Source organism: Brevundimonas sp. BAL450 (assembly GCF_015767455.1).
Lineage (GTDB): Bacteria > Pseudomonadota > Alphaproteobacteria > Caulobacterales > Caulobacteraceae > Brevundimonas > Brevundimonas abyssalis.
Window position 1 is genome coordinate 1 of record NZ_JADWOW010000059.1, and the last position, 102,552, is coordinate 102,552.

Here is a 102,552-nt window from a genome sequence, read left to right on the forward strand (position 1 = left end):
CCCCTCCACCATGCTGCGCATGGTCCCCCTCCCCCGATGGGGGAGGATTGACGCCCGCGCCCACCTTTCGAATAGTGCCGTTATGTATCCGCCGAAGATCACCATTCAGCGGGCGCGGGCCTTGCGGCGGAAGATGACCCTGCCGGAGGTGCTGTTGTGGCGCGCGCTGCGCAAGCGGCGGTTGGGCAAGACGCGGTTCCGGCGCCAGCATCCGGTCGGGCCGTTCATTCTGGACTTCTTTTGCGAGACCACGCAGCTGGCGGTGGAGGTGGACGGCGGGGGCCACGAAGACCCCGACCAGATGCGCCATGACGCCGAGCGCACCCGATGGCTGAACCTGCGCGGCATCGAGGTTCTGCGCATCCCCGCCACGGCGGTGCTGAACAACCTGGACGGCGTCCTTGCGGGCCTGAACGCGCGCGTGAGCGGCCGCTAAATCCTCCCCCATCGGGGGAGGGGGACCGCGAAGCGGTGGAGGGGGCTTGCGGCGGACTGGATGGCCGGCGGGCGGTCTCCCTCACCGATCCAGCGCACCCACAATCCTCCGCAGCCTCGGCCTCAGCCCCCTCCGTCTCGTCGCTTCGCGCCGATCCACCTCCCCCGATGGGGGAGGATTAATCCCCGCATTTCCCGCCCCCAATCCCTTGCCCCGCCCCGATTTCGCGCCAGAACACCCCGAAACACGCCGCCGCCTTCCCACGGCCCGTAAACTCCCGCCTCCACGCGAGGAGACGGATCATGGACGACCACGGGCGCGACCCGGCGCACTGGCCTTCGGCGCAGGACCGGGCCGAGATCGACGCGGCCTTCTTCAATGACGCCCCATCCCGGGACGCCGCGCGCGGCGGCTATCGCCGGGCGTCGGACGAGGTCTGGGATCTGGCCCGGCAGGACTATCAGGCCGGCGATACGGCGGCGGACGTCTGCGCCCGTTACGGCCTCAAGGTCAGCACCCTGCGGGACCGCGCGGCCTCCGGGGGATGGCGCCGCCTGGACACGCCCCACGCCGCCCCCGACCCGGTGGACCTGGACTCCGACGAGGCCGCGACCCTGCCCGACTATCGGGAAATGGCCCACACGGCCCTGATCCGCATGAACCGCGCCCTGCAGGCCGGCCGCGCGGTGGAGGCCGGGTCGTGGATGCGTCTGCATGAAAAGCTGATGGCCCAGGCGGCGCGTCCCGATCCCGAACCGTCGCCGCCGCCGCCGCCCTCCTGGGTCGACCACACGAATCTCGAGGCCCGCCAGGCCGCCATCAACGCCCGCTTCGCCGAGATGCCCAACTACTATGCGCACATACGGCGGCCGTCCGCCGAGGCCGCGCCCGAACCGGCGGCGCCCGGCGCCCCCGGCGTCGGCGTTTCGGACAATTCAGACAATTCGCACCCTGTTTTTTCCGCCCCGCAGTCCGAAACCGCCACGCCCGTCACGGCTGGCGACGCGGCCGAAACCGCGCCGTCCGCGAAGCCGATTTCGGACCATTCGGACAATTCGCACCCTGTTTTTTCCGCCCGCGAGTTTGAAATCTCACCCGCCACAGACGGGGAGCCGAACGGGGAGGGGCCCGAAATCAGGAAAGAGGGCTCAGGCCTGCCGGAAGCCCAGCACGTCCTGCATGTCGTACAGGCCGGGGCTGCGGGCCTTGACCCAGACGGCGGCGGCCACGGCGCCCCGGGCGAACAGGGACCGGTCGATGGCCGAATGGCTCAGGGTCAGGACCTCGTCCTCCGAGGCGAACAGGACGGTGTGGTCGCCCACGATGCCCCCGGCGCGCAGGGCCGCAAAGCCAATGCCGCCAACGGGGCGTTCGCCGGTTATGCCCTCGCGCGCCGCAATGCGCAGCTCCGCCAGGTCGGCATGCCGGCCCATGGCCGCGGCCTCTCCCAGCATCAGGGCGGTCCCTGAGGGGGCGTCCACCTTCTTGCGGTGATGGCTCTCCAGCACCTCGATGTCCCAGTCCGCCGCGTCCAGCCGGGCCGCGGCGCGCTCCACCAGTCCCACCAGGATGTTGACGCCCAGCGAGAAATTGCCGCTGCGCACGATGGCCACCTTGTCGGCGGCTTTCGTGATCTCGGCTTCCTGATCGTCGCTCAGCCCCGTTGAGCCGATCACCAGCGCCGGGCCGCCGCGCGCCGCCACATGGCGGGCCAGTTCGACGGAGGCGTCAGGCGTCGAGAAATCGATGACCACGTCGCAAAGGGAGAGGTCCGGGGTCTCGCCGCGGTCGAAGCGGGCGGCCACCACCAGATCCTCGCGCGCGTCCAGCACCTGGCCGACGGCGCGGCCCATGCGGCCCCGGGCGCCCGAGACGCCCACATGGATCACGCCGCTCAAGCCGCGCTTTCCTTCTTGGGCGTATCGTCGCTGCCGGTGATCTCGCTCCAGAACCGCTTGGCCTTGGAGGCGAAGCCGGAGTTGCGGGGGTTCTGGGCCTCGCCGCAACACTCGGCCAGCTCCTTCAGAAGCGCCTTCTGGCGGGCGTTGAGGTTCTGGGGCGTCTCCACGAACAGCTCCACCACCAGGTCGCCGCGCCCGCGGCCGTCCAGCCGGGGCATGCCCTTGCCCTTGATGCGCACGGTCTTGCCGGTCTCGGCGCCCTCGGGGACCTTGACGGAGGCCCGGCACTGGCCGTCGCAGGCCTCCGACACCAGGCACGGGGCCTCGATCTCGCCGCCCAGGGCCGCCACGGTCATGGGCACGGGGACGGTCACCAGCAGGTCCAGATTGTCCCGCTCGAACAGCTCGTGGGGCTTCACCGACAGGAACACATAGAGGTCGCCGCGCGGGCCGCCGCCCATGCCCACGTCGCCCTCGCCCGCCAGCCGGATGCGCGAGCCGTCGTCCACGCCCGCCGGGATCTTCAGCGACAGGGTGCGGTTCCTGCGCACCTGGCCGTGGCCGTGACACGAGCCGCAGCGGTCCTTGATGACCTTGCCCTGGCCGCCGCAGTGGGGGCAGGTGCGCTCCACCGCGAAGAAGCCGTTGGCCTGACGCACCCGCCCCTGACCGGCGCAGGTGGCGCAGGTGGTCGGCTGGCTGCCCGCCTTGGCGCCCGAGCCGTTGCAGGTCTCGCAGGTCGCCGTGGTGGGGACCGTGATCTCCGCATCCAGCCCCCGGTAGGCCTGCTCCAGGGTGATCTCCAGATCATGCCGCAGGTCCGAGCCCCGGCGCGGTCCGCCGCGCTGGGAGCGGGCCCCGCCGAACACGTCGCCGAACGCCTCGCCGAACACTTCGGAGAAGATGTCGTTGATGTCGTGGAAGCCCTGCCCGCCGCCGCGCCCGCCCGCGCCGCCGTTGACCCCGGCATGGCCGAACCGGTCATAGGCCGCGCGCTTCTGGTCGTCCGACAGGACGCCGTAGGCCTCGCTGATTTCCTTGAACTTGGCCGCGGAGTCCTCGCACCCGCCGTTCCGGTCCGGGTGGTGCGCCATGGCCAGCTTGCGATAGGCCGCCTTGAGGCCGGCCGCGTCGATGGTCCGCTCGACGCCCAGGATTTCGTAGAAGTCACGCGCCATAAGGCGTACCCGATTCCTTGTTTCGCCCCGTCGCGCCGAAGGGCTCCGGCGCCGTCGTCATGCCTCAGATGGTGTCCGCCCCGACGGATGCAATATCCGCATGAAGGTCAGGGGTATCGCCATCCGCGATCAGAAAAAAGCCCCGCTCGCCTCACTGGAGAAGCGAGCGGGGCTCTGCTCGGTCAGACCGCCTCAGGCGCTCTTCTTGTCGTCGGAGTCCGAGACTTCCTCGAACTCGGCGTCCACCACGCCGTCGTCGGCGGGTTGCTCGGCCTGGGCGCCGTCAGCGCCGTCGCCGGAGCCCTGCTGGGCGGCGTACATGGCCTCGCCCAGCTTCATGGAGGCCTGGACCAGGGTCTGGGTCTTGGCCTTGATGTCCTCGGCGTTCTCACCCTCGCGGGCGGACTTGAGGTCGGCCAGGGCCGTCTCGATGGCGGTCTTGTCGTCGCCGGAGACCTTGTCGCCGTGCTCGGCCATGGCCTTCTCGGTGGAGTGGATCAGGCTGTCGGCGCCGTTCTGGGCCTCGACCAGCTCCTTGCGGGCCTTGTCGGCGGCGGCGTTGGCTTCCGCCTCCTTGACCATGGTCTCGATGTCCTCATCCGACAGGCCGCCGTTGGCCTGGATGCGGATCGACTGCTCCTTGTTGGTGGCCTTGTCCTTGGCGCCGACGTTGACGATGCCGTTGGCGTCGATGTCGAAGGTCACCTCGATCTGGGGCATGCCGCGCGGTGCGGGGGGAATGCCCATCAGGTCGAACTGGCCGAGGATCTTGTTGTCCGCCGCCATGGGCCGCTCGCCCTGGAACACCCGGATGGTCACGGCCGACTGGTTGTCGTCGGCGGTGGAGAACACCTGGCTCTTCTTGGTGGGGATCGTCGTGTTGCGCTCGATCAGGGGGGTGAACACGCCGCCCAGGGTCTCGATGCCCAGGGTCAGGGGGGTCACGTCCAGCAGAAGCACGTCCTTGACGTCGCCCTGCAGCACGCCGGCCTGAACGGCGGCGCCCAGCGCCACCACTTCATCGGGGTTCACGCCCTTGTGCGGCTCCCGGCCGAAGAAGGCCTTCACGGCCTCCTGCACCTTGGGCATGCGGGTCATGCCGCCGACCAGAATGACCTCGTCGATGTCCGAGGCCTTGAGGCCCGCGTCCTTGAGGGCCTTCTGGCACGGCTCGATGCTGCGCTGGATCAGGTCGTCCACCAGGGCTTCGAGCTTGGCGCGCGAGAGCTTGATGTTCAGGTGCAGCGGGCCCGAGGCGTTCATGGTGATGAAGGGCAGGTTGACCTCGTACTGGGTGACCGAGGACAGCTCCTTCTTGGCCTTTTCGGCCTCTTCCTTGAGGCGTTGCAGGGCCAGCTTGTCGGAGCGCAGGTCGACGCCCTGCTCCTTCTTGAACTCATCGGCCAGATAATCGACCAGACGCAGGTCGAAGTCCTCGCCGCCGAGGAAGGTGTCGCCGTTGGTGGCCTTCACCTCGAACACGCCGTCGCCGATCTCCAGGATCGAGACGTCGAAGGTGCCGCCGCCCAGGTCGTAGACGGCGATCTTCTGGCCGTCGTTCTTGTCGAGGCCATAGGCCAGCGCGGCCGCGGTGGGCTCGTTGATGATGCGCAGGACCTCAAGGCCGGCGATCTTGCCGGCGTCCTTGGTGGCCTGACGCTGGGCGTCGTTGAAATAGGCCGGGACGGTGATGACCGCCTTCTCGACCTTCTCGCCCAGATAGGCCTCGGCGGCCTCCTTCATCTTCTGAAGGGTGAAGGCGGAGACCTGCTGGGGGGAATAGTCCTTGCCGTGGGCGCGCACCCAGGCGTCGCCATTGGGGCCCTTGACGATCTCGTAGGGGACCATCTTCTTGTCCTTCGCCACGACGGGGTCGTCATAGCTGCGGCCGATCAGGCGCTTGATGGCGAAGAAGGTGTTCTCGGGGTTGGTGACCGCCTGGCGCTTGGCCGGCTGGCCGACCAGGGACTGGCCGTCCTCCTGGATCGCGACCACCGACGGGGTGGTGCGGTTGCCCTCGGCGTTCTCGATGACCTTGGGATTCTTGCCGTCCATGACCGCAACACACGAGTTGGTGGTGCCGAGGTCGATGCCGATGATCTTGCTCATGGGCGTTGTCTTTCACTCCGTATCGGCGGGCGATGCGGCGGCCTTCGGATCAAGCGCCGCGCGTGACCGCCCCCTGTGGGTTGTTAGGCTTGCCGGGCGAACCGGCGGTGGGGCTCCTTAAGCGAACAATTCCCTCAAAGGAATAGGGTCTTGTCCACGTTCCGGTCGGATATGGGAAAGCCCGCAAGGGGTGCAAGGGCTTGGCGCGAGATCAGGCCCATCCGATATGGGGTCAATGACCTCGCCCGCCGACATGACGCTGGATGACTCGCTCGACGGTTTTCGCCTCTGGCCGGGGCGACTGACGGCTGCGGATCAGGCGCAGCTGCGGGATCAGGTGCTGGCGGCGCTGGAGGCCGCGCCGCTGTATCGGCCTGTCACGCCAGGCGGACGGCCGTTCTCTGTGCGTATGAGCAATCTGGGGCCGCTGGGGTGGGTCTCGGACCGGGCGGGCTATCGCTATCAGGCGGTTCATCCCGAAACAGGCGCGCCCTGGCCGCCGATTCCCCAGATGTTGCTGACCTTGTGGGACGATCTGACCGGCTGGCCCGCGCCGCCCGACGCCTGTCTGGTCAATCTGTATGACGCCGACGCCCGCATGGGCCTGCATCAGGACAAGGATGAGCGGGACCTGACCGCGCCGGTGCTGTCGGTCTCGCTGGGGGACACGGCGGTGTTCCGGATCGGGGCGGCGGGCGGCGGGCGGACGCGCTCGGTGCGGCTGGCCTCGGGGGATGCATGCATGCTGTCAGGGCCGGCGCGGCTGGCGCGGCACGGGATCGACCGGATTCTGGGCGGATCGTCCAGCCTTTTGCCGGGGGGCGGGCGCATGAACCTGACCCTGCGACGTGCCGCCTGAACGGCCGCTTGACCGGGTCGTGACTGGACCGGACCCACGGGGCGGCGCACAGTCGCGCTTTCCCGAGCCGACCCCCGGAGACCCGTCATGAGCGTGAACCTGATCCGCCCCGAAGGCCCCCGGCCCGAGGATTTCAAGATCAGTCGCCGGCTGCTGGGGGGCCTGCTGTTCGCCGGCTATGCGACCGCGGCGGTGTCGCAATCGGCCGAGCCGGTGGTGACGGATGCCGACGGACTGGTGACCGAGACGGTGAACCTGCCCGCGCCGGACGGCTTCGACCTGCCCGCCTATGTGGCGCGGCCCGAGGGCGAAGGGCCGTTCCCCATCGTGGTGGTGGCGTCGGAGATCTTCGGCGTGCACGCCTATATCCAGGACGTGTGCCGCCGCCTGGCCAGGGAGGGCTATGCGGCCATCGCCCCCGCCTTCTTCGTGCGGGTGGAGGATCCAGCGCCCCTGTCGGACATGGCGCGAGTGTTCGAGATCGTTGGGGCGGCCGGATACGAACAGGTCATGGGCGACGTCTCGGCGACCCTGCAGTGGCTGGGCGGCCAGATCTGGGCCGACAGTGAGCGGGTGGGGATCACCGGCTTCTGCTGGGGCGGCAAGGTGGTCTGGCAGGCGGTGGCCCGCTTCGCCGCCTTTGACGCGGGCGTCGCCTGGTACGGGCGGCTGGCCCCGGAAGACGGCGCGACCGCCGGCGCGCCCTGGCCGGTGGACCTGGCGGGCGACCTCAAGGCGCCGGTGCTGGGCCTGTACGGAGAGGACGACCGGGGCATTCCGGTCGCGTCGGTGGAAGCCATGCGCGAGGCCCTGACCCGGGAGGGCCAGACCGCCAGCGAGATCGTGCTCTATACGGGCGCCGGACACGCCTTTCACGCTGACTACCGCCCCAGCTATCAGGCCGAAGCGGCGGCGGACGGCTGGTCACGCCTGCTGGCGCACTTCCAGGCTCACCTCTAGGTATCAGACCTTGGCGTCGAGTCGCGCGCCGGGCTCCTGCGAGCCGCCGCCAGATCCCCGCGCGGCCACCACCACCATGGCGGGACGCACGACCCGGCCGAACAGGGCGTAGCCCGCCTGCATGGTCTGGATGACCTGGCCGGCCGCCACGGTGTCGGAGGGCTGCTCCATCATGGCCTGATGCAGGTTGGGGTCGAACGCCTCCCCCGCCTCGGGCGCCACGCGGGTCAGGCCGTTTGTCTCGAAGGCCGACAGCAGCGACTTCTCGGTCATCTCCAGCCCGGTGACGAGACCGCCCACGGCGGCGTCGGCGTTCTCCTTCGGAGCCGCCTGCAAGGCGCGCGACAGATTGTCGGCCACGCCCAGCAGATCGCGGGCGAAGCGGGTGATGGCGTAAGCGCGCGCGTCATTCATCTCGCGCTCGGCGCGGCGCTTGACGTTGTCGGCCTCGGCTACGGCGCGCAGGGCGCGGTCCTTCCACTCGTCGCGCTCGGTGATCAGGGCGTCGATGGGGCCCAGATCGTCCTCCTGCTCGAACGCGTGGGCGGGATCGGCGTCAAGCCCCGCCTCGGCGTTCAGGTCGGCTTCGTCGCGCGCTTCGGCGTCGTTTCGGTCGTTATAGGTGTCGCTCACGTTTCCTGTCCGTCCAGCATCCGGCCCAGCACCCGGGCGGTATAGTCCACCAACGGAATGACACGGGCGTAGTTCAGTCTTGCAGGTCCGATTACGCCGATGGCGCCCAGAACCCGCTGTCGGCCCGACATATAGGGCGCCGCGATCACGGCGGAACCCGAAAGTGAAAACAGTCGCGTTTCGGCGCCGATGAAGATGCGCACCCCCTGGGCGTTTGTGACCCCGTCCAGAAGGCCGATCAGCTGTTCTTTCTGCTCCAGGTCGTCGAACAGGACGCGCACCCGCTCCAGATCCTCCAGCGCCTCGCGGTCCTGCAGAAGATTGGCGCGGCCGCGCACGATCAGGGCCCGCTCGCGGTCCGGTCCGCCGGACCAGGCGGCCATGCCGTCCTCCACCAGCCGGGCGGCGGCCTCGTTCAGATCGCGCCGGGCGGCCTGAAGCTCGGCGCTCATCTCGCTGCGCGCCTCCTGCAGCGGTCGGCCCTTGAGCCGGGCGTTGAGGAAGTTGGAGGCTTCCTGAAGGGTCGAGGCCGTGACCCCGGCGGCCAGCGGCATCAGGCGGTTCTCAACCGTGCCGTCCTCGGCCACCAGAACCGCCAGCGCCTGATCCTCACCCAGGGCCACGAACTCCACATGGCGCACGCCGGTGTCACGCACCGGGCTGGCCACCACGCCGGCGCCGCCCGCCAGACCCGACAGCAGGGACGAGGCCGCATCCAGCGCCTCCTCGAAGCCGCCGCGGCCCGCCGCGCCCTTGTGGACGGCCAGACGGGCGTCGATCTCGCGCCGCTCCTCCTGGCTGACGTCGCCGATCTCCAGCAGCCCGTCCACGAACAGACGCAGGCCCGCGTGGGTGGGCGCCCTTCCGGCCGACGTGTGGGGCGCGTGCAGCAGCCCCGCCAGGGTCAGGTCCTGCATGGTGTTGCGGATGGAGGCCGGCGACAGGGACACCCCGCTCAGGGACAGGGTGCGCGAACCCACCGGCTCGCCGGTCTCCAGATAGGTCTCGACGATGCGGCGGAAGATGTCGCGCGCCCGGTCGTCCAGCATGGTCAGGGGGGCGGAGGGGGCGAACAGGCTCATGACCGGGCCTCCGCTGCGGGGGGGTGCGGATAAACGGCTTTCACGGCTTCTGGACGGGACAGGCTCACCCTTTCAGGATAAGCGTCCGGGCCACCACTTCCAATACGATAAGCGAGACCCATGCGCCCGTCTGACCGCACGCCCGAACAGCTTCGCCCCGTCACCCTCGAGATCGGGGTCAATCGCTACGCCGAGGGCTCGTGCCTGGTCAGCTTTGGCCATACGAAGGTTCTGGTCACCGCGTCGGTGGAGGAAAGCCTGCCGCCGTGGCTGCGCGGCAAGGGGCAGGGCTGGGTCACGGCGGAATATGGCATGTTGCCCCGCGCCACCCACACCCGGGGCCGGCGGGAGGCGGCGGCGGGCAAGCAGTCGGGCCGGACGCAGGAAATCCAGCGCCTGATCGGCCGCTCGCTGCGGGCGGTGGTGGACATGAAGGCGCTGGGCGAGCGTCAGGTGCTGATCGACTGCGACGTGATCCAGGCCGACGGCGGCACCCGCACCGCCGCCATCACCGGCGCCTGGGTCGCCATGGCCTCGGCCCTGAACTACCTGAAGGACGAGGGCGTGCTGAAAACCGACCCCATTCTGGATCAGGTGGCGGCGGTGTCCTGCGGCGTGTTCATGGATACGCCCGTGCTGGACCTGGATTACGAAGAGGATTCCAATGCCGAGGCCGATTCCAACTTTGTCCTGACCGGGTCAGGCGACATCGTGGAGATCCAGGCCACCGGCGAGAAGCGCGGCTTCAGCCGGGCCGAGTTCGACCGCCTGTTCGGGCTGGCCGAAAGCGGCTGCGCCGAGCTGTTCGCCATGCAGCGGGCGGCGCTGGGGCGATGACGGAGGCCTTCGCTGCCGACCCGGCCTTTGACGCCGGTTCGATCGAGGCGGCGAACTGGCCGCTGTGTCAGGTCCGGCTGCAGGATGACGCGCGCTTTCCCTGGCTGATCCTGATTCCCCGCTTCGAGGGCCTGATCGAACTGGACCAGCTGACGGCGGAACAACGGGCGGTGCTGATGGAGGAGACCGTACGCGCGGGCGCCATGGTGCGGGCCATCGGCCAGCGGTCCATGCGCCCGGTGGAGAAGCTGAACATCGCCGCCATCGGCAATGTCACCGCCCAGCTGCACGTCCATGTGGTCGGCCGGCGCCGCGATGACGGCCTGTGGCCCGATCCGGTCTGGGGGCGCGGCCCGGCCATTCCCTATGAGCCCGAGGTGCGGGACGAATTGCTGGCTGTCATCCGCAAGGGCTGATCCGCCCTCAGTGCCCACCCTCGCCGTAGGGCGCCGAGGCGGCCAGGTTGATGAAGCCGTTGGTGGCCTCACCCAGGCCCACGATGATGAACTGAACCGCCAGGGCGCACAGGATCAGGCCCAGCACCCGCACCACGATGGCCATGCCCACTTCGCCCAGAAGCCGGCTGATCAGGCCCGAGACCGAGAAACAGGCGAAGGTCACCACCGACACCGCCACGATGGCCGCCAGCCCCGCGGCCCAGCCCGCCGCCCCGATCTCGCGGGCTTCGCCCGCTTGAATGATCACCGCTGAAATGGCCCCGGGCCCGATCAGCAGCGGAATGGCGATGGGCACCACCAGACGCTGGAACCGCCGCCGCGCATAGCCGCGCACGTCGCCCGGATCATTGGTGGGGTCCACGTCGGCGAAGGCCTTGAGGAAATCATCCCGGGTCATGTCCAGACCCAGAAACAGCAGCAGGATGCCCCCGGCGATGCGGAACGCCGCCAGCGAGATGCCGAAGAACTCCAGCAGGGCCAGGCCGGTGACGAAGAAGAAGACCAGAAACCCGATCATGGTCAGGGCGATCATGCCGCTGATGCCGCGCCGCTGCGCCGCCGTGGCGCCCAGGGTGGCGGCCGCAAAGATGGGCACATTGCCGATGGGATCGGCCAGGGCGAACAGGGCCACGAAGAGGTTGACCCCGAGATCGACGGCGTTCATGTCCATGTCTTGGCCTGAAAATCTGTTCTGCCCCGCGTTCCGCCTCTATCGGCCGGGTCGCGCCGCTTCGCAACCCGCGTTCCTTCACTCGAGCGCCCGGAGACCACGCCATGTCCGACCCGCGCCTGATCTGCGCACTCGATTTCCCCACCACCGATGAGGCCCGCGCCCTGACCGGGCGGCTGGGCGACGCCGTCGAATTCTACAAGGTGGGACTGCAGTTGTTCGCCACCGACGGCATGGTCCTGGCCCGCGAGCTGAAGGCGGACGGCAAGCAGGTGTTCCTGGACTGGAAGCTGCACGACATCGGCGCGACCGTGGAAAAGGCCGCCGCCGCCCTGGCCAGATCCGGCTGCGACCTGCTGACCGTCCACGCCCAGCCGCAGGTGATGGCGGCGGCCCGAAAGGGCGCCGAAGGCTCGGGCCTTAAGATCCTGGGCGTCACGGTCCTGACCAGCCTGACCGACGCGGACCTGACCGCCGACGACCACAGCCTGTCCGCCGCCGATCTGGTGGCGCTGCGGGTGCGTCAGGCGCTGGACGCGGGCATCGACGGGGTGGTCTCCAGCCCCCACGAGGCGGCGCAGGTGCGCGCCCTGGCCGAGGCCGCCGGCCGCCCCGACTTCCTGATCGTCACCCCGGGCGTCCGCCCGGCGGGCGCCGCCCTGGACGATCAGGCCCGCGCCGCCACCCCGGCCTCGGCCTTGCAGGCCGACGCCACCCACCTCGTGGTGGGCCGCCCCATCACCGCCGCGCCCGATCCGCGCGTCGCGGCCGAAGCCATCGTGCAGGAGATGGCCGCCGCCTGACGATCCTCAGCGGTCGTACAGATAAACGTCCTGGCAATAGCAGTCCCGGTCGTAGCGGTAGTCGTTGTCATACCGATACTCGGTGCGATGCCGGGCAGGCGGCCGGTCGTCGTTATATCCATGCCGGTCCCGGTAGCCGGGCCGCCGCTGGTCATGCCGGTAGTCCCGGCTGTACCCGTATCGCCCGCCCCGGTCGGCGTAGCCGTACTGGCTGTAGCCCCGCGACGGTTGAGCATAGCCGTAGCTGTAGCTTTGCGTCTGTGCGTAAGGGTAGCCCGCCCCGCCATAGCCGTAGCTGTATCCGGTCACATGGGCGCTGTTCACGCCGTAGGAATTATAGCTGGTGTAGGGTGCCGGCCGCTGGGGCGGATCGTACCGCTCGCGACGGCGATGATCGTCGCCACGCCCGCGGTCCTCATATCGTCTGTCGCCGTATCCCCGGTCGTCATAGCCCCTGTCGTATGAGCCGCGTCGGGCGTAGCCGTACGACCGATCCTGGCCCGCATAGGCGTTGCCATAGGCATAGGCGCCCCGGTCATAATCATAGCCGGCCCCGTAGCCGGAGCCGTAGCTCTGGCTCAACGCGGGGGCGGCGGACAGCAGCAGCGCGCCGAGCGTTCCGGCTCCGGCGATCGACAGCACAGATTTCATGGCGGTTCTCCAGCTCGGCCGCAAAGGTTAACGCAGCCGTCCGCACTTGGTTCGCTTATCGCCAATCCGGCGAATTCAGCCCGCTGTCTTCTTCGGCGGCAGGGGGAAGAAGCCGCTGGTGCGCGCCACATAATCCGCATAGCCGGGCCGGGATTTGTGCATCCCGCCCTCGGTGGTGGGCGCGCCCGACCATTTGGTCAGGGTGAAGGTGAGGAAGATCGGCCCGAGGATCGCAAACAGACCCGGAACGGTCTCCGCCGCCACCAGCCACAGACCCCACCAGACGCAGGCGTCGCCGAAATAGTTGGGGTGGCGGGTGTAGCGCCACAGGCCGGTGTCCAGCACCTTGCCCTTGCTGTCCGGGTCGCGCTTGAACGCCGAGAGCTGGGCGTCGGCCACGGTCTCGAACACGATGCCGAACAGGGCCAGGGCCGCGCCGATCCAGCCGATCCAGCCCACGGCGGGCGCCGCCGCCACCTGGCCCAGCTGCACCGGCAGGCAGGTCAGCCACAGCAGCACCGCCTGTGGCAGGAACACGAACATCAGCGAGGCCGGGGCGAAGCCCTGCCCCTTGTTCGCGCGGCTTTTCAGCAGGGCCTGATAGCGCCGGTCCGGGCCGTGGGCGCGCCAGCGTTTCAGCAGGTGCACGCCCAGCCGGATGCCCCACACGGCGCACAGCCCGGTCAGAAGCCCCTTGCGCAGGGGATCGCCGTCCGTCTGCAGGAACGTGGCCCCCGCCAGCAGCACCATGCCCAGACCCCAGACCCCGTCGATGAAGCTGACATCCTTCAGCTTCAGGGCGAGGAGCCAAAGCGCCAGCATAACCACGACGATCAGGGCCAGATTGCGCGCGAGGAGGAGAAGGATTTCCAGGAGGGTCATGGCTCAGAAACGACTCCCGCGCGAAAACGGATGCCCGCGCGGCCCGCGCCTCTCATATCAGAGCCGGCCGTCGCTGTCCTATCCCCCGCCGCCGGCCCTTTCTCAGGCACGACTCTTGATCTGTCCTGCGCTGATTGCGGAAGCAGTCCGAGCGTTCAGCGCAGCCATTTCCCTGGTTTAGAATTTGGGAAGCCTTGGATGGCGAGATGTGGTCTGAGCGAGAGGCGATGAACCGCTTGCACGGCACGAGCCGCAGAGCCCGCCGTCCGAGGGATGGCTGTCGGGGAAAAAGGAGGGCATGGCATGCGCTATCTGATCACCGGCACGGCCGGGTTCATTGGCTTTCACCTGGCCCGGCGGCTGCTTGAAGATGGCCATGAGGTGCTGGGGGTCGACAGCTTCTCGCCCTATTATGACCTGGCCTTGAAGGAGGACAGGAATACCATCCTGGAGGGGTACGGGGCGTTCCGTGTGGCGCGGCTGGCGCTGGAGGACGGCCCCGCGTTCAACGCGGCCTGGGCCGCGTTCTCACCCGAGGTGGTCATCCACCTGGCCGCCCAGGCGGGCGTCCGCTACAGCATCGACCATCCCGAGGCCTACATCTCCGCCAATCTGGTCGGCTCGTTCAATGTGCTGGAGGCGGCGCGGCGTCTGCCGGTCCGACACCTGCTGTGCGCCTCCACCAGCTCGGCCTACGGCGCCAACGTCGATATGCCGTTCCGGGAGACCGACAGGGCGGTTCATCCCATGACGCTTTACGCCGCCACCAAAGGCGCAACAGAGCTGATGGGGCATGCCTATGCGCACCTCTTCGGCGTTCCGACGACCTTCTTTCGCTTCTTCACCGTCTATGGGCCGTGGGGCCGGCCGGACATGGCCCTGTTCAAATTCGCCAAAGCCATCCTGGCGGGCGAACCGATCGATGTTTACGGGGGCGGCGACATGTCCCGCGACTTCACCTTCATCGACGATCTGGTGGAAGCCGTTGTGCGATTGATGGATGTGGCGCCGAACGAGGCCAATCGGGTCGAGAACGACAGCCTGTCGCCCGTTGCACCCTTTCGGATGGTCAACATCGGGGGAGGCCGCCCGATCCTCCTGATGGAGTACATCGGTGAACTTGAGCGCGCCTTGGGGCGCACAGCGACCAAGAACTTCCTGCCCATGCAGGACGGCGATGTACCGCACACCACGGCCTCGGCCGACCTGCTGGAGCGCCTGATCCGCTACAAGCCCGAAACCCCGATCAGCCGCGGCGTGCCCGCATTCGTGGACTGGTATCGGCAGAGATACGGCCACTGACCGCAAACATGAGCTTCCTTGAACACCCGGAAGTCCCGGCCGTGGTTGCCGCAACAACCTGGGTTCAACGGAACGCGGCCCCTGGACGCACGCCCAGCCTTTTCAGCAGAATGGCCGCAGGGCAGAAGCCCGTGATCGAGGCCTGAATCAGATTGAGGCCAACCAGCGCCGGCAGCCATATCCACGCCGGATGCACCCAGTAGGCCAGGGCCGCTCCGACGAGGACGAGGGATCCGGCCAGCATCATGACGGCATGATCAAGGGTCACGGGGTGGTCTCCTGTGATGACGGGGCGGCGGGCGATCGCAGCTTCGGGGCGCCGAGAAGGCTGAGCGCGAGCTTCTCGTAGAGAGGTTCGGCCTGCCCTCGGCGAACCTTGTGCAGGAAATAGCGCTCGAAAGCGGCCTTGGCGGCGTGGACCCAGCGACCGCGCGCCGCCCAGTTGATGTTTCGCGGCGGAATCTGGGGTTGGGCGATGAACGCCACGCCCTCGTCGCCGAAGTCGGCCAGACAGATGGCGTTCCAGCTGGCTTCCGCTGTCGGCGGCTTGCCGTCGATGATGTCCCTGAGATTGATCGAGATCGCCGTGACCATGCTTTCGATCATGAATCCGGTCTTGGGCACGCCTACCGGCACAGGGGTCGGGCCTGTGGGCGGAATGGCGATGCAGACGCCCAGGGCGAAGATGTCAGGCCAGGTCGGGTTGCGCTGGTGCTTGTCCACGAGGACGAACCCGCGCGGATTGGTCAGCCCCTCGACACCCCGGATCGCCTCGACGCCCCGGAAGGCGGGCAGCATCATGGAGTAGGAGAAGGGCAGGTCATGGCTCGCCTTGACCGACCCGTCCTGCGCGACCTCCTCCACGTGCATCATGCCGGCGTCGACGGATGTCACCCGGGCGTTGGTGATCCATTTGATGTGCCGCTGGCGCATCTCGCTTTCCAGCAGACCCTTGGTGTCGCCCACGCCGTCCAGGCCAAGATGGCCGATGTAGGGTTCGGAGGTGACGAAGGTCATGGGGGCGCGGTCGCGCAGTTTGCGGCGGCGCAGCTCGGTGTCGAGGATCATCACGAATTCATAGGCCGGGCCGAAGCACGAAGCGCCCTGCACCGCGCCGACGACGATCGGGCCGGGCGCTTCCATGAAGGCGTCGAAGGCCGCCGCCGCCTCGACCGCATGGTCCACATGGCAGATCGAGACCGTATGACCTTCGGGGCCGAGACCGGGAATCTCGTCAAAGGCCAGGTCAGGGCCTGTGGCGATGACCAGATAATCGTAGTGAAGGGCGCGTCCGTCCGAGAGGTCGATCTCGTTTTCGTCGGGGCGGATGCGCGTGGCCGGCACATTGATGAACTCGACGCCCTTGCGCCTCATCACATCGGGCAGCCTGACCTCGATCGCGTCCCTCGTGCGCCAGCGGACGGCCACCCAGGGGTTGGACGGCGTGAAGTGGAAAACGTCTCCTTTGGAGACCATCACAACCCGCGCCCGGTCTCCGACCACATGGCGAATGTCGAAGGCTGCAATGGCCCCGCCGAGGCCGGCGCCGATGATGACGATTGTTGGCCGGTTCATGAGCACGCTTCCCTTGCCATGGCATGGAGGCCGCACCCTTCACCATACGATTCATGGCGTCCTTGATCCGTATCAAGGAAATCACCCCGCCGCCGGGGCGATGATCTCTCCGTCAGAGGTCACCTGCAGGGTCAGATGAAATCCACGACAGTCTTGGCGGCGTTGATTGTTTTCCTGCTCGGCGCCTGTGGCGGCGATCCGGAACCTGTGGCGCCGACCGAGGTCCGGGGCGAGCGTCTCGTCATCCGACAGCAGGTCGTCCCGATCCTGAAACCGGCGTCTGCTGTCATCACCTCTCGTGATCTCGCCGAGGCGCGCGCGCGCATTTCCGGCACCCTGGTGCGGCTGAACGTGCGCGAGGGCATGATCGTGAGCGAGGGTCAGGTCTTGGGGGTCGTGTCTGACGACCGTCTTTCCCTCCAGACCACCGCCCTCGACGCTGCCGTTTCAGCTGCCGAGGCGGAGGCCGTGCTGGCCCGGGATAGCTTGGCGCGTGTTCAGACGCTCTTCGATCGCGGTTTCTACGCCCAGGCGGCGCTGGATCAGGCCCGCGCCGGCGCTGAAGCCGCCCAGGCGCACCTGCGCGCGGCCCGGGCCCAGCGCGCCGCCAGCGTCGAAACGGCGAGCCAGGGGCGGATTCTGGCGCCGGTCGCGGGGCGGGTGCTGACTGCCGACGTGCCGGAAGGGTCAGTCGTCGTCGCCGGTCAGTCCATCGCCACGATCACGGCCGGCCCGCTGGTCCTCAGGCTGGAGTTGCCCGAAGCGCAAGGCCGCCGACTGAGGCAGGGCCAACAGATCCGGGTGGAGGGCGAGAATCTTCCGGCCGCCGGAACCGTGGCCCAGATCTATCCCGCGGCCGTCGCTGGCCGAATCGTCGCCGACATAGCGGTCGAGGGTCTGGCGAGCGACCGGGTGGGCCAGCGGGTGCTGGTGCAGGCGCCGTTGGGCCAGCAAGAGGCTTTGCTGGCGCCGCGCCGCTTCATCGCGATGCGCCATGGGCTGGCCTATGTGCGGACCATCGACGCCTCGGGGCGGGTCAGCGAGGCGCCGGTGCAACTGGGCGACTCCGATGACGCCGACACGGTCCGCATCCTCTCGGGTGTGAGCGAGGGCGACACACTCGTGGCGCCGGAGCCGGGGCGATGAATCTGGGGCTTTCCGGCCGGCTGACCCGACTGACGCTCAATTCGCCGCTGACCCCGTTGATGCTGCTGGCGGCGATCGCTGTCGGTCTGATGGCGCTCGTTTCGATCCCGCGCGAGGAGGAGCCCCAGATCAGCGTGCCCATGGTGGACATTCTGGTGGCCACGCCGGGGCTGGACGCTTCGGACGCCGCCGAGCTGGCGGCCAAGCCTCTGGAAGCCATTGTCCGCAGCCTGGACGGCGTGGAGCACGTCTACACCCAGGTCGAGGACGATCGGGTGATGGTCACGGCGCGGTTCGAGGTGGGATCCGATCCCGATGACGCGGCAGTGCGCGTCCACGAGCGGGTCCGCGCCAACTATGACGCCATTCCCACAGGGGTTTCCGAACCACAGATCGTGACGCGGGGCATCAACGACGTGCCCGCCCTGGTGCTGACCCTGACGCCCCGCCCCGAGGCGGCGGCCCGGTGGAGCGACCAGGCGCTTCATGACGTCGCCTCAAGGCTCAGGACCGAGATCACCAAGGTCGAGGATGTGGGTCTGACCTTCATCGAAGGCGGTCGTCCGGCCGAAATCCGGGTGGAGCCGGACCCGGCCCGCATGTCCGCCCGGGGGGTGCCGCTGATCTCCATTCTCGACACCGTCCGCCAGGCCAATCGCACCGTCCCCGCAGGCGCTGTGCGCGATCAGGGGCAATCGCTGGTCGTTCGCGCTGGCGGCCGCCTGTCGACGCCGCAGGATGCAGCCTTTCTGACCGTGCGGTCGCTGACCGGCGACCCCGTCTACCTGAACGATGTCGCCGATATTGTTCAGGCGCCGCGGGAGGACCAGGCGCGCGTGGCGCACTATGCGCGCGCCGAGGACGGGTGGACCCGGGCGCCGGCGGTCAGTCTGGCCATCGCAAAGCGCAGGGGAGCCAACGCGGTGGTGGTCTCCCATGCCGTGCTGGCGCGCGTTGAGGCCCTTCAGGGCACGCTGATTCCCGAGGGCCTCGAGGTGGTCGTCACCCGCGACTATGGCGAGACCGCCAACGAAAAGGCGAACGAACTGCTGATGCACCTGGGTCTGGCGACGGTCTCCATCGTCGTGCTCATCGGGTTCGCCATCGGCTGGCGCGAGGCGGCCGTCACCGCCGTGGTCATTCCGACCACGATCCTGCTGACGCTCTTCGCGTCCAATCTGATGGGCTACACCATCAATCGTGTCAGCCTGTTCGCCCTGATCTTCTCGATCGGCATCCTGGTGGACGACGCCATCGTTATGATCGAGAACATCGCGCGGCACTGGGCCATGAATGACGGCCGCAGCCGCCAGCAGGCGACGGTGGAGGCTGTTGCGGAAGTCGGCAACCCTACGATCGTGGCCACGCTCACGGTCGTCGCCGCCCTGCTGCCCATGCTCTTCGTGTCCGGCCTGATGGGGCCGTACATGGCGCCGATCCCCATCAACGCCTCGGCGGCGATGGTCTTCTCCTTTTTCGTCGCCGTGGTCATCGCCCCGTGGCTGATGATCAGACTGGCGCGCCGGGCCCTGAACGGCGCTCACCATCAGGGCGAGGACAGGCTGGGTCGACTCTATCGCAGGATCGCCGCTCCGGTGATCCGCACACGGCGGGCGGCCTGGATCTTCCTGATCGTGGTGGGGATCGCCACCCTCGTCTCCATGTCCATGTTCGGCCTGCGGGCGGTGTCGGTGAAGCTGCTGCCGTTCGACAACAAATCCGAACTTCAGGTGCTGCTGGACATGCCGGAAGGGACCAGCCTGGAAGCGACTGACCGGGCGCTGGCCTCGGCCGCCGTCGTCGTCCAGACCCTGCCCGAGGTCCTGTCGATGGAGACCTATGCGGGGTCGGCGGCGCCGTTCAATTTCAATGGTCTGGTCCGGCACTATTTCCTGCGCGACCGCCCTGAACAGGGCGACGTGGCGGTCATGCTGGCGCCCAAGCACGATCGTCACCGCAGCAGCCACGACGTGGCCCTCGATCTTCGACAGCGCCTGGCCGAGCTGCCCTTGCCGCCCGGCGCCGTGATCAAGGTCGTGGAGGCCCCGCCGGGGCCGCCTGTCCTGGCGACGCTGCTGGCCGAGGTCTATGGGCCGGACGCGGCGACCCGGCGCGCGGTGGCGCAGGAATTGGAGACCCTGTTCCGGGCTCAGCCGTCCATCGTGGACGTGGATAACAGCCGGGGCGAGCGGCGACCCGTGTTGAGGCTGGTTCCCGACCGCGAGCGTATCGAACGTTTCGGCCTGTCCGAGCGGGAGGTGCTGGATTCCATCGCCGCGGTCATGGGCGGACAGGCCCTCGGCTACGCCGCCCGGGACGACGAGCGCCCCCCGGTGGAGATCGCCGTGCGCCTGCCACAGGAGGCCCGCGCCTGGACAGAGCAACTGGCGGTCATGCCGGTGGCGGTCACGACGCTGAACGGGGCGCCCCGTCTGGTCGAGTTGGGAGAGGTCGTCGAGGCCCGCCGGGAACTGGCCAGCTGGCCGATCTATCGACGGGACGGACGCGCCGCTGAAATGGTCACCGCAGAACTCGCCGGCCAGTTCGAAGCGCCCATCTACGGCATTCTCGCCATCGGGGACACCATCGACGCCCATGACTGGGGCGACCTGCCGCGTCCCCGGGTTCGCCTGAACGGCCAGCCTGACGACGAGACCACAGCGACGATCCTGTGGGACGGCGAATGGGAGATCACCTGGGTCACCTTCCGAGACATGGGCGCGGCGTTCGGCGTGGCGCTGCTGGGCATCTATGTGCTCGTGGTGGCCCAGTTCCGCGATTTCCGGCTGCCGCTGGTGATCCTGACGCCGATCCCGCTAACCCTGATCGGCATCGTCATCGGCCACATGCTGTTCGGGGCGCCGTTCACGGCCACCTCCATGATCGGGTTCATCGCCCTGGCCGGCATCATCGTGCGCAACTCGATCCTTCTGGTCGACTTCATCGGCCACGCCCGGACGCCTGAGCGGCCCCTGCGGGACGTGCTGCTTGAGGCCGGCGCCATCCGGTTCAAACCCATCCTGCTCACCGCCCTGGCGGCCATGATCGGCGCGGGGGTGATCCTGTTCGACCCGATTTTCCAGGGTCTGGCGATCTCGCTCCTGTTCGGGCTGATGTCTTCGACCCTGCTGACCGTGCTCGTGATCCCGGCCATCTATGTGGCGCTGAAGGATGACGGGCGAGCGATGAGCGATGACGGCGGGAGCGGAGGTCATGGCTGAGCCCGCCGCCGACGCCCGCCCGCTGGAGACGTCCGGTCTGGAGGCGGGCGCCGAGGCCGCGGCGCGGGTGCTGCGGCTGTTCGCCAACGAACATCGCCTCAGGCTGATGTGCAGGCTGGCCGACGGCGACCATTCCGTCGGGGATCTGGCGCGCTTCGTCGGCCTCTCGCAGTCGTCCTGTTCCCAGCATCTGGCCCGCCTGCGCGATGAAGGGCTGGTCGTCTCGCGCCGGGACAACCAGACGATCTACTACCGTCTCGCGGAACCAAAGGGGCGGCGGATCATCATGTCCGTGTGCGACCTGTCGCGGAACGCCACTGAAGGAGCCGAGAAATGACCTACTACCACGCCCGCATCATCGACGCCGATTTCGACGCGGTGCTCGCCCGCACCCGTGACGCCCTCAAGGCGGAAGGCTTCGGTGTCCTGACCGAGATCGATGTGGCCGCGACCCTCAAGGAGAAGATCGGCGAGGATTTCCGCCCGTATCGCATCCTCGGCGCCTGCAATCCCCGCATGGCCCACGAGGCCCTGGAGATGGAGTCTCATGTGGGCGTCATGCTGCCGTGCAATGTGGTGGTCCAGCAGATCGACGGCCAGGCCGAGGTGTTCGCGGTCGATCCGGCTGCTTCCATGAGCGCGATCGACAATCCGGAGCTGCTGCGGCACGCCCGGTCGGTCGGTGAGAAGCTGCGCGCGGCCATAGACGCCGTCTGAGAGTCGTCCGGCCGGGGCCGTGCGTCTCCCCAAGGCCATGTCTGGCCCTGGCGCCAAGACGGCTTCCCTTCCGGTGCTCTGCACTGTTTCTGCACGGCGCGGGGTTCAAAACCCCACGCCCCGCGCATCACCGCTCCACATGAACGGGTGACAACGGCGGCCTCATCGGGAGGCGCCGACCAGCCGTGTACACTTCATCCATCCGATCATCCTTCGCGCTGAAAATCGTTCTGGGGCTTCTTCTGGTCGTAGCTGCTGACTGGCTGCTCTTCCTGAGGCCGATCGGAATAGCCCTGGGTCTGTTCGCTGTCCTTTTGTTGGCGACGGCGGCGGTGATCCGCAGAGGCTGGGCGTCGGATCCTCGAGGCTTCGCGGCGGCGGCGGCCGCCGCCGGCATGGCCTTGATCCTGATTGATCGCCCGAGCGCGCTTGCGTGGCTGCTGTTCGGGCTCGCCCTGATGATCGCGATGCTGTCCGCGCGGGTGGGACGGAACGAGGACGCCTGGCGCTGGGCGCAACGCCTGGTGGTCCATGCCGCGACCGCCGTCGTGGGGCCATGGCTTGATCTGCTGCGGCTGAACCGGGTGAAGCGGCAGCGTCGGGCCTTCAATGTACCCGGGGTAGTGCGGCTCCTCATCCTGCCGGTTCTGGGCGGGGCGGTCTTCATCACGCTGTTCGCCAGCGCCAATCCCGTGATCGGAGACCTGACCGCCCGGCTGCGGCTGCCGCCCTTGTCCGGTGAGGCGGTGGCGCGGGTGATGTTCTGGATCCTCTGCGTCTTCATGGTCGGCGGAATTCTTCGCCCGCGCTGGCGGTCACGGCTTCTCCCCTTGCCCTCGCTGGACGGCCAGAAGCTCTCGGGCGTCACGGCGGCGTCGGTCACCCTGTCACTGATCGTGTTCAACCTGCTGTTCGCCGTTCAGAACGGGCTGGACCTGGCCATTCTCTGGAGCGGCGCGCCGCTGCCGGACGGGATCACCCTGGCGCAGTATGCGCACCGCGGCGCCTATCCGCTGATCGTCACGGCTCTGCTGGCGGCCCTCTTCGTCCTGGTCTTCCTCCGCCCGGCGTCGGAAACCGCCGGGCGACCGCTCGTCAGGTGGTTGGTGGTGATCTGGGTGGGTCAGAACCTGCTTCTGGTCGCCTCCAGTTTGCTGCGCACTGCAGACTATATCGAAGCCTATTCCCTGACCCGGTTCCGCATCGCCGCCATGATCTGGATGGTGCTCGTCGGCATCGGGCTGGGCCTGATCTGCTGGCGGCTGCTCAGGAACCGCAGCGCCGCCTGGCTGATCAACGCCAACGTCGGCGTGGCGCTGACCGTGCTTGCTGTGGTCAGTGCGGTGGATCTGGGAACGCTTGCAGCGCATTGGAACATTCGCCAGGCGCTGGACCCGGACCGACAAGGCGCCCAACTGGACCTCTGCTATCTTAACAGCCTCAACGGCGCCGCCCTCACGGCTCTGGTCGAACTCGAGCAGCGCACCCCGGACCCGCTGTTGAGGGATCGCACCGCCGCCGTGCGGGTTCGCCAGATGTCGGCCATACAGGCGCGTCAGTCTGACTGGCGGGGCTGGCGCTGGCGCGACCAGCGACGGCTGGATCGCGTGGCGCGCATGACCTCAGACCACCCCTTGGCGGCCCCGGCGCCCGGCGGCCGGGACTGCGACGGACGCCTGATCCCGCCGCCCCGCCTTGCAGCAGCGGCCGAAAGGCCGGCCATTCTCCCACTGTCCCGTTGACCTCCACGGCTGGAGACTGAACATGGCGATCATGCAGCGCTCGGTTCTGGTGGTCGATGATGACCCGCATATCCGCGACCTCCTGACCTTCGCCCTGGGCAAGGCCGGGCTGGCGACCCGTGAGGCGGGAGACGGGGAAGCCGCTTTGGCCGCCATCGCCGAACAGGCCCCCGACCTGGTCATTCTGGATATCAACATGCCGCGCATGGACGGCATCGAGGTGTGCCGCCGCATTCGGGCCCATGGCGCCCTGCCGGTGCTGTTCCTGTCGTCGCGGGACGACGAGATCGACCGTATCCTGGGCATCGAACTGGGCGCCGATGACTATGTGGTGAAGCCCTTCAGTCCGCGGGAGGTGGTGGCCCGGGTCGCCGCCATCCTGCGGCGGGTGAACCTGTCGCCGCCGCCCCCGCCGCCGGGCGCGGCGCAGGTCGGCCGGCTTTCGCTGGATACGGACGGCTGGCGCGCCCGTTGGGGTGAAGACGAGGTTTCCCTGACCCTGACCGAGTTCAGCATCATCAAGGCGCTGGCTGCTGCCCCGCAAAAGGTCTTCACGCGGGACGCGATCATCGACCGTATTCACGGGCCGGGCTTTGCACTGACCGACCGGACCATAGACAGTCACGTCCGCAATCTTCGGGCTAAATTCGCAACCGTCGGCGGCTCTGATGTGATCGAGACCCGCGCCGGGGTCGGCTACCAGATGGGGCCATGTCTCGGCGGCGAGGCGTGACGCGAGCCGCGCTCCAGCGCCTGCGAGCTGTCGTTCGGGCCCACTGGCCGGCTCTCCGGCTTCGCACCATCCTGCTGTCCGTGCTGCTGTTCGCGGCGATCCTGCCGGGCGCCAGCGCCATATTCCTGCGGGTCTATGAGAACACCCTGGTCCGCCAGACCGAGGCGGAACTGATCGCACAGACGGCGGCGCTGGCCGCGGCGGCGGAGGTGATGTGGCCCGGGACGCCGATCCCCGCCGTGGACCCGGCTGCGCGGCGGGCGCCGGGATATTTCCAGCCCGAACCGGCGATGATCGACCTTCGCTCTGACCCTGTGCTGCCGCCCCGCCCGCCAGCGCGCGCCACAACGCGGAACGCGGACCCTGACATGGTCGCCGTGGCCGAGACTCTCGGGCCGATGATGGACCGAACCAGTCAGACGACCCTGGCCTCCATCGTGCTTCTGGACCGCCAGGGGGTGGTGGTTCGCGGTCTGGGCGAGGATGGAAGCTGGCGCGACCTGCCCGAGGTCCAGTCCGCCTTCGGCGGGCGCGCCGAGACCGTCCTGCGCCGCAATGCCGGCTATACGCCGCGCTACTCGATGGAGTGGCTGAGCCGGGCTTCCGGCCTGCGCATTCATCATGCCCGGCCCGTGGTGGTGAACGGTCAGATCGAGGGCGTCATCCTCGCATCGCGTTCCCCGCGCGCCCTGTTCAAGGGCATCTATCAGGACCGCGGCAAGATCCTGTTTGGCGTGATCGGCGTCCTCGGGCTGCTCAGCGTGCTGGCGGTGCTGGTCTCTCGCGGGATCGCCCGTCCGATCGAAGTCCTGCGCCGGGCGGCGCGCGACGTCACCCATGGAGACGGCTTCGTCCCGCCCCCGCCCGCGACGGCGGCGGTGGAGATCCAGGAACTCTACGAGGACTTCGGCCGCATGGCCGAGGCGGTGGAGCGCCGCTCCCGCTATCTTCGCGATTTCGCCGCTGCGGTCAGCCACGAGTTCAAGACGCCGCTGGCCGGCATTCAGGGCGCGGTCGAACTTCTTCAGGATCACGCCGACGACATGCGGCCGGACCAGCGCCGCCGCTTCCTCGATAACATCGCCGCTGACAGTCGCCGACTGTCGGAGCTGGTCGCCCGCCTGCTGGACCTGGCGCGCGCTGACATGGCGCGGCCGGAGGCAGGGGCGGCCGTCGACCTGCGCAGCGTGGCGGTCAGGATCGCGGATGCATGGGGAGGCCCGGTGCAGATCGACGTCGACCTTCCCGAAGGCCTGCCTCTGGTCGCAGTGCCGGCCGCGAGCCTCGAGATGGCCTTGTCTGTTCTGATGGAGAACAGCCGCCAGCTGGGCGCCACAAGGGTCACGATCACGGGACGGGTTGACGGTCAGCGGGTGCGCCTCACCGTGTCCGACAACGGTCCCGGCGTCGCGCCGGGTGACATCCAGCGCATCTTCGAGCCCTTCTTCACCACGCGGCGGAGCGAAGGCGGCACGGGGCTGGGTCTGGCGATCGCCCACGCGCTTCTGCGGACCAATGGAGCAGACCTGACCCTGGTCGGATCTCAAGGCGGCGCGACATTCGCTCTGGATCTCCCCGCATCAAGCGCCCCACCTGACCGGCCGGCGCCCGCGCAACAGAACTGAATTTCAAGGCATCAGTTTACAAATGCACTACGCTGTATTACGTAACGAGCATGGCTTCCCTGTCGGCACCTTTGAGCGTCCGCTTGTCAGAAGAGGACAACGGGTTTCTCGCCGTCCTCGAGATCGACGGCGCCGTTACCGCGAGCGACAAGATCCGCGGGCTAATTCGGCAGGCGCGCCAGAACGCCGAGCCGATACAATCCTTTTCGACGGCTCTCTCCCTCAGCCATGATCATTTCTCATCGGCAATCCGCGCCCTTCGAGCCGTAGAGCAGGATCTCGACACCCACTCCGAAGTCGCGGTGAGTCTGATGACCACGGCTGAGGAGTTTCTCGCCCTCGCACTGATTGCTCCAAGACCAGGAGCCGAGACCACCGCCGCCGACCTCCAGCGTTTTGAGGCGCGACTGGTGGACTGTGCGGCGAGAATGACGGAACAGTTATTGCGGTGGGCGGTCACGCCGACCGCGCCAGGCTACGACGCACATGTCGTCTCCCGCCGCTTGGCGGTGCTTGATGATTTGATGCGGCTTGTTTCTGCGGCTGCGGCCGCGCGCTAACGGAAGGGTTCAGGATCATGGCGGACACATTGGGCGCGCGCGTTGGCCGCATCGTCTCGGGAAGCGCACACGCGCTCATCGACGCCATCGAGGGCGCGATGCCCGACGCTGTGGTGCAGCAGACACTGCGCGAGATCGACAAGGCGGTTGACGACGTGCGGGCGGAATTGGGCCGCACCATCGCGAGCAAGCATCTGGCCAACAAGCGGTTGACCGAACAGAGCAGCCGACACGAAGAACTGGCCGGCCAGATCGAACTGGCGCTGCGCGAAGGCCGCGAAGACCTGGCGCGCGCCGCAATCGAACATCAGCTGGACGTCGAAGCTCAGGTCCCCGTGCTGGAAGCGACCGTGGCCGAGGCCGGCAAGCGGGAAATCGAGCTGGAGGGCTACGTCGCCGCGCTGCTGGCCAAGCGCCGCGAGATGGAGGAAGCGTTTCAGTCGATGTTGCTGGCGCGTCAGCGCGGGGCCGATGAGGCGGGTGCGGCGAACAGCGGCGTGGGCTCCGGCGAGGGGCCCAGCGTCACCCGCCGCGTGGAGAGTGCAACCGGCGCCTTCGACCGGCTGATGGCGAAAGAGGGCGCTCCGGCTCTGGGCGGTGTCGAGCGCGAAAAGGGCGCCAAGCTGGCCGAGCTTGATGGCCTGGCTCGCCGCAATCGCGTCGACGAGCGCCTGGCCGCCATCAGGGCGCGGGCTGCTGACAAGGACTGATTGTCTATGTGGGAGTTCATCCTCGCCGCCGGCAACGTGCCGTTTGTAGCGGCCCTGGTTCTGATGCTCCTGATCGGAGTCGTCGAGGCTTTAGGGCTGGGTGCGGGGCTGGCGGTCGGCGAAGGGATCGACGGCCTGGATGGCGACGTCAATGTCGAAACTCCCTCCCTGCTGTCCTGGATCAACGTCGGTCGGTTGCCGCTGTTGATGCTGATCGTTGTTTTCCTGTTCGCCTTCGGCATGACCGGGTTGATCGGTCAGAGACTGTTCGCAGCCTTCCTCGGCCAGCCGGCGCCGTGGTTCATGGCCGCGCCCGCAGCGTTGATCATAGCCCTGCCCGTGACGCGTGTCTTCGGTCGGGTTGTGTCCCGGATCATGCCGCGCGATGAGACCCAGGCCGTGTCACGCGACAGCCTGATCGGCCGTGTGGCGACCATCGTCACGGGCGAGGCGCGTCACGAAAGCGCCGCCCAGGCCCGGGTTCGCGATGAACACGGCCAGGCCCACTACGTCATGGTCGAGCCAGACACCCCGACCGACGCCTTCGCTCAAGGCTCCAACGTGCTGCTCGTTCGGCACGTCGGGGCTCGATATTACGCCATACGCACCACAAGCGCGTCCTTGCTCGACTCTGCCAGTTGATCGACCGCAGTCCGGAGAATTCCCCGAAATGAACTCGCTCATCGAGATTTCCATCATCGCCGGTCTTGGCCTTGCGGCCCTGTTGATCCTGGGTCTGGTTTTTGCGCGGCTGTACAAGCGCGCCGCCAAGGAAACCGCCTTCGTCCGCACCGGCTTTGGAGGCGAAAAGGTCGTGATGAACGGCGGGGCGCTGGTTCTGCCCGTTCTCCACGAGACCATCGAAGTCAACATGAACACGCTGCGGCTGGCGGTTCAGCGGTCCAATGAACAGGCCCTGATCACCAAGGACCGCATGCGCGTGGATGTGCTGGCGGAGTTCTATGTCCGGGTGCAGCCGAGCGCCGAAGCCATCGCGTCCGCCGCCCAGACTCTGGGGCTGCGCACCATGAATCCGGGGGAGTTGAAGGAGCTGGTCGAAGGCAAGTTCGTCGATGCGCTCCGGTCGGTCGCGGCCGAGCTGACGATGACCGAGCTGCACGAGCAGCGCACGCACTTCGTCCAGAAGGTGCAGCAGGTGTCATCCGAGGACCTTCTCAAGAATGGTCTCGAGTTGGAGACCGTGTCCCTGACCGGTCTCGACCAGACGGCGATGGAGCATTTCAATCCGTCCAACGCCTTCGATGCTGAAGGCCTGACCCGGCTGACCGAGGAAATCGAACTGCGCAAGAAGCTGCGCAACGACATCGAACAGGACACCCAGGTCCAGATCCGCACCAAGAACCTGGAGGCGCAGCGCCGCACCCTCGAGATCAGCCGCGATGAGGAATACGCCCAACTCGAGCAGGAGCGCGAAGTCGCCAACCGTCGGGCCGAACAGGCCGCCGACGTCGCTCGCCAGGAAGCCGAACGGAACCGCGAGGCCGAAGGCGCGAAGATCACCGCCCAGCAACAGATCGACCAGGCGCGGATTGAAGCTGACCGGCTGATCGCCCAGCAGCGGATCGCCATGGAGCAGGAGGTCGCAGAGCGCGAGATCACCAAGGCGCGTTCGATCGAGACGCAGAACATCGAGAAAGCGAAATCGATCGAGTTGTCCGAACAGGATCGGGATATCGCCGTCGCCGAAAAATCCAGGGCCCAGTCCGAGGCCAAGGCGGAGGCTGACAAGGCACTGGCGCTCGCTGTTCAGGCCGAAGAGCAGGTGAAGACGGTTCGCGATCGTGAGGCCGCGGACCGGCAGAAGATCATTGAGCTGATCGAAGCGGCCAAGGAAGCCGAGCGCGAGGCGATCGGCATCCGCGTCGCCGCCGAGGCCGAAAAGTCAGCTGCGGCGGATCGGGCCGAGGCTGTGCGCGAGCAAGCGCGCGGGGCCGCGGACCAGACGCGAATCAAGGCAGAGGCAGAGGCAGAGGCAGTCCGCGCCGCCGCCGAAGCCGCCCGTCTTCGCTACGAGGTCGACGCCGCAGGTCAGAATGCTCTGAACGCCGCCGCCAACCTCCTCTCTCCCGAACAGATCGCGATGCAGATCCGCATCAAGCTCATCGAGAACCTGGACCGCATCATCGCCGAATCCGTCAAGCCGATGGAGAATATCGACTCGATCAAGATCGTTCAGGTCGAGGGCCTGAACGGCGGCGGCGGCGCCGGAGCGTCCGCCGGCGGCCAGGACGGCGGCAGCCTGTCCGACCAGGTGGTGAGCAGCGCGCTGCGCTACCGGGCCCAGGCGCCCCTCGTCGATCAACTGATGGCGGAAGTGGGACTGTCCGGCTCCGACCTGGACGGCTTGACCGGCGCCCTGCGCACAGCCCCCAAGACTGAGGCCCCGCAGCCTGAGCCGACGCCGTCGGCCAAAGCAAAGCCTGCGGCGAAATCATAGGACGGCCCTCACGCGGGCTCCGGCGCGGCGCATCTCCAGGCATGGCCCGGAGCGGCCCCCGGCGTGAAACTTTGCCGTCTCCTGTCACCACGGCAAAAGCATCTCGACTTTTTTCCGCTCGCGCCGGGAGACGACGCAGGCATCGGTCCTGGCGATGTCGCGGGCGAAGTCCCGGCCGCCTTCGTCGACAGAACGGGTGACCTTGCGCATCGGGATTTGAAGGGGCAGGCCTGCCGCGGGGCCGTGGACGGCCCGACGTCGACAAAGATCGCGCGGTCCAGGTCGATCAGGTAGTTGGTCGCGTAGGCGAATTCCCAGGGCGGGCCATTCTCAACGAAATTGGCACGAAGTGGACGTTGACGACATCAGCTTGTAGGAGTTCCCGCCTTAGGACGCTGGTCAGGGGAAGATGAGGCGCTCTGCTCAGTCCTCGGGTGCTGGACACCCAAGTCGGGGAGGACCCCGACGCCGTCGTCCAAGGGCTGTCGAGAAGTTCGATCTGCGATTGTTCCCGCATGCCGGCGATGTAGGCGGCCTGCTCGAAACCATGTCTGGAAGACAGTGCTTTGACGAGTGTCGGCAAGGATTCTGACGCACAGCTTGGTTTTGGCGGCGCCTTGCTGATCGCGATCTGCCATTTCACCGCTTACGTGGATCGCGCCATACCGGCTGTCTTTGCGCCAGCCTTGCGGGCGGAGTTCTCCTTATCGGACACCGAGATCGGTCTCCTGCAGGGGCCGGCGTTCGTGGTGGCCTACGCGGCGGTGCTTCTGATTGTCGGTACGAGCCGCAACCGGTTGCCGTTGGCGCCGTTGGCCGCCATCTGCATGCTGGGCTGGACCGTGGCCTGCCTTTTTTTGCGCTTGCCGCTGACATTGAAACGCTGATGGCCTCGCGTCTCATGCTGGGCTTCGCTCAGGCAGCCTTTGGTCCGACGGCCCTGATTATTCTTGCTGCGTCATCGCCGCAGGACCGGCTGGGACGATCCACCGCGCTGTTCACAGCCGGCTCGGCGACGGGCCGGAGCGGTGCCATGATCATAGGCGGCGGACTGCTTGCCGTGCTGTCCTGGAGCGGCTGGTTTGGCAGCGTCGATCCCTGGCGTGTAGCGATCATTCTCATGACATTGCCGAACCTGATCCTGGCGTGGTGGCTATGGCGTCGGATCAGGGCGACCGGCGCCCCCACGCCCTCACGGCGTGGCCTGCGGGCGGCGGTTCGTCATATCGCGAGCACGCGTGCCTTGGCCCTGCATATGGGGGCCGGGGTGGCCGTCATCCTGCTGATTCAGGCGGGGGCCGGCTGGGCCCCGTCGGTCTTGAACCGCAGCCTTCACTTTGCGCCCGCGACCAGCGCCTGGGTCGCTGGCCTGGTGATTCTCATCGCCGCACCCGCAGGGCACCTCACCGCCGGTCGGTGGCTGGATCGCAACGTCGCCGGGAGACGGAGAATCGCGCCGGTGATGACCTTGGGAGCGGCGCTCGCCGTTTGCGGGGCGGCGCTCATGGCATCGGGCGATCAGGCCGTCCTGGTCCTGCCCGGCCTTTTCCTGTTGACTGCGGGGGGCGGCGCCGCCGCCCTCACCGCACTCGGGGGCCTCGCGCCCATTACAAGGCCCGACATGCATGGATCCGTGGTCAGCGTGTACCTGGCCGTCTGCGCCGTGGCCGGGACGGGGCTGGGCCCCGTGTTGACCGGCCTGATCAGCGATACGTTCTTCCCGCATGCTGAAGGCCTGGCGCGCGCGCTGTTCCTGACCATCGCCATAGCGGGCGCATTGGCCATTGTGTTGAGTTTGGCCGGAGCGGAGGGATGGCGGCGGCTCGCGACGAAGAGTCAGAATTCTCACTGAATTTTGTGACGCGGATAGTTGCAAGGCGTCGACGAACGGTGCCAGTTAGCGCCCATATGTCTGAAAATTTCAGTTTCTCCAGCCTCGGCTTGCCAGAGGCCGAGGGTTTTCGTCGCTATGCCGAACTGTATGGGCACGGCGCGGACGTCAGCCGGGGCAGCGGCGAATTTCGCGCTCAGGTGCGAGCGTGGAGACTGCATGGCCTCATCATCTACGACCGCACGCTTTCGGGCGTCATCCATTCGCGCGCGGAGCGGGTTGCGAAGGATGGCTTCACACACTTCGTGATCAGCCTGGTGCTGGAAGGCCGCGTGACGGGTGGTGCGGCCAGCGGCTTTGCAGTGGCCGAGGCCGGGGATGCCTTCATCGCCGACACCCGTCGAGCCACACGCACCGAGGCGCATGAGGCGCGCATGATCACGGTCAGCGTCGCCCGTTCAGTCATGGAGGCCGCGCTGGGCTCGACCAATGGGCTGCACGGGCGATTGCTGACCTCACCGCAAAATCTGATGCTGGCTGACTATCTGGTTTCTTTGGTGCGTCGGGCGGACGCCCTGGAGCCAGGCGCAATGCCCGGTCTTGGCCGGGCCCTGATCGAGATTCTCGGTTCGATTCAAACGTCACCCCGGCGTTCGACTGCCCAGAGCCGCCGTCAGACCTTCTCCCGCCGCGAGTTGGTGGAGCAGCACATCGACGCCAGTCTCGCCGACCCGCATCTTTCCGTGGACAGCGTTGCAGCAGACACAGGCATTTCACGGTCCGCCCTGTATCGCCTGTTTGAGCAGCATGGCGGCGTGGCCAGACAGATCCGGAAGCGGCGACTGGCCGCCCTCCGCTCGGCCCTGGATCGTCGCGACGCGGCCCTGCCGGAGGTGCTGGCCCGCCACTACGGCTTCGACGACGAACGCCAGATGGAGCGGCTCTTCCTGGAGGAGTTCGGGCAGAGCGCGTCCGGGTATCGCCAGGCTGTCGCGGCGGTAGAGGCGGGAGAGCCGGAGGATAGCCGCCTCCGTTGGCGGACCTGGCTCAGCGAAGTCACCTAGAAACCGAGGCGTTCCAAATATGGGACGTCGCCTTCGGCCAAACTCTGATACCCGGCGCCATCAATGTTTGCCGTCGCCCGTATCCCGTGCGCCCAGACCTTGATTGTGTTTCATCAGTTCCGGTCCCGGCCTCGCCGAAGACCTTTGTGGCGTATTTCATGGTTGAGTTGGCTCAGCGAAGCATACCCGTCGCGCGGAACGGCATCGGGTTGATCCCGGGTGCTGCCGCTCTTCACAGCCACTCCGGCCATTGGCAGCCGCTTGACGCCACCTTTTATGGTTGTTCTCGAGCCCGGTTCGCGGAAGGCGTGAGAATCGCCGCACCATACCCAAAAGTGGGGATTTGTGAAGAGGCCCGTATAGATAGATTGAATTAACTATAAATCAAAGTTCAATCTCAGTGGCATATTGGTCGCCCCCCGGCGAAAGCAGTAGTTTGGCGCAAAACGGTTCTGCTGAGCCAATTTTGCGCAATTGGCAGGATGAATATGATCGGCCGCTTCTGAAATGGAGCGTGTCTCGTTCTCATGCTTTGTTCATGGTCACGCCTGATTTGAAGCTTCTCGACCTGAATCTGGCGGGCGAAGCGCTTTCCAAAGCCGACAGTGAAATCCAGATTGCAGGCGGGCATTTCGCTTTCTCGGACAAGGGGCGCACCGCGAGCCTGCGCACATTTCTCGCGACGGGCGGCCTTGGGACGGCGGGATGGTCCTACCGGCGTGCCTGCGGAAGCATAGGCATCATTCACGTTGAGTGGCTGCCGCCGGCTCTCGGCGACCCCGGAGGGCTTCCGATCGCGCTGACTTTCCAGCCCTCAGATCTGGCCGAGAGATATGTATGGGCCGACTTCGCCCCACACTTCGACATCACGCGATCCGAAGCTGCGATCGTGAAGAGGTTGATCGGAGGTCAGACGCCCTTTGCGGTGGCCGAGGCGCTGAACCTGTCTATCGAGACGGTGAGAACCCACATCCGGCGCGTCTACCACAAGCTGGGGATCAGCAGCCGGGAAGAGCTGTTCGCGATGATCGCGTCGTACCGGATCGGCTGACCGGCGCGCGCTCCCCAGCTCGACTTCGTCGCCCCTGACGGAGCGACTTCACCAATTGGCGGGGTGCGGAACGGCCATCTCGCCAACCGGAGCGTCGCTCCGCCGCTCGTCATTCCCGGCCCTCGTCTGGAGCGCTGATCCTTCAGCTGGTCGGGAGACGCTCGTTCAGACGTCCGTAGGGGTCTCTCCGACGTCCTGAGAGCCTGGCCTCATGACCTGATTCGGGGAGCGGCTGTCGGCGCTCAGGTAATTCCGGCCCGGCTCGATGGTTCGGAAAAGGTCCGAGCAAAATAAAAAATTTCCTTATGATTCAATGAAAAGATGGTTAAAAATCCCCAGATTCATGGTGTTTTAACCACACGGCGTCGCCCGGCAGTTGAATATAACGGCGCTACCCAAATGTGGGGACGCCCGCCTTCCGGGGCACGACTAAGTTGAAGTTAAGGAAGCGTTAAGTTTCCGGCTTCCGGGGAGGCGCGGTCCACAGACCGCTTCCAAAGGCAGATCGGGTCGTCAAGCCCGCCGGATTAAACCCCGGCGCGATCAGACCCGGCATGCCCGCTCCGGAGGGGGTCCGAGGCGCTTTGCGCCAAAGGCCCATCCTTCGGCTCCGTCAGCGCGGAACCGCTCTTTCCCGGGGTCTTTCGGCCCCAGAACACCCGGCGCCCGCCGGACTCGAACGGCCACCTGGCCAAACCTTTGGAGACTACCATGAAGCGCATTCTTCTCGCCGCCTCGGCCCTCGCCATGATCGCCGCCCCGGCCGCCGCCCAGAACCTGACCGTCAACCTGACCGGTAACGTCGCCTCGGTTTGCGGCGCCTACAACTCGGGCGCCACCGGCGGCGTTCTGAACCTCGACTTCGGCCAACTGGCCAACACCGATGCCACGGCGCAGGTCGCCCTGGGCGGCTTCAACGCCACCTACATCTGCAACTCGGCCGCCGGCATGACCCGCACCATCAGCTCGGCCAACGGCGGCTACCTGTTCCGCACCGGCACCTCGGGCGGCAGCGCCAACCAGGTCGAGTATTCGATCCAGCACGGCGGTGGCTCTGGCCTGAACTTCTCCGAGCAGGGCCTGTCGGCTCCGATCGTGACCGTGCGTCCGGGCTCCACGGCCCTGATGGCCGGCCAGGGCGGCACCGTGACCCTGCGCGCCGACGGCGTGCGGATCCCGTCGCCGGCCAACGCCGCCTTCACGACCACCAACGTCTTCGCCGGTGACTACACCGACGTTCTGACGATCGCGGTCGTCGCCAACTAAGACGAAACGAACAAGGCAGGTCCGGCGGGCGAGCACTCGCCCGCCGGACTTTCCATTCGGCGGCGCCCGATATCCCGTCGCCACAGAGGCCCAGTAATGTCCATCCTGCGTCAATCCTCCATTCAGCCTCTCGGCGCGGCGGCGGTCGTCGCCAGCCTGTGTCTGGCCACCACCGCCTCGGCCCACGAAGTCACGCCGATGCGCGTGTTCCTGGCCCCGCACGCCGGCCAGTCCTCCGCGGTTGTGACGGTCGCCAACAGCCGCACTGACCCCCTCCCGTTCGAGGTGCGCGTGCTTCGCCGCGAAGTCGCCGCCGACGGCTCCCAGACCTTCTCGCCGGCCGAGGAACAGTTCGCCGTGTTTCCGCCGCAGGCCCTCGTCGCGCCGCAGCAAAGCCAGGCCATTCGCTTCCAGTACATCGGGGACCCGGCGCTGGCGCAGAGCGCCGCCTACGTTCTTCAGGTCAAGGAAGTGCCCGTGATGCCCGAGGGCTTCAGCGGCGTGATTACGGTCTATGACTTCGGCGTCGCGGTTTATGTCCAGGCAGCCAATGCCCGGGCGGACATCGCCGTCAGCGCCGTAGAGCGCAACGGCGACGACATCCGTTTCTCCATCGTGAACACTGGTTCCGACTACGGCTTTCTCGCACAGAGATCAGTGACTCTCTCGGCGGGCGGCGAACAGCGCGTGCTCGATCCTGAAGTGCTTGCAGCCCAGATCGAGAACCCCATCCTGCCGCCCAATTCCACGCGCCATTTCTCCCTTCAGGTCCCCGGCTTGCCGGCGGGAACCGTCGCCGTCGACATCGGTCCGGCCCGGTAGAAGAGGCACAGTCCAATGCACAAGCGGGGGCCAGGAAGGCGGCGGGGACTCACCGGGTCCACCGCCATTGGAATCGTATTGCTGTTCGTGGCCACGCCCACGACTGCGGGCCCCACGCACCGCATCGCGCCGGGAGAGACGCTCAGCCAGATCGCCCGGGTCTACAGGGTCAGCGTCAAAACCCTGGTCGAGCTCAATGACATCCGGCGACCGGACCTGATCCTGGCGGGCCATACGCTGAACATTCCCGGCCTGTCAGGCGCCGCCGACGAACAGGTTCCGCAGTCCGCGCCGACCGCGCCGACGAGCGCCCAGGGGTCGCCGTCGGCCGATGCCGGGGCGCAGCCGTCCTCCGTCGGATCGGCCGGCGTCCAGGCGCCGTCGATCCCCGATAATCAGGCCGTTCTGGAAACACAGTTGCCGGTGGTCGTCGACGGCCGCCGCTACCCTAGCGTGGCGGTGCGGACAACGGTGTCGCAGCTGGTCGCGATCTCCCCCGCGGCGTTGTCGGAGGCGCTGGGGGCCACAATTGACGAGAGCACCCACGTCGCCCTTCGTTCGCTGGGTTCAGACCTCGTGCCCGTGGAGCAACTGGGCCAGGCCGGCGTGAGCGCCCGGCTCGATGCCCAGACCCTCAGCATCCAGGTCAACGTCCCCCCGACCGCCCGACCCGCACTCGGCGTCTCTCTTCTCCCGCCGGGCGGATATGACGGTGTGGAGCGGGTCTATCCGGGCCGGATTTCGGCAGGTGTGACGGGGGCCTTGCTTCTCAACGACAATCTGGAGGACGACCGCGGCGCCCTGGGCCAGTTCGCTTTCTCCGGGTTTGGCAATTTCGGCGGCATCACCGGGATCAACGTCGACTTCGGGGGCTCCTTCAACTTCGGCGCCGAAGACGACAGCTTCCGTCGTGACGCGATCATCCTGTTCAAGGACGACCCCCAGCGGGCGATACGCTATTCCGCTGGCGATCTGAGTCCGTTTCTGCCCCGTCTGGGAGGCGCGACCGGTGTGCTCGGCTTTTCGTACGAGCGCAGCTATGAAGAGCTGGATCCGACGCGCAATATCCGTCCGACCGGGCGCCGTTCGTTCTTCCTCGAGCGCCCGGCCATCGTCGAGGTCTATGCGAACGGCGTGCTGCTCAGCCGTTTCCAGTCGCAGGGCGGTCCCGTCGATCTCGGCGACATCCCCCTGGCCAACGTCAGCAACAATGTCACCATCGTGGTGGAGGACGCTCTCGGCCGCCGCGAGTTGGACGCCTTCTCCCTCTCGAGCGACCTGACGCTGCTGGCGGCGGGCCTCAGTGAATTTTCATTCTCCCTCGGCGCCCTGCGCGATGACCAGAGCTCCGGCTTCGACTACGGCGACGAATGGGCCGCCACCGCCTTCTACAGCCGGGGCATCAGCGACAACCTCACGGTAGGCGCCCATGCGGCCCTGTCTGAAGAGGTCGTGAATGTCGGCGCTTCCTCGGCCCTTGGCTTCGGGGCGGGCGTGGCTCTTTTCGAATTCGCGGTGAGTGAGTCAGCCGTCGCCGGCAGCGGCGTCGCGAGCAGCGTCAACTTCCGTGGCGGCCCCTTCCTTGGGGAGGACCGGAACGACACCCTGACCGTCAGCCTGGACTACACCTCTACCGACTTCGCCACCCTTGCCGACCGCTTCTCGACGATCGACCAGGAGTGGCTGGTCGCGGCCGACTACCGGTTCGACATCAGCCGTCGGACCTCCATATCCGTCGGGGGGGCCTACGCAACCCGTCACGGCCGTGACGGCGCGGACAGGTTCCTGAACATTGGCCTGAGCCAACAATTCGGTCGCGTGGTCGCCTCGGTCATCGGACGGCACGGAGAGTTCGCCGATGGCCGCCAGGAGACCGGCGCCTTCATTTCGTTGAGCCTCCCGTTCGGCGAAAGGGGCCGGGCCTCCACCTCCTACGACAGCATCAGCGAGACCGCCCGCGCTGAGTACGTCCGCAACCGCGGGTTCGAGGTTCCCGACTTCAACTATCGCCTGGGCGCCATCCAGCGCGCAGGCGAGACCCAGATCGACGGCGAACTCGGCTACACCACGACGCGGTTTGAAGCCGACGTCGGCGTCACCAGCCAGGTGAACGGCGGCGGTCAGGCTGTGCGGGCGCGGCTGCAGTCGGGCATCGCCTTTGTCGACGGGATGTTCGGCGTCTCCCGGGACCCGGGCCGCGGATTCTATCTCTTCCGTCCCCATCCCTCCCTGAGGGGGGCTCAGGTCACCATCGAGAGCAGCGCCGGATCCACCACCCTGGGCCGGTCGGGGCTGTTCGGCCCGGCGGTCGCTCCTGCTCGTAACCCGTATCGCCCCGAGGAACTGCGCGTCGGGATCTCTGGCGGTCCCGTCGGCTATGACATCGGCTCCGGGCGTTATCTTGTCGTGCCGGGTGCGCGGACGGGGATCGGTCTGACAGTGGGCAGCGACGCCTACCGCACCGTGATCGCCACCCTGATCTTCGAGGGGGAGCCGATTTCGCTCCTCTACGGCTACCTGCGTGACGACACGGGCGTGGACCGGCCTGTCTTCACCAACAGATCCGGACGTGTGGCGCTGCCGAACCTGAGCCCGGGTCGTTACAGCGTCGTATTCCCTGCGGTTAACGCCGGCTTCACGTTCGAGGTCGATGACAGCCATGATGCCTACCGTGACGCCGGTTCGATTGCCTTGGAGAGATTGCAATGATTGCGATGGCCGCGACGATTATTCTGGCATCGGCTGCGGTCGCTCCGGCCCCTGGCTGCTCGGGCTATGCGCTGACGGTCAGCCAGGAAACGGGTCACGAGTATAATCCCGGGGCCGCGGTGGACGAGCGCATGTCCCTTCGCCTGAGTTCCGCCGCCGGGGTCCTGGACGCGGCCTGCGTGGCCGTGCCGGTGGTCATCGCTCCGGCCCCTGCCGAGTCCTTGCCGATCCGTTTGACCAATGGCTCAAGCCAGCTCGGGACCGACGTCGCAGCATCCAGCGTGGCCGTTCGTTCCGGCCGTAGTCTGGTTCTCAGCGAAAGCGCCAGAAACGACCTGGTCGCGGGTCGTGCGGTCGTGGTTCCGCTCGGCGACGTCCGATCCGGCCAGTTCCGACGCTCCGGCGTCTATCAGGCCCAGATTGATGTCACAGCCGGCGACACGACCCAGCCGCTTACCCTGGCTTCCCGCGTGATGCCCGTGATGCGCTTCGAGGCCAGTTCGCGCAACGGTGTCGAGAACATCGACCTGGGCGATCTGTCCCGTGGGTCGCGAACCACGGCCACATTCTTCTACCGGACCAACGCCGATATGGCGGTCACGGCGACGTCCGACAACGGCGGGATGCTGGTTCATGAGGACGGGCCCGCGCTTGGGTCGATCCCGTACCGCGCCTTCCTGGCCGGCTCAGAACTGGACACGGCGACCGGCGCCGCGTCCGTGGACCTGCCCTTCTCGCGCCTGTCGGTGCAGGCGCAGACGCTGGAAGTGCGGGTGGCGCCGGCGACCAATGTCTATGCTGGGCGGTACCGGGACACGCTGACGCTGTCTTTCATCCCCTACTGAGGGGGTGGCGGCCGCCTCAGGCGGCCACAGCCTCGGCCACGACGTTATCGGCGGTCAGACCGCTCGTGTCGGTGTCGACCACGAAGCGCTGGGCGCCGGGCGCGCGGCTGGTGACGCCCAGGGCGCCACCGATCAGGTTGACAGAGGCGTCGGGCGAGTTCGCCGCCAGGATCGTCACCGGCCCGTCCACGGTCTGGATGTTGAGCTGGAAGTGCTCGGCGTTGCAGATGGTGAGCACCGTGATCCGGCCCTCCTCCACCGAGATGTCGGCGACCCCGCAGCTTGCCGCGACGGTCGCCTGAAGACGGATCCGGATGCTTGCCTCCGCGGTGTGCGGAACGGCGATGGCCAGTATGACGGCCGCAAGAACTGCGCGCATGAGAGTGCTCCATTCGTTATGGGCAATCTAGGGCGCCAGCTTTAAGAAAATGCGCGAGAGATTGGTGAACAATACCTCAAAAGACTTGGCGGGCTCGGGAAGCGGCCGTCCACATTCCCCTTGGTTGGGGCGTCTCGACCCCTCAAGCTGATGCCCAGGGTCATCCCTGCCGTTTTACTAACCACGGACGGGACCGCCCGCCGCCGGCATCCTGTTTGTGTGGCGTCAGCCGGCGCCGGTCAGGTGTGCAGCCTGTCATTGCAGCCGTCCCAGGACACCTGGACGATCCGTTGCGATCACTTTGCCCAGGATGCGATCCGGAACCAGTTCGACGTCGCGGTCGTCAATCAGGGCGATGCGCCCTGCTTCGGCACGATCAGAGCCGATCTGTCCGGAGAGGAATACGGCCTCCGCAAGGCCAGGATTGCCGGGTTCCACTGTCTGACGTCAAAGAATGGCGCGCCCGAAGAGATTCGAACTCCTGACCCCCAGATTCGTAGTCTGGTGCTCTATCCAGCTGAGCTACGGGCGCGCATGGCGGTGGAACCGCGAAGGGCCGGACACCTAGCCGCGTCGGGGCGACGATGCAAGCCGCATTTGCGCGGAATCGGCAGGAAACCGCGCGCGCGGTTTTCAGCCGGGACGTTCCGCCTTAGGGGATGGATATGACCCTGTCTGCTTCTCTTCGTCGCCGCGCGGCGCGCATCCTGACGCCGGTCCTGTCCACGGCCCTGATCCTGACGGCCTGCGCCGGGCCGATGCGTCTTTCGGCCGAGCCCGCGCCGGTCGCGGCGCAGGTCCCATCGCAAGGCGCGCGCGGACCCATCGTCAGCGCGGCCAATCCGCTGGCGGCGGAGGCGGGCATGGCGGTGCTGCGGCGAGGCGGCTCGGCGGTGGACGCGGCGGTGGCCATCCAGGCCGTTCTGGGCCTCGTGGAGCCCCAGAGCTCGGGTCTGGGGGGCGGGGCCTTCCTGATGCACTACGACGCCGCCAGCGGGGCGGTGACGGCCTTCGACGGGCGCGAGACGGCGCCCTCGGCCGCGACGCCCGAATTGTTCTTTGAGGACGGCGAGCCGCTGGGCTTCCGCGAGGCGGTGCTGAGCGGGCGCTCCACCGGGGCGCCGGGCGCGGTGGCCATGCTGGCCATGGCCCACGAGCGGCACGGGCGGCTGGCGTGGTCCGGGCTGTTCGGCGACGCGGCGCGGCTGGCCGAGGACGGCTTCATCGTCAGCCCCCGGCTGGCGGGCATGATCGCCTCCCGGGCGCCCCAGGCCTCCACCGACTGGGCGCGGGCCTATTTCAGCGGCGCCGACGGCGAGCGGCTGGAGGCGGGGGACACCCTGCGCAACCCCGCCTACGCCGCCACGGTGCGCGCCCTCGCCGAGGACGGGCCGGACGCCCTGTATCGCGGCGACATCGCCCGGGAGATCATCGCCGCCGTGCAGGCGGGCGAGCGGCCCGGCGCCCTGAGCCTCGAGGATCTGGCCGCCTACCGCCCGGTGGCGCGCGAGGCGGTCTGTCGGGAATGGCGCCTGTATGTGCTCTGCGTGCCGCCGCCGCCGTCCAGCGGGCTGGCGGTGCTGCAACTGCTGGCCATGGCCGAGCATGTCCCGGCCGTGGACGGCGGCCCGGCCGAGGCGGACGCCTGGACCGCCTTCGCCCAGCTGCAGCGCCTGATGTACGCCGACCGCGACCGCTATGTGGGCGACGCGGACTTCGTGGCGGTGCCCGTCGCGGGCCTGCTGGACCCGGCCTATGTGGCCGGGCGCGCAGCCCTGGCGCCGACGCTGGGCGGGGCGGCCGAGCCGGGCCTGCCGCCGGGCTTCCAGCCCCGGGCCGCCGACGCCACCGCCGAGCCCGCCGGCACCTCCCACTTCGTGGTGGTGGACGCCCAGGGCAATGCGGTCAGCATGACCACCACGGTGGAGAGCATCTTCGGCTCGGGCCGCATGGCGGCGGGCTTCTTCCTCAACAATCAACTGACCGACTTCTCCTTCTCGCCCGTCGACGCGGCGGGTGTTCCGGCGGCCAATGCGGTGGCCCCGGGCAAGCGTCCGCGCTCGTCCATGAGCCCGGTGATCATCCTGGACCGCGAGGGCCGCTTCGTAGGCGCGGTGGGGTCGCCCGGCGGCACCTCCATCCTGGCCTATGTGGCCAAGGCCCTGATCGGGACCCTGGCCTGGGACCTGTCCATGCAGGACGCCATCGACCTGCCCAATCTGGTGGCGCGGGGCGACGGCTTCGGCGCGGACACCGAGATGTTCACCCCCGAGCTGCAGGCCGAGCTGGCGGCGGCGGGCATCGACCTGCGCCCCAACGCCTCGGAGAACTCGGGCCTGCACGGGGTGCTGTGGCGCGACGGCCGCTGGGACGCCGGCGCCGACCCGCGCCGCGAGGGCGTGGTGCTGACCCGCTAGGCCGACTCTGATTTCGGACTCCGGACCCTGAAAAACAGGGTCTGAATTGTCCGAATTGTCTGAAATCGCGCGCCGGGTGAGACGGCGGACCCGAAAAAACAGTGCAACGGGAGTGCAACGCCGTCGCCCGGATTTCGGACTCCGGGGCCAAGAAAACAGGGTGCGAATTGTCTGAATTGTCTGAAATCCCCTCCCTGATCGTGACGGCGGAAAGCAGTCCGCGTCCGCGCGCGGGGTCTGCTGGGCCAGTCTAGGGGATGGGGAAAGGCGGGGGGCGAAATACCGGGTGCGGCAGGCGCAAACCCTTGCGGCGTGGGGAACTGGCGTCCGGAAATGCGGGATTTCGGAGGCGCAGAGCCAGCTCACGTCCTCATGATTATTGCCAGACCCCGACGACGACGTAGCAGTAGGCCTCGCTGCAATCCAACGGCTGCGCATAGATCCAGTAGGTCTGACCCGCCTGCGGATAGAAGAGCAGCGTGCTGGCCCCCGTGTGGGGCTGTTCATAGGCGACCTGGCGGTTCTGGAAATCGACCACGCGGAGCTGCAGGCGACTGCAATCGGTGTCGCAGGCCGCAGTCACCCGCACGGCGGAGCCCGTAGCGGGTACAGTGGACCGCCGGAAATGCTGACCCGCCGTAACGCGACTGAGGTCAAAGCTCAGGTTGGAGCTGTAAGACACGCCATCCGCCACGGCGTCCAGCCGGTCCAGCGCGCCGCGAACGTAGGCGCTCTGGGACTGGGCCTGCGCCATACCGGCCATGCCCGCGAGCACCAGGGCAATGAGCCCCATCAATCCCCGTTGTCGCATCCCACGCCCCGAACCTTAATCTGAAGGATGTCTAGCGACTCCCCCAAGTCTGGTGAAGTTGCGACGGGCTGACGGCATCTGACAAGTCCGCCGATCGTCGATTTTCGACTTTGGTTTTCGGTCGAAATGCATACCATCGGTGGAGCAGGCCGCCGAGCCGGGGCGATCCCCCTGATCACGGGGAATGTTTAGGGATACTGAACGCCATGGCGATCGCCATCCGATTACCAGCAGGGCTGAAGCCGTGGGCCGCACTCCTGTGTGCGCTCGGCGCGCTCGCTCTGGCCGATACGGCCGCCAAGGCGCAGACCCGAACAGGCGACGTGTTCCGTGATCCGTTCATTTCCGGGCCTGGCCAGGGTCCGGAGATGGTGGTTCTGCCCGCAGGGCGCTTCACAATGGGTTCGCCGGAGTCGGAGCACAGGGGATTTGGTGATGAAGGCCCCCAGCGCATGGTTGAGATCGGGCATCGCCTGGCCGTCGGCCGCTACGAAGTGAGCGTGGATGAGTTCAGCGCCTTCGCGGAAGAGACCGGCTGGAGTCCGGACGAGGTCTGCCTGAGGTGGTTCAGCGGTCAAGTGCGCGCGATGCCCGGAACGAACTGGCTATCCCCCGGGTTCGAGCAATCAGGCGGTCATCCGGTGACGTGCGTCTCATGGCTTGATGCGCAGGCCTATGTGGACTGGCTGAACCACAAGACGGGCCTCACGGACCGTGCGGACCGCTACCGCCTGCTGAGCGAGGCGGAATGGGAATACGCCGCAAGGGCCGGCTCGGACACCGATTACAGCTTTGGCGATGATGTCAGCCAGCTGGATGACCACGCCTGGTATAGCCGCGACCGCTTCCGCCCCTACGGCAACACGCATCCTGTCGGCCGCAAACTCCCCAACGCCTTCGGCCTTCATGACATGCACGGCAATGTGTGGGAGCTGGTCGAGGATTGTTATTCCGACAGCTATGAAGACGCGCCCACCGACGGCTCGGCCCGCACGAGCGATGATTGTCCCGACCGCGTCGTCCGGGGCGGCGCCTGGGACAGTGGCCCGGACTACCTGCGTTCCGCCCAGCGCTCCTATGACTGGCCGAGCAGCAGGACAAATTCGACGGGCCTTCGTGTTGCGCGGACGCTTCCCGACTAGGGAGGCGGGTGTCCTGACAGGCGCCGCCCGCTGACCGGGAGTCGAGAGCGGGAAGCGGTTCCCTGTCAGCCCCGACCGCAGTCTCCGCGCTGCCTGCAAGAGGACCCGTGGCGTCGGCGATTTATGAGTGCGCGCCCTGGCCCTTCGGGATCACCAGCCGGAAGGTCGTGCCCTCCGGACCGGTGGAGGCCAGGGTCAGTTCGCCGCCGTGGTTGGCGGCCAGTTCGCGGGCGATGGCGAGGCCCAGGCCCGTGCCCCCCGCCGAGCCCGCCACGAAGGGCTGGAACAGCCGCTCGGCCACGCGCGGGGCGATGCCCGGCCCGTCGTCGGCGATGGTGAGGATGACGCCGTCGGGTCCGATCACGGCCTCCACCGTCACCTTCCCCTTGGCCTCCTCGCCCCGCGCGCCCTGGATGGCGTGGCGGGCGTTGCGCATCAGATTGACGAGGATGCGGTGCAACTGGTCCGGGTCGGCCTGGATCAGGGCGCCGGGGGGGATCCTGCGCACCAGCCGCACCCCGCGCGGCTCCAGCCCCGCGTCCTCGGCGGCGGCGGCCACGGCGGTCTTGAGGGGCAGGGACTGGCGCTCGGGCTCCGGCTCGGCGGTCTTGCCATAGTCCAGAACGTGGGTGGCGAGGGTGGCGGCCCGGTCCAGCGCCCGCTCCAGCCGGGGCAGGGCCTTGGCCACCTGGGGGTCGGGGCTGCCGGCCAGGCGGTCCGAGGCCATCTGGGCCGAGGTCAGCATGTTCCTGAGGTCGTGGTTGATGCGCGCCACCGCCTCGCCCAGCGCAGCCAGACGGGCGCGGGAGCGCAGGGCCTGACGCACCTCCTCCTGCATGCGGGCCAGTTCGTCCTCAACCCGGCCGATCTCGTCGCGGCGGCCCTGCGGCGGCTCGGAGGCGGCCTCGGGGTCGGCGCGGAAGCGCTCGATGGAAATGGTCACCCGCCGCATGGGGCTGAGCACCAGGAAGGCCAGGGCGGCGTAGAGCAGGCCCCCGGCCGCCCCGGCCACCACCAGCGACAGCAGCAGGCTGTTGACCAGATAGGCGCGCAGCTCCTGTTTCAGGGGCTCGGCCGGGGCCACCACCTCGATGAAGTCGCCGGAGCGGTAGCGGGGCCGGGCCATCACCCGCAGCGAACGCTCGGGATGGCCCGCCAGGGTGCGCCAGGGGTCCGTCAGGCGGGCGCCGGGGTCGGACTGGCGCAGGTCGATCAGTTCGGGCGTGCGGGGCAGGGCGGGGGCCTGCAGCAGCAGACGACGCACGCCCTCCTCCTGCACCGCCACGGCCTGGACGCCGCTGATCTGCAGCAGCTGGCGGGCGGTGTCGTCCTCGACCAGCGAATAGGGCAGGGCCTCGACGCCCACCGAGGCCAGTTCGGCGGCGCGGATGCGGTCCAGCAGCCAGCGCTCGTGGAACGAGGCCGCGCTGGGCGCCAGGATCAGCCCCACCACCGCCAGGGTGAACACCCCGGTCAGCAGCAGCAGCCGCGCCGACAGGCCGTCGGGACCGCGCAGCCTGGGCAGGCGCGAGCGCATCATGCCGCGGTCCGGGGCGCGCATCATGCCGCCGCGTCCGGCGCGCGCGGGCTCAACCGCCGCATGATCAGCGGCAGCACCAGGGCCAGGAAGGCGACTCCCATCAGGGGCCATGCGAACTCGTTGAACAGGGCGCGAAGGTCAGGATCCTCATTGACCGACAGAATGTCGTTCAGCCCGTCTCCGATCCAGCAATAGATGAAATGGGCGGGCAGCAGGCCGACGAAGGTGGCCAGGGTGTAGGGCCGGAGCGGGGCCGAGACGACCCCGGCCGCTATGTTGATCAGGTGGAACGGCACCGTCACCACCAGCCGCGACACCAGCACATAGCGGAAGGTGTCGCGGTCCACCCCCTCGCAGATGCGCTGGATCAGGCCGGGCCGGGCCGCCGCCTTCTGACGAAGGGTCTCTCCCAGCGCCGACCGGCCCGCCGCATAGACGATCAGGGCGCCCACGGTGGCCCCCAGGGCGGTGGCCACGCCGCCCACCCAGGTGCCGTACAGATAGCCTGCGGCCACGGTGACGAAGACCACGCCGGGAATGACGCTGGCGGTCAGAAGGGCGAACAGCAGGGTCAGGCCCAGCAGAGTCAGCAGGTAGTGGTCCGCCACGAAGGCGTGCAGCGCCTCGCCGTGGTCCTTTAGGGTGTCCAGCGACAGATACCGGTTCCAGCCCATGCCCAGGATCAGGGCCGCGAGGGCGACCACGCCCAGGAGGGGCGCCAGCCGGACGATCCAGTGCCTGACCGTGCTTTCGCCCATGGGCTGTCTTATTCTCCTGTAAGCGCCCGGAAAGCCCGTTCGCCGTTGACTCCCGGGCCGGCCCGACTTATACGCCCGCCCTTCCTGCAGCGGACATCCTTGCTCGCCGCACAACCCTGATTGCCGGAGCCTTATCGTGAAGCGGACCTATCAGCCGTCCCGACTCGTGCGCAAGCGCCGTCACGGCTTCCGTTCGCGGATGGCCACCAAGAACGGTCAGAAGATCGTTGCGCGCCGCCGCGCCAAGGGCCGCAAGCGCCTGACGGCGTAAGCGCCCAATGCGCCTTCGGGCGCAGGACGGAACCATGTTCAAAATCGAACGCCTGACTTCGCGGCCCCAGTTCCTGGCGGCCGCGAAGGGCGTTTCAAAGGCCTCCGGCGCCGTGGTGATCCAGGCCCTGGACCGGGGCGACGGCGAGGCCACGGTGGGGGTCGGCTTCACCGCCACCCGGAAGGTGGGCGGGGCGGTGGTCCGCAACCGCGCCAAGCGCCGCCTGCGCGAGGCCGCCCGGGCGCTTTTGCCCCTCCACGCCCATCCCGGATACGACTATGTGCTGGTGGCCCGTCAGGGCACGCCCGACCGCGCTTGGGACCGATTGCTTGACGATGTGAAAAGCGCGCTGATAAGGCTCGCGCCCAGTTCCGGCCCGGCGTCCACGCCCGCGGCCGCTCCGTCGATCTCCGACGTCCCTTCAACGCCGACCCGTGACCCTTCCGGCCAGGACCGCTGACCCATGCAGAATGAGAGCACCCGCAACACGATCCTGTTCATCGTGTGCACCGTGGCGATCCTGCTTCTTTATCAGCTGTTCGTGCTGCAGCCCTCGACCGAGCGCCAGCGCGCCGAGCAGCAGGCCGCGGTCGAGACGACGGTCGACGGCCCCGCCACCGCCTTCCGGCCCGAGACGGCGGTGTTCACCGACCGGCGCACGGCCCTGGCCACCGGCCCGCGCGTGCCGATCAGCACCCCGACCATGGCGGGCTCGCTGTCGCTGCAGGGCGCGCGCATCGACGACCTGTTCCTGACCAACTACCGCGAGACCCTGGACGGGGAGGACCCGGTTGAGCTGTTTCGGCCGCAGGGCACCGAACACGCCTATTTCGCCCAGTTCGGCTGGCTGGGCCAGAACATCCCCGGCGTCCCCGGCCCCAACACCGAATGGACCCTGACCGAGGGCTCGACCCTGGCGCCCGGCGCGCCGGTCACCCTGACCTATGACAACGGCCAGGGCCTGCGCTTCACCCGCCGCATCGAGGTGGACGAGCAGTACGTCTTCACCCTGACCGACACGGTGGCCAATCTGGGTTCGCAGGCCATCACGCTTGCGCCCTACGGCTCGGTGCAGCGGCACGGGGTGCCCGACGACCTGGGCCGCCAGTTCATCCTGCACGAGGGCGCCATCGGCGTTCTGGGCGACCGGCTGCGGCTGGAGAAGTACCGCGACTGGGAGGACGAGCCGCGCATCGCCTATGAGTCCACCGGCGGCTGGCTGGGCATCACCGACAAATACTGGCTGGCGGCCCTGCTGCCCGACCAGACCGAGGCCATCGACGCCGAGCTGCGCGTGCGCCGGGTCGGCGAGGTCAACATCCACGAGGCCAATATCCTGGGCGCGGCGCGGGTCATCAATCCGGGCCGCCAGATCACCGAGACCCAGCGCCTGTTCGCCGGGGCCAAGCGGGCCGAGATCCTGCGCGGCTACGAGAACAGCCTGGGCATCCCGCGCTTCGACCAGGCCATCGACTGGGGCATGTTCTGGTTCCTGACCCGGCCGATCTTCCTGACGGTGGAGTTCTTCTACGGCCTGGTGGGCAATTTCGGCGTCGCCATCCTGCTGCTGACCGTGGTCATCAAGCTGCTGCTCTTCCCCCTGGCCAACAAGAGCTACGAGAGCCTCTCCAAGATGAAGATGCTCGCGCCCAAGATGGAGGAGATCAAGAAGAAGCACGGCTCGGACCCGCAGAAGCAGCAGCAGGAAATGATGGCGCTGTATCAGCGCGAGAAGATCAATCCGCTGGCCGGCTGCCTGCCGATCCTGTTGCAGATCCCGGTGTTCTACGCCCTGTACAAGGTGCTGTTCGTGACCATCGAGATGCGGCACGCGCCCTTCTTCGGCTGGATCCAGGATCTCTCCGCCCGCGACCCCACGAACGTCTGGAACCTGTTCGGCCTGATCCCGTGGGATCCCGCCTCGGTTCCGCTCATCGGCGGCCTGATCGGCGTGTCCAACACCGGCATGGGCGGGTTCACCCTGTCCCTCAGCGTGCTGGCGATCGTCTACGGCCTGACCATGTGGCTGCAGATGTCCATGAACCCGCCGCCGCCGGACCCGGTTCAGCGCAAGATCTTCGCCTTCATGCCGTTCGTGTTCACCTTCATCATGGCCCCGTTCGCGGCCGGCCTGCTGATCTACTGGGCGTGGAACAACATCCTGTCGATCCTGCAGCAGTACGTGATCATGCACCGCTTCAAGGCCGAGAACCCGATCGACAGCTTCATCGACCGGTACATCAGGAAGAAGGCCTCGTGAGCGAGTTCACCGATGAGGAGGTCGAGGCGGCGCGGGTGCTGTTCGCCCGCCCGGCCACCTTCATCATGGGCTGCGCCAAGATCGAGCAGCTGCCCGAGCCGGACCTGCCCGAGGTGGCCTTCGCCGGGCGCTCCAATGTGGGCAAGTCCAGCCTGATCAACGGGCTGGTGGGCATGCACAAGCTGGCCCGCGCCTCCAATGAGCCGGGGCGGACGCGGGAGGTGAACTTCTTCGATCTGGACGGCAAGATGCGTCTGGTGGACCTGCCCGGCTATGGCTGGGCGAAGGCGTCCAGGGGCGAGGTGAAGCGGTTCCAGAACCTGGGCCGGGACTATCTGCGCGGCCGGGTGACCCTGAAGCGGGTCTATCTGCTGATCGACAGCCGCCACGGGCTCAAGAAGGTGGACGACGAGGCCCTGGACGCCCTGGACGAAGCCGCGGTCAGCTACCAGATCGTCCTGACCAAGGCCGACAAGCTCAAGAAGGGCGAGGCCGAGGCCATGGGCGAAAAGACCCTCAAGGCCGTCTCCAAGCGCCCCGCCGCCTATCCCTTCGTGGCCGTGACCTCGGCGGAGAAGGGCCACGGCATCCCCGAACTGCGCGCCGAGATCATGCGCACGACGGGGGTGGTGCTCTAGCGGGGCTTGGGGCGCGGCTCGCGCACCCCATATGGGCGTCATGCCCAGACTTTCCGTACTCGACCTGTCGCCGGTGCCCCAAGGGTCCGACGTTTCCCAGTCCCTCGCCAACACCCTTGATCTGGCCCGACACGCCGAGCGGCGGGGCTATCATCGCTACTGGCTGGCCGAGCACCACAACATGCCGGGCATCGCCAGCGCGGCCACTGCGGTGGTGATCGGCCATGTGGCGGCGGGGACCAGCACCATCCGCGTCGGCGCCGGGGGCATCATGCTGCCCAACCACGCGCCCTATGTGATCGCCGAGCAGTTCGGCACCCTGGCGGCGCTGCATCCGGGCCGCATCGACCTGGGGCTGGGCCGCGCGCCGGGGACGGATCAGGCCACGTCGCGGGCCCTGCGCCGGACGCTGGACGGCGGGGTCGACGACTTCCCCCGCGACGTCATGGAGCTGATGAGCTGGTTCGAACCGGCCGAGGAGGGCCAGCGCATCCGCGCCACGCCGGGCGAGGGGCAGGAGGTTCAGGTCTGGATGCTGGGCTCGTCCACCTACGGGGCGCAGCTGGCGGCCCATCTGGGCCTGCCCTACGCCTTCGCCAGCCATTTCGCCCCGGCCGAGCTGGAGCGGGCGCTGGCCATCTATCGCTCGTCGTTCCAGCCGTCGAAGCGTCTGGGCGAGCCCTATGTGATGCTGGGCTACAATGCCTTCGCCGCCGACACCGACGAGGAGGCAAAGGACCTGTTCACCTCGGTGCAGCAGGCCTTCGTCAATCTGCGCACCGGCAAGGCGGGCAAGCTGCCGCCGCCGCGCCCGGGCTATGCGGAGGCGCTGGACGCGGACGCGCGCGCCATGATCGATCAGGCCCTGTCCTGTTCGGCGGTGGGCTCGCCCGAGACGGTGAAGACGCAGCTGGACGCCTTCATCGATCGTCACAAACCCGACGAGTTGATGGTCACAAGCCAGATCTTCGATCACGCCGCGCGGGTGAAGTCCTATGGGATCCTGGCGGAGGCGGCCGGACGCTGATTGGCTTCGGCCCGGCCTCCGGTCGCGGCGCCTCGAACACGTAGAAGCCCCGCTCCAGCAGCTGTCGCGCGACCTCGGCGTCCAGTGCCGTCGGCCGTGGTTCTGTGTGGTCCCCATCCATGACCCTGTAAACCGGCCGTGTTCGTGATCGGTTCCGGAATGTGGGGAACATTCCCCGCCTCGTCCGGTTGTCGGCGGTCACTCCAATGGAAGGGAAACGGCCATGACCGAGAAGACCCTGGATAACCTGTTCTACGACACCCTCAAGGACATCTATTACGCCGAGCGAAAGATCGCCAAAGCCCTGCCGAAAATGGCCCGCGGCGCGCAATCTCCTGCGCTGAAAGCCGCCTTCGAGAAGCATATCGAGGAGACCGAGGGCCAGATTGAGCGCCTGCAGCAGGTGTTCGACATCATCGGCAAGCGCGCCATGGGCAAGACCTGCGAAGCCATCGAGGGCCTCATCGCCGAGGGCGAGGAAATTCTCGAGGACTACAAGGACACGCCCGCTCTGGACGCCGGTCTGATCTCGGCCGCCCAGGCGGTGGAGCACTACGAGATCGCCCGCTACGGCACCCTGAAGCGCTGGGCCGAACTGCTGGAGCTGCCCGACGCGGTGCGCCTGCTGGACGAGACCCTGAAGGAGGAGTCGAAGACCGACTCGGACCTGAGCAAGCTGGCCGACGAGTCCCCGAACCCGCAGGCCCTGGCGGCGGAATGATAAAGCCCCTCTCCCGGCGGGAGAGGGCTGCGCGCACGGATGCGTGAGCATCCGTGGTTCGCGCGCAGGGTGAGGGTCGGGGGCGTCGTCTCGCCCAACCGGCCCTCATCCCCCGCGCGCAGAACCTTCGCTGTCGCTCCGGTGCGCGGGGTCCCCTTCTCCCAATGGGAGAAGGATGAGGTGACAGCGCCGCCCATGTCCGCTATCGCGCCGGGGCGATGAACCAGGTTCCCATCACCGAAGACGAGCGGCAGTCCGAAGACCGCAGCTGGGCCACCGCCAGGACCCTGGCCGAGGCGCTGCCCTATATCCAGGTCTATGACCGCCAGACCGTGGTCATCAAATACGGCGGCCACGCCATGGGCGACGAGGCCGTGGCCAAGCAGTTCGCCGCCGACGTGGTGCTGCTGAAGCTGATGGGCGTGAACCCCGTGGTGGTCCACGGCGGCGGCCCGCAGATCAGCGCCATGCTGGACCGGGCCGGCGTGAAATCCGAGTTCGTGGACGGCCTGCGCGTCACCGACGCGGCCACCATGCAGATCGCCGAGATGGTCCTGTCGGGCGCAGTCAACAAGGAGATCGCCAACTGGATCACCGAGGCCGGGAAACAGGCCGATGTGCGCGGCGTGGGCCTGTCGGGCAAGGACGCCGGCCTGCTGACGGTGGAGAAGACCCGCCGCACCCGCCGCGACCCCGACAGCATGATCGAGCATGAGGTGGATCTCGGCTTCGTGGGCGAACCCACCAGGGTGGACCCCAAGCTGATCCGGGGCCTGATCGCCTCGGAGTCCGAGGACTGGGTGCCGGTGATCGCCCCCATCGGCGTCGCCGAGGACGGCAAGACCTACAACGTCAACGCCGACACGGTGGCGGGCGCGGTGGCCGGGTCGCTGCAGGCCAAAAGAATGCTTCTGCTGACCGATGTGAAGGGCGTGCTGGACAAGGACGGACAGGTGATCCGCCAGATGACCGTGGCCGAGGCCGAACAGCTGATCGCCGACGGCGTCGCCACCGGCGGCATGATCCCCAAGCTGGAGACCGCCATGGCGGCGGTGAAGGCCGGGGTCGAGGCGGTGGTCATCCTGGACGGACGGCGCAGCCACGCCATGCTGGTGGAGCTGTTCACCGAGCACGGCGCCGGAACCCTGGTGAAGGCGTGAGCCCGTCCCTCGATCACGTCGAGCACTGGGTGTTCGACATGGACAACACCCTTTATCCGGCCGAATGCGGCCTGATGGGGCGGGTGCAGGACCGCATCAACGCCTTCTTCGTGCGCACCGTGGGCATGGGCCCGGCCGAGGCGCGCCAGCTGCAGCTGAAATATCTTCGCGACCACGGCACCTCGCTGAGCGGCCTGATGCTGAACCATCGGGTGGACCCCGGCGCCTTTCTGGACGAGGTGCACCGGGTCGAGCTGGACTGCCTGACGCCGGACCCGGTGCTGCGGGATGGTCTGTCGCGCCTGCCGGGGCGGCGGCTGATCTTCACCAACGGGGCGGCGGCCCATGCGGAGCGGGTGCTGGACGCCCTGAAGATCGCCGACCTGTTCCACGACGTGTTCCACATCGAGGCCTCGGACCTGATCCCCAAGCCGGACCCGCGCGCCTTCACCCGCATGATCGAGCGGCACGGGGTCGATCCGCGCCGCGCCGCCTTCTTCGAGGACACCGAGAAGAACCTGAAGCCCGCCGCCGACATGGGCATGGCCACGGTGCTGGTGGGCGCCCACGCCCCGGCCTCCACCGCCCCCTTCGTGGATCACCGCACCGAGACCCTGCCGCCGTTCCTGAACCGCCTGCCCTTGAGAGACGCCGCATGACCCATCCGCTGGAATCCGTGATCGAAACCGCCTGGGAAAATCGCGCCGATCTGTCGCCGTCCACGACCGGGCAGGCGCGCGACGCGGTGATGGAGGCCCTGGACCTGCTGGACTCCGGTCAGGCCCGGGTGGCCTCGCGCGGCGAGGACGGCGTCTGGACCACCCACCAGTGGCTGAAGAAGGCGGTGCTGCTGTCCTTCCGCCTCAACGACAACACGGTCATGTCCACGGCGGGCAAGGGCTTCGGCTCGCCCCACGCCGGTCACGGCCCCTGGTGGGACAAGGTCCCCAACAAGTTCGGGACCTGGCACGCCGAACAGTTCCGCGCCGCGGGCTTCCGCGCCGTGCCGGGCAGCTTCGTGCGCCACGGCGCCTTCATCGGCCGCAATGTGGTCCTGATGCCCTCCTTCGTGAACATCGGGGCCTATGTGGACGAGGGCGCCATGGTGGACGCCTGGGCCACGGTCGGGTCGTGCGCCCAGATCGGCAAGAATGTGCACCTGTCCGGCGGGGCGGGCATCGGCGGGGTGCTGGAGCCCCTGCAGGCCAACCCCACCATCATCGAGGACGGCTGTTTCATCGGCGCCCGCGCCGAGGTGGCCGAGGGCGTCATCGTGCGCGAGGGCGCGGTGCTGGCCATGGGCGTCTATCTGTCGGCCTCCACGAAGATCGTGGACCGGGCCACCGGCGAGGTGTTCCGGGGCGAGGTGCCGGCGTATTCCGTCGTGGTGCCCGGCGCCCTGCCCGATCCCAACGGCGGGCCGTCCCTGTACTGCGCCGTCATCGTCAAGCGCGTGGACGCCCAGACCCGGGCCAAGACCGGCGTCAACGAACTGCTGCGGGACTGATGAGCGAACCCGACGACAAGACCGAAGGCCCTGCGCCCAGCTGGGGCCCCATGCGCTCGTTCGGGCGCATCCGCTCGCGCACGCTGAAACCGCGCCAGGCGGCCCTGTTCGACACCCTGCTGCCGACCATCGCCCTGCCCGACCCCGAGGCGGGGCCGATCGATCCGAAGGCCCTGATGCCCGAGGCGACCGAGGTCTGGATCGAGATCGGCTTCGGGGGCGGCGAGCATCTGGCCGAACAGGCGCGACGTCATCCCCACGCCCTGATGATCGGCTGCGAGCCCTTCCTGAACGGGGTGGGTTCGGCCCTGCGTCATGTGGAGGAGATGGGGCTGAAGAACGTGCGCCTGCACGCCGGGGACGCGCGGGCGGTGATGGCGGCCCTGCCGGACGCCAGTCTGGACCGGGTCATGATCCTGTTCCCCGACCCCTGGCCCAAGGCGCGGCACAACAAGCGCCGCCTGATCCAGGACGAGACGGCGGTGGAGATCGCGCGGGTGCTGAAGCCCGGCGGCCGGCTGCGCTTCGTCACCGACTGGAAGGACTACGCCGCCTGGGCCCACGAACGGTTCCTGCGCACCGAGGGGCTTGAATGGCAGGCCGAGCGGGCCGACGACTGGCGCACCGCGCCCGCCGACCATGTCACCACCCGCTATGAGGAAAAGCAGCTGGGCGACACCCCGCCGCTGTTCCTTGAGTTCGTGCGGACCTGATCAGCTCTGGTCGGGGATGATCGGCGGGGGCGATCCCTGCGGATCGGGATGGCCGGTGGTGCGGTACTTGACCGTCTCGGGCGAGATGACACCGGCCGAGACGATGAACTGGATGGCCTCGTTCAGGGTCCAGTCCAGCCACACCAGCCGCTCCACCGGCACGATCTCCACATAGCCCGAGGTCGGGTTCGGCGTGGTCGGCACATAGACCGCCGCCAGCTCCTCGCCCGTGTCCGAGGCGCGGAAGCGCTGGGTGACCAGGCCCACGGTGCGCATCTCGGGCGAGGGGAACTCGATCAGCACCACCTTCTGGGCGCCCTCGGTGGGGGACTGGAAGCTGGCGATCAGCTGGCGCGCCGAGCCATAGACCACGCTGCCCACCGGGATGCGGGTGATGAAGTCCTCCACCATCCGGCCCACCAGCCGCCCGATGACGCCCTTGGCCATTAGCCCGATCACCACCAGGGCCCCCAAGGCCACCACGATGTTCAGCACGGTGGAGGTCACCGGATGCAGCAGGAAGCCTTCCAGCCCCGGGGCGATCATCAGGACCGTGGCGTTGAACGGTCCGGTCATCAGCCCGCCCACGAAGGCGGCCACCTGCAGCACCAGCCACAGCACCCAGAGCGTCAGGGCCAGCGGCGCCACCGCCACAGCGCCCACCACCAGGGCCTCGGAGGCGCGGGCGGCCCAGGACTTCACCCGGATCCGGGTCAGGCGAAGTTCCTCGTCGGTGAAGGCCCAGCGTTTCATCAGAAATCCACCGCCAGGCCTTTTTTCTCCCAGTCGCCATAGCGCGTCGGCTCGGCCCCGCGCGGCCCGCCCTGTTCGGGCGGCAGGTCCAGCGGCGGCGCGGCGGCGCGGCGGGCGGCGGCCTCCTCCAGCGCGCGGCGCGCGGCGGGGCTCAGGGGCTTGTCCTGGGCGGCGTCCGGCAGGTCCGGGTTCAGCAGGACAGGAATGTCATCGGCGGGCTGATCGGTCACGGGCGGAAGCTCTTGAGGCGGGGACGGTCCCGCTCCACATAGTATGCAACAGGGGCGGCGACAAAGCCCGCCCGATCATTCACACGGAAAACGATGAACCACATCAAGACCTTCATCCTGCTGGCCGCCATGACCGCCCTGTTCGTGGGCGTCGGTTATCTGATCGGCGGGGCCACAGGCATGCTGATCGCCCTGGTGTTCGCGGTGGCGCTGAACTTCGTCAGCTACTGGAACGCCGACAAGATCGTGCTGAAGATGTACCGGGCCCAGCCGGTGGACGAGAGCCACCCCGACCCGGTGGTGCGCAACTATGTGGCCGACACAAAAGCCATGGCGGCGAGCGCGGGCCTGCCCCTGCCCAACATCGTCATCATCCCCAATGACCAGCCCAACGCCTTCGCCACGGGCCGCAATCCCGACAACGCGGCGGTGGCGGCCACCACCGGTCTGCTGCGCATGCTGAACCGGGCCGAGATCCGCGGCGTCATGGCCCACGAACTGGCCCATGTGAAGAACCGCGACACCCTGGTCATGACGGTGACGGCGACCATCGCCGGCGCCATCGCGGCCCTGGCCAATTTCGCCCTGTTCTTCGGCGGGCGCGACCGGCCCGGCGGCATCATCGGGACCCTGGCCATCATGCTGCTGGCGCCCATGGCGGCCGCGCTGGTGCAGATGGCCATCAGCCGCACCCGCGAATACGGCGCGGACCGGGTGGGCGCGGAGATCGCGGGCGACCCCCAGGCCCTGGCGTCGGCGCTGGCGAAGATGGAGCGCTACGCCCGCGGCGAGCTGAACGTGGCGGCCGAGCGCAATCCCGCCACCGCCCACATGTTCATCATCAATCCCCTGAACGGAAAGGGCGCTGACAACCTGTTCTCGACCCACCCGGCCACCGCCAACCGCATCAAGGCCCTCAACGAAATGGGCGGCGGATCGCGCCCGGCCTTCTTCGCCGAGCCGGAAGCCCCGCGCGCCGGCGCCTTCGTGCCGGTGACGGGCGAGCGGCGCGGGCCGTGGGGGTGAGGGGGGCAGATGCTACGGGTTGTGGCGGGTGGCTAGGAGACGTTCCAGAACGGCGTGTCCACGCCCCTCGCCCACGTCGCATCGAACTCGTGCGACGTGATCTCTTCTGCAGTCACGCCCTGGAAAATGGTAGGAAGGGAGCCCTCAATAAGAGAGGGACATGGCTTGCCACCGCGCTCCTCGATCTCAATGCTATTTCGAGTCACGCTTCCGTCAGGAAAGACCTCGGCAGAGCGCAGGACCGCGTCGGCTTCTTCGTCTAACTCATAGAGCAGCCAAATCGGCTCGCCCGGAGGGACGTGAAGATCGGGCCAGCGCGCACGAAGGTGCTTCAGCATTGGTAGAACGTAGCGCCACGCTGAACTCCCGCAAGGGGGCGACAACAGTCGCCGCTCAACAGCGCCGGCAAGCCAACCGCCGGGCTACCCGAACACCTCCACCCCGATCTCCCCGGACACGTCCAGCCAGGCGCGCTTCATGCCCTGGCTGTTGAAGGGATCGGCGCGGTTGCCGTGGCGGTCCAGGGCGATCAGGCCGCCGTCGCCGCCCATGGCGCCGATCCGGTCGATGACGGCGCGGGCGGCCGGGGCCAGGGGCTGGTTGGCGGCCACGCGCCAGGCGGTCTGGGCGGCGGCGGCGGTGCGGATGAAATACTCCCCCTGGCCGGTGCAGGACACCGCCGCATGGTCGTCGGCCCAGGTGCCGGCGGCGGGTATGGGGGTGTCGCCCACGCGGCCGGGCATCTTGCCGAACACCCCGGCGGTGGAGGTGGCCGCCGCCAGGCGCCCCTGCGCGTCCAGCACCACGCAGCCCACGGTGCCGTGGGCCAGGGTTCCGGGCGGATGGTTGTCGTCGCCCTGTCCGGCGCGGGTGAACCAGGCCTCGGGATCGTCCACCGCCTCCAGTCGCTGATCGCGGGCGAAGTCGGCGGCGCCCTGGCCGGCCAGCATGACGTGGGGGGTCTTCTCCATCACCGCCCGGGCGGCGCGGATGGGGTTGCGGAAGCCCTGCAGCGCGGCCACGGCCCCGGCCTTCTGGGTGGCGCCGTCCATCAGGCTGGCGTCCAGCTCATAGCGGCCATCCAGATTGGGCGAGGCCCCGCGCCCGGCCACATAAAGCCCGGAGTCCTCCAGCAGCACCACCGCCTCCACCGTCACGTCCAGAGCCGAGGCGCCGTCCGCCAGGCGCGCGGCCATGGCCTCGACCACCGCGCGCATGTTGGCGATCTCGCGGTCGTAGTTTTCCGACCGGCGGGCGCCGGCGCCGCCGTGCAGAACGAGGGCTGGACGGGTCATGATCGGGTCTTCCTGAAGCGTTCGCCCTTTTCACGGGCCTTTGCGCTCATTAGCCTTCGAAGGAGACGGGCGCCACCGCCCGCACACCAGCTTCAACGAGGTTCGATTTGCGCGCGGTCCTGTCCCATGCCCCCGGCGGCCCCGAGACCCTGACGGTCGAGGAGGTCAACGACCCCACCCCCGGCAAGGGCCAGGTGGTGATCGAGGTGAAGGCGGTGGGGATCAATTTCCCCGACACCCTGATCATCGAGGACAAGTACCAGTTCAGACCCGAGCGCCCCTTCTCCCCCGGCGCCGAGGTGGCCGGGGTGGTCGAGGCGGTGGGCGAGGGCGTCAAGAATGTGCGCAAGGGCGACCGGGTCATCGCCGTGCCCGGCTGGGGCGGGCTGGTGGAGCGCATCGCCGTGCCCGCCACCCACGTCATCCCCATGCCCAAGGAGATGTCCTTCGAGGAGGGCGCCGCCCTCGTGATGACCTATGGCACCAGCTACTATGCGCTGAAGGACCGGGCGCGGCTGAAGGAGGGTGAGACCCTTCTGGTGCTGGGCGCGGCGGGCGGCGTGGGCGCCGCGGCGGTCGAGCTGGGCAAGGCCATGGGCGCGCGGGTCGTGGCCGCCGCCTCCACCGGCGACAAGGTGGAGTTCGCCCTGGAGCTGGGGGCCGACAACGGCCTGATCTATCCCACCGGCCCCATGGACAAGGCGGCCCAGAAGGAGCTGTCCGGCGAGCTGAAACTGGCCACGGGCCGCGACGGCGCCGATGTGGTGTTCGACGGCGTCGGCGGCGACTACGCCGAGCCGGCCGTGCGGGCCATGGACTGGGACGGCCGCTATCTGGTGGTGGGCTTCCCGGCGGGGATCCCGTCCCTGCCGCTGAACCTGACCCTTTTGAAGTCGGTGTCCATCGTCGGGGTGTTCTGGGGCGCCCATGTGGCCCGCGAGCCGGAGCAGCACGCCGCCAACATGGCCGACCTGATGCGCCTGTACGCCGAGGGCAAGATCCGGCCCCGGGTGTCGCGCACCTTCCCCCTGCACAAGGCGGGCGAGGCCATCCAGGCGCTGGGCGACCGTCAGGCCCTGGGCAAGATCGTGGTCACGGTCGAGGACCGGTGACCGCCGTCGCCCTCAACCCGGCTGTGGATTTGACGGCGGGCGCGCAGGCCCTCGCCGGGCGCGGCCGGGCGCGGGTGGCGGGCGTCCTGACGACGGAGGCCGCTCAGGCGCTGCACGGGGCTCTCGCCGACGACGGCCTGGCCTGGCGGCGCAGTCTGGACAATCCGGCCAATGTGGACGTGCCGGTCAGCGTGTTCGAGGGGCAGCCCGTGGATGAGCAGGCCCGGCTCATCGCCATGGTTCACGAGGGCGCCCGCGACGGCTTCCAGTATGTCTACGACCGTTTCCGCATCGGCTACGGGGTCCAGACCGGCGAGGCCATGCCGCAGGCGCTGGCCGAACTCTACACCCTGTTCAACAGCGAGCCGTGGCTGGACTTCGCGCGGCGCCTGACCGGGGACGAGCGCATCGCCCATGTGGACGCCATGGCCACCCGCTTCGGGCCGGGCCAGTTCCTCAACGGCCACAATGACCACCATGAGAAGGCCGGGCGGCTCTACGCCTATGTGCTGAACCTGTGCCCGCGCTGGCGGGCGGAATGGGGCGGGCTGCTGCTGTTCAAGGACGATGCGGGCGAGGTGGTGGAGGCCTTCACCCCCGGCTTCAATGTGCTGAACGTGTTCCGCGTGCCCCAGGCCCATGCGGTGTCCATGGTCACGCCCTTCGCCGGCGCCCCGCGTCTGTCGATCACCGGCTGGTGGCGCACGCACCCCTGAGCCTGTCTCCTCCCCCATAAGCGCAGCGCATGGGGGAGGGGGACCGCGAAGCGGTGGAGGGGGCGAACCTCGAGCACGGTGGATGGGGTCGCCCCCTCCACCATCCTTCGGATGGTCCCCCTCCCCCGCAAGCGGGGGAGGAGACGGGCCGGTCACTCCTCGCGCATGGCCTCCAACGTCTGTTCCGCCGACTGGTAGTGGCGGCCGCGGATGTTGGAGCCCACCAGGGCGATCATGGCGGCGATCACCGCCGCGTCGTCGGTGAAGCCGATGCCCACGAAGACGTCGGGAATGGCGTCCACCGGCATGACGAAATAGCCGAGCCCCGCCAGCATCATGGCCTTGGCGCGGAACGGCGTCTCCGGATCCCGGGCGGCGTGCCAGGCGGCCACCGCCTCCCGCGCGAAGGGGATGCGCGTGGCCGTGCGCCGGATCTTGGGCCAGAAGCCGCGCCGCACCCGCTCGGCGTTGGTGCGGATGACGGTGGGGACCAGGGCGCGCGACGGCTCCAGCACCGCTTCGGGCGTTTCAATTGAAGACGGTTTGGCGTTTTGCGTCATGGCGTCTAAATCCTCGCCCCACATCAAGGGTTCAACATAGATATAGGACGAATGCCATGAAACTGGATGGTTCGATCGCAGCGGTGGTGACGGGCGGAGCCTCGGGCCTGGGCGAAGGCACGGCACGGGCCCTGGCGGCCAAAGGCGTCAAGGTGGCCATCTTCGACCTGAACGAGGAAGCGGGCGAAAAGGTCGCGGCCGACATCGGCGGGGTCTTCTGCAAGGTCAATGTGACCGATGACGCCTCGGTGGCCGCCGCCTTCGAAAAGGCCCGCGCCGCCCACGGCCAGGAGCGCCTGACCGTCAATTGTGCGGGGATCGCCACCGGCCAGAAGACCGTGTCGCGCAAGAAGGACACCGGCGAGATCCGCGCCCACGACATGGCCCAGTTCGAGAAGACGGTGACGGTCAACCTGTTCGGCACCTTCCGCGTGGCGTCCCAGTCGGCGGCGGGCATGGTCACCCTGGACCCCATGGACGACGGCGAGCGCGGCCTGATCGTCAACACCGCCAGCGTGGCGGCCCAGGACGGCCAGATCGGCCAGGCGGCCTATTCGGCCTCCAAGGGCGGCGTCTACGCCATGACCCTGCCCATGGCCCGCGACCTGATGAACGAGGGCGTGCGGGTCAACACCATCCTGCCGGGCATCATGTGGACGCCCATGATGGCGGGCATGGACCAGAAGGTTCAGGACGCCCTGGCCGCCATGATCCCCTTCCCCAAGCGCCTGGGCACGCCCGCCGACTACGCCGCCCTGGCCCTGCACCTGGCCGAGAACACCTACATCAACGGCGAATGCATCCGTCTGGACGGCGGGATCCGGCTGGCGCCCCGGTAAGAGCGCTACCGCTCGCGTCGCGGATGCTCGCTGCCTGAGCGCATGTTTGGGCGCGTTTCGAGACGGGATTTCCGAATTTCGGCGATCCCCTCTTGCAGCCCCCGCCCGCGCTCGGCTATAGGCCCGCCCTCGACTGAGAGCGCGGGCGTAGCTCAGGGGTAGAGCATCACCTTGCCAAGGTGAGGGTCGGGCGTTCGAATCGCCTCGCCCGCTCCAGTCAAAACGAAGAAGGCCCGGTTCACGCCGGGCCTTTCTTGTTTTCGGCGCCAGACCCCCTTGCTCCGTCCCCTGCGCATTTCAACCCTGCCGACACGCCCCTGTCATACACAGGCGTCACCATGGGCCATCCCCTCACGATGGCCGGCGTCCATGCGCGGTCTTGTTCAGGAACGCCGCACCATGTCGCGCAAGCTTCTTCTCGCCCTCGCCCTGTCGGCGGGCCTGGCCTTTTCGCAGACGCCTGCGCTGGCCCTTCAGCCCACGACGATCGAGGCGCCCGCTTCGCCCCACGCCGCCCTCGAGGGCTATGTCTCCGACATCCTGGACCGCATGGTGCGCGAGATGGGGCCCGACGAGCGTCTGGCCCTGACGCCCGAGACGGCCGCGGCCTTCCTGAACGCGGAGGAGCGCGAGCGTCTCTCGACCGGTTTCGCCCGCTTCACCGTGGACCGCCCGGCGCGCCTGTTCGTGGCCTTCGACAGCACCTGGGGCGAGACGCCTTTCTGGCTCGCCGACCTGGGCTTCCAGCGCCGGGCCGACCTGGACTTCGTGGTCGACGTGGAGGATCCCTTCCACGTCTGGGAGAAGGCCGTGCCCGCGGGCGAGGTGAATCTGGGCGTGCCCAGCCTGTCGGGGGAGATGAAGCCCTATGTGGTCTTCGCCGCGCCCGCCGGGGGCGAGGGGACGGTCGTCATCACCCCGCTGATCCCGGGCGCCGACGTGCAGATCGCCCGCGAGGACGGCGCGCCCTATGTGGACGACAACGACTGGTTCAACGCCCTGCCGGCCGAACTGGACGGCCTGCCCGTGCTGCGCAGCTTCGAGAGCTGGGAGTTCGTCTCGCGCATGGTGGGCTTCTTCCGCGCCACCGACTATCCGTCGTCCGCCACGCCCGACCATCTGCAGCTGACCTGGCAGGACGACCCCCGCACCGGGGTGACGGTGCAGTGGCGCACCGACGAGACGGTGGATGAGTCCCTCCTGTGGCTGGCGCCCGCGGGCGACGACGGGGCGGGCCGCATGCTGACGTCCCGGGCCGACGCCCTGACCAGCCGCCAGATCGTCAACGACCCCGACATCCGCCTGCACCGGGTCCGGCTGGACGACCTGACTCCGGCCACGGATTATGAGTACGCGGTCAGCGCCGACAACGGCCAGACCTGGACCCAGCGACGCCGCTTCCGCACCGCGGCGGACGCGGGCGCCGAGCCCTACGCCTTCGTCTATCTGGGCGACCCCCAGAACGGGCTGGACGAATGGGGCGACCTGATCCGTCAGTCCGACGGCCGCTTCCCCGAGGCGCGCTTCTACATGATCGCCGGCGACCTGATCGACCACGGCACCGAGCGGGACAACTGGGACCAGTTCTTCCACGAGGGTTCCACGGTGTTCGACCGCACCCCGGTGGTCCCGGCCCTGGGCAACCACGACAGCCACGGCGGCCACCCGACCCTGTATCTCCAGCAGTTCGCCCTGCCGGCCAACGGCGCCGAGACCCTGGACCCGGGCCGCACCTACCATGTGACCTATCAGGACCTGCTGGTGGTGGTGATGGACTCCAACTACGACCTGGTGGAGCCCGAGCTGCAGGTGGACTGGCTGGACCGGGTGCTGGGCGAAAGCGACGCCCGCTGGAAGGTGGTGATCTACCACCACCCGTTCTACGCCTCGCGTCCGGGCCGGGATAACTACCCGCTGCGCGACGCCTGGGGACCGATCTTCGACCGGCACAATGTGGACATCGCCTTCCAGGGCCACGACCACGCCTATATGCGCACCGTGCCCATGCGCGGCCATGAGCCGGCGGCCGAGGGCGAGCACGGCACGGTTTATCTGGTGGCGGTGTCGGGCACCAAGATGTACGAGCAGGGCCTGCCCGACTTCGCCGCCTTCGGCGCGGTCAACACCCGCACCTATCAGATCATCCAGGTGGATCCCGTCGCCGGAACCCTGACCTACCGGGCCATCGACACCGACGGCGGCGTCATCGACAGCTTCGACCTGTCGAAGGACTGAGGTGTGGAGGGGCGGCGGGTCATCCCACCGCCCCCCGTCGCCTCAGAAGTTCAGGGCGCGGCGCACCTCGCGCCAGTCCACGAACTTGTAGTTCTGCTGGTTCGGGCCAGAATCTTCCTGATCGTCATGGATGGCCAGAAGGCCGTTCGGGAAGCCGCCGATGGGCCCCGACCAGGCGTCCAGACCGTCGGTGCCGTGAACGCCGTCCACATCGCCGGCAGCCACCACCGCGAAGCGCCCCAGATAGACGTGCTCGTCGCCCTCGATCCGGTAGACGGGGAAGGTGCTGTCGCCCTGGCTCGACACGATGAGGAAGGCCTCGCCGCCGTCGCGCATGAGGGTGACGCCTTCGATGTCGTCCTTGAAACGCTCGTAGTCGACGCGGGCGATCTCGACGGCCTGACCGGATCCCGACGGATCGAAGTCATAGCGCCACAGGGCCACGTCCTCCTCGCCCACATAGAGGGTGTCGGCCGCGTCATCGACGACGCAGCCTTCCAGCTGGCTGCCGAGGGTCAGGACCCGCTCGGCGCCCAGCACGGGGCCGTCCGGTCCGGCGGAGACCGGCCACTGGTGGGTCGTGCCCAGCTTGGTGGTGACCACCGCATAGACCTCGTCGCCGCGCCGGCCCATGCAGAAGCCGTAGGGCTCGTCCATGCCGATGGAGACCAGGCCGTAATCCACGGTCTGCAGGGTGTCGGGATCGAACAGGTAGAAATTGATGCCCGCCCCGCCCGGCGTGTCATTGGTGGCGCCCACCAGAACCATCTCGCGGCCGTTCACCTGAAAGCCCGTGCGCAGGTCCACATTGTTCAACTGGCCCGAGGGCAGGAACTGGCGCACCGAACCGTCCAGATTGTGGACATAGAGGCCGTCGGTCTTGTCCGTGCCGAACATCACCGCGCGCGAGGGGTCGCGGGCGTCCGCCCACAGCGCCGGATCATCGGCGTCCACTTCCGGATCGGTGGTGACCAGGGTCTCGCCGGCGACGGGCACGGCGCGGGCGGGATCGCCGATCGCCTCCATGCCCTGGGGCCCGTCATCCTCGGCCGTGGCGCAGGCGGCCAGCAGGGCGGCCGCGGCCACGGCGGTCAGCGAAAGCGTCTTCATCATGATCTCCGGCGATATCGTCCGTAAACGGACTAATATTCGTGGCAGCCAGTTCTTGGTGTCCCGCCACCTCTGTCGAATAACGCGGGGCGGTGTCGCATTACAACAACGCCCCGCCCACAACCCGCCCCGTGTCATCTAACCGTCATCTTGATGACGGGCCAGGTGTCATCAAGCCTGCATAGCAACCCCCCAGAACACGGCGCGCTGGCGTTCCACGCGCCGCTTCCCGCATTGACCCAGCTGTCGGGGGACAGACCTCATGAAGACCACCCGCATTCGTTCCGCTTCGATCCTGCGCGCGGGCGTCGCCGCCCTCGCCCTGCTGGCGGCGGGCCCCGTCGTCCTCCTGGCCGCCGCGCCGGCCGAGGCCCAGGCCCAGGACGGCGTCGTGCGCGGCCGGGTCAGCGACCAGCAGGCGGGCGCCTTCTTCGGCGGCGCCGAGGTTCTTCTGGTGGAGACCGGCCAGCGCGCGGTGACGGGGGCCGACGGTCGCTTCGTCATCAACGGCGTGGCGCCGGGAACCTACACCCTGCGCACCACCTATGTGGGCGCCGGCGTGGTGGACGAGACGGTCGAGGTGGCGCCGGGATCGGGCGCGGTGGTCAATGTGCGCATCGGCGCCGACGTGACCACGGTGGAGAACATCCTGGTGGTCGGCACGCGGGCCAACCTGTCCACGGCCCTGAACCGCAAGCGCAACGCGCCGAACCTGGTGGACGGCGTCTCGTCGGACTTCATCGGCCAGTTCCCGGACCAGAACGTGACCGAGGCGGCCCAGCGCATTCCGGGCGTCTCCATCAACCGCGACCAGGGCGAGGGCCGGTTCATCTCGATCCGGGGCGCCAACCCCAATCTGAACAGCATCAGCATCAACGGCGTGGGCGTGCCCAGCGCCGAGGGCGATCAGCGCCAGGTGGCCCTGGACGTGATCCCGGCCGAGCTGCTGTCCAGCCTGACCATCGTCAAGTCGCTGACCCCGGACATGGACGCCGACACCATCGGCGGCGCGGTGCAGATCGAATCCGCCACCGCCTTCGACCGCGCCGGCTTCGGCGGGACCTTCACGGCGGAAGGCAGCTACAACACCCTGCGCGAGGAGATATCGCCCCGCATCGGCCTGTCGGCCTCCAACATCTATGATGTGGGAACCGGCCAGCTGGGCATCGCCGGCTCGTTCAGCTGGTTCGACCGCGAACTGGGCTCGGACGGCATCGAGAACGGCTCGGGCGAACTGGACGAGGATGGCGGCACGATCTTCCCGGTCGAGCTGGAGCCGCGCGACTATGTGCTGGCCCGCACGCGTCTGGGCGCGGCCCTGAATTTCGACTGGCGCCTCAGCGACACGGCCAGCCTCTACCTGCGCACCCTCTACTCCGAGTTCGCCGACGACGAGGTCCAGGGCGGGTCCATTTTCGAGCCCAACCCCGATAACGGCGCCAACATCGTCTCCGGCTCCGAGCGCGAGTTCCTTCTGGCCGATCAGGAAGTGGAATCCTACGTCAGCGACCGTGAAGAGACCCAGACCATCTATTCGGTGGCCTTCGGCGGCGAGAACCGCTTCGGCTCGAACCTGCTGGAGTATCAGCTGGCCTACGCCCAGGCGGGCGAGGACAACCCCGACTATGTGGAGTTCATCTTCGTGGCCGATCATTCCGGCACGGGGACCCTGGTCGGCTCGAACCTGGACGACCCGCGCCGTCCCCTGATCATCACCAACGATCTGGCCGGCTTCAATGACGCCTCGCGCTATGAGCTGGACGAAGCCATTTTCGAAAGCGGCGTCACCGAGGATCGCGAGTGGTCGGCCCGCGTGGACCTGACCCACGACACCTTCTTCGGCGACAATCCCGGCTTCCTGAAGTTCGGCCTCAAGGCCCGCATGCGCGACCGCATGTCGGACCTGGACATCAACGTCTATGGCGGCGCCGACATGGACGCCACCATCGCCGACTTCCTCAACAGCGACATCGACTATCCGCTGGGCCTGATCGCGCCCCAGGCTGATCCCCAGGCCGTGGCCGCCTTCGTGCGCGCCAACCAGGCCGCCTTCAATGACGACCTGGACGAGGAAGGCAGCTTCATCGACTCCAACGTCGAGGACTATGAGGTCGAGGAGGACATCTGGGCCGGCTACGGCATGGCCAGCGCCGACATCGGCGCCCTGACCCTGACCGGCGGCGTGCGCATCGAGCACACCGAGTACAGCGCCCGGGGCAACGAGGTCACCCTGGACGAGGACGCCGGGACCCTGACCCTGACGGCCATCAGCGTCGAGGACAGCTACACCGACGTCCTGCCCAGCCTGAACGCCCGCTACGAGCTGAGCCCGCGCACCCTGCTGCGGGCCGCCTATTTCCGCTCGGTCGTGCGTCCGATCCTGGAGCAGAACCGCCCCGCGGGCCTGATCGAGATCGAGGACGGCGAGGTCGAGGCCGAGTTCGGCAATGTGGACCTGGAACGCACCCGCGCCGACAGCATCGACCTGTCCATCGAATACTATCCGGGCGACGTGGGACTGCTGTCTGCGGGCCTGTTCTTCAAGCGTCTGCAGGATCCGGTTTACGCCATCGATCTGGGCGGCACGACCGGCTACGAGGGCTTTGAAGCCTACGAGACCTTCGTCAACGGCTCGGACGCCGACATCTTCGGCATCGAGCTGGCCTGGCAACAGGGCCTGACCTTCCTGCCTTCGCCCTTTGACGGCTTGCTGCTGGCGGCCAACTACACCTGGGTGGACGCCGAGGGCGGCATCCCGCTGCCGGACGGCGGCGAGCGCACCGCGCCCCTGCCGTTCCAGGCCGAGAACACCGCCAACCTCTCCATCGGCTACCAGAAATACGGCTTCTCGGCCCGCCTGGCCGCCACCTACCGCGACCGCATCCTGGACGAGGTGGGCGACCCCGAGGACCCCGCCTTCGACGTCTACATCGACGACCACCTGCAGATCGACCTGACCGCCGCCTATGACGTGACGCGCAACGTCCAGATCTTCTTCGAAGGCTCCAACCTGGGCGACGAGCCGCTGTACAGCTTCAGCGGCAGCCGCAACGTCAATGTTCAGTACGAGGAGTACGGCCCCTCCTACACCGTCGGTCTGAAGGCTGTTTTCTGACCGCGATCCCCGGCACTCCACCCCGACTCCCGGGCCGGCCCTTCCCAGGGCCGGCCTTTTTTCTGGTCACCCAACGGTGACCGGCCCGGCTCTTGCACCGACGTCATGGAATACGGTGTAAGGCGAACGCATGTTTCTTGAAGGCGAGGTCAACTGGGCTCTGGTGTTCGGCGTGGTGGCGGCGATCTGCGTCGTCGCGGCCATTACGGGACTCTTCGCGGCCGCCCGCTGGGCCCTGGCGTATCGAAATGCGACGGCCCAGCTTGAACACGCCCTGATGAGCCACGAGGGCTCGGCCCGACGCCTGCGCGAGGTGCTGGACGCCATTCCGGTCGCCCTTGTCGAGACCGACCTGGGCGGCAAGTTCATCTTCGCCAACCGCGCCGCGCACCAGCTGCTGGGACGCCGCGACGCCGAGCTGCTGGGCCTGCGCTTTCACTCCGCCACCTGGGGCATCACCTATCCCGACGGCCGCCCCGTGCCGCCCGACCTGCTGCCCAGCGCCCGGGCCCTGCGCGGCCAGACGGTCAAGGGCTTCCAGCACATCATGGCCAACCCCTCCAGCCGCCGGAAGATGCTGGTCTCGGTCACGGCCATGCCCATCGTCGGGCCTGTGGGCGAGGTGATCGGCTCCACCGCCGCCATCGTCGAGACCGACAGCCTGATTCAGCCCGAACCCGCGCCCGCGCCGGAGCCCGTCGCCGCCCCGGTCGATCCCGGCCTGACCCGGCGGGTGTTCGACGCCGCCTCCAGCGCCCTGGTGGTTCTGGATGCGGACGGACGGGTGCGCGAGGCCAACCGCACGGCGCTGGAGCGCCACGGCCTGGACGCCGGGGCCGTCGAGGGCCTGGACTTCGCCGACCTGTTTCTGGCGCTGGACGAGCGTACGGAGGGCCGCATGGCCCTGAACGCCGCCCGCGCCGCCGATCCGGGCGCGGCCGCGCCGATCGCTGCGGCCTCGGGCCTGACCTGGCGCATCCTGGCCCTGCCGGGCGAGGACGGCGCCCTGCTGCTGGCGGGCGAACGCACGCCGGAGCCTCTGCCCGAAATCCCCGCTGAAGACACGACCGACGACCCGACCGAGGCCCTGCGCGCCGAGCTGGAGCAGGCGCGCGCCCGCCTGACCGCGCTGGAGGACCGCGCCGCCGAGGACCGGGCCGAGCTGACGGCCGCGCGGCGGCTGGAGAACGTGGGCCGTCTGACCGGCGGCGTCGCGCACGACTTCTCGGCCCTGCTGGGGGTCATGACCAGCGCCCTCGACATGCTGCTGAAACAGGCGGACCAGCCCGACCGGGTGCGCCGTCTGGGCGGCGCGGCCCTGAACGCAGGCCGGCGCGGCGAGGCCCTGACCCGGCGTCTGGCCGCCTTCAGCCAGGGCGAGGACGCGGTCATGAACCGGCTGGACCTGTCGGTCCTGCTGAAAAGCATGGAGCCGACCCTGCGCCACATGGCGGGCGAGGACGTGGACCTGATGATCGAGGCGCCCGACCGGCCCATGGAGGCGGTGATCGACCCGGCCGCCTTCGACGGCGCCGTGCGCGCCCTGCTGGACAACGCCGTTCAGGCGCTGGAGGGGCGCGGCTCCGTGGCCGTTCGGCTGGACGAGACGCCCGAGGGCCAGTGGCGCCTGTCGGTGCGCGACAACGGCCCGGGCATGGACAGCGACGTCCTGGCCCGCGCCTCCGAGCCCTTCTTCACCACCCGGGACGGCGCCACGGGTCTGGGCCTGTCCCAGGCTTACGCCTTTGCGCGCCAGTCGGGCGGGCGGCTGTCCATGGACAGCGCGCCGGGCGAGGGGACCGAGGCCGCCCTGATCCTGCCGCCCGCGCCGGAAATCGCCGCGGAAACCGCCCCCGCCGCGCCCGAGGCCGAAGCCGCGGAATCCTGAACCGGGATTTCGCCGTTCTGTCAGCGCCCGTCTGCTGCTAGGCTGCGCCCAGAGGGAACAGGGAGGCGGTCATGAAGATCCTGCGGTTCATTCTGGTCATGGTGGTGATCGGCTATGCGGGCTGGCTGGCCTGGCCGTTCATCTCGCCGTTCCTCGAGGGGGCGGGTCCCGAGACGGCGGCGGCGCGCTCCGGCGCCGTTGTGGCGCTGGATTCCGGCGGTGACCTGCCCACCGCGGCTCTGTGGATCGGGGCGGTGGTCCTCTATCTGGTCAGCGCCCTGCTGCTGGGGGCGGGCAATCCCCGCGCCGTCGTCGCCTATTTTCTGGGCTTTCTGGCCGACATCGTGCTGCGGCTGGCCATGAGCCCGGATCGGGGCGTCTCCGCCGACATCGCCGCGCGCTCGGCCGAGGCCGTCCCCGCCCCGGCGGGGCTGGACCCGCAATGGATCGTCATCGCGGCTCTGGTGCTGGTGGGCCTGCTGGTCATGGCGGCCAGCCGCCGGGTGCGCCGCAGCCGCGCGCCGGGGCAGCTGACGTCCTGACACCGGACGCGGCGGCTTGCCCTCGCGGCCGCTGAGGCCATATCAGGGGTGGAGACGGCCGCCTGTCCCGGGTTATGAGCGGGCGCGCGCCTCCCCGCCGAAACTCAAGGACTCATCATGGCCGACGCCCCCCAATCCGCTCCGCAATATGACGTGGTCATCATCGGGGGCGGGCCCGGCGGCTACAACGCCGCCATCCGCGCGGGACAGCTGGGCCTCAAGGTCGCCTGCGTCGAGATGCGCGACACCCTGGGCGGCACCTGCCTGAACGTGGGCTGCATGCCCTCCAAGGCCCTGCTGCACGCCTCCGAAATGTACGAGGCGGCCGGGACGGCGTTCGCCGGGCTGGGCATCAAGGTCGGCGACCGCGCGCTCGACCTGGGTCAGATGATGAAGCAGAAGGACGACAGCGTCGGGCAGCTGACCAAGGGCATCGAGTTCCTGTTCAAGAAGAACAAGGTGGACTGGCTCAAGGGCCGGGGCCGCATCGCCGGCCGAAAAGGGGAGTGGGGCCAGGTCGAGGTCGAGGCCGCCGACGGATCGAAGACCACCGTGGCCGCGAAGAACATCATCATCGCCACCGGCTCCGAGCCCACCCCCCTGCCGGGCGTGGAGTTCGTGGAGGGCAAGGTGATCGACTCCACCGGCGCCCTGTCGCTGTCGGCGGTGCCGAAGAAGCTGATCGTCATCGGCGCGGGCGTGATCGGGCTGGAGCTGGGCTCGGTCTGGCGTCGTCTGGGCGCCGAGGTCGAGGTTGTCGAGTATCTGGACAAGATCGGCGCGGGCATGGACGCCGAGGTGGCCACGGCCTTCCAGCGCGGCCTGACCAAACAGGGCATGACCTTCCGCATGGGCACGAAAGTCACCGGCGCCAAGGTGGTCAAGGACGGCGTCGAGCTCATGATTGAACCCGCGGCCGGCGGCAAGGCCGAGACCCTCAAGGGCGACGTGGTGCTGGTGGCCATCGGCCGCCGCCCCTACACGGCGGGCCTGGGGCTGGAGACGGTGGGCATCGAGACCGACAAGCGCGGCTTCATCGCCAACGACCACTTCAAGGCCGGTCAGGACGGCGTCTGGGTCATCGGCGACGTGACCTATGGCCCCATGCTGGCCCACAAGGCCGAGGAGGACGCCGTGGCCGCCGTCGAGCTGATCGCGGGCAAGGCGGGCCATGCGGACTACAACCTGGTCCCCAGCGTCATCTACACCGCCCCCGAAGTGGCCTGGGTCGGCAAGACCGAGGAGCAGCTGAAGGAAGCGGGCGTCGAATTCAGGAAGGGCAAATTCCCCTTCGCCGCCAACAGCCGCGCCAAGATCAATCACGAGACCGAGGGCTTCGTGAAGGTTCTGGCCGATCCGAAGACCGACCGGGTCCTGGGCGTGCACATCTATGGGCCGCAGGCGGGCGAGCTGATCGGCGCGGCCTGCATGACCATGGCCTTCGGCGGCGCCTCCGAGGACATCGCCCGCACCTCCTACGCCCACCCCACGCGCTCGGAAGCCCTCAAGCAGGCCGCCATGGGCGTCGAGGGCTGGATCATGCAGGCCTGATTTCGGTCCCGCGCTCCGCCTCGTCAGGCGATGATGTCGGGCAGGATGCGGGCCTCGATCTTCACGATCTCGTCGCGCAGGGCCAGTTTGCGGCGCTTCATGCGGGCGATGCGCAGCTGGTCGGGCACGGGCACGGCGCCCAGGGCCTCGATGGCGGCGTCCAGGTCGGCGTGCTCCTGACGCAGGGCCTTCACCCGGTCGTGCAGCTCGCGCTCTTCGGTGTCGGAAAGGTCTTCGTCGTCGTTCATGGAGCCCCCGTCCGCGTCCTTATAGCCAAGGCCGAGTCAGGCCGGAAGCCGCTTGACCAAGGCCTCGGCCAGATGGCCGAGCGCCGGGCGCGGGATCTGGTCGCCCCATTGGCGGGCCACGCGGACGAGCAGGTCGACCGTCGCCGGCGCCTTGCCGCCCGGCTCGGGGGCCAGCCCCTCCAGCGCCAGAATCAGACGGCGCTCGGCCTCCAGCTCGACGGCCTTGACCTGGGCCCGCACCGCCTCGCGGTCGGCGTCGGCCATGTCGGGGCGGCGGGTCTTCAGGGCGCGGCGCAGCTCGCGCAGCGGGACCACCGCATGGTCGGCCCAGACCCGGGTGGTGTCGATGGCGCCCTCAAGGGCGTCCTCGTCCGGCGTCCGGCCGGTCTCGGCGCACCAGGCGGCCCACAGCAGAAGCGGGACGGCCTGTTCGTGAACATCCTGCAGATGAAGGCATTCCTCGGCCACGCCGGGCGCGGCGTAGGCCGCCGCGGCCCAGTCCCAGAACCCGTCGCTCATTCCGGCGCGTCCGCCGCCATGCCCTGCCAGCGGCGCACCGGCGCCCAGTCCAGACCGAACAGGTCCAGCATCCGGCCCACCGACTGGTCGATCATGGCCTCGATGGAGGCAGGCTTCGCATAGAGGGCGGGCAGGGGCGGGGCGATCACCGCGCCCATCTCGGCCAGGGCGGTCAGGGTGCGCAGGTGGCCCAGATGCAGCGGCGTCTCGCGCACCATCAGCACCAGACGGCGGCGCTCCTTCAGGGTCACGTCGGCGGCGCGGGTCAGCAGGGTGGAGGTCACGCCGGTGGCGATCTCGCTCATGGTCCGCACCGAACAGGGCGCCACCACCATGCCCAGGGTGCGGAACGAGCCGGACGAAACGGACGCTCCCACGTCGCCGATCTTGTGGACCACCGACGCCTTGTCGTTGAGCTCGGCGAGAGAAAGAGTCGTTTCCTGCGACAGGGTCATGGCCGCCGCGCGGCTGACCACCAGGTGGCTTTCCACGCCCAGATCGTTCAGGGCGTCCAGCGTCCGGACGCCGTAAGCCACGCCGGATGCTCCGGAAATTCCCACGATCAGGCGCGGCCGGGCGCCGGATACGGCTCTGTTCACATCATCGGCCATATTGGGCGCCATGCTCCCCATGTCCCTGCGACGGCCCGTGTCACCGGAATGTGATTCTACAGGTCGCCGCGAGGGGCGTTGGATTGTCTGGTCCCTTAACATGGAGGCGCAAGCCATGGCCATTGACGCTCGCATTCGCGAACTGGGAAATCGTCACCGCAATCTGGATGAGACCATCCAGCAGGAAATGACCCACCCCAGCGCCGACTCGCTGCGCGTCAGGGAGCTCAAACAACAGAAGCTCCGACTGAAGGAAGAGATACGAACGCTCGAGGCGCGGCTGAACTAGCGGCGCCTCCGACTGAAAACGAGAAAGGCCCCGCCGGTCACCGGCGGGGCCTTTTGCATTCGGTGATGAGGCCGGCTCAGTCCTCGTTGGAGCCGAACACCGACGCCGCCGTGGGCTCGGCGCCGCGGCGCTCGCGGGCCTCGGGGGTGAATTCGGGTTCTTCCTCGACCGGGGCCTCGGCCTCGCCGGCGGGGGCCAGCACGCCGCCGCCCTTCTTCGCGTCGTCGCGGGCCTTCTTCTCGGCGGCCTTCTTGACCAGCTCGTCCAGCTGCATCTGGCTGGTCAGGCCCAGGGTCACCGGATCCACCGGCTTGATGTTGGGGCTGTTCCAGTGGGTGCGGTTGCGCACGCTCTCGATGGTGGCCTTGGTGGTGCCCAGCAGCTTGGAGATCTGGGCGTCGGTCACCTCGGGGTGGTTGCGCACGAACCACGAGATAGCGTCCGGGCGGTCCTGACGGCGCGACACGGGCGTGTACTTGGGCCCCTTCCTGGCGGGCTTGAACAGCTCGGCGTGGGCGCTGACCACCGCCTTCATGCGGTAGTTTTCGTCGTTCTGGGCCTTGTCCAGCTCCTCGCGGGTCAGCTGGCCGTTGACGATGGGATCCGAGCCGCGGATGTCGCGGGCCACGTCGCCGTCGGCGATGCCGCGCACTTCCAGCGGGTGCAGGCCGCAGAAGTCGGCGATCTGGTCGAAGCTGAGCGAGGTGTTGTCCACCAGCCAGACCGCGGTGGCCTTGGGCATCAGAATGTCGGTCATGGGTTGAAACCCCTGGGAATGCGGCCCGGCGAAGCAGGCGTTGAAAACAGCGGCGCCCGACCTTTCGGCCGGGCGCGGATGGCTTTCCATACGCCCATTCCGGGCAAAAGGAAACGGGCGGCTGACGGCGGCGACCCGGCGCACTATGTTGCCCGCCATGTCCGAGCCCGCCGATTCCACCGCCCCTCAAGGCGCCCCAGAGAACACCGTTGCGATCGACCGTCCCCTGACCCAGGACGGGCCGCCGGTGCGGCTGTATCTGATCGACGCCTCGGCCTACATCTTTCGGGCCTACCACGCCCTGCCGCCCCTGACGCGCAAGTCCGACGGCCTGCCGGTGGGCGCGGTGCAGGGCTACTGCAACATGCTGTGGAAGCTGATGCGGGACTTCAAGGGCGAGGACGGGCCGACCCATCTGGCGGCCATCTTCGACCATTCGGAAAAGACCTTCCGCAACGATCTGTACCCCCAGTACAAGGCCCACCGCCCGCCGCCGCCCGAGGACCTGATCCCCCAGTTCGCCCTGGTGCGCGAGGCCACCGCCGCCTTCGGCCTGCCCTGCGTGGAGCTGCCCGGCTACGAGGCCGACGACCTGATCGCCACCTACGCCTGCAAGGCGCGCGACATGGGCGGCAAGGCGGTGATCGTCTCGTCCGACAAGGACCTGATGCAGCTGATCGGCGACGGGGTGGTCATGTACGATCCCATGAAGGACGCCGTGCTGGAGCATGAGGCGGTCATGGCCAAGTTCGGCGTCGGGCCGGACAGGGTGGTGGACGTGCAGGCCCTGATCGGGGACTCCACCGACAATGTGCCCGGCGCGCCGGGCATCGGGGTCAAGACCGCCTCGGCCCTGATCGCCGAATACGGCGACCTGGACACGCTTCTGGAGCGGGCCCACGAGATCAAGCAGAACAAGCGGCGCGAGACCCTGATCGAATACGCCGACCAGATCCGCCTGTCGCGCGAACTGGTGCGCCTGACCTGCGACGCCCCGGCGCCGGAGCCGATCAGCGACTTCGTGGTGCGCGATCCCGACCCGGCGACGCTTTCGGCGTTCCTGGACAGGATGGAGTTCCGCTCGCTGGCCCGGCGGGTGGGCGACGGCAAGGCGCCGGAGAAGAACGGGGCCACCTTCCCAAACGGCGGGCTGCGGGCCAAACCGGTCAGCGCCCCGGTGGCCACGCCCCGCTACGCCCCGGCCGAAAGCGTCACCCCGGCCGAGCCGCACCTGTTCGACACCGACGCCTATGAGTGCGTGACCACCCTCGCGGCGCTGGAGGTCTGGATCGCCGAGGCGAAGGCCGCGGGCGTCATCGGCGTCGACACCGAGACGGATTCCCTGTCGTCCAGCCATGCGGAGCTGTGCGGCCTGTCGCTGGCCACCGGCCCGAACCGCGCCTGCTACATCCCCCTGACCCACGACCATCCGGGCGAGGCGGACGGCGGCGGCGGGCTGGACTTCGAGGGCGCGGGCCGCGCCCGGCCGGACCAGATCGAGATCGAGGAGGCGCTGGCGAAGCTCAAGCCGCTGCTGGAGGATCCGTCGGTCCTGAAGGTTGGCCAGAACATCAAATACGATCTGGCGGTGATGAAGCGGCACGGGATCGCCGTGGGCCCCATCGACGACACCATGCTGATCTCCTACGTGCTGGGCGGCGGGCTGCACCCCCACGGCATGGACGAGCTGGCCAAACGCCACCTCGGCCACGAGCCCATCGCCTTCAAGGCCGTGGCCGGGACCGGCAAGGCCCAGAAGAGCTTCCGCCACGTGGAGCTGAAACCGGCCACCTGCTACGCCGCCGAGGACGCGGACGTGACCCTTCGCTTGTGGCGCATCCTGAAACCGCAGCTGGCGGCCGAGGGCCTGACCAACGCCTATGAGACGCTGGAGCGCGGCATGCCCGCGGTGCTGGCGGACATGGAGATCGCGGGCATCCGGGTGAACCCGGACCGGCTGCGCGCCCTGTCCAGCGAGTTCGGCATGCGCATGGCCGAGCTGGAGATCACCGCCCACGAACTGGCGGGCCGCCCGTTCAATCTGGGCAGCCCCAAGCAGATCGGCGAGATCCTGTTCGGCGAGATGGGGCTGGAGGGCGGCAAGAAGACCGCCTCGGGCCAGTGGGGCACCGATGCGTCCGTGCTGGAGGAGCTGGCCCTCACCCACGACCTGCCGCGCACCCTGCTGGACTGGCGCCAGCTGGCCAAGCTCAAGGGCACCTACACCGACGCCCTGGTGCTGGCGGCGGATCCCGAGACCCACCGGGTGCATACCAGCTTCCAGCTGGCGGCGGCCTCCACCGGGCGGCTGGCCTCATCGGACCCGAACCTGCAGAACATTCCCATCCGCACCGAGACGGGCCGCCAGATCCGCCAGGCCTTCATCGCCCGGGACGGCCATGTGCTGATCTCGGCGGACTACAGCCAGATCGAGCTGCGGCTGCTGGCCCACATCGGCGACATCCCCGAGCTGAAGGCCGCCTTCAAGGCCGGGCTGGACATCCACGCGGCCACCGCGTCCGAGATGTTCGATGTGCCCCTTTCGGAGATGACGCCCGAGACCCGTCGCCGGGCCAAGGCGATCAATTTCGGCATCATCTACGGCATCTCCGCCTTTGGTCTGGCGGCCCAGCTGGGCATCGGCCAGGGCGAGGCGGGGGCCTATATCAAGACCTATTTCGAACGCTTCCCCGGCATCCGCGACTACATGGACCGGACCAAGGCGCTGGTGCGCGAGCAGGGCTATGTCACCACCCTGTTCGGGCGGCGGGTGCATGTGCCGGCGATCCACTCCAAGTCCGGCGCCGAGCGCCAGTTCGGCGAGCGCGCCGCCATCAACGCCCCGATCCAGGGCGCCGCGGCCGACATCATCCGCCGCGCCATGATGAGGATGCCCGCCGCCCTGCGTGACGCGGGGCTTCAGACCCACATGCTGCTGCAGGTGCACGACGAACTGGTGTTCGAGGCCCCCGAGGCCGAGGCCGACCGCGCCATGGCCGTGATCCGCAAGGTCATGGAGACCGCCCCGCTGCCCGCTGTCCAGCTCACCGTCCCCATCGACGTGGAAGCCAAGGCGGCCGCCAACTGGGATCAGGCGCACTAGGGCCAGGGGGCGGTGTTGACTCCCTCCGCCCGCAAGCGGACAACACCGTCCTGCATGGTCCCGGCGCGCCCCGCCGGGGCTGTTTTCTTTTCAGGGAAGGAGCCCGTCGTGTCCGGTCATCTCATGGGAGTCTACAATCGCGCCCCGGTCGAGGTGGAGCGCGGCGAGGGCGCCCGGCTTTATGCGACGGACGGCACGGCCTATCTGGACTGCGTGGCGGGCATCGCCACCAATTCCCTCGGCCACCGGCACCCGCGTCTGGTGCAGGCGCTGAAGGACCAGGCTGACAAGCTGTGGCACACCTCCAACATCTTCCGCATTCCGGGGCAGGAGGCGCTGGCCGACCGTCTGACGGCCGAGAGCTTCGCCGACGTGGTGTTCTTCGCCAACTCGGGGACCGAGGCGGTCGAGGCGGCCATCAAGACCGCGCGCCGCTATCACTACGCCAACGGAAACACCGACCGCATCGACATCATCGGCTTTGACGGCTCGTTCCACGGCCGGACCTATGCGGCCATCAATGCGGCGGGCAACCCGTCCTATGTGGAGGGCTTCGGCCCCCGCCTGCCCGGCTATGTGCAGGTGACCTTCGGCGACATGGAGGCCATCAAGGTCGCCATCGACAGCCCCACCGCCGCCGCCGTGATCCTCGAGCCGGTCCAGGGCGAGGGCGGCGCGCGCGCCTTCCCCGACGCCGACCTGCGCCAGATCCGCCAGTGGTGCGACGACGCCGGCGTGCTGCTGGTGCTGGACGAGGTGCAGTCCGGCATGGGCCGCACCGGCAAGCTGTGGGCCCACGAATGGGCCGGGATCACCCCGGACATCATGGCCGTGGCCAAGGCGCTGGGCGGCGGCTTCCCCATCGGCGCCTGCCTGGCCACCACCGAGGCGGCCAAGGGCATGGTGGCCGGCGTGCACGGCACCACCTTCGGCGGCAATCCCCTGGCCATGGCCGTGGGCCATGCCGCCCTGGACGAGATCGCCAGGCCGGAAACCCTCGCCAATGTGGCGGAGATCTCCGGCTATCTGACCCAGCAGCTGCACGGTCTGAAGGAGCGCTTCCCCGACATCATCGTGGACGTGCGCGGGCGCGGCCTGCTGATCGGCGTCAAGCTGGTCCCCAACAACCGCGAGTTCATGGGCTGGGCCCGCGACGGCCAGCACCTGCTGGTGGCCGGCGGCGGCGACAACTGCGTGCGCCTGCTGCCCCCCCTGACCCTCACCCTCGACGAGGCCCGCGAGGCCGTCGAGAAGTTCGAAAAGACCTGCGAGGCCGCCCGGGAGAAAATGGCGGCGTGAGATCAGTCCTTCTCCCGGTGGGAGAAGGGGGAACCCGCGCACCGGAGCGACAGCGACGGTTCTGCGCGCGGGGGATGAGGGGCGGATGTCATCATGAACCACCCGGCCCTCACCCTGCGCGCATAGAAGCGCTCTGCTACGCATCCCGCTGCGCGCAGCCCTCTCCCTACGGGAGAGGGTCATGGAGATGAACATGGTCCGCCACTTCCTCGACATCCACCGGCTGGACGCGGAGACCCTGCGCGCCATCCTGGACGACGCCCACGCCCGCAAGGCGGCCCGCAAGGGCTGGCCGAAGGGGCGCGTGGACGCCGATGCGCCCGCGAAGGACCGGGTGCTGGCCATGATCTTCGAGAAGAACTCCACCCGCACGCGGTTCAGCTTCGACGCCGCCATCCGCCAGCTGGGCGGCGACGCCATCATCGCCAATGCGGCGGACATGCAGCTGGGCCGCGGCGAGCCCGTCGAGGACACCGCGCGGGTGCTGTCGCGCATGGTGGACGCGGTGATGATCCGCGCCAACGACCACGAGGACGTGGAGCGCTTCGCCCGGGTCTCGACCGTGCCGGTGGTCAACGCCCTGACCGACCGCTCGCACCCGTGCCAGATCCTGGCCGACCTGATGACCATCGAGGAGCATCGCGGCCCGGTGGCGGGCAAGACGCTCGCCTGGGTGGGCGACGGCAACAATGTCTGCGCCAGTTTCATCCATGCGGCGCCCAAATTCGGCTTCCAGCTGAACGTGGCCTGCCCGTCCGACTATCACCCCGACCTGCACGACCTGCAGCGCGGCGGGAACCATGTGCACCTGACCTCCGACCCGCGCGAGGCGGTGGCCGGCGCCGATGTGGTGGTCACCGACACCTGGGTCTCCATGGGCGATCAGGACTATGAGGAGCGCCTGGCCGCCTTCGAGGCCTACGGCGTCGACGCGGTCCTGATGAAACAGGCGGCGCCGGACGCGGTGTTCCTGCACTGCCTGCCCGCCCACCGGGGCGAGGAGGTGTCTGACGCCGTTCTCGACGGACCCCAGTCCGTGGTCTGGGACGAGGCCGAGAACCGCATCCACGCCCAGAAGGCGGTGCTGGCGTGGTGTTTCGGGGGTTGAGTAGGATCACAGACGCCACGGGTCCGCTCACGGGCAGACAGTTGAAGCGTGCTCACGACCTGTGGCGGACACTGGCCTAACGGGCCTTGTAGACCTCAATCAGCGCCAGCAGTTTCTCTTGATGTTCGCTGGATAGCTCAGCGACGTTTCGCGCCAGATAGAACTCCGCGTCAGTCTTGATTGTGCCGCGACGAATGATGCGGGCGACAGCTTTGCTAGAAAGCATCTGGATCTCAGAGAGCGAAGGAAGGCCGTCTTCAAGAAACTGTCGATCGATCACCGCGATCCGGCTAGGCGACCAATCGTTCGTCATCTCCACCATGTCACCAATGGCGAGCGCAAGTCCCTCCCGCGCCTTCGCCTTGGGAAACCCATCGAGCACCCGAATTGGGTCAATCTCGGAGTCGGCCTCAATGTCCGGCATAGTCAGCGCGACCATACTTCGAAGCCATAGCCTCAGTCGTTCATAGCTTTCGGCGGTGACGAGCATTCAGTAGTTCTGACGAGCTTGGCGATCCTGCGCAATGACCGCTTCGCGACCGTTGCAGGCGCCTACGCTATGGGTCGGTATGGATAGAGCGCGGTTCGCAGCATCTCCTGCTGGTCCAGCGGAGACGCTGACAAGTAGTCGGCTGAGGACGAAACCAGATCACGCACGCGGTCGACATGGTACTCCGCCACCCAGCCGGAATACCAGGACTCGACCTCTGACTGGTCCGGCTCAATCGTCTCGATGGTCGTCCTGATAGCGTCGTTCAGCAGGGGGCTGAGGAGCCCGTCCAGGCCATCGTCGTCGTAGAACTTCGCACGGATCAGGGTTCGGAGGAAAAAGGCCAGGCTCCCTTTGCCGTCCAGTTTGACCGTGAGGCCGTGGTCAGATTTTTCGATATTCACGGTCACGCTGCGCTCCCCGCGTCACGTCTGGCTACACGACCTAACCCCGCGTCAGCCGCAGGTCCTGATAGTCGTACGAGAAGTCGATGTCCGGCGAGACGCCTTTCAGGGTCGCGCTGACGGGACGGCCGTCCGCCATCGCGAAGGTGACGAAGGCGTCCTCCTCGCGCTTGTCCGGGAAGCGGGTGCGGAAGGTCTCGCCGTCATAGGGCTCCAGCGGACCCTTCAGGGCGTTCGACCGGGTGAAGTCCAGCCACAGGCCCCCATCGCGCTGGCTGATGACGATGTCGCCGTACCAGGGGTCGCGCCAGGTTCCCGCATAGGCCGCCAGCGGCAGGGACGGCGCGGCGCCGGCGGCCTGTTTCGCGTCGATCTCTGCGGCGGCGGTCAGCGATCGTTCGGTGGACTCGGCCAGCAGCCGCTGGCTGTCCGCGATCCAGTCGAAGGCGGCGAACTCCCGGTCCTCAGCCATCACGATGTCGGCGATGCCGCTGCGCAGGGCGCGCAGCAGATAGCTTTCCTCGGCGTTGGAGAAGATGGCGAAGCCCACATTGCGGCCGGGGATCAGCACCGTCGCCGAGATGCCGCCGGGCGAGCCGCCGCCGTGAGTCACCATGCGCTCGCCCCGGTAGTCCGCCACGCTCCACCCCATCGCATAGGTCGAGGCGATGGACCGGCCGGGCAGCTCCGCCGTGGGCCCCGGCGAGGAGCCGGAGATGACGTTGGGCCGCCACATCTCGCGGGCGACCGCTTCGGACCACAGGCGCGTCCCGTCCGGCGCCACGCCCGAGGCCAGCTGGGTCTTCATCCATTGGGTCCAGTCGCGGGGCGAGGCGGCGAAGCCCCCGGCGGCGCCCGCCGAGTCCCAGTTCCAGATGCCCGCGATGGAGTCCTCCAGCAGGGTCATCTCCCCCTGATAGCGCAGGGGCGGGCCGATGCGGCCGTGGGGCAGGGCCGAGCGCGCCGGGTCCGCCCGGCTGGTCAGGGGAACCGTGTCCGCCATGCCCAGCGGGGTCAGCACCCGCGTCTGGACGAAGTCCTCCCACGGCATGCCCGACACCGCCGCAATCACCTCGCCCGCCGCCACGAACATCAGGTTGCAGTAGTGGTACCCGGCCCGGAAGCCATGCTCGATGGGCACATTGGGGATGGCGGCCATGATCTCGGCCCGGGTCCGGTCGCTGTTGGGCCAGAACAGCAGGTCCCCGGCGCCCAGGCCGAAGCCCGCCCGGTGGCTGAGCAGGTCGCGCACGGTGATGCGCTCGGTGATGAAGGGGTCCGACAGGCGGAAGTCCGGCAGATAGGTGCGCACCGGCGCGTCCCACTGAACCCGCTCCTCGTCCACCAGCATGCCCAGCGAGGCCGCCGTCACCGCCTTGGTGTTGGAGGCCACGGCGAACAGGGTGGTCTCGTCCACGCGGCTGTCGGGCCGGTCCTGACGCCGCACGCCATAGCCCTTGGCCAGCACCGTCTCGCCGCCGCGCACCAGGCTGATCCCCAGCCCCGGCTGGTCCGGAAAGGCGGCCATGCAGCGCGTCACATAGGCATCCACCGCATCGGCCAGGGCCTGATCCCGCCCGGCGTCCTGCGCCCAACCGCGGCGCGGCAGGAAGGCGACGCCCGCCGCGGCGGTGGTGAGGGACAGCGCCGCGCGGCGCGAAAGGCTGAGGCTCATGCTTGGATTTCCCGACTGATCCCGCAGGCTAGACCGGCGCCGCCCGCCCTGTCCACGCGCTCAGCGCTGCGTCTGCCACGCCATCCACACGGCGATCAGCACCAGTCCCGCGGCCATGGCCGCCCGCGCGCGCGGCCCCTCCATCCGCTCGGTCAGGCCCCGCCCGGCGCCCGCCGCGCTGAACACCACCAGCCCGTGGACCGCCACGGCGATCAGCAGGTGCAGCCCGCCAAGGATCAGGGCCTGGGTCAGGGGCGTGGCGTAGCCGGGGCGGATGAAGGTGGGCAGCAGGGCCACATAGAACACCGCCGCCTTGGGATTGAGCAGATTGCCCACCATGCCGCGCAGGAACAGGGCCCGGCGGGTCGCCTCGGGCTCGGCCTGATCGGCCGTTCCGTCGCCGCGCCACGCCTCCCACGCCAGCCACAGCAGGAACCCCACCCCGGCCCAGCGGATCACCTCGTGCACCGCCGGATAGGCCAGCACGAACCGGCCCAAACCCAGCAGCGCCGCCGTCATCCAGGCCGCCAGCCCCACGGTGATTCCCGCCACCGCCGCCAGCCCGGCCGTGCGTCCCCGCGCCAGGGTGACCAGCGCCAGCCAGCCCATGTTCGGCCCCGGCGTCAGCTCCACCAGCACCATGGCCATCAGGAACGGCGCGATGATCGCGGGATCCAGCGGCAGGCTCATCGGCTCATCCCCGTCGCCACTTGGCCAGGTCGTCGAGGATTTCGGCCTCGATCTGGGCGCGGGTGAAGCCGGTCACGTCCTGACGGCGCCCCCCCTGGGCCTGAGCCGTCAGGCGCCATTCCACGCTGCGCCGGTCCTCGGGCGCCTCCAGCGGCGACAGGGCGGGCAGGGGCCGGGACGCGGCGGTCAGCCGCCAGGTGAAGTCGGCCCAGCCGGGATGGTGCACGGTCAGCGCCGCCCCGTCCTCGAGGGTGGTCACCTCGGCGGTCTCCATGCCTTCGGCCGTCAGGGCGGCGGCGGCCGCCTGCATGGCCGGCAGGCCATGCCGCTCGATCTGGCGGTCGATGTCCCGGCGACGGGCGGGGGCCATCATGCGCTTGACCCGCTCGGCCAGCGGCGGCTGCTCGGTGTCGATCTCGCGCCCGGCGGCGTCGGCGGACATCTGCCGCACCAGCCCGGCGGTCAGCAGGATCATGATCACCGCGAACGGCAGGGCGGCCACAAGGGTCGCGGCCTGCAGCGCCCCCAGTCCCCCTGCCAGCAGCAACAACGCCGCCGCCAGCCCCTCCATGGAACACCAGTAGATCCGCTGCCAGCGGGGCGTGTCGTCCGCGCCGCCGGACGCGATGGTGTCGATCACCAGCGAGCCGGAGTCCGCGCTGGTCACGAAGAACACAGCCACCAGAATGACCGCCAGGGTCGAGGTGATGGCCGTGCCCGGCAGATACTCAAAGAACTGGAACAGGGCCGTGGACAGGTCCGTCTGCACCGCCTGGGTGATGGCTCCGGCCGCCACGCCCATGTCCAGGGCGATGGCCGTGTTGCCGAAGACGGTCATCCACAGGAAGGTGAAACCGGTGGGCACCAGCAGCACCCCGGCGGCGAACTGGCGCACCGTGCGGCCGCGCGAGATGCGGGCGATGAACATGCCCACGAAGGGCGACCAGGCGATCCACCAGGCCCAGTAGAACAGGGTCCAGTCGGCCATCCAGCCGCGCGGCTCATAGGCGTAGAGGTTGAAGGTCCGCTGGAAGAACTGGTCCAGATACAGGCCGAAATTCTGCACGAAGGCCTTCAGCAGGAACCCGGTCGGCCCTGCGATCAGCACGAACAGCATCAGCCCCACGGCGATGGTCAGGTTCAGCTCCGACAGCCGTCGCACGCCCCGGTCCAGCCCGGTCAGCACCGAGACCATGGCCGCCCCCATGACCACGGCGATCAGCCCCACCTGCACCCAGGCGTTGGACGGCAGGCCGGTCAGATAGGTCAGCCCGCTGTTGATCTGGGCCACGCCCAGCCCCAGCGAGGTGGCGATGCCGAACAGGGTGCCGCAGATGGCGAAGATGTCCACCGCGTCCCCGATGGGCCCGTTGATGCGCCGGCCCAGCAGCGGGTGCAGCCCCGAGCGCAGGGTCAGGGGCAGGCCCTTGCGGTGCGCGAAATAGGCCAGGCTCAGCCCCACCACCGCATAGACGGCCCAGGCGTGCACGCCCCAGTGGATGAAGGTGATGACCATGCCCTCGCGGGCGGCGGCGAAGGTGCCGGGCTCGGCCTCGGGCGGGGCGGCGTAGTGCTGCACCGGCTCGGCCACGGCGAAATACATCAGGCCGATGCCCATGCCCGCGGCGAACAGCATGGCCAGCCACGACAGATAGGGGAAATCCGGCTCGCAGTCGTCCGGCCCCAGCTTCAGCTTGCCGGTGGGGCCGATGGCCAGCCACAGCACCATCAGCAGGAACCCCGCCACCGAGGCCACATAGAACCAGCCGAAGGTGGCGATCACCCAGTCCTGGGCGTGGCCGAAGGCGTAGTCCGAGGCGCCCGGCGCGATCAGGGCGGCGGCGAGCAGGGCGCCGATGATCAGGCTGGCCCCCCAGAACACGCGCGGATTCATCTTTGACTTCAGCATGGAAGCGAAGCGTAGCGGCGTCGTGGCGGTTCCGCGACCCCTTGCGTTGCGAAATCGCCACACCCACTTCCAGCGTGACCGCTCATGGCGTCGCTTTCCGAAGGGCGCCGAAGGGCTCACTATCCGCCTGTAGCAGGGGACAACCGCCGTGAACCTCGACCTCTATTCCGACCGCGCCAAGACCGCGATCCAGTCCGCCCAGAGCCTCGCCCTGGCCCGCCGCCACCAGCAGTTCGCGCCCGAGCATCTGCTCAAGGTGCTGCTGGAGGAGCGCGACGGCCTGGCCCGCAATCTGATCACCGCCGCCGGCGGCGACGCGGCCAAGGCCGAGCAAGCCGTCGAGACCGCCCTCAGCAAGCGGGCCCAAGTCTCCGGCGGCTCGGGCCAGCTGTATCTGGACGGCGACACCGCCCGGGTCTTCGCCGCCGCCGAGAACGCGGCGAAAAAGGCCGGTGACCAGTTCGTCACCACGGAACGCGTCCTGCACGCCATCGCCAAGGAGGGCGGGGTCGCCGCCACCGTGCTGGCCTCGGTGGGCGCCACGCCGGACGCCCTGAACGACGCCATCAACGAGCTGCGCAAGGGCAAGACCGCCGACTCCGCCGCCGCCGAGGACGCCTATGACGCCCTCAAGCGCTACGCCCGCGACCTGACCCAGGCCGCCCGCGACGGCAAGGTGGATCCGGTCATCGGCCGCGACGAGGAGATCCGCCGCACCATCCAGGTCCTCGCCCGCCGCACCAAGAACAACCCCGTCCTGATCGGCGAGCCCGGCGTCGGCAAGACCGCCATCATCGAGGGCCTCGCCCTGCGCATCGTCAACGGCGACGTGCCGGAATCCCTCAAGGACAAGAAGGTGCTGGCCCTGGACATGGGCGCCCTCATCGCCGGGGCGAAATACCGGGGCGAGTTCGAGGAGCGGCTCAAGGCCGTGCTGAACGAGGTCACCGCCGCCGAGGGCCAGATCGTCCTGTTCATCGACGAGATGCATACGCTGGTCGGCGCCGGAAAGACCGACGGGGCCATGGACGCCTCCAACCTGCTCAAACCCGCCCTGGCGCGCGGCGAGCTGCACTGCGTCGGCGCCACCACCCTGGACGAATACCGCAAGCACGTGGAGAAGGACGCCGCCCTGGCCCGCCGCTTCCAGCCGGTGTTCGTGGACGAGCCCAGCGTCGAGGACACCGTCTCGATCCTGCGCGGCCTCAAGGAGAAGTACGAGGTCCACCACGGGGTGCGCATCGCCGACGGCGCCATCGTCGCCGCCGCCACCCTGTCCAACCGCTACATCACCGACCGCTTCCTGCCCGACAAGGCCATCGACCTGATCGACGAGGCCGCGTCGCGCGTGCGCATGGCCGTGGACTCCAAGCCCGAGGCCCTGGACGAGATCGACCGCCGTCTGGTCCAGCTCAAGATCGAGCGCGAGGCCCTCAAGAAGGAGACCGATCAGGCCTCCAAGGCCCGCCTCGAAAAGCTGGACGAGGAGATCGACGGCCTGCAGGCCGAGTCCGACGACCTCACCGCCCGCTGGAAGGCGGAGAAGGACAAGGTCGGCCAGTCCGCCCAGCTGCGCGAGACCCTCGACCGCCTGCGCAATGAGCTGGCCGCCGCCCAGCGCGCCGGCGACCTGGCCCGCGCCTCGGAGATCGCCTACGGCCAGATCCCCGGCATCGAGAAGCAACTGGCCGAGGCCGAGGCCAACGAGGCCGACGCCTCCGGCCCCCTCACGCCGGAAGTGGTCGACGCCGCCCAGATCGCCGCCGTGGTCTCCCGCTGGACCGGGGTGCCGGTGGACAAGATGCTGGAGGGCGAGCGCGAAAAGCTGCTGTCCATGGAGGACGCCCTGCGCAACCGCGTGGTGGGTCAGGACGAGGCCCTGGCCGCCGTCTCCGACGCCGTACGCCGCGCCCGCGCCGGCCTCAACGACCCCAACCGCCCGCTGGGCAGCTTCCTGTTCCTGGGCCCCACGGGCGTGGGCAAGACCGAGCTGACGAAAGCACTCGCGGAGTTCCTGTTCGACGACGACGCCGCCATCACCCGGCTGGACATGTCCGAATACATGGAGAAGCACAGCGTCTCCCGCCTGATCGGCGCCCCTCCGGGCTATGTGGGCTATGACGAGGGCGGCGCCCTGACCGAGGCGGTGCGTCGGCGCCCCTATCAGGTGGTCCTGTTCGACGAGGTGGAGAAGGCCCACCCCGACGTGTTCAACGTGCTGCTGCAGGTGCTGGACGACGGCCGCCTGACCGACGGTCAGGGCCGCACCATCGACTTCCGCAACACCCTGATCATCATGACCTCCAACCTGGGGTCCGAGTATCTGTCGCAACAGGGCGAGGGCGACGACGTGGAGGCCGTGCGCCCGCTGGTCATGGAGGCCGTGCGCGGCCATTTCCGGCCCGAGTTCCTCAACCGCATCGACGAGATCGTGCTGTTCCAGCGCCTCGGCCGCGACCAGATGGCCGGCATCGTCCGCATCCAGCTGGGCCGCTTCGAGAAACTGCTGGCCGACCGCCGCCTGACCCTGTCCATCGACGACGCGGCGTTGGCCTGGCTCGCCGACCGCGGCTACGACCCGACGTATGGGGCCCGCCCCCTGAAGCGCGTCATCCAGAAGGACCTGGTCGACCCCATCGCGAGAAAGCTGCTCGCCGGCGAGATCGAGGACGGCGGAGTCATCGCGGTGTCAGCGGGCAGCGACGGTCTGACCATAGGAAAAGCCCAGGTCCACTAGGACCTGGGCCACCCAGGAATCGTCATCCCGGCCGAAGCGCAACGGAGCGCCGGGACGGGAAGGCGGTGGGGGATTAGGGGACGCGGGGCTGATCCTGACCCGGTGGTTGGATAAGCCGTCGCCGGAAAATTTGTTCGCAGGCCAGCTGCGTCCGCCCACACAATCATTCAAACAAACACGCTTGACACCGCTTGATTCGTGGAGCAAAGGGGTTGCCATGAAAAAGCTTCGCCTTAAATCCGGCCAGTTCGAAATCGAGCTCGAGAGCGACGACCTCAAGGGTGATCTTGAGATCATTTTTCAAGCCGTCCCATTTCTATCAGATAATCCGAGCGGAAAGGCAGAATCTCGGCCGCCGCAGACAGCAGGATTTGCGCCCGCCGAGGCTGAGCAGGATCCAGCCCTCTCACAGGGCATCAACTCCTACGTCGCAAAACTCAGAGCGGGCAGCGCTCGCGAAATGATGCGTGCCGCCTCCTATCATCTCACGTTTAATGACGGTCTTGATGAGTTTACAAAAGAAGAACTGTACGCTCGATGCAAGCAAGCCCGTGATTGGAAGGCCGACCATTCAAATCAGCAAGCAATAAATCTCCACAGAATGGTTAAGTCCGGAGAACTTACAGAGCGCGTAGGGGGTAAGTACTGTGTTCCGTCTAAGAAATTGGAAGAAGCCAAATCAGTGCTGCTGAATGACTAAACTTGCCTCCGATCTTGCGTCGCGTCGACGAACCAACACCGCCAAAGCATACATCCTTTTGGATGCAGCAGGTGGCACTTCCACGACAGGTGACTTGATCGCGCTCGCAAAGGCTAATGGGTGTCGGAGTGCAGCGAGATGGAATCTTGCTTCAATATTTTCGAGAAACCCAGAACGTGTCGCCAGAATGCAAGAAGGTTGGAGACTACTTGCCGATGGATATGCCTATCTGCAAACCCAAGGTTACGAACCAACGTCTCTAGCGCAAGGCTCCTCTGCGGCACACAATGAGGATAAATCGCTCCATATTGTCATTGGGCATGGCCGATCTCCGCTTTGGAAGGATCTGAAGGAGTGGCTCCAGGATGGGTATGACTGCACGGTGCATGAGTTCAATAGTCAGTCGATAGCCGGCGTCTCGACCAAGGAGCGCTTGGAGGCGCTCCTTGACTTGGCTGATGTGGCGTTTCTTGTGATGACGGCCGAAGATGAGCAAGCAGACGGCACGGTGCGTGCGCGTATGAATGTCGTGCACGAGGCTGGCCTGTTTCAGGGACGCTTAGGCTTTAAGAATGCGCCCATCCTCCTCGAGGACGGTTGCGAGGAGTTTAGCAACATCGCTGGGATTGGGCAGATCAGGTTTCCGACGAACGATCTCAACCCGGCCTTCCGGGAACTCGCCAAATATCTCAAGAATCAGCAGCCGCGCTTGCGTGCTTGAAGTAGGATAGAGCTAGGCCAACCGCCCCAGAAGAAAGTCCTGCCACGCTGCATAAACTACGCCCTCCGGTGCTCTAACGCGCTCATTTGACGTACCATAAGCGGATAGATGCCTGAGCAAAATCTGCTCCATCTGATAGGCCGGTGCGCCGTTCGGCCAAGTATGAGTGAGTACGACCTCCCAGCACTCACCATCCAACACCTCGCTCGGGACTGAAAAGTTGAGTGCCTGCCGACGCAGCAAGACGTTCTGACTTATACCGATCTTCCAGCAGGTCGATTTTCCGAAGCGCATCAGGTAGGTCGCGGTCGGCCCGTCTTCTCTGGCCACCAGTGCGGACCACTCGGATGGCGGTGGCCCCGGCTGTCCGGGGCTAGTGGCGTCCAGTTTCGGTTTCGCGGAGTGAAGCCTCTGCTGTTTAAGCGCCGCCGCCGAGGGGGGAAGGTCGACTTCCTCAATCTCCAACTCAAGGATTCGAGCCACTTCGTCGCTCGAAAGCTTGTCGGTTCCGGTAATGGCCGCGCTCGTCAATTGGCGGCCGATCACATCGCGAATGCGTGGCTTGTCGGGAAAGAGCCACGCGCGCGCTGCGGGCACCGCGTGCGGCCATTTGAAGACGCCATTCTCAAACAGGCGGTCCGGCAGTTCGGTGCCTGGCGGTATGAGGTCTTCAGCGTTCATTGGCGAACGAACAAACTCTATCAGGCCGAGGGCCCGTCCACGGCTTTCCTCAACTGTCGGCTCCCCCTGCGTGCCAACAGCCAGAATGAGGTCACCGGGCCGGCTGCGGGCGATCAATGCATCGCGGCTTCCCGCGTGTGTGAAGCCCGCAAAGGGGTGCCCGGTTGGATCGAAGCCCCAGAACCAAGTGCCGAACACTTGTGGCTCCCCTCGGTCCGCCGAGTATGCCGCATAGGCTTCCGCAGGGACGCGTGCACGGAGACGGTTGCCGACATTCATCCGTTGCTGACCTGGGTTCAGATCTGGGTAGTCGCCGCGCGCGTCTACGCCGTACTCGGCTGCCAGCGTGTAGAGACGATCAAGATCAAGTCGACCGTCCGCGCCCCTCGTTCGATCAGCAAGCCAAAGATTGAAGGGACTCTGGGCGGTGCGTTCTGTCCAGTGCGCCCGTTGCTCACGACTGATTTCCATTGACCGCCTCCTGCCTACACTTCCACTCTAGACGCGCATTGCGTCAACGGCGGACGTACGCTCGGCGCGATAATGGACTTCACGCCCGACCACCGCCCCACTTCCGCCCCAAGCGTGACACCCCCGCAACCTTCTGAAATCACGCCGTTTCATGACGGCGATTTAACTGAGGAGGTCGCCGTTCTGCTGCTATCGGCGAGGATGATCGGACCCTGTGAGTCCGAAGGGGCCCGACACCATGATCCGACTGAAAACCCTCCTGCTCACCGGCGCGGCCGTGGCCCTCATCGGCGCCCCCGCCTACGCCCCGGCCCATGCCCAGACCGCCCCGGCCGAACCGGCCCCGCAACCGGCCCCCGCCGACGCGCCCGCCGACGATCAGGCGCCCGAGGACGAAGACCCCACCACGGTCGAGGCGATCGTGGTCACCACCGACCCCACCGCCATCCGCACCTCCATCGACTCCACCAGCTACAGCCTGGCCAACGACCTGCAGGCCACCACCGGCAGCCTGGCGGACGCCCTGCGCAACATCCCGTCGGTGGACGTGGACCCCCAGGGCGGCGTGTCGCTGCGCGGCGACTCCAACGTCACCATCTTGGTGGACGGGCGTCCCTCCGGCATCCTGTCCGGCCCGGGCCGGGCCCAGGCCCTGCTCCAGCTGCCGGCGGACCAGTACGCCCGCATCGAGGTCATGACCAACCCGTCCGCCGCCTACAGCCCGGAAGGCTCCGGCGGGGTCATCAACCTGATCACCCGGCCCACCGCCCCGCGCGCCGGGGTCCAGAGCACCGGCTCTGTGCGCCTCAATGTGGGCGACGACGGCCGCTGGAACGCGGGGCTCAGCGGCTCGCGCCAGAAGGACGACCTGACCCTGTCGGGCGATCTCAGCTACCGCACCGACCCCAACACCTTCTCGTTCCTGCGCACGCGCGAACAGCTGGATCCCGTCACCGGCGCGGTGGTCTCGACCACCACCACCGACCAGACCATGGACATGGACCAGAGCGGCGCCTTCGGCCGCTTCACCGCCGAATACCGCCTGACCGACCGCACCAGCGTGACCGGCGAACTGCGCGGTGTGGCCTTCAGCGGCGAGGGCCTGAACAGCGCCCTGTACCAGACCCGCGACGCCGGCGGCGCCCTGACCGGCGCCTACAGTCGCGACGCCGACGTGGACTTCGACTTCACCAATTTCGGCGGCACGGCCCGCGTGGTGCACCGCTTCGACGATGCGGGCCATGAATGGTCCAACGAGCTGCGCTACGACGCCAACGGCAACGAGAACAGCGGCCTGGCCGTCAGCCGGTTCGCCACCCCCGCCGCCCCGGACGTGTACGAGCGGACCCTCCAGGACAACGACCAGACCACCCTGGGCTTCACCAGCGCCTATGTGCGGCCCTTCACCGAAGCCGGCCAGATGCGCCTCGGCTACGAGCTGAACCAGCAGCGCCCGGAGCAGGACGTGGTCTTCGCCCGCGGCCCGTCCGAGGCCGGCCTGGCCGTGATCCCCGGTCTCAGCAACCGCTTCGAGGGCCGCCAGACGGTCCACGCCGTGTACGGAACCTACGAGCGCCCCCTCAGCGAGAAGCTGTCGGCCCAGTGGGGCCTGCGTCTGGAGCAGGCGGACATCCGCATCGACGACCTGACCGGCGGCGTCTCGGCGTCCCAGGACTATTTCCGCGCCTATCCCTCGGCGCACGTCCAGTACCAGCTCACCGACGACCAGACCCTGCGCGCCAGCTATTCGCGCCGCATCCAGCGGCCGCAACTGGCCCAGCTGAACCCCTTCGTGTCCTATCAGGACCCCCAGAACCTGCGCTCGGGCAATCCCGATCTGGAGCCCCAGGAGACCGACGCCTTCGAGGTCATGTGGCAGATGCGCAAGAACCAGACCTTCTATCAGGCCACGGTCTATGTGCGTGACACCGACGGCGCCTTCACCGAGGCGGTCACCGATATCGGCGGCGGCGTCCTGCTGACCCGGCCCGAGAACCTGGGCTCGCGCCTGGACATGGGGCTGGAGCTGACCGCCAGCGGACGCCTGCACCCCACCCTGCGCTACAACGGCAGCCTCAACGTCTTCCGCCAGCAGATCGACTCCGCCGGCATTCCGGGCGGCGGCGACCGCGAGGCGACCCTGGCCAGCGGCCGCGTCAGCCTGAACTGGCAGCCGACCGAGAAGGATTTCCTGCAGGTGTCCGGCTTCTGGCAGGGCGAGACCCTGCTGGCCCAGGGCACGCGCGAGGCCGGCGGCATGCTCAACATCGGCTACCGCCGCAAGCTGACCGACAAGCTGTCGCTGAACATCACCGGCCGCGACGTGCTGAACAGCTTCAGCAACGACACGGTGTACGAGACCCCGCAGTTCCGCGAGCGGTTCGAGCAGGACATCCGCCTGCGCGCCTTCTACATCGGCCTCAGCTACAGCTTCGGCTCCGGCCCCCGCCGCCAGCCCGAACAGTTCGACTTCTCGACGTCCCCCACGGGGGGCTGAGCGGGGCGGGGGGCTAGTCGTCCCCCCGCTTCCTCCCTGTCCATTCTTCTGTTCCGCTCATCCCCGCGAAAGCGGGGACCCGGTTCTGTCCAGCTTGACGCCGGCGCTTCAGGACTTTCAAGCCACGGCCGCGCCCACCCGCCGTCACCCAAAGCGCTGGGTCCCCGCTTTCGCGGGGATGAGCGGAAGGGTGGGCTGGGCCCAGGACGGCCGCGTCCCGCCTTTTTAATCCCGCTGTCTACAGGCGCTCTATAATGCCCGCCTCGACCCTGATCCCCGGAGGCGATTTCTTACCATTGATACGATTCAGACCCTGTTTTTTCCGCCCCCGGAGTCTGAAATCCGGCGCCGATTTCGGACTATTCGGACTATTCAGACCCTGTTTTTTTGAGTCCGAATCTGAAATCCGAAGGCCCGCCCATGCACGTGCTCTACATCGACGCCGACGCCTGCCCCGTGAAGGACGAGTGCTTCCGCGTGGCCGAGCGGGTGGGCTTCCGGGCCGTGGTGGTCTCCAACGGCTGGATCAACCTGCCCCGCGCCCCCTTCATCGAGCAGGTGGTGGTGGAGGCGGGGCCGGACATCGCCGACGACTGGATCGCCGAGCGGGCGGGGCCGGGCGACATCGTGGTGACCTCCGACATCCCCCTGGCCGACCGCTGCCTGAAGGCCGGGGCCCAGGCCCTGCGGCCCAACGGCTCGGTGTTCACCCCCGACTCCATCGGCTCGGCCCTGGCCGGACGCATGGTGGGCGAGCACCTGCGCGGCATGGGCGTGGCCACCACGGGCCCGCCGCCCTTCGGCCCGCGCGACCGCTCCGCCTTCCTCCAGGCCCTGGACCGGGCCGTGGTCGTGGCGAAGCGGATTCGCCCCTGACGGGCCCGGCCTTTGCCCCGGCCCCCCGCTGGGGCATGGTGCGCCCATGAAACGCGCCCTGTTCAACCTGTTCCTGCTGGCCATCGCCGTGGCCGTCATCGGCTTCTTCGCCGCCCCCGGCGTGGCCTTCTTCGCCCTGCGCTCGGCCGCCCAGTCGGCGGACACGGGCAGCCTCAGCGAGCTGGTGGACTTCGGGGCGGTGCGCCAGTCCCTGCGGCCCCAGCTGGACGACCGGCCCGAGGCCCAGGCCCCGCCGCCCGCCTTCCTCGAGGATCCCATCGGGGCGGTGCGCCGCCAGCTGGAGGACGCCGCCCGCCCGACCGTGGACGTGGACGCCTACCTGACCCCCGCCGCCCTGTCGGGCCTGACCGCGGGCGAGGGCCGCTACGCCGCCCAGCGCTCGCGCCCCGACGCCGCGCCGCCCGAGACCGAGGCCGCGCCCTGGCCCGGTCCGCGCTACTGGGGGGTCAACCGGGTGCGCATGGCCGTGACCGACGAGGGCGGCTCCGAGACCGTGTTCACCTTCGAGCGCCGGGGCGCCTATCGCTGGGTTCTGGTCCACATCGGCCTGCCCGAAGGGGCCACGCCGGTCGTCGCGCCCGAGGCTAGCCCCGCCGCTTGAGGGTCACATAGATCGCCCCGTCGCCCCCGTGGCGGCGGTGGGCGGCGGCGAAGCCCGACACCACCCCGCGCAGGCCGGGGCCCTGCAGCCATTCGTGGATCGAGGCGCGGATGACCCCGCCGCCACGCCGGCCCTGGCCCGTGATCAGCAGCACCGCCCGCAGCCCCCGGGCCTGGCTGGCGGTCAGGAACGCCGTGACCTGGTCCTGGGCCTCGAACCGGCCGAAGCCGTGCAGGTCCAGGGTCGCCTCGATGGGGTCGCGCTCGCGGGCGATGCGACGGTGCCGGCGCGGCTCCAGCGGATCCGGCGCGCCGTGGGCGGTGCGGCCGGGGCCCTGGCTGGCGGGGGGCAGGGGCGCCGACGGGGCGGGCTTCGGCGGCTTGACGAAGCGGGGCGGGGCCTTCAGCGCCGACTGGGTCGAGGCGGCCGTCACGGCGATGCGCTCGGCCTTGCGGGGTTTGGCGGGGGACACGGTGCGCGCCACCTTGTCCCAGATGTCGCGATCCTCGGGCGTGAGCTTGCGCCCCATGACCCTATGCGCCGTCGTCGGTGTCGGCCTCGTCGGGCGTCTCGGCCGGACCCGGCTCCCACGCCAGCAGGTCGCCCGGCTGGCAGTCCAGCTCGCGGCACAGGGCGTCCAGGGTCGAGAAGCGGATGGCCCGCGCCTTGCCGGTCTTGAGGATCGAGAGATTGGCCAGGGTCACGCCCACGCGATCGGCCAGCTCCGTCAGCGACATGCGCCGATCGAGCAGGATGCGGTCAAGCTGGACGCGGATGGCCATGAAACAGATACGCTTTCGGGGAAACTCAGATTGTCAGTTCGGATTCGCGGCGCAGACGGGCGCCCTCGCGGAACACCTCGGCCAGCACGAACACGACTAGCACGGAAAACACGGGCGTCAGCAGTTCGCCGATGCCCTGCGGCGACAGGACGCCCGGCGCCACGCGCGCCATGGCCATCTGGGCCACGAACACGCCGCCGGTCACCACGGCCAGGATCACGCCCACCTGGCGGAGCCGGCGCACGTTCTCCGGATGGAAGGGGTCGCCCACGGTCAGGGTGCGGAAGATCATCCGCAGATTGCGCAGGATCAGGACGAAGCCGCCGAAATAGGCCGCCACGCAGCCGACGCCGAACACCACCAGCGATCGGGTCAGGGGCAGCTGGCGCTCGTCACGCACGGTGATCGTCAGGTTGTCGAGGGGAATGAACAGGGAGGCGATCAGAACCAGCAGCAGCACGCCGGTGACCAGCCAGAGAAGGATATAGGCGACGTCCAGCGCGGTCTTCAGCAGGCTGGACACGGAGCCCGGACCCAATGCCTTGAGGCTCGGGGCCTTGAGGCCGGAGGCTCTCAAGGCCGGTGGGCGAATCTGGATCGGCATGAGGGATCCGTTCCTGTCAGGCCGGGCGAAGGGGCGAAGGCGCCGCGCGGGGCCCGGCGAGCCCGCACGCGGTCTTGCTTTTCGCGTCCTTCATGATCGTCGTCAAAGCTCTTTCAGCGTGACCACGATCACAGGGACTGGACGACGATGGCCACAACGGCCAGAGGCAGGCCCGCCATCATCAGGCCGCTGACCAGGGTCACGCCGACCTTTTCCATCCACATCGAAACGTTCATCGTATGCATCGTCTGTCTCCGTCTTTCCTGAGGCGCCGTCCTCGGTGTTCCAGTGAGGATCGGCTATGTTGCGCCGCATCATTACAGGGGCTTAATCTTTCGCACCTGCAAGAACGTTGCGGCCCGTTCTTGGTGATTATCAATACGGATTAGCCGATAAACGGGCAAGCAGATTTATCGTTTTTCGATATTAAACTTTTGCAATGCATTAAACGCAGGTAAGGTCAAACATGAAAGCCAAGCTGGATAAGGGACAGAAGATCGTCGCGGCGACCCACAACCCGGGCAAGGCCGTCGAGATCGCCGCCCTTCTGGAGGGCCGTTTCGAGATTATTACGGCCAAGTCACTGAATTTGCCGGAGCCCGACGAGACGGAATCCACCTTCGTGGGCAATGCGGTGCTCAAGGCGCGGGCGGCGGCGGACGCTTCGGGCCTGGTCTCCATCGCCGATGACTCCGGTCTGTCGGTGGCCGCCCTGGACGGCGCGCCCGGCATTTTCTCGGCCCGATGGGCCGGCCCGGACAAGGACTTCGCCCATGCCATGAAGAAGGTGGAGGAGCGGCTGGAGGAAATCGGTTCGGACGACCGCAGTGCATGGTTCACCTCGGCCCTGGCCGTGGCCTGGCCGCACGGCCCGTGCCTTGTGGTCGAGGGGCGGGTGGAGGGCCGCCTGACCTTCCCGCCGAGGGGCGACAGGGGCTTCGGCTATGACCCCATCTTCGTCCCCGAAGGCGGCGACCTGACCTTCGGCGAGATGGATCCCGCCGACAAGGACGCCATCAGCCACCGCGCCCGCGCCTTCGCGAAACTGAAGGCCGCCCTGTTTGACTGAGCCGGACACGGTCGCGCTCTACGTCCACTGGCCGTACTGCGCCCGCATCTGCCCCTATTGCGACTTCAACGTGGTGCGTGACCGGGGGCGAACCGGGGAGCAGGCGGCGCTTGCCGACGCCATCGTCACGGACATGGAGGCCCAGGCCGCCCTGCTGGGTGAGCGTCGGCTGGCCTCCATCTTCTTCGGCGGGGGCACGCCCTCTCTGATGCCGCCGGACCAGGTCGCCCGCATCATCCAGCGCGCCCGCGCCCTGTTTCCGGGCGGCGGGGAGATCGAGATCACCCTGGAGGCCAATCCCACCGACGCGGAGGCGGCGCGCTTCGCCGCCCTGGCCCGGGCGGGCGTGAACCGTCTCTCGCTGGGGGTGCAGTCGTTGGACGACGAGGCCCTGCGGTTCCTGGGCCGCAACCATTCGGCGGCCGAGGCCATGCGGGCGCTGGAGCTGGCGCGGGCCGCCTTCGCGCGCCTGTCCATCGACCTGATCTACGCCCGCCCCGGCCAGACGGTCGCCCACTGGACCGAGGAGCTGAACCGGGCCGTCGATCTGGGGTTCGAACACGTCTCGCCCTATCAGCTGACCATAGAGCCCACGACCGCCTTCGGGCGGGCCTTCGCGCGCGGGACTCTGGTCCCGCCGGACGAGGATCTCGCCGCCGACCTCTATGAGACCACCCAGGCGGTGCTGGAGGCGCGCGGCTTCGACGCCTACGAGGTCTCCAACCACGCCCGGGGCGAGGCGGCGCGCTCGGCGCACAATCTGCATGTGTGGCGGGGTGGGGATTATGTGGGCGTGGGTCCCGGCGCCCACGGCCGGCTGATGCTGGACGGCGCGCGCACCGCCACCGTCGCCCACCGCAGCATCGCGGACTATCTGGCGGGCGTCGCCGCCGGCCGGCCCTGGAGCGAGGACCAGCGCCTGTCGCCGCTCGAGGCCGACGAGGAGCGCCTGCTGCTGGGTCTGCGCACCACCGAGGGCGTCTCCGTCGACCTGATCAACCGCATGGGCCTTGGCGACCGGGTCCAGGACCTGGAACAGGCGGGCCGGCTCACCCTTTCCGACGGCCGCGTCGCCGCGTCGCCCGAGGGCCGTCCGGTCCTCGACGCCCTGCTGCGGGTCCTGCTGACCTGAGACGTCTCCGATCTGACGTGCTCACCCCGCCCGCGCGAAATAGCCCTCGATCACCCGCTCATAGACCCGCGTCAGGTCGATGATCTCCTGTACCGGAACGCGCTCGTCGATCTGGTGGATGGTCTGGCCCACCAGACCCAGCTCCAGCACCGGCGCCATGCGGGTGATGAAGCGGGCGTCCGAGGTGCCGCCGCTGGTGGACGGCTCGGGACGGCGGCCCGTCACCGCCTCCACCGCGTCCTGAACCGCCAGAACGAACGGCCCCTCTTCGGTCAGGAAGGCGTCGCCCGAGTGCAGGAACTCCACCCCCACGCCGCAACCGCTGTCGCCTTGCGCCGCCTCGACCCGCTCGCGGATCCAGGCCATCAGGCTTTCGCCCGTGTGGGCCGGGTTGAAGCGGATGTTCAGCCGCCCGGTCGCCGTGTCCGGAATCACGTTCATGGCCGGATTGGCGATGTCGATGGTGGTGATCTCGAGGTTCGAGGGCGGGAATTCCGGATAGCCTTCGTCCAGCACATGGGCGTCCAGCTCGGCCAGCAGCCGCGCCAGCACCGGGGCCGGATTGGCCGCCCGCTCCGGATAGGCCACGTGGCCCTGACGCCCCTTCACCGTGATCCAGGCGTTAAGCGAGCCGCGCCGCCCGATCTTGATGGTGTCGCCCAGCTCCCGCGCCGAAGAAGGCTCGCCCACCACGCAGGCGTCGATGACCTCGCCCTCGTCCATCAGGGCCTGCACCACAGCCTTGGTCCCGTGAATGGCGCGGCCTTCCTCGTCGCCGGTGATCAGCAGCGACAGGGAGCCTCCGGGGTCACCTTTCGCCAACACGCCGTCCACTGCCGCGATCCAGGCGGCGATACAGCCCTTCATGTCGGCGGCGCCGCGCCCGTACAGCACCCCGTCCTCGATGGCCGCCTCGAACGGCGGATGCCGCCAGGCCTCCAGCGGCCCGGTGGACACCACGTCCGTATGGCCGGCGAAGCACAGGTTCGGCCCCTCGGTCCCGCGCCTGGCATACAGGTTCTCGATGCCCTCGAACGGCATGCGGCGGCAGGCGAAGCCCAGCCGCGCCAGCTGGGCCTGCACCAGATCCATGGCCCCCTCGTCGGCGGGGGTGATGGACGGAATGCGGATCAGGTCTTGCGTCAGGCGCACGGGATCGACAGATGCGGTCATGGCCCAGCTTTAGGACGGGCCAGCGCCCGGGAGAAGACCGTCATGCCCAGGATTGATCTCGAAACCGCGCCCGCCGGACACGGAACCACCTATCCCGACAAGCACGCCGGGCCGTGCCTGGGCCGTCGGCGCTGGCGTCTGGGTGACGCGGCGGGCCTCAGCCAGTTCGGGGTCAACCTGCTGCACCTGTCGCCCGGCGACTGGTCCAGCCAGCGCCACTGGCACGAAGGCGAGGACGAGTTCGTCTGGGTGATGCAGGGCCAGGTGGTGCTGGTCGAGGAGGACGGCGAAACGATCCTCAACGCGGGCGACTGCGCGGGGTTCAAGGCCGGCGTGGCCAACGGCCACAAGATCGAGAACCGCTCGGGCGTCCTGGCCGTGCTGCTGGAGGTGGGAACCCGCACCCCCGGCGGCGACGCCTGCGACTATCCCGACATCGACATGGTCCTGCCGAAAGGCGCGGACCGCTATTTCCACCGCGACGGGACGCCCTATCCGAAGTATTCCCGGCGGTCGTGAGCGTAGAGACCCCCGAAAACCCGAATCCGTCCGCCCGCGAGCCGGACATTCCCGGTGGCGGCCACGACAGCCCATGGGGCATCCGCGACTTCCGCTATCTGTGGATCGGGAGGGTGCTGGCGGTGCTGGCCATCCAGACCCAGTCCTCGGCCCTGTTATGGCAGGTCTATGAGATCGCCCGGCGCGACCACCCCATCGAACAGGCCAGCCTGTATCTGGGCCTTGTCGGCCTGGTGCAGTTCCTGCCGCTGCTGGCCTTCACCCTGCCCGCCGGCGAGATGGCCGACCGCCGCGACCGCAAGCTGACGGTCATCATCTCGGTGATCGTGGAGGGGCTGTGCGCCGTGGGCTTTCTGGCCATGGCCATCCACGGCTCGCCGCCCCTTTGGGGTCTGCTGGCGGTTGCGGCCCTGTTCGGGGCCTGCCGGGCCTTCCTGGCCCCCGCGTCCCAGGCCTTCCTGCCCATGGTCGTGGGCCGCCGGGCCCTGCCGCCCGCCATCGCGGCCCAGTCCATCGCCTTCCAGACCGGGGCCATCGCCGGCCCGGCGCTGGGCGGGGTGATCGTCGGCATCTCCGTGCCGCTGGCCTATGCGGTCGCCCTGTCCATGTTCATCGCCGCCGCTGCGGCCATCGCCCTGATCCGCACCAGCGGCAAGCCCGAGGTCATCCCGGGCGGCCCGTCCCGCTTCGCCGCGGTGCAGGAGGGGCTGGCCTATGTCTGGAAGACCAAGATGGTGCTGGGGGCCATCTCGCTGGACCTGATCGTGGTGCTGCTGGCGGGCGTAGCCTTGCTGACCCCCATCTTCGCCCGCGACATCCTGCATGTGGGGCCCGAGGGCTTCGGCCTGCTGCGCGCCTCGTTCGGCGTGGGCGCCCTGACGGTGGCGGTGTGGCTGTCGCGCTTTCCGATCCGGCGGCGCGGGGGGTGGTGGATGTTCGGCGCTGTGGCCGTGTTCGGCCTGTGCACCCTGACCTTCGGCCTGTCCCAGTGGTTCTGGCTGTCGGTGATGGTGCTGTTCCTGGGCGGGGCGGCGGACATGATCAGCGTCAACATCCGCCAGACCCTGATCCAGCTGGCCACGCCGGATCACATGCGCGGCCGGGTCAGTTCGGTGTCCATGCTGTTCATCGGCGCCTCCAACGAACTGGGCGAGGCCTATTCCGGCGTGGCGGTGCGTTTCCTGGGGCCCGTGGGCGCGGCTGTGTTCGGCGGCTTCGGCGCCCTGGCCTCCACCGGCATCTGGGCCAGGCTGTTCCCCGACCTGCGAAAGGCCGACAAGCTGACCTAGGCCCGCCCGATGGAGCTGTATTTGAACCCGTGCGCCCGCATGTCCTCGGGCCGGTAGACGTTGCGCAGATCCACCACCACGGGAGCCTTCATCAGCCCCTTGAGCCGGTCCAGGTCCAGCGCCCGGAACTGGTCCCATTCGGTCAGGATCACCGCCACGTCCGCGCCCTCGACCGCCGAGTACGGACCGTCCACGAAGGTCAGGCCGTCGAGAACCTTGGCCGCCTCCTCCATGCCTTCGGGATCGAAGGCCCGGACGGCCGCCCCCATGGCCAGCAGGGCCGGAACCACGTCCAGCGACGGCGCGTCACGCATGTCGTCGGTGTTGGGCTTGAACGTCAGGCCCAGGATGGCGACGGTCTTGCCCTTCAGCTCGCCCGCCGCCTCGGTCACCCGTCCGGCCATGGCCTTCTTGCGCGCGTCGTTGACCTCCACCGTGGTCTTCACCAGCCGCACGGGCGAGCCCGCGTCGTCGGCGGTGCGCACCAGGGCCAGGGTGTCCTTGGGAAAGCAGCTGCCGCCGTAGCCCGGCCCGGCGTTGAGGAATTTGGACCCGATGCGGTTGTCCAGGCCGATCCCGCGGGCCAGTTGCTGCACGTCAGCGCCCACGGCCTCGCACAGGTCCGCCATCTCGTTGATGAAGGTGATCTTCATGGCCAGGAAGGCGTTGGCCGCATATTTGATCAGTTCGGATGTGCGGCGTCCGGTGAACAGGATCGGCGTCTCGTTCAGCTTCAGCGGCCGGTACAACTCGCGCATCACCTCGCGCGCGCGCTCGTCGTCGGTCCCGACAACCACCCGGTCGGGGCGCTTGAAGTCCTCGATGGCCGCGCCCTCGCGCAGGAACTCAGGGTTGGAGACGACAGCGAACTCGGCGTCCGGACGGCGCTCGCGGATGATGCGCTCGATCTCGTCGCCGGCGCCCACCGGCACTGTCGACTTGGTCACGACCACGGTGAAGCCCTGCATCAGGTCCGCGATTTCGGCAGCGGCGGCGTGGACGTAGGACAGGTCCGCATGGCCGTCGCCGCGACGCGACGGCGTGCCCACGGCGATGAACACGGCGTCGGCCTCCGCGATCGCCTCGGCCGGATCGGTGGCGAAGCTCAGCCGGCCGTCGCGCACATTGTTGGCCACCAGGGCGTCCAGACCCGGCTCGTAGATGGGAATGCCGCCGCCCTTCAGACGGGCGATCTTGGCCTCGTCCGTGTCGATGCACACCACGCGGTGGCCGAAGTCAGCGAAACAGGCGCCCGAGACGAGGCCCACATAGCCGGTTCCGATCATCGCCACGCGCATGGGCTGGTCCTCTCTGGGAAATCTTCATGGCGGCATAGCGGGACGAACGGGTCCGCGCCACCCCGGCGGCGACGCTTCACCCATTGGTCACACGCCGTTAACCGTCCTCGCTGAGGGGCGGGAAACCCCGATATGGGACATTGGTCCCATGAGGGACGTCGCTGACATGACCGATCCGGCCACGCCGCCGCGCCGCATCCGCCTCCTGGGCGGCGAAGTGGACGTCATGACGACGGACCAGCTGCTGGATTTCATCGGCGCCCGCGTCGCCGCCCGTGGCCCCGCCCTGATCGTCAATCACAATCTTCACAGCCTGCATCTGTGGCGGCGCACCCCCGCCATGGCGGCCCTGTACGCCCGCGCCGACCGGGTGGAGATCGATTCCACGCCGCTGATCGCCTGGGGCCGGCTGATGGGGCAGGACGTGGGGCGGGCGCACCGCCTGACCTATCTGGACTGGCGCGAGGCGTTCTGGCGCCGCGCCGCAGCCGACGGCTGGCGTGTGTTCCACCTGGGCTGCGCGCCGGGGGTGGGGGAGAAGGCGGTCGCCGCGATCACGGAACGCCATCCCGGCCTGACGCTGTCCACCCGCAACGGCTTCTTCGACGTGACGGGGCCGGAGAACGACGCCGTCCTGGCGGCCATCCGCAACCATCAGCCCGACATTCTGCTCGTCGGCATGGGCATGCCGCGTCAGGAGACCTGGATCGAGACCAACCGCGACCGTCTCCCGCCGTGCGTGATCATGCCCATCGGCGGCGCCCTGGCCTATGAGGCGGGTGTGGTGGCCACGCCGCCCCGCTGGACAGGCCGGCTGGGCGTGGAATGGCTCTGGCGTTTCGCCACCGAACCGAAGCGCCTGTTCCACCGCTATTTCGTCGAGCCCTGGGCCCTCGCCCCCCAGGCGGCGGGCGACATTCGGCGACGCCTGTTCCCGGCAGCCTGAGCTTTTTCCTCATCGCCCATGAAAAACGCCCGCCTGGCGTGAGCCGGGCGGGCGTTTTGAAGTCTTGGCCGATGGCCGTCGACATCTTCAGGAGCGTCCCTCCCGGCCGAAGCCGGGAGGGTTTGGCCCTTAGAAGTTGATGTCGATGGTGGCGCGCCGGTTGAGCGGCTCACGCACGCCG

99 protein-coding genes and 2 tRNA genes are annotated in these 102,552 nt (G+C 68.2%); 63 read left to right on the forward strand and 38 right to left on the reverse strand.

Annotation, left to right across the window (positions count from 1 at the left end; translation table 11 throughout):
- The first annotated feature begins 121 nt into the window (after positions 1-121).
- Positions 122-436, forward strand: coding sequence for an endonuclease domain-containing protein (locus tag IWC96_RS12320; protein WP_231379062.1), 315 nt, complete (start codon positions 122-124; stop codon positions 434-436).
- Positions 437-1,584: 1,148 nt separating this feature from the next.
- Here IWC96_RS12320 and dapB read toward each other — a convergent pair.
- From dapB to dnaK, 3 genes are all read right to left on the reverse strand, one after another.
- Complete coding sequence (gene dapB / locus IWC96_RS12325) at positions 1,585-2,334, reverse strand: 4-hydroxy-tetrahydrodipicolinate reductase (protein ID WP_196839021.1); 750 nt, start codon at positions 2,332-2,334, stop codon at positions 1,585-1,587.
- Positions 2,331-3,515, reverse strand: a complete 1,185-nt coding sequence (gene dnaJ, locus IWC96_RS12330) for a molecular chaperone DnaJ (RefSeq protein ID WP_045319469.1) — start codon at positions 3,513-3,515, stop codon at positions 2,331-2,333. Before dnaJ ends, dapB begins: the two co-directional genes overlap by 4 nt.
- A 192-nt stretch (positions 3,516-3,707) precedes the next feature.
- On the reverse strand, positions 3,708-5,624 hold the full coding sequence (gene dnaK / locus IWC96_RS12335; RefSeq protein WP_196839022.1) for a molecular chaperone DnaK: 1,917 nt from the start codon (positions 5,622-5,624) through the stop codon (positions 3,708-3,710).
- A gap of 235 nt (positions 5,625-5,859) precedes the next feature.
- Here dnaK and IWC96_RS12340 point away from each other — a divergent pair, with 235 nt between their 5' ends.
- Both IWC96_RS12340 and IWC96_RS12345 read left to right on the forward strand, forming a co-directional pair.
- The gene (locus tag IWC96_RS12340) at positions 5,860-6,483 is read left to right on the forward strand and encodes an alpha-ketoglutarate-dependent dioxygenase AlkB (protein ID WP_021698215.1); all 624 of its coding nucleotides are present in this window, start codon (positions 5,860-5,862) and stop codon (positions 6,481-6,483) included.
- 87 nt (positions 6,484-6,570) lie between these two features.
- Positions 6,571-7,443 (forward strand): dienelactone hydrolase family protein, encoded by an 873-nt coding sequence (locus tag IWC96_RS12345; RefSeq protein WP_196839023.1) that lies wholly within the window; start codon positions 6,571-6,573, stop codon positions 7,441-7,443.
- A gap of 3 nt (positions 7,444-7,446) precedes the next feature.
- On the opposite strand, the gene grpE is transcribed toward IWC96_RS12345, so the two are convergent.
- Both grpE and hrcA read right to left on the reverse strand, forming a co-directional pair.
- Complete coding sequence (gene grpE, locus IWC96_RS12350) at positions 7,447-8,076, reverse strand: nucleotide exchange factor GrpE (protein ID WP_196839024.1); 630 nt, start codon at positions 8,074-8,076, stop codon at positions 7,447-7,449.
- Complete coding sequence (gene hrcA / locus IWC96_RS12355) at positions 8,073-9,158, reverse strand: heat-inducible transcriptional repressor HrcA (RefSeq protein ID WP_021698213.1); 1,086 nt, start codon at positions 9,156-9,158, stop codon at positions 8,073-8,075. The genes grpE and hrcA overlap by 4 nt, the downstream gene beginning before the upstream one ends.
- Before the next feature lie 120 nt (positions 9,159-9,278).
- Between hrcA and rph the strand changes: the two genes are divergently transcribed.
- A complete protein-coding gene (gene rph, locus IWC96_RS12360; protein WP_021698212.1) occupies positions 9,279-9,995 on the forward strand; it encodes a ribonuclease PH in 717 nt (238 codons plus the stop codon).
- Positions 9,992-10,411, forward strand: coding sequence for an HIT domain-containing protein (locus tag IWC96_RS12365; protein WP_196839025.1), 420 nt, complete (start codon positions 9,992-9,994; stop codon positions 10,409-10,411). The genes rph and IWC96_RS12365 overlap by 4 nt, the downstream gene beginning before the upstream one ends.
- 7 nt (positions 10,412-10,418) lie before the next feature.
- On the opposite strand, the gene IWC96_RS12370 is transcribed toward IWC96_RS12365, so the two are convergent.
- Positions 10,419-11,117 carry a MarC family protein gene (locus tag IWC96_RS12370; protein ID WP_045319274.1) on the reverse strand — a complete coding sequence of 233 codons (699 nt, stop codon included), beginning with the start codon at positions 11,115-11,117 and terminating at the stop codon, positions 10,419-10,421.
- 110 nt (positions 11,118-11,227) lie between these two features.
- On the opposite strand from IWC96_RS12370, the gene pyrF reads away from it, so the two are divergent.
- A complete protein-coding gene (gene pyrF / locus IWC96_RS12375) occupies positions 11,228-11,926 on the forward strand; it encodes an orotidine-5'-phosphate decarboxylase (RefSeq protein ID WP_021698209.1) in 699 nt (232 codons plus the stop codon).
- 6 nt (positions 11,927-11,932) lie between these two features.
- Here pyrF and IWC96_RS12380 read toward each other — a convergent pair whose 3' ends face one another.
- Complete coding sequence (locus IWC96_RS12380; RefSeq protein ID WP_021698208.1) at positions 11,933-12,577, reverse strand: hypothetical protein; 645 nt, start codon at positions 12,575-12,577, stop codon at positions 11,933-11,935.
- A 75-nt stretch (positions 12,578-12,652) separates the two neighbouring features.
- Entirely contained in the window at positions 12,653-13,459 is an 807-nt protein-coding gene (locus tag IWC96_RS12385; protein ID WP_021698207.1) for a DUF1295 domain-containing protein, read from the reverse strand.
- 303 nt (positions 13,460-13,762) lie between these two features.
- On the opposite strand from IWC96_RS12385, the gene IWC96_RS12390 reads away from it, so the two are divergent.
- On the forward strand, positions 13,763-14,761 hold the full coding sequence (locus IWC96_RS12390; RefSeq protein ID WP_021698206.1) for an NAD-dependent epimerase/dehydratase family protein: 999 nt from the start codon (positions 13,763-13,765) through the stop codon (positions 14,759-14,761).
- A 64-nt stretch (positions 14,762-14,825) separates the two neighbouring features.
- On the opposite strand, the gene IWC96_RS12395 is transcribed toward IWC96_RS12390, so the two are convergent.
- Entirely contained in the window at positions 14,826-15,029 is a 204-nt protein-coding gene (locus tag IWC96_RS12395) for a DUF2892 domain-containing protein (RefSeq protein ID WP_021698205.1), read from the reverse strand.
- Positions 15,026-16,336 carry an NAD(P)/FAD-dependent oxidoreductase gene (locus IWC96_RS12400; RefSeq protein WP_021698204.1) on the reverse strand — a complete coding sequence of 437 codons (1,311 nt, stop codon included), beginning with the start codon at positions 16,334-16,336 and terminating at the stop codon, positions 15,026-15,028. Before IWC96_RS12400 ends, IWC96_RS12395 begins: the two co-directional genes overlap by 4 nt.
- Before the next feature lie 135 nt (positions 16,337-16,471).
- On the opposite strand from IWC96_RS12400, the gene IWC96_RS12405 reads away from it, so the two are divergent.
- The 11 genes from IWC96_RS12405 to IWC96_RS12455 all read left to right on the forward strand — a co-directional run bounded on the left by IWC96_RS12405 (position 16,472) and on the right by IWC96_RS12455 (position 29,248).
- Positions 16,472-17,482, forward strand: coding sequence for an efflux RND transporter periplasmic adaptor subunit (locus IWC96_RS12405; RefSeq protein WP_045319269.1), 1,011 nt, complete (start codon positions 16,472-16,474; stop codon positions 17,480-17,482).
- Complete coding sequence (locus IWC96_RS12410; protein WP_196839026.1) at positions 17,479-20,703, forward strand: efflux RND transporter permease subunit; 3,225 nt, start codon at positions 17,479-17,481, stop codon at positions 20,701-20,703. The genes IWC96_RS12405 and IWC96_RS12410 overlap by 4 nt, the downstream gene beginning before the upstream one ends.
- Entirely contained in the window at positions 20,696-21,040 is a 345-nt protein-coding gene (locus IWC96_RS12415; protein ID WP_045319273.1) for a helix-turn-helix transcriptional regulator, read from the forward strand. Before IWC96_RS12410 ends, IWC96_RS12415 begins: the two co-directional genes overlap by 8 nt.
- On the forward strand, positions 21,037-21,420 hold the full coding sequence (locus IWC96_RS12420; protein ID WP_045319268.1) for a DUF302 domain-containing protein: 384 nt from the start codon (positions 21,037-21,039) through the stop codon (positions 21,418-21,420). The genes IWC96_RS12415 and IWC96_RS12420 overlap by 4 nt, the downstream gene beginning before the upstream one ends.
- 185 nt (positions 21,421-21,605) lie before the next feature.
- Positions 21,606-23,162, forward strand: coding sequence for a DUF4173 domain-containing protein (locus IWC96_RS16250; protein WP_196839027.1), 1,557 nt, complete (start codon positions 21,606-21,608; stop codon positions 23,160-23,162).
- Between the two features lie 22 nt (positions 23,163-23,184).
- A complete protein-coding gene (locus IWC96_RS12430; protein ID WP_196839028.1) occupies positions 23,185-23,895 on the forward strand; it encodes a response regulator transcription factor in 711 nt (236 codons plus the stop codon).
- Complete coding sequence (locus tag IWC96_RS12435; protein WP_370541141.1) at positions 23,892-25,520, forward strand: ATP-binding protein; 1,629 nt, start codon at positions 23,892-23,894, stop codon at positions 25,518-25,520. Before IWC96_RS12430 ends, IWC96_RS12435 begins: the two co-directional genes overlap by 4 nt.
- Positions 25,521-25,570: 50 nt before the next feature.
- The gene (locus IWC96_RS12440; RefSeq protein WP_045319455.1) at positions 25,571-26,080 is read left to right on the forward strand and encodes a hypothetical protein; all 510 of its coding nucleotides are present in this window, start codon (positions 25,571-25,573) and stop codon (positions 26,078-26,080) included.
- Positions 26,081-26,097: 17 nt separating this feature from the next.
- Positions 26,098-26,790, forward strand: coding sequence for a PspA/IM30 family protein (locus tag IWC96_RS12445; protein WP_196839030.1), 693 nt, complete (start codon positions 26,098-26,100; stop codon positions 26,788-26,790).
- A gap of 6 nt (positions 26,791-26,796) precedes the next feature.
- A complete protein-coding gene (locus IWC96_RS12450) occupies positions 26,797-27,432 on the forward strand; it encodes a YqiJ family protein (protein WP_021698719.1) in 636 nt (211 codons plus the stop codon).
- 82 nt (positions 27,433-27,514) lie between these two features.
- The gene (locus IWC96_RS12455) at positions 27,515-29,248 is read left to right on the forward strand and encodes a flotillin domain-containing protein (protein ID WP_231379063.1); all 1,734 of its coding nucleotides are present in this window, start codon (positions 27,515-27,517) and stop codon (positions 29,246-29,248) included.
- An 84-nt stretch (positions 29,249-29,332) separates the two neighbouring features.
- Here IWC96_RS12455 and IWC96_RS16100 read toward each other — a convergent pair whose 3' ends face one another.
- On the reverse strand, positions 29,333-29,458 hold the full coding sequence (locus tag IWC96_RS16100; RefSeq protein WP_021698717.1) for a hypothetical protein: 126 nt from the start codon (positions 29,456-29,458) through the stop codon (positions 29,333-29,335).
- Positions 29,459-29,865: 407 nt separating this feature from the next.
- Here IWC96_RS16100 and IWC96_RS12460 point away from each other — a divergent pair, with 407 nt between their 5' ends.
- The 8 genes from IWC96_RS12460 (at position 29,866) to IWC96_RS12495 (ending at position 38,836) form a co-directional block, all read left to right on the forward strand.
- On the forward strand, positions 29,866-30,135 hold the full coding sequence (locus IWC96_RS12460) for a hypothetical protein (protein WP_021697682.1): 270 nt from the start codon (positions 29,866-29,868) through the stop codon (positions 30,133-30,135).
- Complete coding sequence (locus IWC96_RS12465) at positions 30,135-31,100, forward strand: MFS transporter (protein ID WP_196839031.1); 966 nt, start codon at positions 30,135-30,137, stop codon at positions 31,098-31,100. The genes IWC96_RS12460 and IWC96_RS12465 overlap by 1 nt, the downstream gene beginning before the upstream one ends.
- 56 nt (positions 31,101-31,156) lie before the next feature.
- Positions 31,157-32,143, forward strand: coding sequence for a helix-turn-helix domain-containing protein (locus tag IWC96_RS12470; protein ID WP_052516777.1), 987 nt, complete (start codon positions 31,157-31,159; stop codon positions 32,141-32,143).
- A 538-nt stretch (positions 32,144-32,681) separates the two neighbouring features.
- Positions 32,682-33,194 (forward strand): helix-turn-helix transcriptional regulator, encoded by a 513-nt coding sequence (locus IWC96_RS12475; protein WP_045319116.1) that lies wholly within the window; start codon positions 32,682-32,684, stop codon positions 33,192-33,194.
- Between the two features lie 711 nt (positions 33,195-33,905).
- Positions 33,906-34,460 (forward strand): hypothetical protein, encoded by a 555-nt coding sequence (locus IWC96_RS12480; protein ID WP_021697677.1) that lies wholly within the window; start codon positions 33,906-33,908, stop codon positions 34,458-34,460.
- A gap of 96 nt (positions 34,461-34,556) precedes the next feature.
- Complete coding sequence (locus IWC96_RS12485; RefSeq protein WP_021697676.1) at positions 34,557-35,282, forward strand: fimbria/pilus periplasmic chaperone; 726 nt, start codon at positions 34,557-34,559, stop codon at positions 35,280-35,282.
- 87 nt (positions 35,283-35,369) lie between these two features.
- Complete coding sequence (locus IWC96_RS12490; RefSeq protein WP_242397132.1) at positions 35,370-37,991, forward strand: fimbria/pilus outer membrane usher protein; 2,622 nt, start codon at positions 35,370-35,372, stop codon at positions 37,989-37,991.
- Positions 37,988-38,836 (forward strand): hypothetical protein, encoded by an 849-nt coding sequence (locus IWC96_RS12495; RefSeq protein WP_021697674.1) that lies wholly within the window; start codon positions 37,988-37,990, stop codon positions 38,834-38,836. The genes IWC96_RS12490 and IWC96_RS12495 overlap by 4 nt, the downstream gene beginning before the upstream one ends.
- Before the next feature lie 16 nt (positions 38,837-38,852).
- On the opposite strand, the gene IWC96_RS12500 is transcribed toward IWC96_RS12495, so the two are convergent.
- From IWC96_RS12500 to IWC96_RS12510, 3 genes are all read right to left on the reverse strand, one after another.
- Positions 38,853-39,215, reverse strand: coding sequence for a hypothetical protein (locus tag IWC96_RS12500; RefSeq protein ID WP_021697673.1), 363 nt, complete (start codon positions 39,213-39,215; stop codon positions 38,853-38,855).
- A gap of 255 nt (positions 39,216-39,470) precedes the next feature.
- Positions 39,471-39,653: a hypothetical protein gene (locus tag IWC96_RS12505; protein ID WP_148291483.1), complete on the reverse strand. Its 183-nt coding sequence runs from the start codon at positions 39,651-39,653 to the stop codon at positions 39,471-39,473.
- 17 nt (positions 39,654-39,670) lie between these two features.
- Positions 39,671-39,747: transfer RNA gene (locus tag IWC96_RS12510), tRNA-Arg, on the reverse strand.
- A gap of 133 nt (positions 39,748-39,880) precedes the next feature.
- Between IWC96_RS12510 and IWC96_RS12515 the strand changes: the two genes are divergently transcribed.
- Entirely contained in the window at positions 39,881-41,632 is a 1,752-nt protein-coding gene (locus IWC96_RS12515; protein WP_045319123.1) for a gamma-glutamyltransferase family protein, read from the forward strand.
- Positions 41,633-42,008: 376 nt separating this feature from the next.
- Here IWC96_RS12515 and IWC96_RS12520 read toward each other — a convergent pair whose 3' ends face one another.
- Positions 42,009-42,443, reverse strand: coding sequence for a hypothetical protein (locus IWC96_RS12520; protein ID WP_045319113.1), 435 nt, complete (start codon positions 42,441-42,443; stop codon positions 42,009-42,011).
- Between the two features lie 206 nt (positions 42,444-42,649).
- On the opposite strand from IWC96_RS12520, the gene IWC96_RS12525 reads away from it, so the two are divergent.
- Positions 42,650-43,585, forward strand: a complete 936-nt coding sequence (locus tag IWC96_RS12525) for a formylglycine-generating enzyme family protein (RefSeq protein WP_081703473.1) — start codon at positions 42,650-42,652, stop codon at positions 43,583-43,585.
- Between the two features lie 121 nt (positions 43,586-43,706).
- On the opposite strand, the gene IWC96_RS12530 is transcribed toward IWC96_RS12525, so the two are convergent.
- Positions 43,707-45,149, reverse strand: a complete 1,443-nt coding sequence (locus IWC96_RS12530) for a sensor histidine kinase (RefSeq protein WP_045319111.1) — start codon at positions 45,147-45,149, stop codon at positions 43,707-43,709.
- Positions 45,146-45,883 carry a TVP38/TMEM64 family protein gene (locus IWC96_RS12535; protein WP_021697668.1) on the reverse strand — a complete coding sequence of 246 codons (738 nt, stop codon included), beginning with the start codon at positions 45,881-45,883 and terminating at the stop codon, positions 45,146-45,148. Before IWC96_RS12535 ends, IWC96_RS12530 begins: the two co-directional genes overlap by 4 nt.
- 136 nt (positions 45,884-46,019) lie before the next feature.
- Here IWC96_RS12535 and rpmH point away from each other — a divergent pair, with 136 nt between their 5' ends.
- The 10 genes from rpmH to trmB all read left to right on the forward strand — a co-directional run bounded on the left by rpmH (position 46,020) and on the right by trmB (position 54,180).
- Positions 46,020-46,154, forward strand: coding sequence for a 50S ribosomal protein L34 (rpmH, locus tag IWC96_RS12540; protein WP_003164000.1), 135 nt, complete (start codon positions 46,020-46,022; stop codon positions 46,152-46,154).
- 34 nt (positions 46,155-46,188) lie between these two features.
- Positions 46,189-46,614: a ribonuclease P protein component gene (locus IWC96_RS12545; protein ID WP_021697667.1), complete on the forward strand. Its 426-nt coding sequence runs from the start codon at positions 46,189-46,191 to the stop codon at positions 46,612-46,614.
- A gap of 3 nt (positions 46,615-46,617) precedes the next feature.
- The gene (gene yidC / locus IWC96_RS12550) at positions 46,618-48,414 is read left to right on the forward strand and encodes a membrane protein insertase YidC (protein WP_021697666.1); all 1,797 of its coding nucleotides are present in this window, start codon (positions 46,618-46,620) and stop codon (positions 48,412-48,414) included.
- A complete protein-coding gene (yihA, locus tag IWC96_RS12555) occupies positions 48,411-49,052 on the forward strand; it encodes a ribosome biogenesis GTP-binding protein YihA/YsxC (RefSeq protein WP_021697665.1) in 642 nt (213 codons plus the stop codon). The genes yidC and yihA overlap by 4 nt, the downstream gene beginning before the upstream one ends.
- 40 nt (positions 49,053-49,092) lie before the next feature.
- Positions 49,093-50,079, forward strand: coding sequence for an LLM class flavin-dependent oxidoreductase (locus IWC96_RS12560; RefSeq protein ID WP_045319122.1), 987 nt, complete (start codon positions 49,093-49,095; stop codon positions 50,077-50,079).
- Positions 50,080-50,302: 223 nt separating this feature from the next.
- Complete coding sequence (locus IWC96_RS12565; protein WP_021697663.1) at positions 50,303-50,800, forward strand: ferritin-like domain-containing protein; 498 nt, start codon at positions 50,303-50,305, stop codon at positions 50,798-50,800.
- A gap of 218 nt (positions 50,801-51,018) precedes the next feature.
- Positions 51,019-51,960: an acetylglutamate kinase gene (gene argB / locus IWC96_RS12570; protein WP_021697662.1), complete on the forward strand. Its 942-nt coding sequence runs from the start codon at positions 51,019-51,021 to the stop codon at positions 51,958-51,960.
- Complete coding sequence (locus IWC96_RS12575; RefSeq protein ID WP_045319110.1) at positions 51,957-52,619, forward strand: pyrimidine 5'-nucleotidase; 663 nt, start codon at positions 51,957-51,959, stop codon at positions 52,617-52,619. Before argB ends, IWC96_RS12575 begins: the two co-directional genes overlap by 4 nt.
- Entirely contained in the window at positions 52,616-53,467 is an 852-nt protein-coding gene (gene dapD / locus IWC96_RS12580) for a 2,3,4,5-tetrahydropyridine-2,6-dicarboxylate N-succinyltransferase (protein WP_021697660.1), read from the forward strand. Before IWC96_RS12575 ends, dapD begins: the two co-directional genes overlap by 4 nt.
- Positions 53,467-54,180 carry a tRNA (guanosine(46)-N7)-methyltransferase TrmB gene (trmB, locus tag IWC96_RS12585; RefSeq protein ID WP_021697659.1) on the forward strand — a complete coding sequence of 238 codons (714 nt, stop codon included), beginning with the start codon at positions 53,467-53,469 and terminating at the stop codon, positions 54,178-54,180. The genes dapD and trmB overlap by 1 nt, the downstream gene beginning before the upstream one ends.
- Here the strand turns inward: trmB and IWC96_RS12590 are convergent, their stop codons facing one another.
- Positions 54,181-54,933 (reverse strand): DUF502 domain-containing protein, encoded by a 753-nt coding sequence (locus tag IWC96_RS12590; protein WP_196839032.1) that lies wholly within the window; start codon positions 54,931-54,933, stop codon positions 54,181-54,183.
- Complete coding sequence (locus tag IWC96_RS12595) at positions 54,933-55,163, reverse strand: DUF1674 domain-containing protein (RefSeq protein ID WP_021697656.1); 231 nt, start codon at positions 55,161-55,163, stop codon at positions 54,933-54,935. The genes IWC96_RS12590 and IWC96_RS12595 overlap by 1 nt, the downstream gene beginning before the upstream one ends.
- A 93-nt stretch (positions 55,164-55,256) precedes the next feature.
- Here IWC96_RS12595 and htpX point away from each other — a divergent pair, with 93 nt between their 5' ends.
- Positions 55,257-56,189: a zinc metalloprotease HtpX gene (gene htpX / locus IWC96_RS12600; protein ID WP_021697655.1), complete on the forward strand. Its 933-nt coding sequence runs from the start codon at positions 55,257-55,259 to the stop codon at positions 56,187-56,189.
- 32 nt (positions 56,190-56,221) lie between these two features.
- Here htpX and IWC96_RS12605 read toward each other — a convergent pair whose 3' ends face one another.
- Both IWC96_RS12605 and IWC96_RS12610 read right to left on the reverse strand, forming a co-directional pair.
- A complete protein-coding gene (locus IWC96_RS12605; protein WP_045319109.1) occupies positions 56,222-56,527 on the reverse strand; it encodes a hypothetical protein in 306 nt (101 codons plus the stop codon).
- A gap of 84 nt (positions 56,528-56,611) precedes the next feature.
- On the reverse strand, positions 56,612-57,484 hold the full coding sequence (locus IWC96_RS12610; RefSeq protein WP_021697654.1) for an isoaspartyl peptidase/L-asparaginase family protein: 873 nt from the start codon (positions 57,482-57,484) through the stop codon (positions 56,612-56,614).
- Between the two features lie 107 nt (positions 57,485-57,591).
- Here IWC96_RS12610 and IWC96_RS12615 point away from each other — a divergent pair, with 107 nt between their 5' ends.
- Positions 57,592-58,596, forward strand: coding sequence for an NADPH:quinone oxidoreductase family protein (locus IWC96_RS12615; protein ID WP_021697653.1), 1,005 nt, complete (start codon positions 57,592-57,594; stop codon positions 58,594-58,596).
- Entirely contained in the window at positions 58,593-59,312 is a 720-nt protein-coding gene (locus tag IWC96_RS16255) for a 2OG-Fe(II) oxygenase family protein (protein WP_021697652.1), read from the forward strand. Before IWC96_RS12615 ends, IWC96_RS16255 begins: the two co-directional genes overlap by 4 nt.
- Before the next feature lie 152 nt (positions 59,313-59,464).
- Here IWC96_RS16255 and IWC96_RS12625 read toward each other — a convergent pair whose 3' ends face one another.
- Positions 59,465-59,872, reverse strand: a complete 408-nt coding sequence (locus IWC96_RS12625) for a YkvA family protein (RefSeq protein WP_045319432.1) — start codon at positions 59,870-59,872, stop codon at positions 59,465-59,467.
- 56 nt (positions 59,873-59,928) lie between these two features.
- Here IWC96_RS12625 and IWC96_RS12630 point away from each other — a divergent pair, with 56 nt between their 5' ends.
- The 3 genes from IWC96_RS12630 (at position 59,929) to IWC96_RS12640 (ending at position 62,946) form a co-directional block, all read left to right on the forward strand.
- Positions 59,929-60,711, forward strand: a complete 783-nt coding sequence (locus IWC96_RS12630) for an SDR family oxidoreductase (RefSeq protein ID WP_021698657.1) — start codon at positions 59,929-59,931, stop codon at positions 60,709-60,711.
- A 141-nt stretch (positions 60,712-60,852) separates the two neighbouring features.
- Positions 60,853-60,927, forward strand: a tRNA-Gly gene (locus tag IWC96_RS12635).
- A gap of 183 nt (positions 60,928-61,110) precedes the next feature.
- Positions 61,111-62,946: a metallophosphoesterase family protein gene (locus IWC96_RS12640; RefSeq protein WP_196839033.1), complete on the forward strand. Its 1,836-nt coding sequence runs from the start codon at positions 61,111-61,113 to the stop codon at positions 62,944-62,946.
- Between the two features lie 42 nt (positions 62,947-62,988).
- Here the strand turns inward: IWC96_RS12640 and IWC96_RS12645 are convergent, their stop codons facing one another.
- Positions 62,989-64,056 (reverse strand): phytase, encoded by a 1,068-nt coding sequence (locus IWC96_RS12645; protein ID WP_231379064.1) that lies wholly within the window; start codon positions 64,054-64,056, stop codon positions 62,989-62,991.
- Positions 64,057-64,318: 262 nt separating this feature from the next.
- Here IWC96_RS12645 and IWC96_RS12650 point away from each other — a divergent pair, with 262 nt between their 5' ends.
- The 4 genes from IWC96_RS12650 (at position 64,319) to lpdA (ending at position 71,152) form a co-directional block, all read left to right on the forward strand.
- A complete protein-coding gene (locus IWC96_RS12650; RefSeq protein WP_196839035.1) occupies positions 64,319-67,171 on the forward strand; it encodes a TonB-dependent receptor in 2,853 nt (950 codons plus the stop codon).
- 130 nt (positions 67,172-67,301) lie between these two features.
- The gene (locus tag IWC96_RS12655) at positions 67,302-69,059 is read left to right on the forward strand and encodes an ATP-binding protein (protein ID WP_196839036.1); all 1,758 of its coding nucleotides are present in this window, start codon (positions 67,302-67,304) and stop codon (positions 69,057-69,059) included.
- Between the two features lie 71 nt (positions 69,060-69,130).
- Positions 69,131-69,601, forward strand: a complete 471-nt coding sequence (locus IWC96_RS12660) for a hypothetical protein (RefSeq protein WP_021698573.1) — start codon at positions 69,131-69,133, stop codon at positions 69,599-69,601.
- Positions 69,602-69,718: 117 nt separating this feature from the next.
- Positions 69,719-71,152 (forward strand): dihydrolipoyl dehydrogenase, encoded by a 1,434-nt coding sequence (gene lpdA, locus IWC96_RS12665; protein ID WP_021698574.1) that lies wholly within the window; start codon positions 69,719-69,721, stop codon positions 71,150-71,152.
- Positions 71,153-71,175: 23 nt separating this feature from the next.
- Here the strand turns inward: lpdA and IWC96_RS12670 are convergent, their stop codons facing one another.
- The 3 genes from IWC96_RS12670 to IWC96_RS12680 are packed head-to-tail and all read right to left on the reverse strand — an operon-like array spanning position 71,176 to position 72,530.
- Positions 71,176-71,400 (reverse strand): YdcH family protein, encoded by a 225-nt coding sequence (locus IWC96_RS12670; protein ID WP_021698575.1) that lies wholly within the window; start codon positions 71,398-71,400, stop codon positions 71,176-71,178.
- Positions 71,401-71,436: 36 nt separating this feature from the next.
- Complete coding sequence (locus IWC96_RS12675; RefSeq protein ID WP_021698576.1) at positions 71,437-71,919, reverse strand: TIGR02444 family protein; 483 nt, start codon at positions 71,917-71,919, stop codon at positions 71,437-71,439.
- A complete protein-coding gene (locus tag IWC96_RS12680) occupies positions 71,916-72,530 on the reverse strand; it encodes a UbiX family flavin prenyltransferase (RefSeq protein ID WP_045319397.1) in 615 nt (204 codons plus the stop codon). The genes IWC96_RS12675 and IWC96_RS12680 overlap by 4 nt, the downstream gene beginning before the upstream one ends.
- Positions 72,531-72,645: 115 nt before the next feature.
- On the opposite strand from IWC96_RS12680, the gene IWC96_RS12685 reads away from it, so the two are divergent.
- Complete coding sequence (locus IWC96_RS12685) at positions 72,646-72,819, forward strand: YdcH family protein (protein WP_021698578.1); 174 nt, start codon at positions 72,646-72,648, stop codon at positions 72,817-72,819.
- A 76-nt stretch (positions 72,820-72,895) separates the two neighbouring features.
- Here IWC96_RS12685 and IWC96_RS12690 read toward each other — a convergent pair whose 3' ends face one another.
- On the reverse strand, positions 72,896-73,576 hold the full coding sequence (locus IWC96_RS12690; RefSeq protein WP_045319398.1) for a DUF1013 domain-containing protein: 681 nt from the start codon (positions 73,574-73,576) through the stop codon (positions 72,896-72,898).
- A gap of 157 nt (positions 73,577-73,733) precedes the next feature.
- On the opposite strand from IWC96_RS12690, the gene polA reads away from it, so the two are divergent.
- The 3 genes from polA (at position 73,734) to argF (ending at position 79,086) form a co-directional block, all read left to right on the forward strand.
- On the forward strand, positions 73,734-76,679 hold the full coding sequence (gene polA, locus IWC96_RS12695; protein ID WP_196839037.1) for a DNA polymerase I: 2,946 nt from the start codon (positions 73,734-73,736) through the stop codon (positions 76,677-76,679).
- A gap of 123 nt (positions 76,680-76,802) precedes the next feature.
- Positions 76,803-77,978, forward strand: coding sequence for an aspartate aminotransferase family protein (locus tag IWC96_RS12700; protein WP_196839054.1), 1,176 nt, complete (start codon positions 76,803-76,805; stop codon positions 77,976-77,978).
- A gap of 187 nt (positions 77,979-78,165) precedes the next feature.
- Positions 78,166-79,086: an ornithine carbamoyltransferase gene (gene argF, locus IWC96_RS12705; protein ID WP_196839055.1), complete on the forward strand. Its 921-nt coding sequence runs from the start codon at positions 78,166-78,168 to the stop codon at positions 79,084-79,086.
- A 76-nt stretch (positions 79,087-79,162) separates the two neighbouring features.
- Here argF and IWC96_RS12710 read toward each other — a convergent pair whose 3' ends face one another.
- The 5 genes from IWC96_RS12710 to IWC96_RS12730 form a co-directional block, all read right to left on the reverse strand.
- The gene (locus IWC96_RS12710) at positions 79,163-79,576 is read right to left on the reverse strand and encodes a hypothetical protein (protein WP_196839038.1); all 414 of its coding nucleotides are present in this window, start codon (positions 79,574-79,576) and stop codon (positions 79,163-79,165) included.
- Positions 79,577-79,638: 62 nt separating this feature from the next.
- Positions 79,639-79,986 carry a hypothetical protein gene (locus tag IWC96_RS12715; RefSeq protein ID WP_196839039.1) on the reverse strand — a complete coding sequence of 116 codons (348 nt, stop codon included), beginning with the start codon at positions 79,984-79,986 and terminating at the stop codon, positions 79,639-79,641.
- Between the two features lie 34 nt (positions 79,987-80,020).
- A complete protein-coding gene (locus IWC96_RS12720; protein WP_196839040.1) occupies positions 80,021-81,655 on the reverse strand; it encodes a serine hydrolase in 1,635 nt (544 codons plus the stop codon).
- A gap of 60 nt (positions 81,656-81,715) precedes the next feature.
- Positions 81,716-82,345, reverse strand: a complete 630-nt coding sequence (locus tag IWC96_RS12725; protein WP_196839041.1) for a LysE family translocator — start codon at positions 82,343-82,345, stop codon at positions 81,716-81,718.
- A 4-nt stretch (positions 82,346-82,349) separates the two neighbouring features.
- Positions 82,350-84,254 (reverse strand): BCCT family transporter, encoded by a 1,905-nt coding sequence (locus IWC96_RS12730; RefSeq protein WP_045319406.1) that lies wholly within the window; start codon positions 84,252-84,254, stop codon positions 82,350-82,352.
- Positions 84,255-84,402: 148 nt separating this feature from the next.
- Here IWC96_RS12730 and clpB point away from each other — a divergent pair, with 148 nt between their 5' ends.
- The 3 genes from clpB to IWC96_RS12745 all read left to right on the forward strand — a co-directional run bounded on the left by clpB (position 84,403) and on the right by IWC96_RS12745 (position 88,412).
- Positions 84,403-86,991: an ATP-dependent chaperone ClpB gene (gene clpB / locus IWC96_RS12735; protein WP_021698594.1), complete on the forward strand. Its 2,589-nt coding sequence runs from the start codon at positions 84,403-84,405 to the stop codon at positions 86,989-86,991.
- 217 nt (positions 86,992-87,208) lie between these two features.
- Positions 87,209-87,691 carry a hypothetical protein gene (locus IWC96_RS12740; RefSeq protein ID WP_148291568.1) on the forward strand — a complete coding sequence of 161 codons (483 nt, stop codon included), beginning with the start codon at positions 87,209-87,211 and terminating at the stop codon, positions 87,689-87,691.
- Positions 87,684-88,412 carry a TIR domain-containing protein gene (locus IWC96_RS12745; RefSeq protein WP_081703546.1) on the forward strand — a complete coding sequence of 243 codons (729 nt, stop codon included), beginning with the start codon at positions 87,684-87,686 and terminating at the stop codon, positions 88,410-88,412. The genes IWC96_RS12740 and IWC96_RS12745 overlap by 8 nt, the downstream gene beginning before the upstream one ends.
- A gap of 12 nt (positions 88,413-88,424) precedes the next feature.
- Here the strand turns inward: IWC96_RS12745 and IWC96_RS12750 are convergent, their stop codons facing one another.
- Positions 88,425-89,564: a hypothetical protein gene (locus tag IWC96_RS12750; RefSeq protein WP_148291567.1), complete on the reverse strand. Its 1,140-nt coding sequence runs from the start codon at positions 89,562-89,564 to the stop codon at positions 88,425-88,427.
- Between the two features lie 238 nt (positions 89,565-89,802).
- On the opposite strand from IWC96_RS12750, the gene IWC96_RS12755 reads away from it, so the two are divergent.
- The 3 genes from IWC96_RS12755 to IWC96_RS12765 all read left to right on the forward strand — a co-directional run bounded on the left by IWC96_RS12755 (position 89,803) and on the right by IWC96_RS12765 (position 93,559).
- Positions 89,803-92,061, forward strand: a complete 2,259-nt coding sequence (locus tag IWC96_RS12755) for a TonB-dependent receptor domain-containing protein (RefSeq protein ID WP_196839042.1) — start codon at positions 89,803-89,805, stop codon at positions 92,059-92,061.
- A gap of 420 nt (positions 92,062-92,481) precedes the next feature.
- Positions 92,482-92,937 carry a YaiI/YqxD family protein gene (locus IWC96_RS12760; RefSeq protein WP_196839043.1) on the forward strand — a complete coding sequence of 152 codons (456 nt, stop codon included), beginning with the start codon at positions 92,482-92,484 and terminating at the stop codon, positions 92,935-92,937.
- Between the two features lie 46 nt (positions 92,938-92,983).
- Positions 92,984-93,559, forward strand: a complete 576-nt coding sequence (locus IWC96_RS12765) for a DUF2939 domain-containing protein (protein ID WP_196839044.1) — start codon at positions 92,984-92,986, stop codon at positions 93,557-93,559.
- On the opposite strand, the gene IWC96_RS12770 is transcribed toward IWC96_RS12765, so the two are convergent.
- The 3 genes from IWC96_RS12770 to IWC96_RS12780 are packed head-to-tail and all read right to left on the reverse strand — an operon-like array spanning position 93,543 to position 94,945.
- The gene (locus tag IWC96_RS12770; RefSeq protein WP_196839045.1) at positions 93,543-94,088 is read right to left on the reverse strand and encodes a Smr/MutS family protein; all 546 of its coding nucleotides are present in this window, start codon (positions 94,086-94,088) and stop codon (positions 93,543-93,545) included. The two genes, IWC96_RS12765 and IWC96_RS12770, sit on opposite strands and share 17 nt — an antisense overlap.
- Before the next feature lie 4 nt (positions 94,089-94,092).
- Complete coding sequence (locus tag IWC96_RS12775; protein ID WP_196839046.1) at positions 94,093-94,341, reverse strand: helix-turn-helix transcriptional regulator; 249 nt, start codon at positions 94,339-94,341, stop codon at positions 94,093-94,095.
- A 25-nt stretch (positions 94,342-94,366) separates the two neighbouring features.
- Positions 94,367-94,945, reverse strand: coding sequence for a DUF2975 domain-containing protein (locus IWC96_RS12780; RefSeq protein ID WP_196839047.1), 579 nt, complete (start codon positions 94,943-94,945; stop codon positions 94,367-94,369).
- A 466-nt stretch (positions 94,946-95,411) separates the two neighbouring features.
- On the opposite strand from IWC96_RS12780, the gene rdgB reads away from it, so the two are divergent.
- Together rdgB and hemW are read left to right on the forward strand one after the other, a co-directional pair.
- Positions 95,412-96,014 (forward strand): RdgB/HAM1 family non-canonical purine NTP pyrophosphatase, encoded by a 603-nt coding sequence (gene rdgB, locus IWC96_RS12785; protein ID WP_196839048.1) that lies wholly within the window; start codon positions 95,412-95,414, stop codon positions 96,012-96,014.
- Positions 96,007-97,146 (forward strand): radical SAM family heme chaperone HemW, encoded by a 1,140-nt coding sequence (hemW, locus tag IWC96_RS12790; RefSeq protein WP_196839049.1) that lies wholly within the window; start codon positions 96,007-96,009, stop codon positions 97,144-97,146. Before rdgB ends, hemW begins: the two co-directional genes overlap by 8 nt.
- Before the next feature lie 21 nt (positions 97,147-97,167).
- On the opposite strand, the gene dapE is transcribed toward hemW, so the two are convergent.
- Positions 97,168-98,319 carry a succinyl-diaminopimelate desuccinylase gene (gene dapE, locus IWC96_RS12795; protein WP_196839050.1) on the reverse strand — a complete coding sequence of 384 codons (1,152 nt, stop codon included), beginning with the start codon at positions 98,317-98,319 and terminating at the stop codon, positions 97,168-97,170.
- Positions 98,320-98,361: 42 nt separating this feature from the next.
- Here dapE and IWC96_RS12800 point away from each other — a divergent pair, with 42 nt between their 5' ends.
- Positions 98,362-98,838: a cupin domain-containing protein gene (locus IWC96_RS12800; protein ID WP_196839051.1), complete on the forward strand. Its 477-nt coding sequence runs from the start codon at positions 98,362-98,364 to the stop codon at positions 98,836-98,838.
- Positions 98,835-100,127, forward strand: coding sequence for an MFS transporter (locus IWC96_RS12805; RefSeq protein WP_370541142.1), 1,293 nt, complete (start codon positions 98,835-98,837; stop codon positions 100,125-100,127). The genes IWC96_RS12800 and IWC96_RS12805 overlap by 4 nt, the downstream gene beginning before the upstream one ends.
- On the opposite strand, the gene IWC96_RS12810 is transcribed toward IWC96_RS12805, so the two are convergent.
- Entirely contained in the window at positions 100,124-101,425 is a 1,302-nt protein-coding gene (locus IWC96_RS12810; protein ID WP_196839052.1) for a UDP-glucose/GDP-mannose dehydrogenase family protein, read from the reverse strand. The two genes, IWC96_RS12805 and IWC96_RS12810, sit on opposite strands and share 4 nt — an antisense overlap.
- 148 nt (positions 101,426-101,573) lie before the next feature.
- Here IWC96_RS12810 and IWC96_RS12815 point away from each other — a divergent pair, with 148 nt between their 5' ends.
- A complete protein-coding gene (locus IWC96_RS12815) occupies positions 101,574-102,371 on the forward strand; it encodes a WecB/TagA/CpsF family glycosyltransferase (protein ID WP_231379065.1) in 798 nt (265 codons plus the stop codon).
- Positions 102,372-102,552 lie beyond the last annotated feature (181 nt).

Excerpts from the sequence above, each read along its gene's own strand:
- dnaJ (WP_045319469.1), bottom strand. The coding sequence starts at position 3,515 with ATGGCGCGTGACTTCTACGAAATCCTGGGCGTCGAGCGGACCATCGAC.
- dnaK (WP_196839022.1), bottom strand. The coding sequence starts at position 5,624 with ATGAGCAAGATCATCGGCATCGACCTCGGCACCACCAACTCGTGTGTT.
- IWC96_RS12340 (WP_021698215.1), top strand. The coding sequence starts at position 5,860 with ATGACCTCGCCCGCCGACATGACGCTGGATGACTCGCTCGACGGTTTT.
- IWC96_RS12345 (WP_196839023.1), top strand. The coding sequence starts at position 6,571 with ATGAGCGTGAACCTGATCCGCCCCGAAGGCCCCCGGCCCGAGGATTTC.
- hrcA (WP_021698213.1), bottom strand. The coding sequence starts at position 9,158 with ATGAGCCTGTTCGCCCCCTCCGCCCCCCTGACCATGCTGGACGACCGG.
- rph (WP_021698212.1), top strand. The coding sequence starts at position 9,279 with ATGCGCCCGTCTGACCGCACGCCCGAACAGCTTCGCCCCGTCACCCTC.
- IWC96_RS12365 (WP_196839025.1), top strand. The coding sequence starts at position 9,992 with ATGACGGAGGCCTTCGCTGCCGACCCGGCCTTTGACGCCGGTTCGATC.
- IWC96_RS12370 (WP_045319274.1), bottom strand. The coding sequence starts at position 11,117 with ATGAACGCCGTCGATCTCGGGGTCAACCTCTTCGTGGCCCTGTTCGCC.
- pyrF (WP_021698209.1), top strand. The coding sequence starts at position 11,228 with ATGTCCGACCCGCGCCTGATCTGCGCACTCGATTTCCCCACCACCGAT.
- IWC96_RS12380 (WP_021698208.1), bottom strand. The coding sequence starts at position 12,577 with ATGAAATCTGTGCTGTCGATCGCCGGAGCCGGAACGCTCGGCGCGCTG.
- IWC96_RS12385 (WP_021698207.1), bottom strand. The coding sequence starts at position 13,459 with ATGACCCTCCTGGAAATCCTTCTCCTCCTCGCGCGCAATCTGGCCCTG.
- IWC96_RS12390 (WP_021698206.1), top strand. The coding sequence starts at position 13,763 with ATGCGCTATCTGATCACCGGCACGGCCGGGTTCATTGGCTTTCACCTG.
- IWC96_RS12400 (WP_021698204.1), bottom strand. The coding sequence starts at position 16,336 with ATGAACCGGCCAACAATCGTCATCATCGGCGCCGGCCTCGGCGGGGCC.
- IWC96_RS12405 (WP_045319269.1), top strand. The coding sequence starts at position 16,472 with ATGAAATCCACGACAGTCTTGGCGGCGTTGATTGTTTTCCTGCTCGGC.
- IWC96_RS12410 (WP_196839026.1), top strand. The coding sequence starts at position 17,479 with ATGAATCTGGGGCTTTCCGGCCGGCTGACCCGACTGACGCTCAATTCG.
- IWC96_RS12415 (WP_045319273.1), top strand. The coding sequence starts at position 20,696 with ATGGCTGAGCCCGCCGCCGACGCCCGCCCGCTGGAGACGTCCGGTCTG.
- IWC96_RS12420 (WP_045319268.1), top strand. The coding sequence starts at position 21,037 with ATGACCTACTACCACGCCCGCATCATCGACGCCGATTTCGACGCGGTG.
- IWC96_RS12430 (WP_196839028.1), top strand. The coding sequence starts at position 23,185 with ATGGCGATCATGCAGCGCTCGGTTCTGGTGGTCGATGATGACCCGCAT.
- IWC96_RS12440 (WP_045319455.1), top strand. The coding sequence starts at position 25,571 with ATGGCTTCCCTGTCGGCACCTTTGAGCGTCCGCTTGTCAGAAGAGGAC.
- IWC96_RS12445 (WP_196839030.1), top strand. The coding sequence starts at position 26,098 with ATGGCGGACACATTGGGCGCGCGCGTTGGCCGCATCGTCTCGGGAAGC.
- IWC96_RS12450 (WP_021698719.1), top strand. The coding sequence starts at position 26,797 with ATGTGGGAGTTCATCCTCGCCGCCGGCAACGTGCCGTTTGTAGCGGCC.
- IWC96_RS16100 (WP_021698717.1), bottom strand. The coding sequence starts at position 29,458 with ATGCGCAAGGTCACCCGTTCTGTCGACGAAGGCGGCCGGGACTTCGCC.
- IWC96_RS12465 (WP_196839031.1), top strand. The coding sequence starts at position 30,135 with ATGGCCTCGCGTCTCATGCTGGGCTTCGCTCAGGCAGCCTTTGGTCCG.
- IWC96_RS12470 (WP_052516777.1), top strand. The coding sequence starts at position 31,157 with ATGTCTGAAAATTTCAGTTTCTCCAGCCTCGGCTTGCCAGAGGCCGAG.
- IWC96_RS12475 (WP_045319116.1), top strand. The coding sequence starts at position 32,682 with ATGGTCACGCCTGATTTGAAGCTTCTCGACCTGAATCTGGCGGGCGAA.
- IWC96_RS12480 (WP_021697677.1), top strand. The coding sequence starts at position 33,906 with ATGAAGCGCATTCTTCTCGCCGCCTCGGCCCTCGCCATGATCGCCGCC.
- IWC96_RS12485 (WP_021697676.1), top strand. The coding sequence starts at position 34,557 with ATGTCCATCCTGCGTCAATCCTCCATTCAGCCTCTCGGCGCGGCGGCG.
- IWC96_RS12495 (WP_021697674.1), top strand. The coding sequence starts at position 37,988 with ATGATTGCGATGGCCGCGACGATTATTCTGGCATCGGCTGCGGTCGCT.
- IWC96_RS12500 (WP_021697673.1), bottom strand. The coding sequence starts at position 39,215 with ATGCGCGCAGTTCTTGCGGCCGTCATACTGGCCATCGCCGTTCCGCAC.
- IWC96_RS12515 (WP_045319123.1), top strand. The coding sequence starts at position 39,881 with ATGACCCTGTCTGCTTCTCTTCGTCGCCGCGCGGCGCGCATCCTGACG.
- IWC96_RS12520 (WP_045319113.1), bottom strand. The coding sequence starts at position 42,443 with ATGCGACAACGGGGATTGATGGGGCTCATTGCCCTGGTGCTCGCGGGC.
- IWC96_RS12525 (WP_081703473.1), top strand. The coding sequence starts at position 42,650 with ATGGCGATCGCCATCCGATTACCAGCAGGGCTGAAGCCGTGGGCCGCA.
- IWC96_RS12530 (WP_045319111.1), bottom strand. The coding sequence starts at position 45,149 with ATGATGCGCGCCCCGGACCGCGGCATGATGCGCTCGCGCCTGCCCAGG.
- IWC96_RS12535 (WP_021697668.1), bottom strand. The coding sequence starts at position 45,883 with ATGGGCGAAAGCACGGTCAGGCACTGGATCGTCCGGCTGGCGCCCCTC.
- IWC96_RS12545 (WP_021697667.1), top strand. The coding sequence starts at position 46,189 with ATGTTCAAAATCGAACGCCTGACTTCGCGGCCCCAGTTCCTGGCGGCC.
- yidC (WP_021697666.1), top strand. The coding sequence starts at position 46,618 with ATGCAGAATGAGAGCACCCGCAACACGATCCTGTTCATCGTGTGCACC.
- IWC96_RS12560 (WP_045319122.1), top strand. The coding sequence starts at position 49,093 with ATGCCCAGACTTTCCGTACTCGACCTGTCGCCGGTGCCCCAAGGGTCC.
- IWC96_RS12565 (WP_021697663.1), top strand. The coding sequence starts at position 50,303 with ATGACCGAGAAGACCCTGGATAACCTGTTCTACGACACCCTCAAGGAC.
- argB (WP_021697662.1), top strand. The coding sequence starts at position 51,019 with ATGAACCAGGTTCCCATCACCGAAGACGAGCGGCAGTCCGAAGACCGC.
- dapD (WP_021697660.1), top strand. The coding sequence starts at position 52,616 with ATGACCCATCCGCTGGAATCCGTGATCGAAACCGCCTGGGAAAATCGC.
- trmB (WP_021697659.1), top strand. The coding sequence starts at position 53,467 with ATGAGCGAACCCGACGACAAGACCGAAGGCCCTGCGCCCAGCTGGGGC.
- IWC96_RS12590 (WP_196839032.1), bottom strand. The coding sequence starts at position 54,933 with ATGAAACGCTGGGCCTTCACCGACGAGGAACTTCGCCTGACCCGGATC.
- htpX (WP_021697655.1), top strand. The coding sequence starts at position 55,257 with ATGAACCACATCAAGACCTTCATCCTGCTGGCCGCCATGACCGCCCTG.
- IWC96_RS12605 (WP_045319109.1), bottom strand. The coding sequence starts at position 56,527 with ATGCTGAAGCACCTTCGTGCGCGCTGGCCCGATCTTCACGTCCCTCCG.
- IWC96_RS12610 (WP_021697654.1), bottom strand. The coding sequence starts at position 57,484 with ATGACCCGTCCAGCCCTCGTTCTGCACGGCGGCGCCGGCGCCCGCCGG.
- IWC96_RS12625 (WP_045319432.1), bottom strand. The coding sequence starts at position 59,872 with ATGACGCAAAACGCCAAACCGTCTTCAATTGAAACGCCCGAAGCGGTG.
- IWC96_RS12630 (WP_021698657.1), top strand. The coding sequence starts at position 59,929 with ATGAAACTGGATGGTTCGATCGCAGCGGTGGTGACGGGCGGAGCCTCG.
- IWC96_RS12640 (WP_196839033.1), top strand. The coding sequence starts at position 61,111 with ATGTCGCGCAAGCTTCTTCTCGCCCTCGCCCTGTCGGCGGGCCTGGCC.
- IWC96_RS12645 (WP_231379064.1), bottom strand. The coding sequence starts at position 64,056 with ATGAAGACGCTTTCGCTGACCGCCGTGGCCGCGGCCGCCCTGCTGGCC.
- IWC96_RS12650 (WP_196839035.1), top strand. The coding sequence starts at position 64,319 with ATGAAGACCACCCGCATTCGTTCCGCTTCGATCCTGCGCGCGGGCGTC.
- IWC96_RS12655 (WP_196839036.1), top strand. The coding sequence starts at position 67,302 with ATGTTTCTTGAAGGCGAGGTCAACTGGGCTCTGGTGTTCGGCGTGGTG.
- IWC96_RS12660 (WP_021698573.1), top strand. The coding sequence starts at position 69,131 with ATGAAGATCCTGCGGTTCATTCTGGTCATGGTGGTGATCGGCTATGCG.
- lpdA (WP_021698574.1), top strand. The coding sequence starts at position 69,719 with ATGGCCGACGCCCCCCAATCCGCTCCGCAATATGACGTGGTCATCATC.
- IWC96_RS12670 (WP_021698575.1), bottom strand. The coding sequence starts at position 71,400 with ATGAACGACGACGAAGACCTTTCCGACACCGAAGAGCGCGAGCTGCAC.
- IWC96_RS12675 (WP_021698576.1), bottom strand. The coding sequence starts at position 71,919 with ATGAGCGACGGGTTCTGGGACTGGGCCGCGGCGGCCTACGCCGCGCCC.
- IWC96_RS12680 (WP_045319397.1), bottom strand. The coding sequence starts at position 72,530 with ATGGCCGATGATGTGAACAGAGCCGTATCCGGCGCCCGGCCGCGCCTG.
- IWC96_RS12685 (WP_021698578.1), top strand. The coding sequence starts at position 72,646 with ATGGCCATTGACGCTCGCATTCGCGAACTGGGAAATCGTCACCGCAAT.
- IWC96_RS12690 (WP_045319398.1), bottom strand. The coding sequence starts at position 73,576 with ATGACCGACATTCTGATGCCCAAGGCCACCGCGGTCTGGCTGGTGGAC.
- polA (WP_196839037.1), top strand. The coding sequence starts at position 73,734 with ATGTCCGAGCCCGCCGATTCCACCGCCCCTCAAGGCGCCCCAGAGAAC.
- IWC96_RS12700 (WP_196839054.1), top strand. The coding sequence starts at position 76,803 with ATGGGAGTCTACAATCGCGCCCCGGTCGAGGTGGAGCGCGGCGAGGGC.
- argF (WP_196839055.1), top strand. The coding sequence starts at position 78,166 with ATGAACATGGTCCGCCACTTCCTCGACATCCACCGGCTGGACGCGGAG.
- IWC96_RS12710 (WP_196839038.1), bottom strand. The coding sequence starts at position 79,576 with ATGCTCGTCACCGCCGAAAGCTATGAACGACTGAGGCTATGGCTTCGA.
- IWC96_RS12720 (WP_196839040.1), bottom strand. The coding sequence starts at position 81,655 with ATGAGCCTCAGCCTTTCGCGCCGCGCGGCGCTGTCCCTCACCACCGCC.
- IWC96_RS12725 (WP_196839041.1), bottom strand. The coding sequence starts at position 82,345 with ATGAGCCTGCCGCTGGATCCCGCGATCATCGCGCCGTTCCTGATGGCC.
- IWC96_RS12730 (WP_045319406.1), bottom strand. The coding sequence starts at position 84,254 with ATGCTGAAGTCAAAGATGAATCCGCGCGTGTTCTGGGGGGCCAGCCTG.
- IWC96_RS12740 (WP_148291568.1), top strand. The coding sequence starts at position 87,209 with ATGAAAAAGCTTCGCCTTAAATCCGGCCAGTTCGAAATCGAGCTCGAG.
- IWC96_RS12745 (WP_081703546.1), top strand. The coding sequence starts at position 87,684 with ATGACTAAACTTGCCTCCGATCTTGCGTCGCGTCGACGAACCAACACC.
- IWC96_RS12750 (WP_148291567.1), bottom strand. The coding sequence starts at position 89,564 with ATGGAAATCAGTCGTGAGCAACGGGCGCACTGGACAGAACGCACCGCC.
- IWC96_RS12755 (WP_196839042.1), top strand. The coding sequence starts at position 89,803 with ATGATCCGACTGAAAACCCTCCTGCTCACCGGCGCGGCCGTGGCCCTC.
- IWC96_RS12760 (WP_196839043.1), top strand. The coding sequence starts at position 92,482 with ATGCACGTGCTCTACATCGACGCCGACGCCTGCCCCGTGAAGGACGAG.
- IWC96_RS12765 (WP_196839044.1), top strand. The coding sequence starts at position 92,984 with ATGAAACGCGCCCTGTTCAACCTGTTCCTGCTGGCCATCGCCGTGGCC.
- IWC96_RS12770 (WP_196839045.1), bottom strand. The coding sequence starts at position 94,088 with ATGGGGCGCAAGCTCACGCCCGAGGATCGCGACATCTGGGACAAGGTG.
- IWC96_RS12775 (WP_196839046.1), bottom strand. The coding sequence starts at position 94,341 with ATGGCCATCCGCGTCCAGCTTGACCGCATCCTGCTCGATCGGCGCATG.
- IWC96_RS12780 (WP_196839047.1), bottom strand. The coding sequence starts at position 94,945 with ATGCCGATCCAGATTCGCCCACCGGCCTTGAGAGCCTCCGGCCTCAAG.
- rdgB (WP_196839048.1), top strand. The coding sequence starts at position 95,412 with ATGAAAGCCAAGCTGGATAAGGGACAGAAGATCGTCGCGGCGACCCAC.
- dapE (WP_196839050.1), bottom strand. The coding sequence starts at position 98,319 with ATGACCGCATCTGTCGATCCCGTGCGCCTGACGCAAGACCTGATCCGC.
- IWC96_RS12800 (WP_196839051.1), top strand. The coding sequence starts at position 98,362 with ATGCCCAGGATTGATCTCGAAACCGCGCCCGCCGGACACGGAACCACC.
- IWC96_RS12810 (WP_196839052.1), bottom strand. The coding sequence starts at position 101,425 with ATGCGCGTGGCGATGATCGGAACCGGCTATGTGGGCCTCGTCTCGGGC.
- IWC96_RS12815 (WP_231379065.1), top strand. The coding sequence starts at position 101,574 with ATGAGGGACGTCGCTGACATGACCGATCCGGCCACGCCGCCGCGCCGC.